Source organism: Cohnella yongneupensis (assembly GCF_042655785.1).
In the GTDB taxonomy this organism is placed as follows: domain Bacteria; phylum Bacillota; class Bacilli; order Paenibacillales; family Paenibacillaceae; genus Cohnella; species Cohnella yongneupensis.
On record NZ_JBHSNC010000056.1, the window covers coordinates 113,633 to 228,975 of the forward strand.

The 115,343-nt window shown below is 54.8% G+C and carries 107 protein-coding genes and 3 pseudogenes (2 of these 110 running past the window's edge); 84 read left to right on the top strand and 26 right to left on the bottom strand.

Going from position 1 to position 115,343, the window contains the following annotated elements:
• From trpB to ACFPQ4_RS20360, 15 genes are all read left to right on the top strand, one after another.
• On the top strand, window positions 1-53 hold the end of the coding sequence (trpB, locus tag ACFPQ4_RS20290; protein ID WP_378113724.1) for a tryptophan synthase subunit beta. The gene continues 1,183 nt to the left of window position 1, outside the view; the window shows 53 of its 1,236 coding nt (coding positions 1,184-1,236); the start codon falls outside the window, past its left edge; it ends in the stop codon at window positions 51-53.
• On the top strand, window positions 50-886 hold the full coding sequence (trpA, locus tag ACFPQ4_RS20295) for a tryptophan synthase subunit alpha (RefSeq protein WP_378113725.1): 837 nt from the start codon (window positions 50-52) through the stop codon (window positions 884-886). Before trpB ends, trpA begins: the two co-directional genes overlap by 4 nt.
• A 136-nt stretch (window positions 887-1,022) precedes the next feature.
• Window positions 1,023-2,114, top strand: a complete 1,092-nt coding sequence (gene hisC / locus ACFPQ4_RS20300; protein ID WP_378113726.1) for a histidinol-phosphate transaminase — start codon at window positions 1,023-1,025, stop codon at window positions 2,112-2,114.
• A 34-nt stretch (window positions 2,115-2,148) separates the two neighbouring features.
• Window positions 2,149-3,267: a prephenate dehydrogenase gene (locus ACFPQ4_RS20305; RefSeq protein WP_378113727.1), complete on the top strand. Its 1,119-nt coding sequence runs from the start codon at window positions 2,149-2,151 to the stop codon at window positions 3,265-3,267.
• A 462-nt stretch (window positions 3,268-3,729) separates the two neighbouring features.
• A complete protein-coding gene (locus ACFPQ4_RS20310) occupies window positions 3,730-4,326 on the top strand; it encodes an RNA polymerase sigma factor (protein ID WP_378113935.1) in 597 nt (198 codons plus the stop codon).
• On the top strand, window positions 4,323-4,925 hold the full coding sequence (locus tag ACFPQ4_RS20315) for an anti-sigma factor family protein (protein WP_378113728.1): 603 nt from the start codon (window positions 4,323-4,325) through the stop codon (window positions 4,923-4,925). Before ACFPQ4_RS20310 ends, ACFPQ4_RS20315 begins: the two co-directional genes overlap by 4 nt.
• Window positions 4,922-5,515, top strand: a complete 594-nt coding sequence (locus ACFPQ4_RS20320) for a histidine phosphatase family protein (RefSeq protein WP_378113729.1) — start codon at window positions 4,922-4,924, stop codon at window positions 5,513-5,515. Before ACFPQ4_RS20315 ends, ACFPQ4_RS20320 begins: the two co-directional genes overlap by 4 nt.
• Before the next feature lie 127 nt (window positions 5,516-5,642).
• Complete coding sequence (locus ACFPQ4_RS20325; RefSeq protein ID WP_378113730.1) at window positions 5,643-6,863, top strand: hypothetical protein; 1,221 nt, start codon at window positions 5,643-5,645, stop codon at window positions 6,861-6,863.
• A gap of 141 nt (window positions 6,864-7,004) precedes the next feature.
• On the top strand, window positions 7,005-7,187 hold the full coding sequence (locus ACFPQ4_RS20330; RefSeq protein ID WP_378113731.1) for an IDEAL domain-containing protein: 183 nt from the start codon (window positions 7,005-7,007) through the stop codon (window positions 7,185-7,187).
• 126 nt (window positions 7,188-7,313) lie between these two features.
• Entirely contained in the window at window positions 7,314-7,748 is a 435-nt protein-coding gene (locus ACFPQ4_RS20335; protein ID WP_378113732.1) for a DUF2487 family protein, read from the top strand.
• A 251-nt stretch (window positions 7,749-7,999) separates the two neighbouring features.
• Complete coding sequence (locus ACFPQ4_RS20340; protein ID WP_378113733.1) at window positions 8,000-8,533, top strand: QcrA and Rieske domain-containing protein; 534 nt, start codon at window positions 8,000-8,002, stop codon at window positions 8,531-8,533.
• A gap of 18 nt (window positions 8,534-8,551) precedes the next feature.
• Window positions 8,552-9,223 (top strand): menaquinol-cytochrome c reductase cytochrome b subunit, encoded by a 672-nt coding sequence (qcrB, locus tag ACFPQ4_RS20345; RefSeq protein ID WP_378113734.1) that lies wholly within the window; start codon window positions 8,552-8,554, stop codon window positions 9,221-9,223.
• A 19-nt stretch (window positions 9,224-9,242) separates the two neighbouring features.
• Window positions 9,243-10,121 carry a c-type cytochrome gene (locus tag ACFPQ4_RS20350; protein ID WP_378113735.1) on the top strand — a complete coding sequence of 293 codons (879 nt, stop codon included), beginning with the start codon at window positions 9,243-9,245 and terminating at the stop codon, window positions 10,119-10,121.
• Window positions 10,122-10,213: 92 nt separating this feature from the next.
• The gene (locus ACFPQ4_RS20355; protein WP_378113736.1) at window positions 10,214-10,867 is read left to right on the top strand and encodes a DUF1405 domain-containing protein; all 654 of its coding nucleotides are present in this window, start codon (window positions 10,214-10,216) and stop codon (window positions 10,865-10,867) included.
• A gap of 43 nt (window positions 10,868-10,910) precedes the next feature.
• A complete protein-coding gene (locus ACFPQ4_RS20360; RefSeq protein ID WP_378113737.1) occupies window positions 10,911-11,891 on the top strand; it encodes a sporulation protein YpjB in 981 nt (326 codons plus the stop codon).
• Window positions 11,892-11,905: 14 nt separating this feature from the next.
• Here the strand turns inward: ACFPQ4_RS20360 and ACFPQ4_RS20365 are convergent, their stop codons facing one another.
• Window positions 11,906-12,775 (bottom strand): YitT family protein, encoded by an 870-nt coding sequence (locus ACFPQ4_RS20365; protein WP_378113738.1) that lies wholly within the window; start codon window positions 12,773-12,775, stop codon window positions 11,906-11,908.
• An 87-nt stretch (window positions 12,776-12,862) separates the two neighbouring features.
• Between ACFPQ4_RS20365 and ACFPQ4_RS20370 the strand changes: the two genes are divergently transcribed.
• The 24 genes from ACFPQ4_RS20370 to ACFPQ4_RS20485 all read left to right on the top strand — a co-directional run bounded on the left by ACFPQ4_RS20370 (window position 12,863) and on the right by ACFPQ4_RS20485 (window position 36,327).
• Entirely contained in the window at window positions 12,863-13,231 is a 369-nt protein-coding gene (locus ACFPQ4_RS20370) for a nucleotide pyrophosphohydrolase (RefSeq protein WP_378113739.1), read from the top strand.
• A 44-nt stretch (window positions 13,232-13,275) separates the two neighbouring features.
• A complete protein-coding gene (locus tag ACFPQ4_RS20375) occupies window positions 13,276-13,824 on the top strand; it encodes a tetratricopeptide repeat protein (RefSeq protein ID WP_378113740.1) in 549 nt (182 codons plus the stop codon).
• 5 nt (window positions 13,825-13,829) lie between these two features.
• Window positions 13,830-14,630 carry a 4-hydroxy-tetrahydrodipicolinate reductase gene (dapB, locus tag ACFPQ4_RS20380; protein ID WP_378113741.1) on the top strand — a complete coding sequence of 267 codons (801 nt, stop codon included), beginning with the start codon at window positions 13,830-13,832 and terminating at the stop codon, window positions 14,628-14,630.
• Window positions 14,631-14,666: 36 nt separating this feature from the next.
• Window positions 14,667-15,089: a methylglyoxal synthase gene (locus tag ACFPQ4_RS20385; RefSeq protein WP_378113742.1), complete on the top strand. Its 423-nt coding sequence runs from the start codon at window positions 14,667-14,669 to the stop codon at window positions 15,087-15,089.
• The gene (gene bshB1 / locus ACFPQ4_RS20390) at window positions 15,086-15,787 is read left to right on the top strand and encodes a bacillithiol biosynthesis deacetylase BshB1 (protein WP_378113743.1); all 702 of its coding nucleotides are present in this window, start codon (window positions 15,086-15,088) and stop codon (window positions 15,785-15,787) included. The genes ACFPQ4_RS20385 and bshB1 overlap by 4 nt, the downstream gene beginning before the upstream one ends.
• Window positions 15,788-15,888: 101 nt before the next feature.
• Window positions 15,889-17,052 carry an N-acetyl-alpha-D-glucosaminyl L-malate synthase BshA gene (gene bshA, locus ACFPQ4_RS20395; protein WP_378113744.1) on the top strand — a complete coding sequence of 388 codons (1,164 nt, stop codon included), beginning with the start codon at window positions 15,889-15,891 and terminating at the stop codon, window positions 17,050-17,052.
• 35 nt (window positions 17,053-17,087) lie between these two features.
• Complete coding sequence (locus ACFPQ4_RS20400) at window positions 17,088-18,374, top strand: CCA tRNA nucleotidyltransferase (RefSeq protein WP_378113745.1); 1,287 nt, start codon at window positions 17,088-17,090, stop codon at window positions 18,372-18,374.
• Window position 18,375: 1 nt separating this feature from the next.
• A complete protein-coding gene (locus ACFPQ4_RS20405) occupies window positions 18,376-19,350 on the top strand; it encodes a biotin--[acetyl-CoA-carboxylase] ligase (RefSeq protein WP_378113746.1) in 975 nt (324 codons plus the stop codon).
• Window positions 19,351-19,638: 288 nt separating this feature from the next.
• Entirely contained in the window at window positions 19,639-20,511 is an 873-nt protein-coding gene (gene panB / locus ACFPQ4_RS20410) for a 3-methyl-2-oxobutanoate hydroxymethyltransferase (RefSeq protein WP_378113747.1), read from the top strand.
• Window positions 20,508-21,425: a pantoate--beta-alanine ligase gene (panC, locus tag ACFPQ4_RS20415; RefSeq protein WP_378113748.1), complete on the top strand. Its 918-nt coding sequence runs from the start codon at window positions 20,508-20,510 to the stop codon at window positions 21,423-21,425. The genes panB and panC overlap by 4 nt, the downstream gene beginning before the upstream one ends.
• The gene (panD, locus tag ACFPQ4_RS20420) at window positions 21,410-21,793 is read left to right on the top strand and encodes an aspartate 1-decarboxylase (RefSeq protein WP_378113749.1); all 384 of its coding nucleotides are present in this window, start codon (window positions 21,410-21,412) and stop codon (window positions 21,791-21,793) included. The genes panC and panD overlap by 16 nt, the downstream gene beginning before the upstream one ends.
• A 68-nt stretch (window positions 21,794-21,861) precedes the next feature.
• Window positions 21,862-22,503 (top strand): tetratricopeptide repeat protein, encoded by a 642-nt coding sequence (locus ACFPQ4_RS20425; protein WP_378113750.1) that lies wholly within the window; start codon window positions 21,862-21,864, stop codon window positions 22,501-22,503.
• A gap of 39 nt (window positions 22,504-22,542) precedes the next feature.
• The gene (gene dinG / locus ACFPQ4_RS20430) at window positions 22,543-25,434 is read left to right on the top strand and encodes an ATP-dependent DNA helicase DinG (RefSeq protein WP_378113751.1); all 2,892 of its coding nucleotides are present in this window, start codon (window positions 22,543-22,545) and stop codon (window positions 25,432-25,434) included.
• Window positions 25,431-26,084 carry a redox-sensing transcriptional repressor Rex gene (locus ACFPQ4_RS20435; protein WP_378113752.1) on the top strand — a complete coding sequence of 218 codons (654 nt, stop codon included), beginning with the start codon at window positions 25,431-25,433 and terminating at the stop codon, window positions 26,082-26,084. Before dinG ends, ACFPQ4_RS20435 begins: the two co-directional genes overlap by 4 nt.
• Entirely contained in the window at window positions 26,081-27,385 is a 1,305-nt protein-coding gene (locus tag ACFPQ4_RS20440) for an amidohydrolase (protein WP_378113753.1), read from the top strand. Before ACFPQ4_RS20435 ends, ACFPQ4_RS20440 begins: the two co-directional genes overlap by 4 nt.
• Window positions 27,382-27,915: a cell wall elongation regulator TseB-like domain-containing protein gene (locus tag ACFPQ4_RS20445; RefSeq protein ID WP_378113754.1), complete on the top strand. Its 534-nt coding sequence runs from the start codon at window positions 27,382-27,384 to the stop codon at window positions 27,913-27,915. Before ACFPQ4_RS20440 ends, ACFPQ4_RS20445 begins: the two co-directional genes overlap by 4 nt.
• Window positions 27,916-28,130: 215 nt before the next feature.
• The gene (locus ACFPQ4_RS20450) at window positions 28,131-28,664 is read left to right on the top strand and encodes a hypothetical protein (protein ID WP_378113755.1); all 534 of its coding nucleotides are present in this window, start codon (window positions 28,131-28,133) and stop codon (window positions 28,662-28,664) included.
• Complete coding sequence (locus ACFPQ4_RS20455) at window positions 28,657-30,162, top strand: AAA family ATPase (protein ID WP_378113756.1); 1,506 nt, start codon at window positions 28,657-28,659, stop codon at window positions 30,160-30,162. Before ACFPQ4_RS20450 ends, ACFPQ4_RS20455 begins: the two co-directional genes overlap by 8 nt.
• Before the next feature lie 136 nt (window positions 30,163-30,298).
• Window positions 30,299-30,850, top strand: a complete 552-nt coding sequence (locus tag ACFPQ4_RS20460; protein WP_378113757.1) for an RNA polymerase sigma factor — start codon at window positions 30,299-30,301, stop codon at window positions 30,848-30,850.
• Window positions 30,850-32,055 carry a hypothetical protein gene (locus ACFPQ4_RS20465; RefSeq protein ID WP_378113758.1) on the top strand — a complete coding sequence of 402 codons (1,206 nt, stop codon included), beginning with the start codon at window positions 30,850-30,852 and terminating at the stop codon, window positions 32,053-32,055. Before ACFPQ4_RS20460 ends, ACFPQ4_RS20465 begins: the two co-directional genes overlap by 1 nt.
• Before the next feature lie 76 nt (window positions 32,056-32,131).
• Window positions 32,132-33,001 carry a 3-hydroxyacyl-CoA dehydrogenase family protein gene (locus tag ACFPQ4_RS20470; RefSeq protein ID WP_378113759.1) on the top strand — a complete coding sequence of 290 codons (870 nt, stop codon included), beginning with the start codon at window positions 32,132-32,134 and terminating at the stop codon, window positions 32,999-33,001.
• On the top strand, window positions 32,998-34,209 hold the full coding sequence (locus ACFPQ4_RS20475; protein ID WP_378113760.1) for an acetate/propionate family kinase: 1,212 nt from the start codon (window positions 32,998-33,000) through the stop codon (window positions 34,207-34,209). Before ACFPQ4_RS20470 ends, ACFPQ4_RS20475 begins: the two co-directional genes overlap by 4 nt.
• 26 nt (window positions 34,210-34,235) lie before the next feature.
• Window positions 34,236-35,543, top strand: coding sequence for an asparagine--tRNA ligase (asnS, locus tag ACFPQ4_RS20480; protein WP_378113761.1), 1,308 nt, complete (start codon window positions 34,236-34,238; stop codon window positions 35,541-35,543).
• Window positions 35,544-35,586: 43 nt separating this feature from the next.
• The gene (locus ACFPQ4_RS20485) at window positions 35,587-36,327 is read left to right on the top strand and encodes a DnaD domain protein (protein ID WP_378113762.1); all 741 of its coding nucleotides are present in this window, start codon (window positions 35,587-35,589) and stop codon (window positions 36,325-36,327) included.
• Window positions 36,328-36,544: 217 nt separating this feature from the next.
• Here ACFPQ4_RS20485 and mtnB read toward each other — a convergent pair whose 3' ends face one another.
• The 7 genes from mtnB to ACFPQ4_RS20520 form a co-directional block, all read right to left on the bottom strand.
• Window positions 36,545-37,195 carry a methylthioribulose 1-phosphate dehydratase gene (mtnB, locus tag ACFPQ4_RS20490; protein WP_378113763.1) on the bottom strand — a complete coding sequence of 217 codons (651 nt, stop codon included), beginning with the start codon at window positions 37,193-37,195 and terminating at the stop codon, window positions 36,545-36,547.
• The gene (locus ACFPQ4_RS20495) at window positions 37,192-37,893 is read right to left on the bottom strand and encodes a 2-hydroxy-3-keto-5-methylthiopentenyl-1-phosphate phosphatase (protein ID WP_378113764.1); all 702 of its coding nucleotides are present in this window, start codon (window positions 37,891-37,893) and stop codon (window positions 37,192-37,194) included. Before ACFPQ4_RS20495 ends, mtnB begins: the two co-directional genes overlap by 4 nt.
• Window positions 37,890-39,113 (bottom strand): 2,3-diketo-5-methylthiopentyl-1-phosphate enolase, encoded by a 1,224-nt coding sequence (locus ACFPQ4_RS20500; RefSeq protein WP_378113765.1) that lies wholly within the window; start codon window positions 39,111-39,113, stop codon window positions 37,890-37,892. The genes ACFPQ4_RS20495 and ACFPQ4_RS20500 overlap by 4 nt, the downstream gene beginning before the upstream one ends.
• Before the next feature lie 18 nt (window positions 39,114-39,131).
• Window positions 39,132-40,010 (bottom strand): pyrroline-5-carboxylate reductase, encoded by an 879-nt coding sequence (gene proC / locus ACFPQ4_RS20505; protein WP_378113766.1) that lies wholly within the window; start codon window positions 40,008-40,010, stop codon window positions 39,132-39,134.
• A gap of 12 nt (window positions 40,011-40,022) precedes the next feature.
• Window positions 40,023-41,270 carry a glutamate-5-semialdehyde dehydrogenase gene (locus ACFPQ4_RS20510; RefSeq protein WP_378113767.1) on the bottom strand — a complete coding sequence of 416 codons (1,248 nt, stop codon included), beginning with the start codon at window positions 41,268-41,270 and terminating at the stop codon, window positions 40,023-40,025.
• A complete protein-coding gene (gene proB, locus ACFPQ4_RS20515) occupies window positions 41,267-42,394 on the bottom strand; it encodes a glutamate 5-kinase (RefSeq protein ID WP_378113768.1) in 1,128 nt (375 codons plus the stop codon). The genes ACFPQ4_RS20510 and proB overlap by 4 nt, the downstream gene beginning before the upstream one ends.
• A gap of 526 nt (window positions 42,395-42,920) precedes the next feature.
• Window positions 42,921-44,096, bottom strand: a complete 1,176-nt coding sequence (locus tag ACFPQ4_RS20520) for a pyridoxal phosphate-dependent aminotransferase (protein ID WP_378113769.1) — start codon at window positions 44,094-44,096, stop codon at window positions 42,921-42,923.
• A gap of 137 nt (window positions 44,097-44,233) precedes the next feature.
• On the opposite strand from ACFPQ4_RS20520, the gene ACFPQ4_RS20525 reads away from it, so the two are divergent.
• Window positions 44,234-45,031 (top strand): carbon-nitrogen family hydrolase, encoded by a 798-nt coding sequence (locus ACFPQ4_RS20525; protein ID WP_378113770.1) that lies wholly within the window; start codon window positions 44,234-44,236, stop codon window positions 45,029-45,031.
• Between the two features lie 140 nt (window positions 45,032-45,171).
• Here ACFPQ4_RS20525 and ACFPQ4_RS20530 read toward each other — a convergent pair whose 3' ends face one another.
• Window positions 45,172-46,074, bottom strand: a complete 903-nt coding sequence (locus ACFPQ4_RS20530; RefSeq protein WP_378113771.1) for a LysR family transcriptional regulator — start codon at window positions 46,072-46,074, stop codon at window positions 45,172-45,174.
• Between the two features lie 135 nt (window positions 46,075-46,209).
• Between ACFPQ4_RS20530 and leuC the strand changes: the two genes are divergently transcribed.
• From leuC to gyrA, 13 genes are all read left to right on the top strand, one after another.
• Window positions 46,210-47,631 carry a 3-isopropylmalate dehydratase large subunit gene (gene leuC / locus ACFPQ4_RS20535; protein ID WP_378113772.1) on the top strand — a complete coding sequence of 474 codons (1,422 nt, stop codon included), beginning with the start codon at window positions 46,210-46,212 and terminating at the stop codon, window positions 47,629-47,631.
• Between the two features lie 15 nt (window positions 47,632-47,646).
• A complete protein-coding gene (gene leuD, locus ACFPQ4_RS20540) occupies window positions 47,647-48,249 on the top strand; it encodes a 3-isopropylmalate dehydratase small subunit (RefSeq protein WP_378113773.1) in 603 nt (200 codons plus the stop codon).
• A 194-nt stretch (window positions 48,250-48,443) separates the two neighbouring features.
• Window positions 48,444-50,066, top strand: a complete 1,623-nt coding sequence (locus ACFPQ4_RS20545; protein ID WP_378113774.1) for an N-acetylmuramoyl-L-alanine amidase — start codon at window positions 48,444-48,446, stop codon at window positions 50,064-50,066.
• Window positions 50,067-50,123: 57 nt separating this feature from the next.
• Window positions 50,124-52,841, top strand: coding sequence for an S-layer homology domain-containing protein (locus ACFPQ4_RS20550; protein WP_378113775.1), 2,718 nt, complete (start codon window positions 50,124-50,126; stop codon window positions 52,839-52,841).
• Window positions 52,842-52,962: 121 nt separating this feature from the next.
• Window positions 52,963-53,631, top strand: a complete 669-nt coding sequence (nth, locus tag ACFPQ4_RS20555) for an endonuclease III (protein WP_378113776.1) — start codon at window positions 52,963-52,965, stop codon at window positions 53,629-53,631.
• Entirely contained in the window at window positions 53,628-57,356 is a 3,729-nt protein-coding gene (locus ACFPQ4_RS20560; protein ID WP_378113777.1) for a dynamin family protein, read from the top strand. The genes nth and ACFPQ4_RS20560 overlap by 4 nt, the downstream gene beginning before the upstream one ends.
• 258 nt (window positions 57,357-57,614) lie before the next feature.
• A complete protein-coding gene (locus tag ACFPQ4_RS20565; protein ID WP_378113778.1) occupies window positions 57,615-59,417 on the top strand; it encodes an ABC transporter ATP-binding protein in 1,803 nt (600 codons plus the stop codon).
• A complete protein-coding gene (locus tag ACFPQ4_RS20570; protein ID WP_378113779.1) occupies window positions 59,414-61,213 on the top strand; it encodes an ABC transporter ATP-binding protein in 1,800 nt (599 codons plus the stop codon). The genes ACFPQ4_RS20565 and ACFPQ4_RS20570 overlap by 4 nt, the downstream gene beginning before the upstream one ends.
• Window positions 61,214-61,368: 155 nt before the next feature.
• Window positions 61,369-62,184, top strand: coding sequence for a GDSL-type esterase/lipase family protein (locus tag ACFPQ4_RS20575; RefSeq protein ID WP_378113780.1), 816 nt, complete (start codon window positions 61,369-61,371; stop codon window positions 62,182-62,184).
• A gap of 25 nt (window positions 62,185-62,209) precedes the next feature.
• Window positions 62,210-63,190, top strand: coding sequence for an ABC transporter ATP-binding protein (locus tag ACFPQ4_RS20580; RefSeq protein WP_378113781.1), 981 nt, complete (start codon window positions 62,210-62,212; stop codon window positions 63,188-63,190).
• A complete protein-coding gene (locus tag ACFPQ4_RS20585; RefSeq protein WP_378113782.1) occupies window positions 63,183-64,172 on the top strand; it encodes an ABC transporter permease in 990 nt (329 codons plus the stop codon). Before ACFPQ4_RS20580 ends, ACFPQ4_RS20585 begins: the two co-directional genes overlap by 8 nt.
• Before the next feature lie 255 nt (window positions 64,173-64,427).
• Window positions 64,428-66,401, top strand: a complete 1,974-nt coding sequence (gene parE, locus ACFPQ4_RS20590) for a DNA topoisomerase IV subunit B (RefSeq protein WP_378113783.1) — start codon at window positions 64,428-64,430, stop codon at window positions 66,399-66,401.
• A 200-nt stretch (window positions 66,402-66,601) separates the two neighbouring features.
• Window positions 66,602-69,115, top strand: a complete 2,514-nt coding sequence (gyrA, locus tag ACFPQ4_RS20595) for a DNA gyrase subunit A (RefSeq protein ID WP_378113784.1) — start codon at window positions 66,602-66,604, stop codon at window positions 69,113-69,115.
• Here the strand turns inward: gyrA and ACFPQ4_RS20600 are convergent.
• On the bottom strand, window positions 69,112-69,288 hold the full coding sequence (locus tag ACFPQ4_RS20600) for a hypothetical protein (RefSeq protein WP_378113785.1): 177 nt from the start codon (window positions 69,286-69,288) through the stop codon (window positions 69,112-69,114). The two genes, gyrA and ACFPQ4_RS20600, sit on opposite strands and share 4 nt — an antisense overlap.
• Window positions 69,289-69,478: 190 nt before the next feature.
• Between ACFPQ4_RS20600 and ACFPQ4_RS20605 the strand changes: the two genes are divergently transcribed.
• A complete protein-coding gene (locus ACFPQ4_RS20605; RefSeq protein WP_378113786.1) occupies window positions 69,479-69,985 on the top strand; it encodes a MarR family winged helix-turn-helix transcriptional regulator in 507 nt (168 codons plus the stop codon).
• Between the two features lie 97 nt (window positions 69,986-70,082).
• Here the strand turns inward: ACFPQ4_RS20605 and ACFPQ4_RS20610 are convergent, their stop codons facing one another.
• The 3 genes from ACFPQ4_RS20610 to ACFPQ4_RS20620 are packed head-to-tail and all read right to left on the bottom strand — an operon-like array spanning window position 70,083 to window position 73,063.
• Window positions 70,083-71,351, bottom strand: coding sequence for a CapA family protein (locus ACFPQ4_RS20610; protein WP_378113787.1), 1,269 nt, complete (start codon window positions 71,349-71,351; stop codon window positions 70,083-70,085).
• Window positions 71,352-71,384: 33 nt separating this feature from the next.
• The gene (locus ACFPQ4_RS20615) at window positions 71,385-72,254 is read right to left on the bottom strand and encodes a class I SAM-dependent methyltransferase (protein ID WP_378113788.1); all 870 of its coding nucleotides are present in this window, start codon (window positions 72,252-72,254) and stop codon (window positions 71,385-71,387) included.
• Between the two features lie 47 nt (window positions 72,255-72,301).
• Window positions 72,302-73,063: a response regulator gene (locus ACFPQ4_RS20620; protein ID WP_378113789.1), complete on the bottom strand. Its 762-nt coding sequence runs from the start codon at window positions 73,061-73,063 to the stop codon at window positions 72,302-72,304.
• Between the two features lie 135 nt (window positions 73,064-73,198).
• Here ACFPQ4_RS20620 and ACFPQ4_RS20625 point away from each other — a divergent pair, with 135 nt between their 5' ends.
• Window positions 73,199-75,310 carry a sensor histidine kinase gene (locus tag ACFPQ4_RS20625; RefSeq protein ID WP_378113790.1) on the top strand — a complete coding sequence of 704 codons (2,112 nt, stop codon included), beginning with the start codon at window positions 73,199-73,201 and terminating at the stop codon, window positions 75,308-75,310.
• A 2-nt stretch (window positions 75,311-75,312) separates the two neighbouring features.
• On the opposite strand, the gene ACFPQ4_RS20630 is transcribed toward ACFPQ4_RS20625, so the two are convergent.
• On the bottom strand, window positions 75,313-75,660 hold the full coding sequence (locus tag ACFPQ4_RS20630) for a helix-turn-helix domain-containing protein (protein WP_378113791.1): 348 nt from the start codon (window positions 75,658-75,660) through the stop codon (window positions 75,313-75,315).
• A gap of 233 nt (window positions 75,661-75,893) precedes the next feature.
• Between ACFPQ4_RS20630 and ACFPQ4_RS20635 the strand changes: the two genes are divergently transcribed.
• Window positions 75,894-76,166 (top strand): hypothetical protein, encoded by a 273-nt coding sequence (locus ACFPQ4_RS20635; RefSeq protein ID WP_378113792.1) that lies wholly within the window; start codon window positions 75,894-75,896, stop codon window positions 76,164-76,166.
• A 30-nt stretch (window positions 76,167-76,196) separates the two neighbouring features.
• Here the strand turns inward: ACFPQ4_RS20635 and ACFPQ4_RS20640 are convergent, their stop codons facing one another.
• Both ACFPQ4_RS20640 and ACFPQ4_RS20645 read right to left on the bottom strand, forming a co-directional pair.
• The gene (locus ACFPQ4_RS20640; RefSeq protein ID WP_378113793.1) at window positions 76,197-76,508 is read right to left on the bottom strand and encodes a Dabb family protein; all 312 of its coding nucleotides are present in this window, start codon (window positions 76,506-76,508) and stop codon (window positions 76,197-76,199) included.
• A gap of 80 nt (window positions 76,509-76,588) precedes the next feature.
• Complete coding sequence (locus ACFPQ4_RS20645) at window positions 76,589-77,479, bottom strand: AraC family transcriptional regulator (protein ID WP_378113794.1); 891 nt, start codon at window positions 77,477-77,479, stop codon at window positions 76,589-76,591.
• 139 nt (window positions 77,480-77,618) lie between these two features.
• Between ACFPQ4_RS20645 and yicI the strand changes: the two genes are divergently transcribed.
• Window positions 77,619-79,961, top strand: coding sequence for an alpha-xylosidase (gene yicI / locus ACFPQ4_RS20650; protein ID WP_378113795.1), 2,343 nt, complete (start codon window positions 77,619-77,621; stop codon window positions 79,959-79,961).
• 15 nt (window positions 79,962-79,976) lie between these two features.
• Here yicI and ACFPQ4_RS20655 read toward each other — a convergent pair whose 3' ends face one another.
• Entirely contained in the window at window positions 79,977-82,802 is a 2,826-nt protein-coding gene (locus ACFPQ4_RS20655; protein WP_378113796.1) for a glycoside hydrolase family 3 protein, read from the bottom strand.
• A 202-nt stretch (window positions 82,803-83,004) separates the two neighbouring features.
• On the opposite strand from ACFPQ4_RS20655, the pseudogene ACFPQ4_RS20660 reads away from it, so the two are divergent.
• The 7 genes and pseudogenes from ACFPQ4_RS20660 to ACFPQ4_RS20690 form a co-directional block, all read left to right on the top strand.
• A pseudogene (locus ACFPQ4_RS20660) lies at window positions 83,005-83,340 on the top strand (helix-turn-helix transcriptional regulator); the annotation flags it as partial.
• A gap of 13 nt (window positions 83,341-83,353) precedes the next feature.
• On the top strand, window positions 83,354-85,693 hold the full coding sequence (locus ACFPQ4_RS20665; protein ID WP_378113797.1) for a glycoside hydrolase family 95 protein: 2,340 nt from the start codon (window positions 83,354-83,356) through the stop codon (window positions 85,691-85,693).
• Between the two features lie 196 nt (window positions 85,694-85,889).
• A complete protein-coding gene (locus ACFPQ4_RS20670) occupies window positions 85,890-87,002 on the top strand; it encodes a glycosyltransferase (RefSeq protein ID WP_378113798.1) in 1,113 nt (370 codons plus the stop codon).
• 251 nt (window positions 87,003-87,253) lie between these two features.
• A complete protein-coding gene (locus tag ACFPQ4_RS20675) occupies window positions 87,254-87,523 on the top strand; it encodes an alpha-helical endospore appendage domain-containing protein (protein WP_378113799.1) in 270 nt (89 codons plus the stop codon).
• A gap of 50 nt (window positions 87,524-87,573) precedes the next feature.
• Window positions 87,574-88,104 carry a DUF1697 domain-containing protein gene (locus tag ACFPQ4_RS20680; RefSeq protein WP_378113801.1) on the top strand — a complete coding sequence of 177 codons (531 nt, stop codon included), beginning with the start codon at window positions 87,574-87,576 and terminating at the stop codon, window positions 88,102-88,104.
• An 87-nt stretch (window positions 88,105-88,191) separates the two neighbouring features.
• Window positions 88,192-88,671, top strand: a pseudogene (locus ACFPQ4_RS20685) (DsrE/DsrF/DrsH-like family protein); the annotation flags it as partial.
• A gap of 20 nt (window positions 88,672-88,691) precedes the next feature.
• Complete coding sequence (locus ACFPQ4_RS20690; protein WP_378113936.1) at window positions 88,692-89,903, top strand: aminopeptidase; 1,212 nt, start codon at window positions 88,692-88,694, stop codon at window positions 89,901-89,903.
• A gap of 54 nt (window positions 89,904-89,957) precedes the next feature.
• On the opposite strand, the gene ACFPQ4_RS20695 is transcribed toward ACFPQ4_RS20690, so the two are convergent.
• Entirely contained in the window at window positions 89,958-90,377 is a 420-nt protein-coding gene (locus tag ACFPQ4_RS20695) for a VOC family protein (RefSeq protein ID WP_378113802.1), read from the bottom strand.
• Window positions 90,378-90,535: 158 nt separating this feature from the next.
• Between ACFPQ4_RS20695 and ACFPQ4_RS20700 the strand changes: the two genes are divergently transcribed.
• The 6 genes from ACFPQ4_RS20700 (at window position 90,536) to ACFPQ4_RS20725 (ending at window position 96,352) form a co-directional block, all read left to right on the top strand.
• Window positions 90,536-91,015, top strand: a complete 480-nt coding sequence (locus ACFPQ4_RS20700; protein ID WP_378113937.1) for a DUF6530 family protein — start codon at window positions 90,536-90,538, stop codon at window positions 91,013-91,015.
• A 37-nt stretch (window positions 91,016-91,052) separates the two neighbouring features.
• Window positions 91,053-91,442 carry a GIY-YIG nuclease family protein gene (locus tag ACFPQ4_RS20705; RefSeq protein ID WP_378113803.1) on the top strand — a complete coding sequence of 130 codons (390 nt, stop codon included), beginning with the start codon at window positions 91,053-91,055 and terminating at the stop codon, window positions 91,440-91,442.
• A 281-nt stretch (window positions 91,443-91,723) separates the two neighbouring features.
• Window positions 91,724-92,821: a sugar ABC transporter substrate-binding protein gene (locus tag ACFPQ4_RS20710; RefSeq protein WP_378113804.1), complete on the top strand. Its 1,098-nt coding sequence runs from the start codon at window positions 91,724-91,726 to the stop codon at window positions 92,819-92,821.
• Between the two features lie 99 nt (window positions 92,822-92,920).
• Window positions 92,921-94,444: an ATP-binding cassette domain-containing protein gene (locus tag ACFPQ4_RS20715; RefSeq protein WP_378113805.1), complete on the top strand. Its 1,524-nt coding sequence runs from the start codon at window positions 92,921-92,923 to the stop codon at window positions 94,442-94,444.
• 13 nt (window positions 94,445-94,457) lie between these two features.
• Window positions 94,458-95,633: a sugar ABC transporter permease gene (locus ACFPQ4_RS20720; RefSeq protein ID WP_378113806.1), complete on the top strand. Its 1,176-nt coding sequence runs from the start codon at window positions 94,458-94,460 to the stop codon at window positions 95,631-95,633.
• A 104-nt stretch (window positions 95,634-95,737) separates the two neighbouring features.
• Window positions 95,738-96,352, top strand: coding sequence for a LysE/ArgO family amino acid transporter (locus tag ACFPQ4_RS20725; protein ID WP_378113807.1), 615 nt, complete (start codon window positions 95,738-95,740; stop codon window positions 96,350-96,352).
• A 159-nt stretch (window positions 96,353-96,511) separates the two neighbouring features.
• On the opposite strand, the gene ACFPQ4_RS20730 is transcribed toward ACFPQ4_RS20725, so the two are convergent.
• Window positions 96,512-97,927 (bottom strand): AAA family ATPase, encoded by a 1,416-nt coding sequence (locus ACFPQ4_RS20730; protein ID WP_378113938.1) that lies wholly within the window; start codon window positions 97,925-97,927, stop codon window positions 96,512-96,514.
• Window positions 97,928-98,214: 287 nt separating this feature from the next.
• Between ACFPQ4_RS20730 and ACFPQ4_RS20735 the strand changes: the two genes are divergently transcribed.
• Together ACFPQ4_RS20735 and ACFPQ4_RS20740 are read left to right on the top strand one after the other, a co-directional pair.
• Entirely contained in the window at window positions 98,215-99,444 is a 1,230-nt protein-coding gene (locus ACFPQ4_RS20735) for a cupredoxin domain-containing protein (protein WP_378113808.1), read from the top strand.
• Between the two features lie 97 nt (window positions 99,445-99,541).
• The gene (locus ACFPQ4_RS20740) at window positions 99,542-100,873 is read left to right on the top strand and encodes a multicopper oxidase domain-containing protein (protein WP_378113809.1); all 1,332 of its coding nucleotides are present in this window, start codon (window positions 99,542-99,544) and stop codon (window positions 100,871-100,873) included.
• A gap of 71 nt (window positions 100,874-100,944) precedes the next feature.
• On the opposite strand, the gene ACFPQ4_RS20745 is transcribed toward ACFPQ4_RS20740, so the two are convergent.
• Window positions 100,945-101,322: a YmaF family protein gene (locus ACFPQ4_RS20745; protein WP_378113810.1), complete on the bottom strand. Its 378-nt coding sequence runs from the start codon at window positions 101,320-101,322 to the stop codon at window positions 100,945-100,947.
• Window positions 101,323-101,481: 159 nt separating this feature from the next.
• Between ACFPQ4_RS20745 and ACFPQ4_RS20750 the strand changes: the two are divergent.
• The 4 genes and pseudogenes from ACFPQ4_RS20750 (at window position 101,482) to ACFPQ4_RS20765 (ending at window position 104,932) form a co-directional block, all read left to right on the top strand.
• Window positions 101,482-102,155 (top strand): annotated as a pseudogene (locus ACFPQ4_RS20750) (GyrI-like domain-containing protein).
• Window positions 102,156-102,237: 82 nt separating this feature from the next.
• A complete protein-coding gene (gene speD / locus ACFPQ4_RS20755) occupies window positions 102,238-103,050 on the top strand; it encodes an adenosylmethionine decarboxylase (protein WP_378113811.1) in 813 nt (270 codons plus the stop codon).
• Window positions 103,051-103,155: 105 nt separating this feature from the next.
• Window positions 103,156-103,734, top strand: coding sequence for an LURP-one-related family protein (locus ACFPQ4_RS20760; RefSeq protein WP_378113812.1), 579 nt, complete (start codon window positions 103,156-103,158; stop codon window positions 103,732-103,734).
• A 1-nt stretch (window position 103,735) separates the two neighbouring features.
• Window positions 103,736-104,932: a winged helix-turn-helix domain-containing protein gene (locus ACFPQ4_RS20765; protein ID WP_378113813.1), complete on the top strand. Its 1,197-nt coding sequence runs from the start codon at window positions 103,736-103,738 to the stop codon at window positions 104,930-104,932.
• 26 nt (window positions 104,933-104,958) lie between these two features.
• On the opposite strand, the gene ACFPQ4_RS20770 is transcribed toward ACFPQ4_RS20765, so the two are convergent.
• Both ACFPQ4_RS20770 and ACFPQ4_RS20775 read right to left on the bottom strand, forming a co-directional pair.
• Window positions 104,959-105,162, bottom strand: coding sequence for a DUF6199 family natural product biosynthesis protein (locus tag ACFPQ4_RS20770; protein ID WP_378113814.1), 204 nt, complete (start codon window positions 105,160-105,162; stop codon window positions 104,959-104,961).
• Window positions 105,163-105,195: 33 nt separating this feature from the next.
• Window positions 105,196-105,654, bottom strand: a complete 459-nt coding sequence (locus ACFPQ4_RS20775) for a hypothetical protein (RefSeq protein WP_378113815.1) — start codon at window positions 105,652-105,654, stop codon at window positions 105,196-105,198.
• Between the two features lie 184 nt (window positions 105,655-105,838).
• Between ACFPQ4_RS20775 and ACFPQ4_RS20780 the strand changes: the two genes are divergently transcribed.
• Window positions 105,839-106,819 (top strand): aldo/keto reductase, encoded by a 981-nt coding sequence (locus ACFPQ4_RS20780; protein ID WP_378113816.1) that lies wholly within the window; start codon window positions 105,839-105,841, stop codon window positions 106,817-106,819.
• A gap of 79 nt (window positions 106,820-106,898) precedes the next feature.
• Here the strand turns inward: ACFPQ4_RS20780 and ACFPQ4_RS20785 are convergent, their stop codons facing one another.
• Both ACFPQ4_RS20785 and ACFPQ4_RS20790 read right to left on the bottom strand, forming a co-directional pair.
• A complete protein-coding gene (locus tag ACFPQ4_RS20785) occupies window positions 106,899-107,174 on the bottom strand; it encodes a DUF2653 family protein (protein ID WP_378113939.1) in 276 nt (91 codons plus the stop codon).
• A gap of 5 nt (window positions 107,175-107,179) precedes the next feature.
• A complete protein-coding gene (locus ACFPQ4_RS20790; protein WP_378113817.1) occupies window positions 107,180-107,626 on the bottom strand; it encodes a hypothetical protein in 447 nt (148 codons plus the stop codon).
• A 173-nt stretch (window positions 107,627-107,799) separates the two neighbouring features.
• Here ACFPQ4_RS20790 and ACFPQ4_RS20795 point away from each other — a divergent pair, with 173 nt between their 5' ends.
• Complete coding sequence (locus ACFPQ4_RS20795; RefSeq protein WP_378113818.1) at window positions 107,800-108,366, top strand: DUF309 domain-containing protein; 567 nt, start codon at window positions 107,800-107,802, stop codon at window positions 108,364-108,366.
• Here ACFPQ4_RS20795 and ACFPQ4_RS20800 read toward each other — a convergent pair.
• Both ACFPQ4_RS20800 and ACFPQ4_RS20805 read right to left on the bottom strand, forming a co-directional pair.
• A complete protein-coding gene (locus tag ACFPQ4_RS20800; RefSeq protein WP_378113819.1) occupies window positions 108,329-108,904 on the bottom strand; it encodes a beta-class carbonic anhydrase in 576 nt (191 codons plus the stop codon). The two genes, ACFPQ4_RS20795 and ACFPQ4_RS20800, sit on opposite strands and share 38 nt — an antisense overlap.
• A gap of 29 nt (window positions 108,905-108,933) precedes the next feature.
• Window positions 108,934-109,269: an iron-sulfur cluster biosynthesis family protein gene (locus ACFPQ4_RS20805; RefSeq protein WP_378113820.1), complete on the bottom strand. Its 336-nt coding sequence runs from the start codon at window positions 109,267-109,269 to the stop codon at window positions 108,934-108,936.
• A gap of 122 nt (window positions 109,270-109,391) precedes the next feature.
• Here ACFPQ4_RS20805 and ACFPQ4_RS20810 point away from each other — a divergent pair, with 122 nt between their 5' ends.
• The 6 genes from ACFPQ4_RS20810 to mutS all read left to right on the top strand — a co-directional run.
• Window positions 109,392-110,921, top strand: coding sequence for a carboxypeptidase M32 (locus tag ACFPQ4_RS20810; protein ID WP_378113821.1), 1,530 nt, complete (start codon window positions 109,392-109,394; stop codon window positions 110,919-110,921).
• Window positions 110,922-110,999: 78 nt separating this feature from the next.
• Window positions 111,000-111,971, top strand: coding sequence for an aromatic acid exporter family protein (locus tag ACFPQ4_RS20815; RefSeq protein WP_378113822.1), 972 nt, complete (start codon window positions 111,000-111,002; stop codon window positions 111,969-111,971).
• A 98-nt stretch (window positions 111,972-112,069) separates the two neighbouring features.
• A complete protein-coding gene (locus ACFPQ4_RS20820) occupies window positions 112,070-112,633 on the top strand; it encodes an outer spore coat protein CotE (RefSeq protein WP_378113823.1) in 564 nt (187 codons plus the stop codon).
• A gap of 62 nt (window positions 112,634-112,695) precedes the next feature.
• Complete coding sequence (locus ACFPQ4_RS20825) at window positions 112,696-112,992, top strand: hypothetical protein (protein WP_378113824.1); 297 nt, start codon at window positions 112,696-112,698, stop codon at window positions 112,990-112,992.
• A gap of 13 nt (window positions 112,993-113,005) precedes the next feature.
• Window positions 113,006-114,493 (top strand): putative amidoligase domain-containing protein, encoded by a 1,488-nt coding sequence (locus ACFPQ4_RS20830; protein WP_378113825.1) that lies wholly within the window; start codon window positions 113,006-113,008, stop codon window positions 114,491-114,493.
• A 738-nt stretch (window positions 114,494-115,231) separates the two neighbouring features.
• Window positions 115,232-115,343: the beginning of a DNA mismatch repair protein MutS gene (gene mutS, locus ACFPQ4_RS20835; RefSeq protein ID WP_378113827.1), read on the top strand. The gene runs 2,600 nt beyond the window's last position; 112 of the gene's 2,712 nt are visible here — the first part of the coding sequence; the start codon lies at window positions 115,232-115,234; the stop codon falls past the right edge of the window.

Genomic DNA, 115,343 nt, shown 5'->3' on the forward strand with positions numbered 1-115,343 from the left:
TAGAATCGATTCTCGCTTATCAAGCGAAAATAGAGAGCGGGGAGCAGCTATGAGCACGACGACCGTACCGAACGCGATCGATACCGTTTTCGCCGCTTTGAAAGCGAAAGGCGAAACCGCCCTTATCCCGTTCATGACGATGGGCGACCCGAACTTGGAAACTTCGGTGGCGCTCGTGCAAGCCGCCGAGGCAGCAGGCGCGCATATGATCGAGCTTGGCGTGCCTTACTCGGATCCGCTGGCCGACGGCCCGGTCATCCAGCGCGCTTCGGAACGCGCGCTTAAAAACCGCATCGGCTTGCGCGATTGCATGGCGGTGGCCAGTACGGCCAGAAGCCGCGGCGTGAAGATGCCTTTCATCTTGTTCACTTACTATAATCCGGCGTTGCAACTCGGATTGGATAACTTCTTCTCTTTGCTCCGGGAGCATGGCTTTAGCGGCGTTATTATTCCGGATTTGCCGCTCGAGGAAGACGCGGAGGCTAGGGCGATCGCGGAAGCTTCGGGCATTCACCTCATTCCGCTCGTAGCTCCGACTTCGGAAGCGCGCGTAGAGCGCATCGCCGCGCAAGCAAAGGGCTTCGTCTATTGCGTGTCGTCGCTCGGCGTCACCGGCGTACGCTCGACGTTCCACGACGGCATCGACAGCTTCCTTGCCACCGTTCGCAAAGCGGCGAGCGTGCCGATCTGCGTCGGCTTCGGCATCTCCTCGCGCGAGCACGCCGAGCGATTCGCCGGCCAATGCGACGGCGTTATCGTCGGCAGCGCGATCGTACGCAAAGTAGAAGAGGCGTTGCCGCTGCTCACTTCGACGAACGAAACCGAGCGCGAGCAAGGCATTCTTAACGTACAAGCGTTCATCGCCGATCTGAAACCGCGCAAGTAATTCGCGGATTTAAGCTGTACAGCGGTGAAGCAATGCGTCATAATAAGATACACATTTACATTCGGAGCGACGTAGGCTTCGCCGGTAACGGCGAACGCGAACACGCTCCGTTTGCCGTAATCGAGGAGGGTATCCCATGCAAGTGAAACCGAATATCGCTAACCTGCCGGCTTATAAGCCGGGCAAACCCGTGGAAGATGTCAAACGGGAGCTTGGCTTGACGGAAATCATTAAGCTGGCTTCCAACGAAAATCCGTTCGGTTGCTCGCCGAAAGCGAAAGAAGCGATCGAACGAGAATTGAGCGGACTAAGCATCTATCCGGACGGCGCGGGCGTCACTTTGACCAACGCCTTGGCGAAGAAGCACGGCGTGAACGCGGACCAAATCATTCTTGGCGACGGCTCCGACGAAATCATTCTCATGCTGGCGCGCGCGTACTTGTCGCCGGGCGACGAGACGATCATGGCGGATTTGACGTTCTCCCAATATAAGCACAATGCGCAAGTCGAGAACGCGGTGATCGTCGAAGTGCCGATGGCGAACGGCAAGCACGACCTGCCGGCGATGGCGGCGCGCGTTACGGCCAAGACGAAGATCATCTGGGTGTGCAACCCGAACAACCCGACGGGCACGATCGTCACGAAGAACGAACTGGTAGCGTTCCTCGACCAAGTGCCGCAGAACGTCATGGTCGTGCTAGACGAAGCCTACTGCGAATACATCGAAGATCCGACTTACCCGGACGGTCTCGAGCTGCTGCCGAAATATCCGAACCTCGTGCTGCTTCGCACGTTCTCGAAAATTTTCGGTCTCGCGGCGCTGCGCGTCGGATACGGCATCGCCAGCGCGGACATTATTAACGACGTGAACCCGATTCGTCCGCCGTTCAACACGTCGCGCGTCGGTCAAGCGGCTGCGGCGGCCGCGCTCGAGGACGAGGCGTTCATCGCTTACTGCCGCGAGCAGAACAAGAAGGGACTTCAATTCCTGAACGCCGCGTTCGCGGAGATGGGACTTACGCCGTTCCCGGCTTACGGCAACTTCATCATGGTCGACGTGAAGCGGTCCGGCTATGACGTGTACGACGCATTGCTCCGCCGTGGCATCATCGTTAGAGCGGGCTTCGGAGCCAACTACATCCGGATTACGGTCGGCAGCCAGGAGCAGAACGAGAAAGTAATAACGGCACTGAAATCCGTGCTGCAAGAAGTAGAGGTAAAGGTGTGACGGAATGAGCGGCGAGTTTAGCGAGTTTACTAACATGAGCAACGGAGCATCCGATCGAGATCCGGTGAAAGTCGTTATTTTCGGCGTCGGCCTCATCGGGGGTTCGCTCGCGTTGTGCTATAAAGGAAAACCGGGCTTCTACGTTGTCGGTCACTCCGTCAATCCGAAGTCGGTGGAGAAATACGTAGCGCTAGGCGTCGTCGATTATGCGACGACTTCGCTCGAAGAAGCGGCTAAGGACGCGGATTTCATCTTCGTATGCGTGCCGGTCGGCATGCTGGACGATTACATGGAGAGGTTGTCCCGCGTCGCGTTGAAGCCGGGATGCATCATCACGGACGTCGGCAGCACGAAAGCGTCGGTCGTCCATCATGCGTCCAAGCTTTCGCTGCAAGGCGGCGTGTTCATCGGCGGCCATCCGATGGCAGGCGGCGAACGCTCGGGCGTAGAGGCGGCGAGCTCGCATCTGTTCGAGAACGCGTATTACGTCCTCACGCCGACGGCGGATACGCCGCCGGATGCGATGGAGCGTTTGGAGCAGCTAATCAAGATGACCAAAGCGCACATCGTTAAAGTAGACGCGGTGGAGCACGATACGATCGTCGGAGCCATTAGCCATCTGCCTCACGTCATAGCAGCGGCACTCGTGAACCAAGTGGCTGCCTATAACGAGGCGAACGTTTTATACGCGGTGCTGGCCGCGGGAGGCTTCCGTGATATTACGCGTATCGCATCTAGCGATCCGATCATGTGGCGCGATATATTGCTCAACAACCGGGAAGTCGTCCTCAAGCTGATCGAGGATTGGCAGCGGGAAATGAGCCGGTTCGCCGGCCAGATCGCCGCTGGCGACGGGGCGGGCGTAGCCGAACAGTTCCGTACGGCGGGAGAATTCCGCAACAGCTTGCCGGAGCGTCGCAAAGGCGTTATTACATCCATTTATGAATGTTACGTGGACGTACCCGATCATCCGGGCATTATCGGTCAAATTGCGACCGAGCTCGGAGATGCGAAAATCAACCTAAGCAACCTGCAAATCATTGAGAGTCGCGACGACGTGCCGGGCGTACTGCGGTTAAGCTTCAGAAAAGAAGAAGACCTGGATAAAGCGGTTGTTTTGCTGAAATTAATGAATTACACCGTCCATAAGTAACGATCGATCGACCGTCCGGCGCATAAGCCGGGCGGTTTTTCATTTTCTGCCCGAACCGCGCGGTACAAGCAATGAAAACGCTTAAAAAAATCCATTGACATAATGTAAACGTATACATATAATAAAAGTACAGTATGGTTTCTCTCCACTCCTATCCAATCCTAGCACAATGTGCAACCACCCTTTGAGGGTGGTCTTTTTTTGTCCTTTTTCCGATAACCTTTTATTAGATGTTCATCACTGCAGACGTGAAATAGGACAAATTTCCCTATCATATTTGAGAAACTTTTAAGCTCATACAGCCTTTTCCTGTGATACAATAGCAGAGATCATTTGTAAAATACTGGCTTCCTATAGGGAAAATGCGCGGCAACGCGCAACTTTTTCGCTCGCCGTCGGTACAATGTTAGTAATACCGGTTGCGCGCGTTCACCCTTAGATGGGGGAGGGTCGCGAAAGATGATGACCGATTCCCAGTTAATTCGGGAAATCAAAGACGGCAACGTTGAGCTGTACGCAACGTTGATGGGCCGTTATCAGAAGAAAATTATATCCTTCGTATTTCACATGCTTAAGAGCGCCAAGCTCGAATTGCTCGCGGAAGACTTAAGCTCGGAAACGTTCTATAAAGCTTACAGAAGCCTTCACTCCTTCCGGGAAGTAGACGCTTCTTTCTCCACATGGTTATATACGATCGCCCGTAACACGGTGCTTAGCGAGCTTCGCAAGCAGAAGGCGACCCACTTGTCGCTCGACGATTCCACCTACGTTCCCGCTGCGCCCGCCGAAGCGGCGCCGGAGCAGCAATTGCTTCGGAGCGAGAAAGTATCGATGGTAAGGGAAGCGATCAACAGCTTGCCGGAGAAGCAACGATCCGCGTTGATTCTTAGGGAATATGACGGCATGGATTACCAGGAGATCGCCAATATTCTCGGTCAGACGGTTAGTTCCGTTAAATCGTTGCTATTCCGGGCGAGGGCCAGCGTAAAGGCGCAGTTGGAAAACTATTTTGCGGAACCGGCGATTATGAAAGAGTACGAGGAGATGAAACTGCGATGAAATGCGATGAAGCTGGAGAATGGTTCGGGATCTACTGGGATTTGCCGGAGGATTCGCCGGAACGATTAGCCGTTGATTTGCATGTAAGGAGTTGTCCGACCTGCGCGGAGGAGTTCCGCATGTGGGAAGAGAGCGCGGCGATCATTCAAGAATTGCCCGAGGACGATCGCTTGTTCGAAGAGCCTGCTACCGCGCAAATCATGAACGAGAACGTCATGAACCGGATTTATTCGGAACAGAGCTGGTTCTTGCCTCCCGTACGTCGGACGTACGCCTTTTCGTACGGATTCAAACGGAAGATCGCCGCTCTGCTGGCCGGATTGCTGGCCGTATTCGTCAGCGGGTTTCTTTATACGACGATCGGCAACGCCGATCGCTCGGGACATGACTTCTCCGGCGTTATGGATACCGCGAACGCTTTTGCGGCTAGCCATAGCTTCGGTGACAACATGCACCTCGAAGTTCCGGTAGCCGGCTTGAGCGACCCGATCATGCTGAACGTATCGCCGGCCATGCCTCAATATTGGATCGCCCTGTCCATGCTCGGAATCGTCATGACGTTGCTCATCTTGAACTGGTTGTCCCGCGTGCGCGCATGAGTCAGCACAATACGATCGGTTGGATCCGCCACGGCGTTACGGAATGGAACCTGCTAGGTAAAATTCAAGGAACGACGGATACGACGCTAAGCGCCGAAGGGATCGCGCAAGCGAGGCTGCTAGCGGAACGATTGGCGGGAGAAAGCAAACGTTGGAACGGCATCGTCGCGAGCGACTTGAAGCGCGCGGCTACGACGGGGCGAATTATCGCGGATCGTCTAGGTCTTCCATTGCTGACGGACGCAAGGCTACGGGAGCGCTCGTTCGGTCAAGCCGAAGGCACGACGCTACCCGAACGGCTTTCCCGATGGGGCGACGATTGGCGCGCCGTCGTGCCGGACCAGGAGCAGAACGCTTCGGTGGTGGAACGCGGGCAAGCCTTCGTCGATGAGCTCGTTGCGGAATATCCGGGGCAATCTTGGTTAATTGTCACGCACGGCAGTTTTCTAGCGACGATGATCAAGCACATGTGCGGCGAGCTGGACGACAGACATATCCAGAACGTGTCGCTTACGGTATTGGAGCAAGAGGCGAACGGCTGGAAGTCGCTGCTTCACAATTGCACGCTTCATTTGCAAGCTACTTCATAGATCGAATCGAACGAACGCGACTCCCCTTCTTAATGGGGAAGTCGTTTTTTTGTATTTTCCTAACGTTTAAAGCACCACCTTGCTACCGATACTGGACATTAAATGCTCCATGAGGCGGGGAATGCCTATGAACTTAGCCGACATGCTCTGTTACGCGGATATTGCCGAACTTACGGCGATCGCCGAGACGTACGAATGCACGTGCAGCAGCCATTCCAAGAACGAATTGATCCAGTCGATCCTATCGACGGTTCAACGCAGGGACGTGCTCGAGTCGAGAGTCGGCGAAATGACGGCGGCGGATTTGCGCTTTCTGAATTCGCTATTGTTCGAAAGCCGCGTAACTTACAGTCTCGAAGAGTTAAAGGCGCGCGCGCTTGGCGGGGAGTCCGTCAATTCTCCCTTCAACGCGGGCAAACCTCAGGCAGCCGCTCCCGTCGCTCCAACGCCTCCGGCGAAAGGGAGCCGTTCCCGCAAAGGGAAAAACGGGCCCCCGTCAGCTCCCGTCGCTCCGGAAGATATCGCTCGGCATGCGATTTCGCGCTTCAAGAAGTTCGGTTGGCTGTTCAACGGGTTCTCCCAACAAACGCGTTACTTGTATCAAGTACCGGAAGACGTACGAACAAGGTTAAGCGACGCCCTAGAGAAGCGTTACCGGACGATGTTGGACGAAAGAGACGAACCTCCCGCCTATAGAGACGAAGGGACGCTTCTAGTAGGGGATATGACGCAGTTGCTTCGTTTCGTTCGAGACAACGACCTGCAAATTACGTCGGAAGGCGTGCTGTACAAGCGTCAAATCGGTCAAATAATCGAAAGGCTCGCCGTGAACGAGACCGTTCCAACGCGTGGCGGCTGGCGATTCGGTTATGGCAGACACTTTCGCGATTATCCGGACAGAATGTCGTTTCTCTACGATTATGCCTACTATCACAAGCTGATCGAAGAGCGGACCGACCGTCTGACGATTACCGAAGCCGGCCGCGACGTGGCGGACGGAACGTCGCGACTGGAACCGCCCGACCTGTACCGTTTTTGGTTGAGATTGTATAAAGGGCCGATTCCGAACGTAACGACGCTAGTTCAATGGATAACAAGGTTGTCCGCCGAATGGGTGTCGATAGAGTCGCTTTACGCGATTTTGCAGCCGCTCGTTCGTTCCTATTATTATGATACGAGCCGAGACGTATTCGAACGGCGAATACTGACGATGCTTATGCACCTGGGCATGATCAAGTGGGGAGAGACGGCGGGCGGAGAGGGCGTAGTCCGGACGACGACGCAAGGAAAGGCGCTTGTGAAAGGGGTTTCCTCGCCGCTCGAAGATAAGATCATTTTGAATCCTTAACCGAATAGGCTACGGTATATTGATGGGGATAAGGGCATTCGTCTTGTTCTTGGGGATGGAATATGAATATGATTTTAGTGGGGCCTGCGCAACCGTTACCAGGAGGCGCCCTAAACGCCGGATTATTCGGAGGTGCAACGAATGGACAACATGAAAGTCGCCTACGAGACGATGCTGGGATTGGCGGCAGAAATGGTCCTGGACGAAGCGCTGCGCAATTACCGGACGGAGAAGATTTATGACGCAATCGATAAAGCGCTCGCCCATGGAGACGTCGAATCATTTCGGCGATTAACCGATGAATTGAAGACGATACGGCCATAGATCGCGCATTAGACCGTACGCCGGTCATTTCAAAGTTAAGGAAACCCGACCGACTGGTTGGGTTTTTTCTTTTATTGCGGGCGATTTTGGAGTAGGATGGACGTAGCGATAGCGCAAGGAGAGGACATGATGAAATTTAGCGAATTAAGCTCGGAAAGCTGGGACGAGCTGCAACCGTATTTGGATACGTGCCTGCTCCCGATCTCCGGTTTGACGGGCATGGAAGCGCCATGGGAAGCGACGGAACGAATGCTTCGGACCGGCGACTGGTTATCGGTGTTGGAGCAAGCGTTTCACGGGCGAACCGTCACGATGCCCGCGTACCATTACGATCAAGCCGGCCAAGACGCGGCCGCGCGATTGAACGAGCTGTGCGAACGGATGAAATCGAGCGGCTTCCGCTACATAATCGTCGTAAGCGGCCGGCCGGGCGGCGTACCGGAAGACGTATCCGCGGCGAGCCTCTGGATTCAGCCCTGCGAGGAAGGCGAGGAACCGGATTCCGCCGCGATTCGTCAAGCGGTGTCGGCCATGTGGCGCGCGGGTGCCGGCCGGAGCTGAGCGGACGACCGGATCTTGCGCGCGTCACGCATAAAGTAGCGGGCGCCTAGCAAACAATATGGCGAAGAATCCCACGGAGAAATGTGACAATTTGAGAACATTTTGAACGCGCATTTCATGCCGGACGAGGAAACTCGGCGGCCGATTCTTGACGCTATATAACGCGTGGGCTATTATAGTTATGTCCTTGTGAACAAACTGTTAAAGTCCGTACCGGACGCGAGATTGGTGGGGCAAAGGGGGTAGAATGAATGGACCACAATGAGCAGCAAGATACCGCGCATGCGCCGTCCAAGCGTAAGGAAATGACAAGAAGGCAGTTTTTGTCGTATACGCTAGGCGGAGCAGGAGCCTTCATGGCGGGCGGTGCCATTTTACCGATGATCCGCTTTGCTGTAGATCCTATATTGCAAAAGAAGGAAAAGGGTAATTTCATCAAGGTTATCGAAGAGACCAAGGTTACGAACGAGCCTCAAGAGGTGAAGTTCAAAATCCATCAAGTCGATGGCTGGTATGAAAGCGACCCTAAGCTTATCGCATGGATCGCGAAGGGCGACGACGGCAAAGTTTTTGCGCTGTCGCCGATTTGTAAGCACTTGGGCTGTACGGTAAGCTGGAGCGGCGAAGAAGCGCCGAACCTGTACCACTGCCCGTGTCATGGCGCTCGCTATGACAAGAACGGCAAGCACCTGAAGGTTGCGCCGAAATCGCTGGATGAATACGAAGTCAAAATGGACAACGGCTGGGTGTACCTCGGACCGCTTGAGCCGAATAGTCGCGGGTAAGGAGGGAGACTCAGTCCCATGTTCAAAAATATGTACAATTGGATCGACGAGCGTCTGGACATCACACCGATGTGGCGGGATATCGCCGATCACGAAGTACCTGAGCACGTTAACCCGGCGCATCACTTTTCCGCGTTCGTGTATTGCTTCGGCGGCTTGACGTTTTTCATCACCGTCATTCAGATTCTCTCGGGAATGTTCTTGACAATGTATTACGTGCCGGATATTATCAACGCCTACTATAGCGTCGATTACTTGCAGCATCAGGTCGCTTTCGGCGCGATCGTGCGCGGCATGCATCACTGGGGCGCCAGCCTCGTCATCGTAATGATGTTCCTACATACCCTTCGCGTGTTCTTCACGGGCTCCTACAAAGCGCCGCGCGAAATGAACTGGGTCGTCGGTATGTTGATTTTCTTCGTAATGTTAGGCCTTGGTTTCACGGGTTACTTGCTGCCGTGGGATAACAAAGCTTACTACGCAACGAAGGTTGGTCTTGAAATCGCCGGTTCCGTTCCTTTCCTCGGAGAATACATCAAGGAACTGATGAACGGCGGCACGATCGTCGGCGCGCAAACGCTGACGCGGTTTTTCGCTATCCACGTGTTCTTCTTGCCAGGAGCGCTTCTCGCTCTGCTAGCCGGACACTTCATTATGATTCGTAAACAGGGCATCTCCGGGCCGCTGTAACAGAAGGGAGTGGCTAGCGATGGCACATAAACATGATCCTAATGAGAAAATCGTATATGTAGGCGATTCGCGCGTCCGCAAACGGAACCGTTCGCAGGTTGCGCCGCCGGACTTCACCGCGTTCCCGGGCAAGTCCGAGGCGTTCATCCCGAACTTCTTGCTGAAGGAATGGATGGTCGGCGTCGTCGTACTCGTCGGATTCCTCGTGCTCGTTATCGCGGAACCGGCTCCGCTCGGTTATCCGGCGGACCCGCTTAACAGCTCGTTCATTCCGATGCCGGACTGGTACTTCTTGTTCCTGTATCAACTATTGAAGTATCCGTATGCTTCCGGAGATTATATCGTGCTCGGTATTCTCGGACTATCGGGTATTCCGTTCATCGCGCTACTAATGGCTCCGTTCCTCGATACGGGCAAAGAGCGCCGCTTCTATAAGCGTCCGATCGCGTCTTCGTTGATGCTCGTGTCGCTCGTAGCGGTCGCTTACTTGACTTGGGTATCTTGGAACCATTATACCGAAGAGCTGGAATTGAACGGCGTAACGCCTGAGCATATCGAACGCGAAATCAAGTCCGAAGAATCGATCGAGAAAGGTCTCGGACGCTGGATCCCAGGCAAGGAGAAAATCCCGGCCATGGTAGAAGCGGAAGATACCGCTTTCACGGAGACGATGACACAAGCGGCTTGTATTAGCTGCCACGGCGCCGAGCTTGAAGGCGGGGCAGGTCCCGCGCTTCGCGGCGTAGGCGATCGTCATACGAAGGAAGAATTGATCGATATCATCACCAACGGCAAAGGCGACGGCGCGATGCCTTCGTTTAAGACAGACCTTTCCGCCGAACAAATCGAGAAAGTCGCGACCTGGCTGTCGAAGCAAAAAGCGGCAGCGGCAGAGTAACGACCGACATAAGCAAGCTCAAACAGAAATGGTGACGCCGGCAAAAGCAGCGTCACCATTTTTCTTAATTTCAGCTTATAGGGGGAGCTCGATTGAATTGGTTATTGCTGCAATCCAGACAATACTTGCTACATCCTAAGACGTTATGGCTTATGATGCTCATCTACATCCCGGGAACGGCATACGGTTATTATTGGTATAAGGATCAATTAGACTACACTTGGGATATGCACCCGCATTGGCAGATCCCTTTCGTTCCGGATAGCCCGACCGCTTCGCTGCTGTTCGCGATCGCCGTGTTATGGCTTTGGATTCAGCCCGAAAGATCGAGCCGGTCTTCGGTGAACGCGATTCGCGGTATCGTTGAGGCGCTTGGCGTCGTGACTTCGGTCAAATACGGTATATGGGCGACGGCGATCATCTTCATGGGACAAGCGCAAGGCGATATTTTGCAATGGGAGCATTGGATGCTAATTATCGGCCATTCCGCCATGGCCGTAACCGCCTTGTTGTACGCGCGCTTCTTCACGTTCGACGGAATGGCGTTGCTCGCCGCCGCGGCTTGGACTTTCCTTAACGATACGGTCGATTATACGTTCGGCGTATATCCCGATTTGCCTTGGCAGCTCGAAGACAACTTGGTGGCGATCGGTTGGTTCACGTTCTTATTGACGGCTTTCAGCGTAATCGTAGCGGCGCTGGCTAAATATGCGGTGAACGAAGCGAAGTTGGACCAGCCGTTCTAAAGCAGGACATCCCCCCATACGTTTAAAGTAGGAGGGGATGTCCGTGAAATGGCGTTCAAACGCGCGATGGTTTGTATTCCTGACGGCAACGGCGGTCGTCTTGCTGCTTGCGATGCCCGTTACGGTCAGCGGACGCGGCACTGACCCGGTTGTCGGCGCGATTAGCGCGACGACGCAACGGGACGCGGATGTTTCCTCTTCCTCTTCCGAGGACGAATACGATCGCTTCTTGCGTTCCGTCACCGCCTTGTATCATGCGGTCAATAATGATGACGCCGCAGGGATGGCGCAGAGCTTGTCCGTCATTACGTATCGATTCAAGCTGCTTCCGATGTCCGATACCGCATCGCTTGCGGGTATGCAAGCGCTAGCGGATCAATTGACGAAGACGAGCCGATCGCTTGCGCTAGCGAAACCGGACAAGCAGGTGCTGAGGTCGGAAGCGGCTACTTTGTGGCTTGCAGCGGATGCGATGGCACGGCCGGATCAACCGCTATGGCATAACTATCAGCCGGTTCTCGCAGGAGATCTCGAAGCGCTGCAAGGCGCCATTAACTCGAATAACGAGAACGTCGGATACGCATCGGAGTCGGCTAGCGCCATACTTGATCAGTTAAATGCCCATTATGAAATGATTCGGACGGCCGTGTCGATGGGAGATTCCTCTCGGAACGTCGTGCGTGCCGATGCGGTGCTTCATTATGCGAGGACGGTAATCCTTTCCGATCCGTCCAACCAACTGCTTACGGTAAACGTCATACAACCATTACGTGAGGCGATGTTCGACTTGTTTCCAAGTGCTAACGATCAAGAGGAATCGGCCATCGTGCCGGCGGCGGTAGGCGCTTCCTGGGCGTGGCCCGCGATGATGGGCTCGTTCATCGTAACGGTGCTCACATGGGTCGGTTATCGAAGGTATCGGAACGATGGGTATGCCGGTGCATCGGGCAATCGGGGCGCCGCGAATCGCAAAGACGCCGCAGAGAGTTTGCTCGAGCGCTGGAATAACCGTGATAAGAAGTAAGTCGCCCACTCGCGTTATTCTTCGCGGAAACCTTCCCCGAGCACGTCGTGCACATCGTTAATGACTATAAAAGCCCGTTTGTCGTGCAGACGAACGAGGCTTTTTAATTTGCGTATTTCAAAGCGGCTGACGACGCAATAGACGACCGTCTTCGGCTCTCCGGAATAACCGCCGATCGCGGGCATAAGCGTAACGCCTCGATCGAGCTCTTTCGTAATTTCGGCGGCCAGCTTCTCCGGGGAGGCGCAAAGAATAGTGAACGCCTTGGCGGCATAGGCGCCTTCTTGAATGAAGTCGATCACTTTGGAAGCGATGAAGACGCTGACGAGCGTGTAGAGCACTTTTTCCTTCGGTATGAACAATAGGGCTGTGCCAAGAATGAACACATCTAAGACGAGAATGATTTGTCCCATGCTCCATCCGCGGAGCCGATGCAAGATGCGGGCGATAATGTCGACGCCGCCCGTTGTGCCGCCGCCTCGGAACACGAGCCCAAGTCCGATGCCGAGCGTCACCCCGGCATACAGAACGACAAGGATGAAATCTTGCTCGGTACGGAACGGCGTAATCCAGTCGCGTTCCACGCCCAGCTCGGCTAGCCAGAGGAACAACGATAACAGCAACGTGCCGGCAAGCGTATAGACCATGGCGCTCTTGCCGAGCTGTCGCCAGCCCAATAAGAATAGAGGTAGATTGAGGATAAGGGAAGTGAGGTATACCGGCATGTCCGCCGCGTAATTGAGCAAGACGGAAACCCCGGTTACCCCGCCTTCCATAAGCAGATTGGGAATGATGAAATATTGCAGACCGAATGCGTACACGGCCGTCCCAATTACAATAAGGCACCAGCTTTTAAAAGCGTTCCAAGTCAAAATACGATTCATCGTAAAACCTCCAAAAATGCATTTGTTTTCGATAACATCTTACGCTAACATAGGAATGACACCTTCGCGAAAGGAAGAATGCGGATAATGGGAGATTCCCGCATTGCAGGCAAAGCGCTGACAGAGCGGACTTTAGCCGACATCCAAAGAGATGTGGATGCTTATATCGGGCAATTCAAGGAAGGGTACTTCTCCCCGCTCGCGATGCTGGCCAGAATGACCGAGGAAGTCGGCGAACTGGCCCGGGAAGTGAATCACGAGTTCGGCGAGAAGCCTAAAAAACGCGATGAAGCTGACAATTCCATCGAGATGGAATTAGGCGATATTTTATTTATCGTCACTTGCTTCGCAAATGCTTTGGGAATCGATTTAACGGAAGCCCATCGTAAAGTCATGGATAAGTTCAATACGCGCGATGCCAATCGTTGGACGAAGAAGGACACCGATAACCGCTGAATTTCATATGCTGTACCATCCCTGAACGAAGGAGGATGGTCTGCATGGACGGGGAAGTATTCGTCCGGCAAGCATACGAAGCCATCTTACAGGGTGACTTCGAGCTTGCTTTGCACTGGTTTCAACAGGCGATCGCGGCGGAGCCGAGCAATGCGGCGTATTATTATAAAGGTTCCGTAACTTGCGCGCGCAGCGGGAAGTTGCCTCTAGCGATGACCTACGCGCAGAAAGCCGTGGAGTTAAAGCCGGACGATCCGACTTACAAGCTGCATTACCGAACGATCAAAGCGAAGCAACGGATCACGGAAGCTAGATTCAGGCTTCAAACCGCGTTGCCGAATCTCGATAAATGCCTCGACGAGCTGAAGGAAGCGACGGAACTCGATCCACTGTCGGACGAAGCTTTCTTATTGCTCGGCATCGTCTATCGGCTGCGTCGCGATTACCGACAATCGCTCGAATCACTTCGCGAGGCGCTTACGCTCGATCCGCTGAACGAGGAAGCCCGCAGATTGCTTCACGAGGTCAGAGTCGAAAGGCGAAAAGCGCTGAAGGAGCAATATTCCAACCCTCATTCGAAAAGGAACAGGTGATATTTTTGTCGCAGATTAAAGTTGCCGTTGCCGGTGCAAGCGGACGTATGGGCCGAGAAGTCGTAAAAATGGTACTGGAAGATCCGGAGCTCCGGCTAGTCGCCGCGGTTGCGCGGACGGCAGGGCCGGTCGACGCGGGAATGCTGGTCGGCAAACCCGATACCGGAGTTATCGTAGCGTCCGACTTGGCCGAGGCGCTGTCGGCGTCGGATGCCGACGTGCTCGTCGACTTCACGGCTCCGAAGTTCGCTATGCCGAATACGGAGACCGCGATCCGCTTCGGCGTTCGTCCGGTCATGGGGACGACCGGATTTACGCCGGAGCAAATAATCGAATTGGACAAGCAGTGCAAAGATCGCGGAATCGGCGGGTTGATCGCGCCGAATTTCTCGATCGGCGCCATATTGATGATGAAGTTTTCCGCGATGGCTGCCAAGTATTTTCCCCATGTGGAAATCATTGAATACCACGGCGATCAAAAATTAGACGCCCCGTCAGGCACGTCGATCAAAACCGCGGAATGGATATCCGAAGCGAGGCAGGAGCTTCGTCAAGGGAACCCGAACGAGGAAGAAGTGATCGAAGGCGCGAGAGGCGGATATTACAACGGGTTCCGCATACATAGCGTTAGGCTTCCGGGCGTGTTCGCGCAACAGGAAGTCGTGTTCGGCGCATTCGGGCAGACGCTCAAAATCCGCCACGATTCGTACGACCGCGCGGGCTATATGCCGGGCGTCAATACGGCGATCAAAAAAGTAATGTCCACTACGGGCATGGTGTACGGCTTCGAACATTTTCTAGATTAAACGGGCGCAATACCCGGCAGAGGAGAATCCGCACCTATGATGGAAATCGCACTTATCGCGCATGACCGCAAAAAAGACGAGATGGTAAATTTCGCGATCGCCTTCGAGCACGTGCTCAAGCATCACCATCTTTACGCCACGGGAACGACCGGCACTCGCATTATGGAAAATACCGGTTTGTCTGTGCACCGGTTCATGTCGGGACCGCTTGGCGGAGACCAACAGATCGGCGCGCTCGTCGCGGAAAATAAAATGGACTTGATCATCTTTCTGAGAGATCCGCTTATGGCGCAGCCTCACGAGCCCGATATTATCGCGTTGCTTCGTCTGTGCGACGTGCAAGGCATTCCGGTGGCAACGAATATCGCGACCGGCGAGCTGCTCATCAAGGCGCTCGAGCGGGGCGATTTCGCATGGCGCGAGCTCGTGCACAAATATAAACCGGGGATTGACGAATGAGCAACGCAAAGCTGGACATTCTCGTCTTCGCCGCGCATGCGGACGACGCCGAGATCGGCATGGGCGGGACGATCGCGAAGCACGCGCAAGCCGGCTTGCAAGTCGGGATCGTCGATCTGACCCGTGCCGAGATGTCGTCTAACGGGGACGTGGAGACGCGCCTCCGCGAAGCGGCAGCAGCTTCGGAGGTGCTCGGTCTCGCGATTCGCGACAATCTGGGCTTGCCCGATCGGCGTCTGGCCGTCGTGCCGGAGATGATCGACCGCATGGTCGAGGCGATCCGAACGTATCGACCGCGGCTTGTCTTCGCACCTTATGGGATAGATCGGCATCCGGACCACGTCGCTTGCAGCCGGATGGCCGAAGAAGCTGTATTCAGCGCGAAGCTGAGGCGGTATATGCCGGAGATTCCGGCATGGAGTGTCGACCAACTTATTTTTTATTTCATTAACGATGCCCATCCGCCTCAAATGCTTGTCGATATTAGCGACTCGCAGGAGGTCAAGATGAACGCTTTGAAAGCGTACCGTTCGCAATTCATGCCGGCCGGCGAGCAAGCCGACTGGGTGGAGACGCCGCTTACTTCCGCTTATTTGGAAGCCGTCGCCGCCAGGGACCGCTTGCTGGGTCAGCCCAAACGTTATACATACGCGGAAGGCTTCATCTCGAAAGGGCCGATTTCGATCGAGCGCTTCTAACGGATAACCTTTCGCGAATACATTGTTTCGAAGACGGCCGATACGATGCGTACCGCTCGGTCGCTTAGGGTCGTTTCGCAGCTACAAAGGAGGAACGCAGCATGAGTCGTCCGCTCAAGATCGGTATTACCTGCTATCCGTCGCTAGGCGGATCCGGCGTCGTGGCTACGGAGCTAGGCAAGCTACTTGCGGAAAAAGGACACGAAATTCATTTTATAACCCATAGCATCCCGTTTCGACTCGGTAAATTTCATCGGAATATTTATTATCATGAGGTAGAAGTATCGGATTACTACGTGTTCCGGTACCCGCCTTACGACTTATCGTTAGCCAGTAAAATGAATCAAGTCGCGAGGCTTCAGAAGCTCGATATTTTGCACGTGCACTACGCGGTCCCTCATGCGATTTGCGCGTACTTGGCGAAGCAGATGGCGGGGGATGAGCTCAAAGTCGTAACGACGCTGCACGGGACGGACATTACCGTTCTTGCCCAAGACGAGACGCTTAAGGACATTATTCGCCTCGGCATTCGCAAGAGCGATGCGGTCACGGCGGTTAGTCAGGATTTGATCCGGGAGACGCGCGAACTGCTCGATATCAACGAGCCGATCGATTTAACTTATAATTTCGTGGACAAGAGGGTGTATTACCCGCGGAGCTGCTCGGATTTGAGAGCGGATTTCGCAGGTCCCGGCGAGAAAATATTGATGCACATCTCCAATTTCCGTCCGGTCAAAAGAACGGGCGACGTGGTCGATATTTTCGCGCGGGTAAGCGCCAAAATTCCTGCAAAACTGCTCCTGGTCGGGGAAGGTCCGGATTTGCCCAAAATCCAAGCCAAAATTCAACGGTTGGGACTTAGCGAGCGCGTGCATTTCCTCGGCAAACAAGACGACGTCGCGCAGGTGATCTCGATCGCCGACCTCATGCTCCTTCCTTCGGAGAAGGAGAGCTTCGGACTAGTGGCGCTCGAGGCGATGGCTTGCGGCGTGCCGACGATCGGCTCGCAAGCGGGGGGCATACCCGAGCTCGTGGTACACGGCATTACCGGCTATTTGTCGCCGATCGGCCATACGGAAGAGATGGCCGACAACGCCATTCGCTTGCTTTCGGACGACACGCTATACGCGAGCTTCAGGGAAGCAGGATTAAAGCGCGCTCATCAGGAATTTTGTGACGAACGCGTAACGAGACAGTATGAAGATATTTATTACCGGGTGCTCGGACTTCCGGCAAGAGAGCCGGTTCCGGTGTGCCAATCTTAAGGGCACTAGCGTAAGTCGGGAGGAGCGTGCGCGAGATGGGGGAATCGGACGAAAGGCTTTGGGCGGAAGGTTTGAAGCTTCTTCGCACGCTCGCGGACGCCGGACATGAAGCTTATATGGTAGGGGGCTCCGTTCGGGATAGACTGATCGGAAGACCCCTGCACGATATCGATATCGCGACGTCGGCGCTCCCCGAAGCCGTACAGGCGCTATTCCCGCGCACGTTGCCTACGGGCTTGCAGCATGGAACCGTGACGGTCATTGTAGACGGAGATCCGTTCGAGGTGACGACTTACCGGACGGAATCCGGCTATTCGGATTCGCGAAGGCCGGACGAGGTGGCGTTCGTAACTGACGTTCGGGAAGATTTGTCCAGACGAGATTTCACGTTCAACGCTATGGCGGTTGGGCTTGACGGAGCGTTGCTCGATCCGTTCGGCGGCCGGGAGGATTTGAGCGCGGGCATCGTGCGCACCGTCGGAAGAGCGGCGGACCGTTTCGGAGAGGATGCATTGCGTATGCTGCGGGCGATTCGATTCGGCGCGGAATTCGGTTTCGAATTGGCTTCCGATACGTGGGAAGGGATCGCTACGCATAAGCAGCGACTCTCGCATGTCGCGATGGAGCGGGTCGGCGCGGAATGGGACAAGATGATTGCCGGTCAGGGACCGGATCAAGCTTGCGCTTGGCTGCAGCATAGCGGCTTGCTCGTTCACTTGAAGGAGCGATTGCCTTCGTTGACTGCGGCGCGAATCGATGGATGGGGATTAGCGAACGCCCGAGCGATAAGACTTGCCGCGATCGATGGCATCGATGTGCGCTGGGCGGCTTACTGGATCGGCGTAGGCGCTTCGGAAGCGGATGCGCTCTCGGCATGCAAGACGCTGCGCATGAGCGGTAAGAGATCGGCGCGCATCGCTGCCGCCGTCGGTTTCGAGCGTAGGCTTGCCGATGGCCGCACGGGAGGGCCAGCCTTGCTAGAAGGCTGCGATCAACGGAACTGGATCGAAGCCGTACTAGACTATGGCGTGCCAGCCGCCGAGGATTGGCTTGCGATCGAAGTCTCGGTCCGCGGCTTCGAGGGGCTCGCCGAACGCGATTGGCTTGCCGCGATGCCGATTACGCGCGTCGGACAGCTAGCCGTACGCGGGGACGAGCTATCCAAGTTGCTGGGGCGATCGCCCGGACCTTGGGTGGCGAGGCTGCTCCGCGCGTTGCTCTCGGAAGTTGCTCACGGTAAGCTGCCGAACGAGAAAGCGGATCTTACCTTAGCCGCGCGCAATTGGATTACAAGGATGCTACCTCCGGAAATGGGGAAATGAAGTGAGTAACGTAACTTTGCTCGGTTTGCTGGAAGCGGAACCCGGCGCATTCGTGTCGGGGGAGGAAATCAGCAAAAAGCTTAACGTAAGCCGCACGGCGATCTGGAAGCAAGTCCGTAAGCTGGAAGCGGAAGGATACGTGATCGAAGCGACACCTCGCCTCGGTTACCGTTTGAAGGACAAGCCTTCACGGCTTACGATACAGGAATTGCTTCCAAAGCTGAACACGAATAGCTTCGGGCGTAATATTCGCGTGCACGCCGTCGTCGGGTCTACGCAAGACGAGCTGAGAGCGCTCGCGGAGCAAGGTGCGCCGGAAGGCACGCTCGTTATCGCCGAGCAGCAGACGAGCGGCCGTGGCAGAATGGGGCGCGCATGGGTGTCTCCGGCAGGCAAAGGCGTGTGGATGAGCTTGCTCCTTCGCCCGATCGTTCCGTTGCCTTTAACGCCGCAGCTAACTTTGCTTGCCGCCGTAGCGCTTAGCCGCGCGATCACGCGTGTCGTGCCGCTCGAAATCGGCATCAAATGGCCGAACGACTTGCTCGTGAACGGCCGAAAAATCAGCGGCATTTTGCTGGAATCCGCCGCGGAGGACGAACGGCTGCGTTACGTAATCGTCGGACTGGGCATTTCCGTCAATTTAGACGCCGAAGATTATCCCGAGGAGCTGCTGCAAAAAGCGGTATCGCTCAAAATGGCCGCGGGACATGCGATTTCGCGCAGCGATCTGATCGCCGCCGTGCTGGAGCAGTTCGAGCAGCTATACGCGCTCTATCAAGAACAAGGATTCGCTCCGATCCGGGCGCTATGGGAAGCGCATTCCGTCACGTTGAACCGTCCGGTGACGCTGTATACGCCCCAAGGCGTCATCGAGGGCGTACCGCGCGGACTAGACGATATGGGCGGCTTGCAAGTCGAGTTGTCGGACGGAAATATCCGTACCGTATACTCCGCCGAAGTGGGCGCCGGGGGCTAACGAAGCCTCGGCTGCCTTGGCCTTAACCTCATAGACTTAGTCGACGAAATGTGCTACAATTGACATGCAAGGCGGTATCCGACGGAACCGCACTCGCGGATGGGCACGCTAACGACTAAGCAATTGAATACCGCAAAGTTTTCGCGGCGGATTCTGCTCTGAGCCGAAAGGACCGAGACAGAAGGACGTGAAGGACGTTCTATGTTGAATGGAAACCTTTTTTGCTCATGGGCAGAAAGAGGTTTTTTTGTTTGTTTCTATATTTTACAAACTTAGGAGGGTACTCCCATGAAGCAAGCTTTGACCCTACCTCGCTTGAAAGCGATGAAAAACAACAACAAACCGATCGCCATGGTGACCGCTTACGATTACCCGTCGGCCATGCTGGCGGAAGAAGCCGGAGTCGATATGATCTTGGTCGGCGATTCGCTCGGCAACGTGGTGCTCGGATACGATACGACGGTTCCCGTTAAGCTGGAAGATATGATTTACCATACGCGCGCGGTCGTTCGCGGAGCGCCGGGGACGATGATCGTCGCAGACATGCCGTTCGCGACGTATCGGCTTGGACCCGCGGACACTTTGCGCAACGCGGCGAGACTGATGCAAGACGGCGGAGCCCACGCGGTGAAGCTCGAAGGCGGCGCGGAATTGGCGGATGAAATCCGGCTGCTTACGCAAGCCGGCATCCCCGTCCTTGGACATATCGGCTTGACGCCGCAATCCGTTCATCAGATCGGCGGCTACAAGGTTCAGGGCAAGAGCAGCGCGGAGGCGGAGAAGATGCTGCAGGACGCGAAGACGCTCGAGCAAGCCGGCGCTTTCGGCATCGTGCTGGAGCTCGTAACGGAGGAGTTGGCCGCCGCGGTGTCCCGCTCGCTGAGCGTTCCGACGATCGGCATTGGGGCAGGTCGTGGCTGCGACGGTCAAGTGCTCGTGTTCCATGATTTGCTCAGGTACGGATCGGGCATTCGCGACAAACGGTTCGTCAAGAGCTACGCGAACATCGGGGATACGATCCGCGACGCCATTGCCGAATACGTGAACGACGTGAAATCGAAAGCTTTTCCGGAGGAGAAACACGGTTTCCCTCTTCAAGATAGCAATAACGCAAGTCAAGCCATGCCCGCCAAAATGTACGGGGGAGAGGGTAAGCCATGACGCGGACTCCGAAAATCATCAGAACGATTTCCGAATTGCGCAAGGAAGTATCTGCCTATAGAAGAACGGCTTCCGAGGAAGCGACGGTAGGCTTCGTGCCTACGATGGGATATTTGCACGAAGGCCATGCCAGCCTTCTTAAGCGTTCGGTATCCGAGAACGGACTGACGGTGCTCAGCATCTTCGTTAATCCGCTTCAATTCGGCCCTAACGAAGATTTGACCAGATATCCGCGAGACGAGCAACGCGATATTTCGCTTGCCGCGAACAACGGCGTCGACATCGTGTTTTTGCCGGCCGTGGAGGAGATGTATCCGCAATATCCGCTGCTGACGAACATCTCGGTATCGTCCGTGACGGATCATCTGTGCGGAGCTAGCCGTCCCGGACATTTCGACGGGGTCGCGGTCGTCGTGACGAAGCTGTTCAACATCGTGCAGCCCGATCGCGCTTACTTCGGGTTAAAGGATGCGCAGCAAATCGCGGTCATTACGCGCATGGTGAACGATCTAAGCATACCGGTGGAAATCGTCCCTTGCCCGATCGTACGGGAACAGGACGGGCTAGCGCTGAGCTCCCGTAACGTCTACCTCGACGCCGAGGAACGGGCGCAGTCGCTCGCGCTCTCGCGTTCGTTAGCGAAGGCCGAAGCCTGGATCTCGGAAGGCGCATCGGCAAACGAGCTTGCACGGCTGTTGTCGGATGAAATTCGCAAATCGCCGTCCGCGGATATCGATTACGTGGAAATCGTTTCTTATCCCGACATGCAACCGATCGAGGGAATCGATCCCTTACGCAACGCGCGGAACGCTATCTTAATCGCGCTCGCCGTAAGATACGGCCGTACTCGTCTAATCGACAATAAACTCGTGAATCCTATAGAAGCAGGTGAACTCGTATGTTCCGCCAAATGATGAAAGCTAAAATCCATCGCGCTACCGTAACGGAAGCGAATTTGAATTATGTCGGCAGCATTACGATCGACCAAGATTTGCTGGAAATGGTCGATATTTTGCCGGACGAGAAAGTACAAATCGTCAATAATAATAACGGCGCGCGTTTCGAGACGTACACGATTCCGGGGCCTCGGGGCTCCGGCGTCATTTGCCTGAACGGCGCAGCGGCGCGACTCGTGCAGCCGGGCGACCAAGTCATAATTATTAGTTACGGGTATATGACGGACGAGGAAGCGCACAAACATCATCCGCGCGTCGCGATAATGGATGAACATAATCATGTTGTTAAATTGTTGGCGGAGGAGCCGCATTCGACCGTTATGTAACGCGTATGAAACACCCCCCGAGAACGCAGAATGAGCAGTACAGTTCGAGTTAGAGGGGGAACACAGCCATGATCCGCCAATGGTTTGCGACCATGAACGAAATGCTCGACGAACTCATCATCAGGTATCCGCACGCATCCGGCGAGGAAAAAGAACATCTTCAGGAACAATGGAACATGCTCAAAACGTTAAGTGATGATATTATTGAATCATGGTTGCAATTCGAGGACCGCATGGCGTTTTATCGCGATCTTCAGAACCAGCCGTCCGCCCAGCAACCGGAACACGATCCGCAACTGTTAATGGGTCCTTTCGTTAAGGGGCAAGGCTACTTCAAGCTACACATGTTCGCGCAGGCCTCGCAGCAACTCGAGGAAGCGATAACCCAATATCCCGATTTTATCGGCGCGCGGTTGTTTCTGGCCATGTCGCGCATGCACATGAAGGAATGGTGCGAAGCGCAACGCCATTTTCAGCTTATCGCCGCCGTTACGGAAGAGAACAAGCTGCGTGCGATCGCGTACAATGCGCTAGGGTGCATTCAGGCGGTCTTCGCGCATCTAGATCAGGCGCAAAGTTATTTTCGCCAAGCGATCGATACGGATCCGTCGTTCGACGATCCGAAACGCAACCTTGAATGCTGCCAGCAAGGCATTGGTCAGCTTCAGCTTCAATTCGGAAGCGCGGAGTTGCAGGCGATCGTTCATTAGCAAGATGAGCCCGAGGCTAGATCGGAAAGGAAGTCAGGCATGAAATTCGCCGTCCTCGATTTTGAGACAACGGGCTTGTCGTCCGACAAAGACCATATTATTCAAGTTGGACTCGCGCTTGTCGATGAGACGGGCGCGATACATTCTACTTACGGGAGCTACGTTAAGCCTCCGGTACCGATACCGGCGGACATAACCCGGCTCACCGGCATCAAGGACGCTGACGTCGCGTCGGCGCCGGAGATCGAGGAAATGCTAAGCGAGCTGGTGCCGCATCTGCAGGGCGCCATCCTGGTCGGTCATAGCGTAGAATTCGATACCCATTTTTTGCAAGCCGCCCTCGATAGGAGCGGCTATTTACCGTTCGCGGGCAGGTTGCTCGATACGCTCGAGCTTAGCCGGTTGCTTTTCCCGACGCAGTCGTCGTATTCGCTTAGCTCTTTGACCCAATCGCTTGGCATCACGCACGATCGACCCCATCAAGCCGACAGCGATGCAACGGCTACGGCTGAGTTGTTCGCATTCTGCTTGAATAAATTGCGCGGCTTGCCCATGTTTACGTTGCAACGGCTGAACGGGATGTTCGATCCCGATCGTTCCGATCTCGGCTGGTTTATCGCGCATACGTTAGCTTGGCGCGAGACCCAACCTTTCGTCCACGAGACGGACCTGCATCATTTCCGCCAATTCGCCATGAAGGTGACGGATTGGGGCGAAGAGGGAACGGATCGCGATCGCGAGAAAGACGCGGCTGCGGCGATGGAAATTTTACGCGAAATGTCTTTCGACGAGTACGTGGACCAAGTTCGAGACAATTTGCGAGAGCTGCTTCCCGCCTATGAGGCGAGAGAAGGGCAATCGATCATGTTCCGAGAAGTCATGGAGGCGCTTCAGGACGATGCGCATCTGCTTGTCGAAGCGGGAACGGGTACGGGTAAATCGCTAGGTTATTTGCTTCCTTCTCTCTATTATGGGCTGAAGGAGTCGAAAAAAATCGTAGTCAGCACCCATACGATCCAGCTTCAGGAGCAACTAAGGGAAAGAGACTTGCCTTTGCTTCAGAAGGTGCTGCCGATGCCGTTCCAAGCGGCCGTCTTCAAAGGACGCAACAACTACTTATGCTTGCGTAAATTCGAAAATAGGCAGCATATGCCGGAGCATGCCCTTAACCGGGAGGACGCGATTATCCGGGGCGGCATGACGGTCTGGTTAGGAGAGACGCTAAGAGGCGAAGCCGAGGAGCTTAACATAGGCGGACGGAACAAGGACGAGTGGGACATCGTCGCGAGCGACGCCGCTTCCTGCTTGAACCGGGCGTGTCCGTGGTTCCGCAAATGCTTTTACCATCGAGCGAGGTTCGATGCCGGCAAAGCGGACCTCGTCATTACGAACCATGCGCTCCTGTTCACGGATTTAAGAGCCGAGCATCGTCTGCTGCCCGCCTACGAGCGATTGATCGTCGACGAGGCGCATCATTTGGAAGACGTAGCGAGCCAACATCTTGGTCAAAAGACGGGTCACTCCGCGCTTGCCATTCCGTTGCAACGGCTATGGAAAGACGCCAGAACGGGACTCGTACCTCAGTTGATCAGCGCCATCTCGGCTACGAGCGTCGTAGAAGCGACCGAATGGGTAGAGAAGCTGGAGCTGATCACGCCGAAGCTTCACGAAATTCGCGAAGCATGGGAGCGTTGGATGGAAGCGCTATACGGTTTGCTCGCCGCATACGCGGCAGCGGACGAGTCCGGCAACCTGACGCTCAGAATTAAGCCGGAGGAGCTTCCAAAAGAATGGGAGAGCTTGTCGGTGGACGGCAATAACGTCATCCAGCTGTTGTCCGATCTCATCCGGCCGCTAGATAAGCTTGCTTCCGAAATTCGCGAATCGACGGACGAGCTTACGATGCAAGGGATGATTACGGACTTGTCGGGCGTATTAAAGGACTTGCAAGGTATTCGTACCGACGCGCAGTCGTTCGTGGCGCTCGGCAAGCCCGAATTCGTCTATTGGCTGGAAGGGCATTCGCAGTATCGCGGCCGATCCGTATGGATTTACGGAGCGCCGGCAGACGTCAGCGGTTTGCTTAAGGAAGGCGTGTTCGACCGCAAATCGAGCGTTGTCATGACTTCCGCGACGCTCACCGTCGACAAGTCGTTCCGTTACGTGACGGAGCAGCTCGGTCTAGATAGCGCGGAGCGCGACGGCAAGCTGAAGACCGCTCTGCTGCCTTCGCCGTTTAAATACCGGGAGCAGGCGCTCGTCCTGATCCCGCGCGATTTTCCGAACATCAAAGGACGCGACGGCGACGCTAAGTTCATTAGCGCTCTCACGGAATCGCTTGCCGAAGCCGCCAAGACGGTCGGGGGACGCATGCTAGTCCTGTTCACCTCGCATCGGATGCTTAGAACGGTATATGACCCGCTCAAGGCGATGCTCGAGCCGTCCAGCATCCAGGTGCTAGGCCAAGGCGTCGACGCGGGAAGCCGCAGCAGGCTGACGCAGCAGTTCACGAACAATCCCGCGTCGGTCTTGCTTGGAACGAGCAGCTTCTGGGAAGGGATCGATTTGCCGGGCGATACGCTGACCTGCCTTGCGATCGTCAGGCTGCCCTTCCAACCGCCGAACCATCCGGTCGCCGAAGCGAAGGCGGAGAAGCTGCAGGCGGAGAACAAGAGCCCGTTCATGAAGCTGTCGCTTCCGCAAGCGGTCATCAAGTTCAAGCAAGGTTTCGGACGGCTGGTGCGTACGACGACCGATCGCGGCATCGTGCTGCTGTACGACACCCGCGTCATCGATACGAATTACGGCAAATACTTTTTGTACTCGTTGCCCGGACCGAAAATGGAGCATTTGCCGACCGCCGGCATTCCGTCGAGAATCCGCGCCTGGCTTACGCCGGATGTTAACGTAGAGGAGGGGGCTCCATCTTGAAGTCGTTCAAAATATCGGAAGCCGTCATTCGCCGCCTGCCGATCTATCTAAGGTTTCTGAACGATCTGAGCCAAAGCGGCATTCAGACCGTGTCTTCGCAGGATCTCGGAGAAAAGCTCGATCTCAATCCGGCTCAAATCCGCAAGGATCTCGCTTATTTCGGCGAGTTCGGACGCAAAGGCGTCGGCTATAACGTCGATTACTTGATCGAGAAAATCCGCCATATCCTGAAGCTGGACAAACCGATGAACGTCGCGCTCGTCGGCACGGGTAACCTCGGACGCGCGCTGTGCAATTATAATATGTATTTGAAAGATAATATGAAGATCGTCGCCGTCTTCGACGCCGACGAGAGTAAGAGCGGAACGTTAATTAACCATTTGACCGTTCAGCCGATGAGGGAACTGACTTCGGTCGTGAAGGAGCTCGACATTTCCGTCGGTATCATTACGGTGCCCGCACCGGAAGCGCAGAACGTCGCCGATCAGTTCATCACGGCCGGCGTACGGGGCATCCTTAACTTTGCTCCGGTCGTATTGAAAGCCCATTCGGGAGTTCGCATTCATCATGTGGATTTTACGGCGGAGCTGCTGAGCTTGGCATACTATATGGATCATATTCAGGAGAAAAGCGAAGGTGTGTTCGAATGAAAAGATGGCTGATCAATAACGGAACCTTTCTTACGATGGACGAGCTTCAACCGCAATTTACGGGGTGGCTGGCCGTCGACGGTACGCGCATCGTGGCTATGGGCGAAGGACCTGCTCCGCAACATGAACTAAACGCGGCTGCCGAGATTATCGACGGAACCGGCTATTTGTATATGCCGGGACTCGTTAATACGCACGGGCACGCCGCGATGTCGCTGCTGCGCGGCGTAGGCGGAGATCTTGCGCTGCAGGATTGGCTGCAAAACCATATGTGGCCGATGGAAGCGAAGTTTACCGGAGACGACGTCTATTGGGGTACCGCTTTGTCCGCCGTCGAAATGATCAAGAGCGGTACGACGACATTCGTCGATATGTATGACCATATGAACCGCGTTGCCGAAGTCGTCGAGACGTCCGGCATGCGCGCAAGCTTGACCCGCGGCGTCATCGGCTTATGTCCGGAAGACGTGCAACGCGCGAAGCTGGCGGATGCGATCGGCTTCGCCAAAGATTGGCACGGCGCGGCGGACGGACGCATCCGCGTCATGATTTCGCCTCATGCACCGTATACTTGCCCGCCCGACTTCATCACGAAGTTCGTCCAAGCCGCGCATGACTTGGATTTGCCGATGCATACGCACATGTCAGAGACGATCGCCGAAGTCGAGCAAAACGTGCGCGATTACGGTTGCCGACCGGTGGAGCACCTGGATCGCCTCGGCATGTTTTCCCGTCCGACGCTCGTCGCTCACGGCGTGCATTTGACGGACGAAGAGATCGCTTTACTGGCCGAACGCAAAGTCGCTGTGTCGCACAACCCCGTCAGCAACTTAAAGCTGGCGAGTGGCGTAGCGCGAGTGCCGGATTTGCTGAAAGCCGGCGTAACGGTGTCGCTCGGCACCGACGGCGCCGCGAGCAACAACAATCTCAATTTGTTCCAAGAAATCACGACCGCCGCGCTCATTCATAAAGGCGTATCCGGAGACCCGACGGTTATTCCGGCTTCCGAAGCTTTGCGCATGGGGACGCTATACGGAGCGAGATCGATCGGTCTAGAAGGCGTAACCGGACAGCTTAAGCCAGGCTTGAAAGCCGATATCATCGCGCTTTCGACGAACAAATCGCATTTCGTTCCCCATACGGATCTTATTTCGCATGTCGTATACGGATCTACCGGCAACGACGTCTCGCACGTATGGGTCGACGGTCGTCAGCTGCTGCGTAACGGGCAGCTGCTTACGCTGGACGAGGAGCGCATTATGGCGGAAGCCCAACGTTGTTACGAGAGGCTGCGCGGATGAATTTAAGCCGAAGCGAAAGCTTTCGTAGAATGCCTCGGATTTCATGGCTGCGTTGGATTATCGTAATCTTCGGTTTTATCGTCTTCCTCCTCGTATCGTTAGCGCTATATATTCGTTCGGCCGATTCCGATTATCGGCACGAGGAAAGAAGAGCGGTCGCCATCGCGAAGCAGCAAGGCGAGCTTACGGACATCGACAGCGCCGATCTTCATACGTGGCAAGAAAAAGTATGGATCGTTACCGGCGACGATGCGCAAGGCGAGACGTGGATGATCTGGGAGCGTCAGTCCGAGCTTCTGAAGCTCAAAGTGAGCGAGAACGTCTCCAAAACCCGAATGATCAATAAGTTCGCCGAATCGCATGCCGGCGAACAGCCGAACCGGATTTTGCCCGGTTGGTTCCAAGGCGCTCCCGCATGGGAAATCCGCTATTGGAGCGAAACCGGCAACCATCACGAGGCGATCGATTTCTACTCCTTCAAAGACGGAACGAAGCTTAAGACGTACGAGCTGCCGACGCAACGATCATAAACATAATGTTGAAGCTTGAAGCCGCCCGTGGGCGGCTTTTTTGCTGTGTTTGCGCAGAATGCCAAGTGACTCCGCGTTTACCAACGATCATCTAACGATTCGTCTATCACTTTCTGATATACTCATGTATGTATTCTTCGTATGGCGATAAGATAAACACCTTGCGTTCCACTCCAACATACCGCTCACATTCGCACTATGAGGAGGACAACATATTGAAACTTAAAATACTACCTTTAACGATAACGGCCGCATTGACCGCGGCGCTGCTATTCGGCGGATGGTTCGCTTACCGCCATTACGGAATCGAGAAGCCGCTCGACCGTCTCGCCGGGGCCGTACCCGGAGTAACATCCGCCGTCGTCACGACGACGAACGGCCAAGTAAACATCGACGTCCGTCTGAAGCAAGACGCCGACGTCAGCGAAGTTTACCGCAAAGTGAAATCGGACGGCGCTTCCGAAATCGGCGGCAAGAAGTTCACGTTAACCGCTGAAGGCCAGACCAACGAACGGCTCGACAAAGCCTGGAGCTACGCGCTCTTCGACGTTGCGCAAGCGATGGAAAATCGTCAATACACCGGCATTCGCGAGGCAATGAACAAGCTTTCCGAACAGTTCCCCGGCATGACGGCGGATACGTCGATGGATGAAGACAACGTATATGTAACGCTTCGAGACGGCACGGCAGCGAAGTTCGTTATCTTGCCTCGTCAACCTGCGACTTTGGAGGTGTGGCCGAATGCGTAATTTAACGAAATACGGCAAAGAGATCGCGATTGGAATCGTTCCGGTCGCGTTTGTGTTTCTGATCTACGTAGGATTCCCTCCGGCGGTGCTCGTTATGAGCGTGCTCATGGTCAGCGCCTTGTTCCTGTTCTCGCGAGCCCGCGGGGGCGGGCTTGCCGTGGGGGCAGCCGGCAAAAAAGCAGCTACGCGCAAGCCTTCGTTCCTAAACTTCGAGGACATCGGCGGTCAAGAGCAGCCGAAGCGCGAGCTTAAGGAAGCGCTCGAATTTCTCGTGGAGCGCGAACGGATCGCTAAGTTAGGCATCCGACCGCTTAAGGGCATTCTGCTCACGGGGCCTCCGGGCACCGGCAAAACGTTGCTGGCCAAAGCGGCGGCGCAGCATACGCAATCCGCGTTCGTAGCGGCGTCGGGTAGCGAATTCGTCGAAATGTACGTCGGGGTCGGCGCGGGCCGCATCCGCGATTTGTTCAAGGAAGCGCGCCAGCTGGCGGTTAAGCAAAAGCGCGAAAGCGCGATTATATTCATCGACGAGATCGACGCGATCGGCGGCAAACGCGACGGCGGCGGCCAGCATCGGGAATACGATCAAACGTTGAACCAACTATTGACCGAGATGGACGGTATTCAAGGCGACGAGAGCGTTCGCGTGCTGCTTATCGCCGCAACGAACCGCAAGGAACTGCTCGATTCCGCGTTGCTTCGTCCCGGCCGCTTCGACCGACACATCCAAGTCGATTTACCGGACAAAACGGGCCGCGAGCATATTTTGAACATTCATGCCCGCAACAAGCCGGTTGATCCGGAAGCTTCGCTCACCAAAATCGCAGAAGAAACGTTCGGTTTCTCCGGCGCGCAGCTCGAGAGCGTCATGAACGAAGGTGCGATCTACGCGATGCGCGACCAGTCTGAATTGATCCGGATGCCGCATCTGTCCCAAGCGATCGACAAAGTGATGATGGGCGAGCGGATGGACCGCGAAACAACGCGCGAAGAACGCGAACGCGTAGCGATCCACGAGCTTGGCCATGCAATCGTCGCCGAAAGCGTACGTCCGGGAAGCGTCGCGCAAGTGTCGCTTACGCCGCGAGGTCAAGCGCTCGGCTATGTCCGCCATCATCCGCAGCAAGACAGTTATCTGTACACGAAGCGCGTGCTCGAAGAGCAGATTATGATCGCGCTCGGCGGCGCAGTGGCAGAAGAGCTTCATTACGGCGGTCGCAGCACCGGTTCCCGCGGCGACTTCGAGCAAGCGACGAATATCGTAAGAACGTTGATCGAATCGGGCATGTCCGATCTGGGCATCATTCATCCCCAAGCGCTTACGCAGGACATGTGGTCCAAAGAAAACGGCGCGATTTTGGAAGCTCTGACCGAGCAGACTAGAAAGCTTCTCGGCGCGCATATGGAGACGTTCCGTCACATGCTGGCGCATCTTATTCAGGAAGAGACGCTGTCCGGCGAGCAGCTTCGCAATCGTATGAAGCAGTTAGTCGCATAATCGAATATCGTTGCCCTCGCTTGTCGGTTTCCGTCGAGCGGGGGCTTTTTTTAGGTAGCCTTTAACTTAATAATTTGAAAGTATGATAGATTGAACTTATGTCTAATATCGTTCGTTTATAGGAATAGAGGTGGCAATGTTGGATCCGCAGCATAATTTCGATTTTCTTAAATATAGACTAGATCCGAGCGACGACAAGGAATTGTTGAACGAACTGATGACGGCGTACGGCAAAGATGTTTGGAACTACGCCTTTAGCATAACCCGCAAGTGGGATCTCGCCGACGATATAACGCAGGAAGTATTTATTAAAGTATTCCGCAATATGCACGCCTTCCGCAGGGACGCCTCGGTCAAGACGTGGCTGCTTACGATTACCCGGAATACGGCGATCGACTTCAAGCGTTCGGCGTTTTTACGCAAAGTCACTTTAACCGATACTTACGAGGAGCACGGAAGCCGGCAATCGGCCGAAAGAGAATCGCTGGAGCAGCTTGCGGTGAACGATCTGTGGAAGCATGTGCTGCAACTGCCGATAAAATACCGGGAAGTCATCATCCTGTTCGCGCACCATCAATTATCGCTCAAGGAAATCGCCCAGATGCTCGGCGTATCCGAGGGGACGGTCAAATCGCGAATGTTCCATGCCCGGCAGAAACTGACGAAAATGAAGGAGGCGAGCCTATAGTGGACGACAAAGAACTTCGAGATCAACTTACACGAGGTCCACTGGCCAGGAACGGCTTCGACGAAGCGTTACGCAGACGAATTCATGAGGAAATAAATAACCCGCGCAGACGCAGGCCTAAGCTGTGGATGATGCCATGGGCGAGGTTTGGGGCGGCCTTTACGATGCTTGTCGCCGTGCTCGCGGGGATTTGGATGTGGTATTCGCAGACCATCGAGCCGAGCGCGATGCATAGCGATCAGGCGAATCTTGCGGGAGCAACCGCGACGAACGAAACGATGGCGTCCATCTATACGAAGGACGATCCGCGTTCAGCCATGCTGATCGGCATTCGCGACGATATTCCCGAAGGGGAGGAGGGCGGTCCTTCGAGCTCGTACCGGACTTTGCTCATTGCGCCCGAGGACGGGGAACTGCAGGTGAACGCGAGCTTGGAAGGCATCTACATGCCCTTTAAGATGAAGTTCTACCGGCTCGACGCGGTCGGCGACTCGCTCGGCAAAGGGGTGCAGACGATCGCGTCCGTGCCCGCTGGAGAGGCGCTTCCGCCAGCGATCGCGACGGACTCGGCCTACCGCACGAACGAGAAACTGCTGTTTGCGGGCAACAAGTACGTGTCGCTGCTGCAGACGAAAACCGAAGCGAACACGGGCGAGACGACGTCCCGCGTGTGGGTGAAGGATATCGAGCAGTTGGCGCCGAAGCTTCGCGAGAGCGCCGCCAAGTCGGCGGATGAACCGCATTACGAGTTGACCCGGCTCGTTCTCGCATCAAGCTTGTACACGGACGAATGGACGATTGCAAGGCAAACGGGACAGTGGGTCATCAAGGTGCCTGGCACGGCTGAAAGCTCGGAGCAATTGCTTACTAGAATCTCAAACTCAACGGGGATCGGACCGAAGCTGCCGACGGAAGTCGCTTCCTATGACAAGCTGTGGCTGAACTGGGACGATATTCGCAAGCGCGAGCCGTCCGCGGAAGACGCGTTCACGTCGCCTACGGAAGACTTGCTGGCCGTCAAGACGAAAGACGCGATCGAAGTGTTCGCTTACCGGATGAAAGACGAGGACATGAAGCCGCTGACAATCGAGCTCGGCGAACGCGAAAGCATCGTCATGGTGCAATGGGCGCAGGACGGATACGTGAACAATTGGAAGCAGATGCTCGGTCAATGGATTGGCACAACTAACCAGAACCGATTATGATAAAATGAAGATACCCGCGAACACTAGAGGGTATCTTCTTTTTATTTCAAGGCGGGCAACTGGAGGCTACGTTCATATGTTTCGTGTAATCGGCGTCGTGGGCGCAGGAACGATGGGGCAGAGCATCGCGGAAATGCTCGCCGTAAAAGGGATGGACGTCCATCTCGTGGAAAAAACGCCGGAGCGTCTTCAGCATGCGTTGGATATGCTGGAAGCGAGCCTGGATCGGCAAATGGAACGTTGGGCCATTACGGCCGCGGAGAAAAAATTAATGTTAAATCGCATACATATGGAAACATCTCTTTATCATTTGGCAAGCTGCGAGCTCGTCATCGAGACGATCAGCGAGGATTTGGACAGTAAAAAAGCGGTCATTCAACAATTGGACGGCATCCTATCCAAAGACGCCATCATCGCAAGCAATACGTCCACATTAAGCTTGACGGAGCTGGCTGGCGCGTCCCAATATCCGGAGCGCGTCATCGGCATGCATTTCGTCTATCCGACGTCCAGAATCGACGTCGTCGAGATCATTCGCGGCTTGCAAACGTCGGACGATACGTTTAATCGGACGAAGGCGTTCGTAGAGGAGGCGCTCACTAAAGAAGGCGTCATGGTATACGAATCGCCGGGCTTCGTGACGACGCGGCTCATATGCCTGCTGATCAACGAATCTTTGCACGTGCTCGAGGAAGGCGTCGCGTCGCCCGAGGATATCGACACCGCTATGCGCCTCGGCTATCAGTTCGAACACGGTCCGCTGGAAATGGCCGACCGATTCGGTCTCGATTCTGTTCTGGCGGCGTTGGAGCGCATGTTCCGGGAATTCGGGGAGCTCAAGTACCGGCCGTCGTTCCTGCTTAAGAAGAAAGTCCGCGCGGGACATCTCGGGGTTAAGTCCGGCATCGGATTTTTCAAGTACAACAAGGACGGTGAGCGGTTATGAACATTCTCGTCATTAACGCCGGAAGCTCGTCCCTGAAATACCAGCTGTACGAAATATCCACGGAGACCGTGCTCGCGAAAGGGCGCGTGGAGCGGATCGGCATGGACTCCTCCATACTGACGCACGAGGTGGACGGGCAGCCGGAGGTCAAAGAAGTCAGCGAAATTCTCGACCATACGACCGCGATAAAAAAAGTGCTCGACATGCTGACACACCGCAAAGTCGGCGTTCTTAGCAACATTACGGACATTAAAGGGGTCGGCCACCGCGTCGTGCACGGCGGCGAGTCGTTCAGCGAATCGGTGCTGATCGATCAGCAAGTGAAGCTGGAGATCCGCAAGCTGTTCGACCTCGCGCCATTGCACAACCCGGCACATATGATGGGCATTGCGGCGGTGGAGGCTAACTTGCCGGACGTGCCGCAGACGGTCGTCTTCGATACCGCGTTTCACCAGACGATGCCGAAAATGACGTACATGTATGCCATTCCGAAGGTGTTGTACCGCAAGCACAAAATTCGCAAATACGGCTTCCACGGTACGTCTCACGATTACGTCAGCAAACGCGCGGCTGAGTTTCTCGGCCGTCCGTTACGAGAGCTTAAGCTCATAAGCTGCCATATCGGCAACGGGGCAAGCTGCACGGCGATTATGGATGGCAAGTCGTTCGACACGAGTATGGGCATGACGCCGCTGGAAGGGCTTATGATGGGGACGCGCAGCGGCGACCTTGACCCGGCGGTCGTGCCTTTTACGATCAACAAAGAAGATTTGACTTTAAACGAAGTCAATTCGATGCTGAACAAGCATAGCGGTTTGCTCGCCGTCTCCGGCATCAGCAGCGACATGCGGGAAGTGGTCGAGGCTATGAACGAAGGCGATGCCAACGCGAAGCTCGCGTTCGATATGTACGCTTATCGCATTCGCAAATATATCGGCGCTTACGCGGCGGCGATGAACGGGCTCGACGCGATTATTTTCACGGCGGGCGTCGGAGAAAATTCGGACGTGTTGCGCAAAGCAATATGCGAGCAATTGACTTTCTTCGGGGTACAGTTGGACGAGGCGCGTAACAGTGTTCGTTCGCCGGAGCCGCGTCGCATTACGACGGACGAATCCAAGGTCGAAGTTCTCGTCGTTCCGACCAACGAAGAACTGCTTATCGCGCGTGATACGTATACCATCGTTAAAGAGTTGCAACGCAACTAAGCCTAATTGAAGGGGGATTTCATTTAATGACGATATCAGGTTCGAATAAGGTGACGATATCGACGATAGGCGGTTTCGTCGGACAAACGGTTACGTTCGGCGGCTGGCTCGCGCGCAAGCGGTCCAGCGGAAAGATTCAATTTTTGCAGCTACGGGACGGTACGGGCTACATACAAGGCGTGCTCGTTAAAGAGGAAGCGGACGAAGCAACTTGGGAAAACGCAGGCAAGCTGACGCAAGAGAGCTCGCTGTACGTAACCGGCGTCGTGCGGGAAGAGCCGCGCAGTCCGTCCGGCTACGAGCTTGCGGTTACCGGCATCGAGATCATTCAAATTACGCAAAATTACCCGATAACGCCGAAGGAGCACGGCGTAGACTTCTTGATGGATCACCGTCATTTGTGGCTGCGCGCGCCTCGTCAACGGGCGATCCTGCGCATTCGGGCGCAAATTATTTCGGCGATCCAAACCTTTTTCGACGAAAGAGGCTTCACGCTCGTCGATCCGCCGATATTGACGCCTTCGTCGGCGGAAGGAACGACGAACCTGTTCCACATTAAGTACTTTGATGAAGACGCTTATTTGACGCAGAGCGGTCAACTGTACATGGAAGCGGCCGCGATGGCGCTTGGCAAAGTGTATTCGTTCGGTCCCACGTTCCGTGCCGAAAAGTCGAAAACGCGCCGTCATTTAATCGAGTTCTGGATGATCGAGCCGGAGATGGCGTTCGTCGATCACGAGGAAAACTTGCGCGTGCAGGAGCAGTTCGTGGCTCATGTCGTCGGAAGCGTGCTTGAGCATTGCCGGCCGGAGCTGGCGACGCTGGAGCGGGACGTTACCGCGCTCGAGCGGGTGCTGCCGCCGTTCCCGCGTATCACGTATGACGAAGCGATCGATTTGCTGAAGGAAATCGGCATGGACTTGCCATGGGGCGAAGACTTCGGCGCGCCGCACGAAACCGCGATCGCCGAGAAGTTCGACCGTCCGGTGTTCATAACGCACTATCCGGCCAGCTTCAAAGCGTTCTATATGAAGCCGGATCCTAATCGGCCGGAAGTCGTTCTATGCGCGGATATGATCGCTCCGGAAGGCTATGGGGAAATAATCGGAGGTTCGCAGCGGATCGACGATCCGGAGCTGATGGCTTCGCGCTTTGAAGAGCATAATCTGTCCGAGGAAGCTTACAAGTGGTATATGGACTTGCGTCGTTACGGCACGGTGCCGCATTCCGGCTTCGGACTCGGGCTAGAGCGTACGGTTGCCTGGATTTGCGGCTTGGACCACGTCCGGGAGACGATTCCGTTCCCTCGTATGCTCTACAGGCTCTATCCTTAAGATGTGACGTTTGCTCATCCACACGAGAGAGGTGAACCGGGCGATGAACGAACGAAACGAATACGCGCGCGGCATGGCGGAAGCTTATATGGACGGAGCAGTCAGCATTCCCTATTCGCTGCTGCGTTCGTACCGCGCGTTGAAATTGAACGATACGGAAGCGATGCTGCTGATGCAGCTTCTCGCGTTTCGTCAGCTCGAGCAGAACGAATTCCCGACGATCGAACAGCTGATGGAGCGTATCGGCTCCTCGTCATCGGTCGTCGGACAAGCGGTGCAAAATCTGATGAAGCTTGGCTTCGTCACGATCGACGAAGTATACGATCCGGCTACCGGCGTTCAGTCCGAGAAGTATAATCTCGCAGGATTGTTCCAGAAAATCGCTCTATATATCGCGTCTGGCGAGCGGCCGGCGGAGTCATCCGGTGCCGCCGGGGCGGTCGGCAGGGGAGGCAGCGGTTCGGGAGCGTCCGAAGTCGCAACGACGGCGAGCGCGGGGAGAACGATTCCCGTCCTTGCCAAAGGGACTCATAGCATCTTCGTCCTCTTCGAGCAAGAGTTCGGCCGTCCGCTCACTCCTATGGAGTACGAGACGATCAACAGCTGGCTCGATCAGGACCAGTACGCGGAAGAGCTAATCCGGTTCGCGCTCAAGGAGTCGGTGTTCGCCGGCAAGCTCCACTTCCGTTACATCGACCGCATCCTGCTGGAGTGGAGCCGCAACCGCGTGACGAACGTGGAAGAGGCGCGGCTGCACGCTCAGAAGTTCCGGACGGGGCGGTAAGTGAAGGAATAAAAAGCTTCGACCTGCTAGGCAATGTGCCTGCTCGTCGAAGCTTTTTTATGTAGGGGCAAATCTGCCTCTATTTTACGAGAAACACACGATTCATCGTCAACAGGGGCAAATCTGCCTCTATTTCGCGATAAACCAACGATCTGCCGCAATTAGGGGCATATATACCTCTATTAACGGGTAACCGATTGCATACTCGAGGCCTGGTTTAGCGCCCGCGATTCAGCAGCTCCCACTTGTAAGCGTACTCGAACAAAAACTCGAATGCTTCAAGGTGGCGTTTCGCTTCGAAAGCGTCCTTGCCCCAAGCGCATAAGCCGTGCTTGCGGATGAGAAGGCCGGGAATGCGCGGATTCAAGTTCGCCGTAATTTCGGGTACGATGCGTGGCACATCCGCGTAGTTAGGCAAAATCGGAATCTCGATAACCGCGTCTTCGTCCCAAATATCGAACGCTTTGATCAGCTCGACACCGTCAATGCGAACCGAACGCCGTTCCCAGAACAGCTCGGAGACGAGGTTGTTGTGGACGGAATGAATATGGAAGATGGCGCCTGCACCGGTTAATCGGTAAATCTCGCGATGCAGAGACGTTTCCGCCGAAGGCTTCAATGCTGTCGCCTCGCTGCGATTGCCGTCTTGGTCCACGAACAGGAAATCCTCCGGCGTGGACTTCGTTTTGTCTTTTCCGCTCGCCGTTACGGCGAAATGAAATTGCTCGGGAGTGAAAGGACCGACACGCATCGACAGGTTGCCGCTCGTGCCCGGAAACCAGCCGCGCGAGGCGAAATCCGCTTTTACCTCGGTAAATTCACGCAGCACCCGCTGCTTGTCCTCTAACATAATGTCCGCGAAACTCATGAGGATATGCCTCCTTGCTCCAAGTGACGGATAATATCGTGGAACGTATCGAACGGAATATGCGGCAGACCGAGCTCGATGCAACGGTCGGTAAGATGGGACCGCGAGAAGACGAGGTCGACCAGCTTGGCGCCTTCGAAGTCGGTAATGCTGTCGCCGATAAGAATTCGGAAATATTCATCCCGCGGGAACCGGCGAATGACTGTCGTCTTGCACATGCCGCACGCGCCGTTCGCGCATTCGTCGTCGCATTCATGCGGCCACGTAATGCGGATGCCATCGCCGCTGAAGTCGCTGCCGTTGCAGTAAATGTGATCGGCCGGAATGCCGAACGGAGCGAGGAGCGGCTCGATGAAAAAGTCGATGCCACCGCTCGTTACGTAGAACGGAACGTCATGGTCTTTGCACCACTGGAGCAGCTCGGGGAATCCGGCGCGAATGCCAGCGGTCGTAAGAATGTAGTCGGTGACTTCCTGCTTCATGGAAGAAGGGAAGAGCGCGAACATTTCGCCTACGCCGACTTGAAGCGACTTGCGTCCTCCGACGATATCGCTAACGATCGTCTCCCAGCCGGGCGGATTGAAGTGTTTCATAACGGCGACGATGTTGTCGCTTAGCGTGATCGTTCCGTCGAAATCGCAAAATAAGACGGGCGGACGCGGAAAGGCTACTTTGCTGTTCGTGTTGTCGTTGCTCAAGACGTGCGTACCCCCCAGCGTTCGATCGCGATGCGCAGTTCTTCATGTTGCTTGCCGTGTTCTTCTAAAGAAACGCCTTGCTTCACGGCGTCTACGGCCTGCCGGAAAGCGCGTCCGCCGGCAGCCGCGCCGAGCGGGTGACCATGCACGCCGCCTCCGGCGTTGACGACGACATCGGGTCCGAAATCTTGCAAAATCAACGGGACAAGGCCTGGGTGGATGCCCGCGGAAGGTACCGGGAACGCCGCTGCCTGAGGCAAAGACGGCGTAAGCAACGCTTCCTTCACGGCTAAGTTCTCGGCTTTCGGCATGACGACGGAGCCGTACGGCGAAGGGAAAAGACTAAGATCCGCGCCGGCGATCCGCATCAGCTTGCCTAGCAATAGCGCGGCGGACATGCCATGATATTGTGACGGATAAATAGCGCCGGCAAGCGATGGATGCGCAGCGATCGGCACGTTGATGTCCGGATCGGAGGCAAGCTCAGCTAAAGCGTCGAATCCATAGGCAAGTACGTTAAACAGCAAGCCGTTCGCGCCCGCGGCGATCGCGCGTTTGGCGTTCGCTTTCAGTTGGAACGTCGAGCCGGTCAAATTAGTGAAATAGAGCAGTTTCTGGCCGGTTGTTTGCTCCGCTTCGCGGGCCGCGTCCATGCAAGCTTCTACGCGCGCTTCGAGCGGCGTAAGCGGGTTCTCGAACAAAATTTCGTCGTCCTTGATTAGATCGACGCCGCCGAGCGCTTGCTGGAGGAACTGTTCGCGCAAACCGGCAAGATCATGGCCGATGACCGATTTGAAAATGCTCATGACTAGCGGACGATTGTGCACGCCGAGTAAATCGCGGACGCCATGCAGACCGAACTTCGGTCCAGGGAACGCGGAAAGGAAATCCGCGGACGGCTGCAGATCGATGAGCTTGATTTTCCCGTCCATCGACAATTTGCCGAATGCGGTGACGAGCAGGGCAGGAATATCTCTGCTGAAGTTTACGTCGGGGTAGGCGATCGTGATGTCGGCGTAGCGTTGACTTGCTTCTCCTTCATGTACGTCGACGGACACGACTTGGCCTAAATGCTGCTGCATTTGCGCTCTAGCCGCTTCCGGCAGCTCGGTCCAGCTTCCGACGGTCAGCCCGACCGCGATGCCGAGCGCTTTTTTATCGAAATCCGCTTTGTCGTCGTATAGACGATACGTTGCTAAGCTATATTTGGCGTAATCCATCGCGTGTATTCCTTCTTTCTATTGACGTGGCTCGGAAGCGGAGGCTTCCGCCCGAATCGCTTCGCCCATCTCTCTGGCGCGTTCCGCGCAGCGGAGAATCGCCTTGTTCATGCCTTCCTGGAAGCCGAACTGCCGCATCAATTCGAGCGCGGCGAACGTCGTTCCGTTCGGCGAAGTGACTTTGCGCCGAAGCTCGCTTGGATCTTCGCCCGTGAGCTTCACCATTTCGCCGGCGCCGCGAACGGTTTGCGCGGTTAGCGCGGTTGCGGCTTCGCGGGAAAGTCCGAGCTGTACGCCCGCGTCGATCATCGCTTCCATCATGAAGTAAATATAAGCTGGTCCGCTGCCCGACACGCCGTTAACCGCTTCGATCAGCGGTTCGTCGACGACGACGCTCATGCCGACCGCATCGAAGATGGCCAGCGAAAGCGCGCGCTGCGTTTCGGATACCGTCTCCGAGAAGCTGATGCCCGTGGCGCCGAGGCCAATGGTGCTCGACGTATTCGGCATCGTGCGAACGACCGGCTGGGGGCGATCGAGCAACTGGTGCATCGTCGCGATGGACAGTCCGGCGATAACCGAGATGATCAATTGCTCCGGACGGAGCAAAGGACGCAGGGAGGCGATCGCGCTTGCGGCGTCTTTCGGTTTCATGCCGAGAAGGATGACGTCCGCGTTTTTAAGCGCATCTAGCTTCTGGTTGTCTTCGATCGCCGGAACGACGCCGTAAGCTTCCGATAGCCCGCGAAGCCGTTCGGCGTTCTGGCGGTTCACGACGGTGATTTTGGATGGCTCGGTTAGCTTCACTTCCACGAGGCCGCGCAAAATCGCTTCCGCCATCGAACCTGCGCCGAAAAACGTTATGGATACTTGGGATAATTTATTATTGTCGGTCATATCGGTATGCTCCTATGTTCGAATTTGCCCGTTGCCGAGCACCCGGTACTTCGTAGAGGTTAAAGCAGGCAAGCCCATCGGTCCGCGCACGTGAAGCTTCTGCGTGCTGATGCCGATTTCCGCGCCGTAGCCGAACTCGAAGCCGTCCGTGAACCGCGTGGACGCGTTATGATAGACGGCCGCTGCGTCCACGTCCTGCATGAAGCGCTCGGCATGGTCCGCGTTCTCGGTAACGATGCATTCCGAGTGCATCGTGCCGAAGCGGCGGATATGGTCGATCGCCTCATCAAGCGAGTCGACGACGCGGACGTTAAGAATGTAGTCGTTGTATTCCGTGGCGAAGTCTTCGTCGGTTGCGACTTTGGCTTCGCCGATGAGCTCGAGCGTCGTGCCGCAGCCTCTGAGCTCGACGCTCGCCGCGCGCATAGCGTCCGCAAGCGACGCAAGATGCCGGACTGCGAACGCACGATGAACGAGCAGCGTCTCCATCGAGTTACATACGGAAGGACGCTGAGCTTTCGCGTTCACCGCGATCGCGGTAGCCATTCCGGCGTCGGCGGTTTCGTCCACGAAAGTATGGCAGATGCCTGCGCCGGTCTCGATGACCGGGACGGTCGCGTTTTGGACGACGTTCTGGATCAAGGATGCTCCGCCTCGCGGAATGATGACGTCCAGCAAGCCGTTCAGCTTCAACATCTCGTCCACGGAGCTGCGGCTAGCATCTTCGATCAGCTGAAGCGCGTCAGCTGGCATCGCGGAGTGTGTTAAAGCTTGGCGTAACACGTTAACAATATAGCGATTGGAGCTGAGGGCGGCCGATCCGCCGCGCAGCACGACGGCGTTGCCCGTCTTCAAGCACAGCGCGGCCGCGTCGACGGTAACGTTCGGTCTAGCTTCGTAGATTATGCCAACGACGCCGATCGGCACGCGGCGCTTTTCGATGAACAGGCCGTTCGGTCGATGGCCGGACTCGAGCACCTCGCCTACCGGATCGGGAAGAGCGACGATTTGGCGGATACCTTCCGCTATGCCGGCTATGCGGTCAGGGGTCAGCTTGATCCGGTCAAGCAGGGCAGGAGACGTGCCGTTGTCTCTGCCGCGCGCGAGATCCTCGGCGTTAGCCGCGATAATACCGTCATGATCGGCCATTAACGCGTCGGCCATGATCATTAATGCTTCGTTCTTTTGCGCTGTAGTCAGCTTGCCCAAAATGACGGTCGTTGCTTTGGCCGCCTTCGTTTTTGCTATCACTTCGCTCATGCGTGATCCGCCTCCTTAACGATCGTAGACGCGACCCATTCGTCGCGGTGAATGATTTCGACTCGCGCAACTTCGATTCTGCGCATGACTTCCTCGCTGGACAGACCGGCTACCGCGGTCACTTGCCAAGCGGCGTAATGGGTGACGCCGCGCCCGAGCAACCGGCCGTCGGAATTGACGACTTCGACGACGTCGCCGGGATGGAAGTCTCCCGATGCGGCGATAACGCCTGCCGGCAGCAAGCTGCGCCCGTTGTTCATAAGCGCGGTTTCGGCACCATTATCGACGATGATTCGACCTTGCGGAACGGAAAGGAAACCGACCCATTGTTTCTTGGATGACAGCGAATGATGCGACGATGCGAAATAAGTGCCTCTGCCCGTTCCGGCTACCGCGTCGGAGAGATCTCCCGGCTCGGATACCCGGCCTACGAAGAGAGGCACTCCGCCTTGCATCGCAATGCGAGCAGCTTCGATCTTGGAGCGCATGCCGCCCGTTCCAACCGCCGTGCCGGCGCCTCCGGCTACGCGATAAAGCTCATCCGTGAGCACTTCGATTCGCTCGAACTTTATCGCGTCCGGCTCCTTGCGAGGGTCCGCGGAGTAGACGCCGTCCATGTCCGTCAGGATGTATAGGCCGTCGGCTCTGACCAAGTTGGCCACGAGCGCGGATAACGAGTCGTTGTCGCCGAATTTGATTTCGTCGACCGCGACGGTATCGTTCTCGTTAATGATCGGCAGCGCCCGTTGCTTGAGCAGTTCTTCGATCGTCCGTTGCGCGTTTTGGGCGCGTCCGCGGTTGCTGAAGTCGGGGCGCGTGAGCAAAATCTGCGCGACGGCGATGCCGCGCGTCAAGAACGCTTCCTGGTACGCTTGCATGAGCAACGCTTGACCTACCGCGGCTGCCGCTTGCTTCTCGTGGATGATTTTCGGCTTGACCGGATAACCGAGCTTGCGAAAGCCCGCCGCTTGGGCGCCAGATGTAACGAGCAGCACTTGATGGCCGGCTTGATGCAACGCGGCGAGTTCGCCCGCGAAAAATTGCACTTGCTCGCGGTTCAGGCCACCTTCCTCGGAAGTGAGGGAGCTGCTGCCGATTTTGACGACGATACGCTGACCTGACATTCACAACAACTCCTTGATGAAGAAGTGATAGTTTCGATTGCGATGGTTCGAATCCTCGTGCCGCTATCGGGCCGGTGTCGGCGCGAATCCGCGCAATAGCGGAACGAGGTGCCTCTAACCGGGCTCGGTGACACTGTGGATCCGCGAAGTGACCCCAAACAAGTGTTGAAATGTACGCAAAAAAGCTTCCATCCTAATCAAAGGACGGAAGCCTAGCATCCGCGGTACCACCTTCGTTGACGGGGGCGACGTTAAGTCGCGATCCGTCCGCTCAAAGCCCTGGTAACGGCAGGGGCCGTACGGCTCATCGCCGTCCGCTCGGGGATTGGGAGAAGCGGGGACAGGGTAAATTCTCTCAGCCTAGAAATTTACTCTCTGGACATGTCCGGTTCCGGTTCGGTTCCCGTCATTGCGTTGCTATCGTGCAAGCGCGCCGAAATGCCATCGACGCGTAATATATTTACAATACCATGCGGCATAAGGGATGTAAAGGAACGAAAGGCCTTGTCTGCCAAGCGTTTTCGCCTTAGAACAGTTTCAGCTTGCCGATTCTCTCCGCAACTTCCTTGAGCCGTTCTTCCGACGTCAGCAAGCCGAGTCTCACGTAGCCTTCGCCGCTTGCGCCGAAGCCGGTGCCGGGGGCGACTACGATGTCCGCTTGCTCGAGCAGCAGATCGGAAAACGCCACGGAAGTATATCCTTTCGGAACCGGTAGCCAGCAGAAGAACGAACCCGGGGGCTTAGGCGCATCCCAGCCGATTTCCGATAAGGCTCCGTAAAGCGTGTTGCGACGGTTTTCGTACGTAGCGACAAGCTGCGCCACGGACTGTTGGGAGCCGGTCAATGCTTCTGCAGCCGCTTCTTGAATGCCGCCGAACAAGCTGCAATACATGTGGTCTTGAATCAAGTTGATCATCTCTACGATTTTGGCGTTGCCGAGGGCGAAGCCAACGCGCCAGCCGGCCATGTTGTACGTCTTGGACAGCGTATAGAACTCGATGCCGACTTCCTTCGCTCCCGGAGTCTGCAAGAAGCTGACTGGGCGTTTGCCGTCGAAGCCGATCGCGCCGTAAGCGAAGTCGCTGGCGACTACGATGCCGTTCTTTTCCGCGAAAGCAACGGTATCTTCATAGAAGGAAAGGTCGGCCGTCGCGGCGGTCGGATTGTTCGGGTAGTTCAGGAACAAAAGCTTCGCGCGTTGCAGCTTGTCCGGAGCGATGCTCGAATAGTCCGGGAGGAACGCGTTGTCCGCCTTGAGCGGCATGAACGACATCTCCGCGCCCGCAAGCGCGACGCCCGACCAGTAATCGGGGTATCCGGGGTCCGGAACGAGACAGACGTCGCCAGGGTTGAGCAAACATTGACTTAACTCGACGAGTCCGGTTTTGCCGCCGAACAAGATCGCGACTTCGGTATCCGGGTCGAGGTCGACGCCGTAATCTTCCTTGTAGCGCTTGGCGACGGCTTGCTTCAAGAAAGGGTACCCGCGGAACGGGGGATATTTATGATAGAGCGGATTGTCCGCGGCTTGCTTGAGCCGCTCGACGATCGCCGCTGGCGTTGGTTGATCGGGATTGCCTTGGCCTAGATTGATTACGTCGCGTCCGCTGGCCGCGCGCGCGTTCGCCTTGGCGACGAGCGATGCGAAAAATTGTTCGGGCAATGTCTGAAGACGATTAGCGGAAGTAATAGTAAAAGACATGGAAACTCGTTCAACTCCGTCATTCGTAGGATAGGTTGAATGTAGCACAATTGCGTCGCCGTCGGCAAACGGCTGTTGCCCTGGACAGGACGATGCAGTAACATATGAGCAATAGTGAAATAGGAGTGGATTTATCGATGGCAACCCCGCTGCGTATCGCAATCGTACAAATGAACATAGAAGCAGGCAATCCGGAGGCAAACTTCGCGAAGATGGCCGCCAAGCTGGAGGAAGCCGCGACGGCCAATCCGAAGCCGGATTTGATCGTGCTTCCGGAAATGTGGAACACCGGATACGCGCTAGACCGCATTCAGTCGCTTGCCGATCCGGACGGAACGAGAACGAAGGCATTCATGTCCGCATTTTGCCGCAAGCACGGCGTGAGCGTGCATGCGGGTTCCATCGCGCGCTTAAACGGAACGACCGTAACGAACACGACTTACATTTTCGACACGCAAGGCGAAGAAATCGGACAATATTCGAAAATCCATCTGTTCCAGCTCATGAACGAGCATTTGCATCTCGATGCCGGAGAGTCGCTTGGACGCTTCGAGCTCGGCGGCGTTCCCGCGGGGACGATGATCTGCTACGATATCCGGTTCCCGGAGCTGGCGCGCAAGCTGGCGCTTGACGGCGCCCGAATATTGTTCGTTCCCGCGGAATGGCCGCACCCGCGCCTTCATCATTGGCGGACGCTGCTGCAAGCTCGCGCGATCGAGAACCAAATGTACGTCGTCTCCTGCAACACGGTAGGAGAGAGCGGAGCTTCTACGTTCTTCGGCCATTCGATGGTCATCGACCCATGGGGCGAAGTAATCGCCGAGGCGGAGGAAGTAGAGATGACCCTAACAGCGGAAATTAACCTTGCGCTCGTCGACGAAGTAAGAGGACGCATCCCGGTATTCGCCGATCGGCGTCCGTCGCTATATCAATAAACCAACATTGAGCCGGCACCCGTTGCCGGCTCAATGTATAATCGTCTCTTGGCGCAGTCTGAACTCGATCGAAGGCACGATGTCGACTTGTTGCATCGTAGGGCGATCGCGCATGCGAAGATGTTGCGGGGAGGCGTCGATTAAGCTTGAATGCCTACGAGCGTCTGCCTGAACGTCGAGATGAACGCTTCCGCGGCGTTGGACAAATATCTTCCTTTACGATAGGCGATGACGAGGGTACGCGTCGGTCGATCGGCGAGCGTCAAGTAAACGGGAGCGCGGCCGTGCCAATCGGCGTGTCGCATCATCGTAGGCACGAAAGCGATGCCCATTCCCGCCGCGACGAGCGATTGGACGGTGTTGATGTTGCCGCTTTCGAAAACGATTTTCGGCTCAAAGCCGGCTTGTCGGCACAGATCGTGCGCGATGGCGCGAAAGCCTTGACCTTTCTTGAGGAGAACGAACGGTTCGTCGGCTAGCTCCGAGATCGGTAGCGGATCGGCTGGATTGCGACGGGCAATCGGACTGTCGGGCGGGACGGCTAGACATATCTCTTCGTCAATTAGAGGTTGATACGCGAGCGACTGTTCTTCGAGCGGCAGTGTAAGCAAGCTGACGTCGGTGCCGCCGCTTGCGGTCAGATGTTCCAAATTACGCGTAGACTCCTCGATGAGCACGATCTCGATGTCGGGATACGCTTCGCGGAACACGGGCAGCACGTACGGTAGCACGTGAGCGCCGGTCATCGGCAAGCTCCCGACGACTAGTCGTCCTTTGCGCATGTCGGCGATATCCTCCATTTCCCTGCGGAGTTGATCGGCCATATCGATGATTTGCTGCGCTTTGTCGACGAAGACGGAGCCGGCATACGTAAGCTCGACGGAGTTCGTGCTGCGCTTGAACAGAAGCACGCCAAGCTCCTTTTCCAGCTTGGAAAGCTGCTGGCTAAGAGAAGGTTGGGCGATATGAAGCTTATCCGCGGCGCGGGAAAAGTTGCGTTCGGCGGCGATTTGGATCGCGTATTGCAATTGGCGGAATTCCATATGGGCGGACATCTCCTTTTTTACCATTATAGTCTGGAACTATTAACCTTATAGATATTATATCTTGGAACAATGAATGTTCCAATGGTATGATGGATTCAAGCTAATAGAGTCATTATTGGGGTGAATCGAGACATGAGTAAACAAACGATGTTCGAGAAAATTTGGAACAATCACGTCATTGTCGCCGAGCAAGGCAAACCTAGCATTTTGTATATCGACTTGCATCTGGTGCATGAAGTGACTTCCCCGCAAGCGTTCGAAGGCTTGCGTCTGACCGGCCGCAAAGTGCGCCGTCCTGAACTGACATTCGCAACGATGGACCACAACGTACCGACCAAAGACCGTTTCAACATTAAAGATCCGATCTCCAAGCAACAAGTCGACACGCTGACGGACAACTGCCGCGAGTTCGGCGTTAAGCTATACGATCTCGATACGATCGATCAAGGCGTCGTTCACGTAATGGGCCCTGAACTCGGCCTTACGCACCCGGGCAAGACGATCGTGTGCGGCGACAGCCATACTTCGACGCACGGCGCGTTCGGCGCTCTCGCGTTCGGTATCGGAACGAGCGAAGTCGAGCACGTGCTCGCGACGCAATGCTTGCAGCAATCGAAAGCGAAGACGATGCTCATCCGCTTCAACGGCGCTCGCAAGCCTGGCATTACGGCAAAGGACTTGATCCTCGGCCTGATCGCGAAATACGGCACCGACTTCGGTACCGGCTATGTTATGGAATACAGCGGCGAAGCAATTCGCACGCTTACGATGGAAGAACGGATGACCGTCTGCAACATGTCGATCGAAGCCGGCGCTCGCGCGGGTCTGATCGCACCTGACCAAACGACGTTCGACTACTTGCGCGGACGCGAGTACGTACCGCAAGGCGCTGCGTTCGACGCGGCGGTCGAGCAATGGAAAGCGCTCTGCTCCGACGAAGGCGCCGAGTACGACACCGTTCTCGACTTCGACGTTAACACGCTCGTTCCGCAAGTAACGTGGGGCACGAGCCCAGGCATGGGTACGGGCATTACGTCTTCCGTTCCCGTACCTGAGCAACTACCTACCGAGAACGAACGCAAAGCCGCGATGAGCGCGCTCGAGTACATGGGCCTCAAACCGGGAACGCCGATGACGGAAATCGAAATCGACTACGTCTTCATCGGCTCCTGCACGAACGGACGCATCGAAGACTTGCGCGCGGCGGCATCGATCGCTCGCGGCTACAAAGTCAGCCCTAACGTTACGGCGATCGTCGTTCCGGGATCCGGACGCGTTAAGCTGCAAGCGGAGAAGGAAGGCTTGGACAAAATTTTCACCGCCGCCGGATTCGAATGGCGCGACGCGGGATGCAGCATGTGCCTCGCGATGAACCCGGACGTGCTTCAACCGGGACAACGCTGCGCATCGACATCGAACCGCAACTTCGAAGGTCGTCAAGGCCGCGGCGGACGCACGCACCTTGTATCGCCTGAGATGGCTGCAGCGGCGGCCGTGCAAGGCCGTTTCGTCGACGTGCGCAATTGGGAACTTAAGTCCGAAGTGACGGCGTAAAGGAGAGCGATAGATATGCAACCATTTATCAAATTGAACGGTCTGGTCGCACCGGTCGACCGCGTTAACGTAGATACCGACGCTATTATTCCAAAACAGTTTTTGAAGCGGATCGAGAGAAGCGGCTTCGGCCAATTCCTGTTCTTCGAGTGGAGATGGGATGAGCAAGGCAACGTCATTCCCGAGTTCAACCTGAACAAGCCGCGTTACCAAGGCGCTTCCGTCTTGTTGTCCCGCGCCAACTTCGGTTGCGGCTCGTCCCGCGAGCATGCGCCGTGGGCGATTCTGGACTACGGATTCCGCTGCGTGATCGCGCCGTCGTTCGCCGATATTTTCTACAACAACTGCTTCAAGAACGGCATCCTACCGATCAAGCTCAGCGAAGAGCAAGTCGAAGACTTGTTCCAACGCACGAACGCTCAAGAAGGCTATACGCTGAACGTCGATCTTGAAAATAACATCATCACCGACGACAATGGCTTGAGCATTTCGTTCGACCTCGACGAGCATCGCCGCCAGTTTTTGCTGCAAGGCTTGGACGACATCGGCTTGACGTTGAAGCACGAAGAAGCGATCACCGCGTACGAAGCAAAACGCGCGGCTGCCGTAAACGCGTAAGCTTCCGATTAAACGCAAGATCTAATAGGCCTTTCGACCCTAATTCGCCAGAATTCGGGACGAAGGGTCTTTTTTTCCTCTATTACGCAACTTTTCATAGGGAAACTCGTCTAATGATGCGTGGACAAACTGATAGACTTACATACAAGATTTAATTGCTAACGTCCGCAAATCTACTCCCATCGAGGTGAAGCATGAGTAAGTGGTTGCCCTTGTTGTTCGTCGTCACCGTCATGCTATTCCTTAGTGCCGGTATGGCTTATGCCGAGAAGGCAACGGTTATTCCCAAGCTGATACTGGACGGCAAAGTACTGCAACCGCAGGTGCCCCCGACCATCATGAACAACTTCGTGATGGTACCCGTACGGATCGTTACGGAGAGCTTAGGGTACAAAGTCGATTACGTTAACGCTAACAAACAAGTTACGGTATCGGGCGGCAACAAGAAAATCGTCATGTCGGTAGACAAGAAGACGGCTATCGTCGACGGTAAATCGAAAATGATGGACATGCCCCCGACCATGCAATCCAATAGCGTCCTCATTCCATTACGATTTTTGAGCGAATCGGTCGGCATTCAAGTGTTCTGGGACAATCCGACCAAGTCCGTGTTTCTTTATTCTCCGGAAGCTCCGAATACCGGTAGCGGATCCGAAGGTGTGGAAGCGGTTCCTCCTGCCACCGGCAATGGTTCGGATACCGGAACGACGCCGGGAACGCCAACGGGCGGCGATGGAAGCACGACCCCGGGAACAACGCCGGGAACGACTCCGGGAACAACGCCGGGAACGACTCCAGGCGATACCGGTTCTACTACGCCAGGAACGACACCGGGTACGACGCCAGGTACGTTACCAGGCACGACACCAGGAGATAGCGGATCGACGACTCCGGGCGGCGAAGTGCCGCAAGAAGTCGCCGGCAAGCTTTACGAAATCCGCTACGTCGCCGATCAAGTCCGCATGAAGTATAGCGGAACGATCGCGCCGAAAGTAACGACGCTGACGAATCCGGACCGAATCGTGATCGATTTCCCGAGCGCGGATTTCGATACCGCGTTTTATCCGCCGCTCACGACGGATCCGTCGCTTGGCAAGCTGGGCGAATTCCCGGTGACCGGCCAAGATTCGCTTCAGAAGGTTCGTTATTCGCTCTACTCTAGCAATCCGCGTACGGTAAGAGTCGTGCTAGATTTGAACAAGCCGACCCAGTACGACGTCATCCAGGATCCGACCGTCGGCGACTTCATTATCGCTTTGAAGAAATCGGCGCCGGACAAGTCGTTGTACACCATCGTGCTCGACGCGGGACACGGCGGCAAAGATCCGGGAGCGCAAGGCTTAAGCGGACGCTGGGAAAAAGATTTCAACTTGGCGATCGTGCTTAAAGTGCAGAAGATTTTGGCAACCGACGAGCGAATCAAGCTCGTGCTTACGAGATCGGACGATTCGTATCCGACGCTCGAGGATCGGGTCAAGGTCGCGAACGATTTGAAAGCGGATTTGTTCCTGTCCGTTCATGCGAACAGTTATACGGCTTCTACCAACGGTACGGAAACGTACTATACAAGATCCGATAGCTTGGCATTCGCGAACGCGATGCATGCGGCCTTAATTCCGGCCACGAAGCTCAAAGATAATGGCGTGCGCAGCAAAAACCTTCACGTCACGCGCGAGACGACGATGCCGGCCACGCTGCTCGAGATCGGTTACTTATCTAATAAGACCGATGAGCCGCAAATGTGGACGGAAGAGTTCCAGAACCGCGTCGCGCAAGCGATCGCAGCCGGATTGAAGCAATATTTGAAATTAAGTTAAATTGACCGGCCCTCTTCGGGGGGCCGGCATGCTTGTATAAGGGAGAGGATTTTGGGGATGAATCCAAACGTTAAGAAGTGGGTTTCCAGCGTCGTTATCGCCTCCGTCGTATGGTCGGGAGCCACTTGGACGACGCAGACGGCAAGCGCCGCCGCTACGCCGTTCAGCGACGTCGTCGCCGGTCATTGGGCGGAGAAGCATATCGCCAAGCTGGCGTTGCAAGGCATTCTTAAAGGCAGCAACGGCAAATTCAATCCGAACAACTCCGTTAGCCGCCAGGAAGCCGTCATCATCGCCTTAAGGTTCATGGGTCTCGAAGACGAAGTCGATTCGTCGGCCGCCACGGTCATACCGGCGGCGTTGAACGTCAAGACAGACTATACGAAATACATAAATTTGGCGCTTCAGAAAAAGCTGCTTCTAATCGGCGAAGAGACGGCGCTTGCCAAGAGCGAGCCGGGCAAAAGCTGGGGCGCGAGTCCGGCGACGCGCGAGTGGATGGCGAAGCTGCTCGTCCGGGCGATCGGGAAAGACGCCGACGCTGTCGCGGCGGCCGATCAGGTTACGTCGTTCGCGGACGACTCAAAAATCGACGCGAAGCTGAAAGCGTACGTGAAGGTTGCGGTCGACAACGGTCTCGTTAACGGCGTAACCACGACGGTTAAAGGCGCGACGGTGACCGAGTTCAAGCCGGTCGATCTAGTGACGCGCGCAACGGCATCGACGCTGTTCAGTCGCGCGGAATCGAAAATTTCCGTTCCGTACAACGGGCAAGTGGAAGGCGTCCTCCTCAACATTACGGCGGACAAGCTGACGCTGCTGCATCCGGACGGTTCGACCCGCGATTATCCGATTACGGACAATACGGCCTACTACCGCAAAGACGTAGATACGCCGATTACGCTGGGCGCGCTTCGTCTGTACGGCAAAGCCTTGCTCATAACCGGCTCCGACGGCAAAGTCGGCTACGCGGAAATGACCGACGAAACGCCGCAAGTGAAAACGGTCGAAGGCAAGCTTACGCTGTATACGCCTCCGAAATATCAATTCGCACTATTAATCGGAGACGAATATAAGTACTATACCTACGATCCGTCTCGCGTGCCTACGATTACGGACGCTGCGGGACAGCCGATCAGCTTGGCGAATTTGCCGCTGAACGTGGACGTAAAGCTGACCGTGAGAGCGGACGACAAAGTCGTCGCGCTAACGGTGAAGCAGACGATCATTAACAAAACCGGCAGCGGAACGGTGTCTGCTTGGAACCCGCAGGCGTTGTCCTTAGAAGTGAAAGACGCAACGGGCAAAGCGGAGACGTTCCCGGTTGCTAGCAATGCGCCGATCAAGCTGAACGGAACGGTTAATCTGTCCGTGGATCAACTGCTCGTAAGCGATACGATTTCTTACGAAGTTAAGAACGGCAACGTGACTAGCATTATCGTAGTGCGCGCCGACAAGCCGATTACGTCGGTATCCGGTACGCTAGCGACCATCAACAAGACGGACAATTCGATCCAGTATACGGCTGAAAGCAAGCTGGAAGCCGAATATCTATCGGAGAACGTCGCGGTGAAAATCCAAGGCTTCGTTGATCCGACGCTGGACGATTTGGTCAAAGGCGACGCGGTTATGCTCACGCTGGACAACAACCGCAAAGTAACGTTGATCACGGTCACGAATCGCTCCGTAACGACGCTCGTCGGCGCGACGATCGGAAGCTATGTCGCTTCCGAGAAGACACTCATTGTCTATGACACGGCCGGCGTGAAATACAACTTGGACATTAACGCGGGAACGAGATTCGATCTTAACGGAACGAAAGTGACGCTGGAAGCGGCGATTCCTTATATTTCCGTGAAGGGGAAAAGACTAACGGTCGGCTTTAGCGGTACGAACGCGATCTATGTATCCGTCGTGTCGAAGTATACGGGCACCGTAACCGAGAACAACGCGGTTACCAAAACTTTGAAGCTAGCGCTGGAAACCGGCGGCAGCATCTCGTTTCCGTATACGTCGCCGCTAGTCGAAATTTACGGCATGAACAGCGAGACGACCGCGGACGTGAAAGCAGGCGATCGCGTTACGATTCTAATGAATGCGATGCAAGATCAAGTCGGCAGCGTACTCGTTTACAAAAACGCGCAATTCGAAGTCGTTTCCACGGATAGCACTTTGAAGAAAATTACGTTGAAAATTCCGGGAAGCACGACGAACGAGACGTATACGCTAAATTCCGACTTTACTATTCAAGACGATAGCGGCACGGCGATCACGCTAGGTTCGCTTGCGGCGGGTTCGCTCGTCAACGTGAAAATGCAAGGCAATACGCCGGTCGCTATTCGCGCGGTTGCCGTCGTCTCCGGTAAAGTCGTATCGGTCAACTCTTCTCTAGGCAGCATTACGTACACGTCTTCGACCGGCGAAGCCGTAACGAAGACGGTAGGTGCATCCCCGCTAGTGAAGCGCGATAACGTGACGCTCGCATCGATGGCGGTCATTCAGCCGGGCGATCTGATCGAAATCAGCAAGGACGAGAACGACCGTGCTGTCATCGAGCTTGCGACCGTCGTGAATCGTACGTTCTGGAAGGTCGACGCGATTACTAAAGTGTTTTATGTGAAGAACGTCACTATGGGCGACAAAAACTACTTTACGATTTCTCCTACGGCGTACGTTCATCAAGGCGCGACGACGATCAGCATCACCGCTTTGAAAGACGGCGACGCGATCACGTTGTACGTGCTCAGGGGCAAAGTAGTCGAGATTGCCAAATAAAACGATAGCTAGAAGAGAAGGGCTGCCGCGAGGCGGCCCTTCTTCGCGCGCGGCAAACTATTGCCGGGTCGGTCATCTTTCGGTACACTGAGTTATGACTTTGTTAGGATGAGGAGAAACCATGAACGCGAAGACGATACGGCAGACGTTGGATACGATAGCCGAGATGTTCCCGGATGCGAGATGCGAGCTTAACCATAGCAATCCGTTCGAGCTCACGATCGCGGTACTGTTATCCGCGCAATGCACGGACGAGACGGTGAATAAGGTTACGGTCGATTTATTTCGCAAATACCGTAAGCCCGAAGACTACTTGAGCGTACCGCTAGAAGAACTAGAGAACGATATCCGCCGAATCGGATTGTTCCGTAATAAGGCGGCACACATACAGAAGCTATGCAAGCTCGTCATCGATAAGCACGGCGGAGAAATTCCGCGCGAGCATAGCTTGCTGACCGAATTGCCGGGCGTCGGACGGAAGACGGCCAATGTCGTCATGTCCAATGCGTTCGACGTTCCCGCGATAGCGGTCGATACGCACGTCGAGCGCGTCTCTAAGCGTCTGGGTATCGCATTGCCGGACGATTCGGTGCTAGAAGTAGAGAAGAAGTTGATGCGTAAAGTGCCGCAGGACGAGTGGACGATTACGCATCACCGGCTTATTTTCTTCGGACGTTACCACTGCAAGGCGCAAAATCCGAAATGCGAAGTTTGTCCGCTAGTCATGCATTGCAAGGAAGGGAAAGCCCGCATGAAGCCGGCGACCAAGAAGAGGAGCGTAACCAAGTGAACAGCAACATAGAAGCAAGAGCTCCTATCCCCATAACGAACGAGCATGGAGCCAGCCTGGCTAGTTATCGGGAAGCGCTCGTGCGCATGGCCGGACAAACGAAAACGAAAGGAGACGCCATCCAAGCCGACAAATACCGCGAGTTAAGCGAGAAGCTCGGCAGCGGACGAATGACCTTTGCGTTCTGCGGCCACTTCTCGGCGGGGAAATCGACGCTCGTGAACGCGCTGTGCGGGGCGGAGCTGCTCCCATCGTCGCCGATTCCGACAAGCGCGAACGTAGTTACGATCGTTAACGGCGAACCTTACGCCGAGACGATCTTCCAGGATGCGGCCGGGCAAGTGCACGAAGCGCGGCGCATCGGCGTCGAAGAGCTTCATAGTTACGCGGTAGACGGCGAAGGCGTATCGACGATTCGCGTCTCTTACCCGATTCCGCTGCTAGGCGGGCAAATGGCGCTCGTCGATACGCCGGGCGTCGATTCGACGGACGGCTCGCATCGCGCGGCGACCGAATCGGCGTTGCATCTGGCCGACGTCGTGTTCTACGTGACGGATTATAACCACGTGCAATCCGAAGTGAACTTCCGCTTCCTGCGCAGCTTGGCCAGATGGGGCAAGCCGACCTACGTCATCGTTAACCAGATCGACAAGCATCGCGAAGATCAGCTGACGTTCGCGGAATTCGAGTCCAGCTTGCGGCAGGCGCTCAAGCAATGGGATATCGAGCCTGCGGGTTTGCTATTCCTTTCCTTAAGAGAGAAGAACCACCCGCTGTCGCAGTGGGAAGAGCTGCTAAAGCTTCTATGCGACTTGCAGCCGCTCGCGACTCCGCTCATGCTACGCAGCGCGGAGCGTTCCGCTATCTATCTCGCGGAGCAATTCAAAGAGACGCTGCGCGCGAACAGCCGGGAAGACAGAGAGCGGCTGCAGCAGCACGTAGGAGAAGCGTCCGATTCGGAGCGAGAGCAGGCTAAGGCGCAGTTCAACGCGCAGCTCGAGGATGCCAAGCATGCCGGGGATCGCAGCAGGGAAGCGATGCGCAAGGAGCTCGACCGGCTGCTAGGCAACGCGAACTTGACGCCTGCGGAAACCCGGGAAAAAGCGCAGCATGTGCTTGAGGCGATGCAACCCGGATTTAAAGCGGGGTGGTTAGCTGGCGCAGCAAAGACCGATGCGGAGCGAAATCGTAGATTGACGCTGCTTGCGGACGACTTCAACGGACAAATCGCCGCCCATCTTGCCGGACACGTGCGCGACATGCTTAGGCAAGTAGCCAAAGATGCCGGAATCGAAGGCGTGCAGCTGGAACAGTCGCTCGACGCCGTTCTACTTCCCGTAACCGCCGATTGGATCAAATCGCTCGTCAAGCCGGGCGCAGGCGCGGACGGCCAAGCGACGCTCCATTATGCGGCGGAAATAAGCACGGAATTGAAATCCGTGTACCGGAAAGCGGCTATGCTCGTATTCGACGATTTGGAGGCGGGCAGAAAAGTCGAACGCGAAGCATTGATCGCTTCGATCCGGCAACGGTTGTCGGAGCTCGACCGACAAGATGCCGCGGCCGCGGACATCGAGAAGCTGGAGGAAGCCGCGCGCGAGGAAGAACGTCGCTTGCTGTCCGAGTTGCCTGCTCGGCATGCGGACGGAGCGATCGATTTGCCTGTCCCGCCTGCGGTAAAGCCGGAATGTATCGAGAAGCTTGCCGAATCTGCTCAAGTAAAAGGAACGATGCAAAATGGGCTCGCGCATGCCGAGGGGAACAAGGCAGCAAGCGAGTCGAATAGCGATCCGGCTGAAGTGGCTTCAGAATCGACTTCTCAACGCGCCGGCGACCCGCAAGGCGCGGCCGAGCTGCTGGAGCGTGCCGCGGCTCAGTTGCGCCGGCAGCCGGCGCTCAGCGGCATGGCGGACAGTCTCGCGGCCAAAGCCGAGCGGTTCCGCGACAAGCGGTTCACGATCGCGCTGTTCGGCGCGTTCAGCGCAGGCAAATCTTCGTTCGCCAACGTTCTCGTCGGCAAACCGGTGCTTCCCGTGTCGCCGAACCCGACCACGTCGGCGATCAATCGCATTCTAGCTCCGGCAGATGGCGACGTCGCAGGCACGGCGCGCATTACGATGAAGTCCAAGGAAGCGTTCGCCGAGGACGTTAAGCTGTCGCTGAAGCGAATCGGCATCGATAAATCGGAGCTGAACGACGCCGGCGATAACATCGAGCGCATGCTCGCCTTAAAGGTGCGCATTTCCGCCGACGAGCTGCATCCTCGCGGCCGTCCGCATTTGGCGTTCTTGAACGCCGCGGAGAGCGGGTGGTCCGAGTACGGCAAGCTGCTGGGCACCGATTTCGTCGTCGACGAGCCAACGTACCGCAAATACGCGGCGGCGGAGCAGGCGGCGTGCTACGTATCGGAAATCGATCTGTACATCGATTCCCCGCTTACGAGAAGCGGCGCCGTGCTCGTCGATACGCCGGGGGCGGATTCGATCAACGCCCGCCATACGGGCGTAGCGTTCCAGTACATTAAGAACGCCGACGCCGTCTTGTTCGTCACTTATTACAACCATGCTTTCACCGAAGCCGACCGCGAGTTTTTGAATCAACTGGGCAGCGTGAAGGACGTATTCGAACTCGATAAAATGTTTTTCGTTATCAATGCCTCGGACTTGGCATCATCGAGTGAGGAGCTCGATTCGGTGTGCAATCACGTCGGTACGCAATTATCGAAGCACGGCATCCGCAACCCGAGATTGTTCCCGGTATCGAGCTTGGCCGGCATCGAAGCGAAACAGCGCGGGGACCGCGAAGCGCTAACAAGCGCCGGTATAACCGCGTTCGAGCAAGCTTTCCAAGCGTTCTCCGAGCAGGAGCTCGGCGGTCTGGCGCTTGCCGCCGCCCGCAAGGAGCTCGAGCGGACGGGCAAGCTGCTGGACAGTTGGCTCGCCAACGCGAACGCCGACGCCGCCACACGCGACGCCAAGGCGCTAAGACTGCAGCAAGAGGCGCAGTCTTGGCTCGCGCAAGGCGAGGCGATGCTGCCGCCTGCGGCCGTGCAGCCGCTATTGCAGGAAGCGGGAGAGCAACTGTACCATTTGCGCCAGCGCGTGCGGTTCCGGTTTAACGCTCATTTCCAATCGGCGTTCCATCCTTCCGTGCTGCAAGACGACGGGCGCGATTTGAAAAAGCTGATGCTCGCGTGCTACGGCGACCTTCAGCGGGCGATCGGCGACGACTTGCTCCAAGAGCTGCGTTCCGCCGGACTCCGGCTCGAAGGCACGCTGAACAACATTATCGAAGGCGTCATCCAGAAGAAGTCGGAGGAAGGCGGCATGGCCGCCGAAGGGTTCACGCCAGAGCCGATGTCGCGCGCGGTCTTGGAGCTGCCGTTGTTCGAACCGTTTTCGAACGGACCGCACGCGGACGGCAAAAAGCTATGGAACGCCTTCCGCTCGCCGAAGCAATTTTTCGAGAATGACGGAAAATCCGCGCTTAGAGACGAATTGCTCGAGCAGCTGTTCCAAGAAATCGATCGGCAGTTCGCAGAATTGAAAACGCAATGGGAAGCTACGGCGTCCGATACGCTGTATGAAGCGCTTCGTACGGCATCCCGCGGGTTAGCCGCCCAGTTGGCGGCGTTCGCGTCCAGCTTAAGCCAGACGCTTCGCGAACCGGGGGAAGAACTTGTGCTCTCCGACGTGTTAACGCAGTGGCGCGCATTGCGGCAATAGGGTGAATATTGGGCCTTCTTTTATCGCCATCGGCGATGAAAGGGGGCCTTTGCTCATAAATACGGCAAAATGCTCTCGTTTACTATAGAACCTCTTGATATTGGGTAAGATTTCCGATCATTATGGCGTTATCGGGAGAATATGGCGAAATGATGGCGGCTACGACGAACTTAGAAGTGTATAACGGCTTTTAACGAGATTGCCGATCGGTTTTTAATGCGTTAAACTGCCGAGGTAACCCACGAGAGGAGGATTTTCTTGGACGTTTTTCGCGCTTTGAAAAGGTTCTTTTGGCAAGACAAACGATTCCTGCTCGGGTCAGTCATCGGGCTCGCGATCGCAACGGCATTAGGCTTGGTATATCCTCTTCTACTCAAAACTTTGATCGACGACATGATTATTCCCGGCAAATACGGCGGCGTAACCGGATTGGCATTCGGCGCGGTCGGCATTATCGTCGTAAAAGCCTGCTTTCAATATGTACACGGTTTCAGCGGCTCGCGCGTAGGCAACAGGCTCGCCTACCGATTGCGCAACAGTAGCTACGAGAAGCTTCAGCAATTATCGTTCACGTATTACGATTCCGCGAGAACGGGAGACCTGATGTCCCGGCTAACCGCCGATATCGAAGGGATCCGCAACTTTATCGGGTTCGGGTTGGCTCAGCTATTGAATACGTTTTTCCTCCTGCTGTTCGGATTCGCGATGATGTTCTTCGTCGATTGGAAGCTTACGCTCATGGTCATGGTGACGGTGCCGGTCATCGGCTTCATCGCCATCCGCTTCGAGCAAAACATTCACCCCGTATTCCGTTCGATCCGCGCTGCGGTCAGCCGGCTGACGGTCAGCGTGCAAGAGAATATTACCGGCGTCAGAACGGTTAAGTCGTTCGCGCGGGAGCCGTTCGAGCTGAAGAAGTTCGCGAAAGGCAACGAAGACTATCGGGACAATCATCTTGGACTCGCGCGCGTCTGGGCTAAATATTTTCCGCTCATCGAGTTTATCGCTAACTTAAGCGTGGCGATCTTGTTGCTGGCCGGCGGCTGGCGGGTTATCCAAGGCAGCTTGACGCTCGGAGAGCTGGTCGCGTTGAACGGTATGCTGGGCATGGTAGTCGCGCCTCTCTGGGGACTCGGCTTCCAAATCAACAACTACACGCAATCGAAGGCGTCGGGCGAGCGGCTGCTGGAGCTGTTAAACCAACACGTATCGATCAAAAACGCGGATCATGCGCTCGTGCTGGAAGAGGAAGCGATCAAAGGACATATCCGTTACGACGACGTCAGCTTCCGGTACGCGAACCGGAACAATCAGCCGTCCGCGTTGATCGGCTTCCAGCTCGACGTACCGCCGGGCTCGGTGGTCGGCATGCTCGGAGGGACCGGCTCGGGCAAGACGAGCGCCGTCTCGCTGCTGCTGCGGGCCTACGACGTAGGCGAAGGGGCGATAACGATCGACGGCGTCGACGTGCGCCATATCGAGCTTGAAAGCTTGCGCCGCCATATTGCGATCGTCTTCCAAGAATCGTTCCTTTTCTCGACGACGATCAAAGAAAATATAAGCTACGGCATTCCCGACGCTTCGATGGAAGAGATCGAGGAGGCGGCGAGATTGGCGCAAGCGGACGGGTTTATCCGCGAATTGCCGCTCGGCTACGAGACGATCGTCGGAGAACGGGGCATGGGCTTATCGGGCGGACAAAAACAACGGATCGCGATCGCCCGCGCGCTGCTGCGCAAGCCGAAGGTGCTTATCCTAGACGACGCGACGAGCGCGCTCGACATGGAAACCGAGCATCTCATCCAGCAATCGATTCGCCAAGTGATGACCGGACGCACCGTGTTCGTCATCGCTCACCGGATTTCGTCTTTGCGGCATGCCGATGAAGTCATCGTGCTCGATCGCGGAAGAATCGTACAGCGCGGCGTCCACGATAAACTGATCAGACAACCGGGCTTGTACCGGGAGACGTACCGGATTCAATACGCGGATCGTCCGGAAGAGCTGGGCGCGGAGCAGGATGCGCAAGCTAGCGGCATGGAAAGGCGGGTGACGGGATGAGTCGCCAATTCGTCTATCAAGACGACGACACGATCGAAACGCCTTTTAACTGGAAGCAGATCGGCAGACTGTTCGCTTTCGTGCGTCCCTATCGGAAAGAAGTCATTAGCGTAACGTTCGTCATGACGGTGTTCGGCATGCTTTCGCGCCTGGCGATCCCGTTTCTGACGTATAAGGCGATCGATCAAGCGATCCAGCCGGAGAACGGAGAAGGCAGCACGAGCTTGCTCGTCATTCTCGTTGTCGCGATGCTCGCCATGTACGGAATGCGATGGTGGGCACAGCGGTATACGATTCAAAAGACGAACGAAATCGGGCAAAAAGTTATTTTCGACCTGCGGGCGGCGCTGTTCAAGCATATTCAATCGCTATCGTTCCGTTTCTTCGATAAACGTCCGGCCGGCTCCGTCCTCGTGCGGGTGACCAACGACGTTAACTCGCTGCAGGACGTATTCACGAACGGCGTCATAAATACGGTTATCGATATTATTCAATTAATCGGGATTACGATTATTTTGCTCTTCTTAGAACCTAAGCTCGGTCTTGCCGTAATGATTACGGTGCCGATCATGTTCCTCGTCTCCTCGAAGCTGCGGCGCACGATCCGCCATGCTTGGCAAGTCGTCCGGATCAAGCAATCCCGCATTAACGCGCATCTGAACGAGAGCATTCAAGGGATTCGGGTCACGCAGGCGTTCGCGCAAGAGCGCGAAAACATCGGATACTTCGACGGGATGAACTCCAGCAACATTCGCTCTTGGAACCGCGCCTCGGCGTTCAACCAATTGTTCGGACCGGTTATCGAGGTGACGTCGGCGATCGGAACGCTCGTGCTGTTGTTGTACGGTACGTATTTGATTAAATCCGATGCGATGACGGTCGGCGTGCTCGTCGCTTTCATTACTTACGTCGGCAGCTTCTGGGAGCCGATCACGCGCCTGGGCATGATGTACTCCCAATTGCTTATCTCGATGTCCTCGGCGGAACGCATCTTCGAGTTCATGGACGAGAAGCCGGCCGTTCCGGAGAAGGAAGACGCGACTCGGCTAACCGAGCTTGAAGGCCGGGTGAGATTGGATAACGTCACGTTCGGATACGAAACCGACCGTCCGGCGCTCAAAGGCATTAACTTGGACGTGAAGCCCGGCATGTCGGTCGCACTGGTCGGGCATACCGGCTCAGGAAAAAGCACGATCGTTAACCTGTTATGTCGGTTTTACGATACGGTGGAAGGCCGCGTGCTGCTGGACGGCATCGACGTACGCGACGTAACGATCGAGAGCTTGCGCTCGCAAATCGGCATCGTGCTGCAAGATACGTTCATCTTCTCCGGCACGATTCGGGACAATATCCGGTACGGACGCCCAGGCGCCACGGACGCGGAAGTCGAGGCGGCGGCCCGTTCGGTCAGAGCGCACGATTTCATCGCGAATTTGCCCGACGGATACGATACGGAAGTGCAGGAGAGAGGCAACGCCTTATCCGTCGGACAAAGGCAACTGCTATCGTTCGCGCGGGCGCTCCTCGCGAACCCGCGTATTCTCGTGCTGGACGAAGCGACGGCAAGCATCGACACCGAGACCGAGCTTCGCATCCAAGAAGCGCTAGGGACGCTGCTTGAAGAACGTACTTCCTTTATCGTCGCCCACCGGCTCTCCACGATCCGGCATGCGGATATGATCGTCGTGCTCGATCACGGCGTCATCGTCGATCAAGGCAACCACGACGAGCTGATGAAGCGCCCGGGCCACTACCGGAGTTTGGTCGAGGCGCAGTACAGATATTTATCTGCGTAAGCGCGTTTGCTACGAACGCCTGGAAGCGAGTCATCGCTTTCGGGCGTTTTTGCTTGATTTGAAAAACCGCGCGAGAACCGTTATCGTGTAGATGAGAAGGATAATATCGGAAAATCAGGCGAGCCGAGCGTTTGGACGCGTAAGGGGAGAAGCGGATGAAATCGGGTAACTGGTTATGGCGAGCGTTAGGGCTGACGACGCTGGCGTGCCTATGCGCGCTGCTTGTCGGGTTCGGTTGGGCGCTCAGAGATACGTGGTTTCCGCAAGACGGGCTCGCGATTCCGGAGTCGCCGGAAGCATCTACGGCAACGGGCGGCGCTTGGGCGGACAAGCCCGAGCTATTCGTTACGTCGCTCGGAGACTCGCTGACGTACGGCGTCGGCGATACGACCGGCCAAGGCTACGTCAAACGGGTCACGGATCGGTTGGCGGATACGCTGAACAAACCCGTTACGCTCGTGAACAATTTGGCGGTCAACGGGTCGCAGACGAAGCAATTGCTAGCAAGCTTCGAGCAAAGCGGCGTCAAATACGCGATCGGCAAAGCCGATATCGTGTTGCTCACGATCGGCGGCAACGATCTGTTCCAAATCGCGCAGGAGGGCGGATCGATCGCCGAGGGCGGCGACGTCTCGCCCGAGCTTTTGGAGGCGCGTTTGCCGGAGGCGACTCCGAGACTCGAAGCCTTGTTCAAGAAGCTTAGGTCGCTTAACGCTAACGCCCGCATCGTGTACGTCGGCTTATACAATCCGTTCTACGACTTGCCGGAGATGCGCAGCGGCAGCGGAATCGTCGCGAAGTGGAACGCCGCCGCGTACGCGCTTGCTGAAGCCGACGGTAACGCGACGGTCGTCCCGACGTACGATTTATTCGAGACGAACATTAAGCGCTACTTGTCGGGAGACCATTTTCACCCGAATGCGGAAGGTTATGACCGTATAGCGGAACGAATCGTGCAAGCGTTGAATTAGACTCGTTAGGGGAGGAGAGGGCACAATGACCGCGACCGCAACAACGCCGACGGCCAGGGACATCGTATTGTCCGTTCAGGGCTTAAAGAAGAACATCGGCCGCAAACCGATTATCCGCAATGTATCGTTCGACGTATTCGCGGGAGAAATTTTCGGATTTCTAGGACCGAACGGCTCGGGCAAAACGACGACGATCCGCATGCTCGTCGATCTCGTTAAGCCGACGGAAGGCCGCATCTTGATCTGCGGAGACGATATCGGCGATCATCCCGAACGCGCGCTTTCCCATATCGGCTGCATCGTCGAAAATCCGGAAATGTACACGTTCATGACCGGATGGGAAAACCTGGAGCAATTCGCTCGCATGCAGTCCGGCATCTCGCGAGAGAGAATCGCCGAAGTCGTGGCCATCGTCGGACTCGATCAACGCATCCACGATAAAGTAAAGACGTACTCGCTCGGCATGCGCCAGAGGCTCGGCATCGCCCAAGCGCTCTTGTGCAAACCGAAGCTGCTTATTCTCGACGAACCTACGAACGGTCTTGATCCGAAAGGAATCAAAGAGCTCAGGGAGTTTATCCGCATGCTCTCCGCAACGGGAATGAGCTTATTCATCTCGAGCCATTTGCTTAGCGAAATTCAGCTGATGTGCGACAGAGTCGCGATAATCGCTCATGGCGAAGTCATTGCGGTCGGCGAAGTGGACGAGCTGGTGTCTCAAGCGGGCGCGTATACGGTGTGGCAAGTCGACAAGCCGGCGGAAGCGCGCGAGTTGTTCGCCAAGCAGCCGGACATTCGCGTCGTTGCGGACGACGAGCATCGGATCGACGAATCGCTTCAAAGCACGTGGCGGGAAGCGATCGTGACCGTTATGGACGAGGAACTCGTCCCTGAATGGGTGGGCAAGCTGGTAGCCGCGGGAATCGGCGTTCGCGCGGTACAGCGCGTCGCGCCTTCGCTAGAGGAGTTATTCCTGAAGCTGACGGAGGGTGAGACGATTGGGTAACATGCTTGCGCTCGTGCAGAACGAGACGCTCAAAGTGTGGAAAAAGAAACGGTTTGCCGTCATCGTCCTTATTCTGCTAATCCTCATCCCGGTTTTCGTGTACGCGCAAATGAAAATTTCCCAAAATAGCGCCAGCAAATACAAGGAGGATTGGCGCGCCGAGCTGCAAAGCCGCATATCCGACAATACGCGGGCGTTAAGCAGCGACCGGATTCCGGAGGAATGGAAGAAGTGGCGGCGAGCGCTAGTGCAACAGCTGCAATATTATCTCGACCACGACGTCAATCCGCAGACGCCTAACGGCGTAACGTTCACGAAGACGTTCATGGATAACGCAGTTAACCTGTTCATCCCGCTGATGGTGCTGGCGATCGCTTCCGACCTCGTGTCCTCGGAACGCTCCTCCGGCACGATCAAGATGCTGCTTACGAGACCGGTGCGACGATGGCGGATTCTATTGTCCAAGCTGTTGACGCTGTCGTTGTACGTATCTCTCATCATCGTTACGACGATCACGCTCAGTTACTTGATCTCGGGATTGCTATTCGGCTATTCCGGATGGGAGGAGCCCGTATTCGTCGGCTTCAAGGTTAACGGCGCGGACGTGGACACTTCCAACGTTCACGCGGTTACGCAGGGCGTCTACGTGCTCATGCAAGCCGGGCTTATCTGGTTTTCGGCGATGATCGTATCGATAATCGCGTTGATGGTATCCGTCCTCGTGCGCAGCACGGCCGCGAGCTTCGTCACGATGATGGCGACGATAATAGCGGGGACGATTTTATCCGCGATGGCCTCGTCGTGGACGAACGCCAAATATTTATTTAACGTAAATCTGGAGATCAGCGCGTACTTGCGCGGAACGCCGCCGCCGATCGAAGGGATGACGCTCGGGTTTTCGCTTGCGGTGCTCGGGATATGGGGGATGGCCGCGCTTTTCGTATCTTTCTTCGTTTTTACGAGGCAAGACGTGTTGAATTGAGGCGTGGCCGCACGATTCGCGCGATCCGCACGATCGAAATCCTCTTCCGTCCGCGGGAGGGGATTTCCTGATTTAACCTTCGTTACGCGTCCATTCGACATTTTCGTCTATCGCATCCTATCTTCTGTGGTAGAATAAACCGTGACTCGGAAGTTGGCTGTACGGACTTATTGAACATTAGTATCTTTATGAATTAGAATGATACGGTAACGCGTCCGCGAGACGGACGCTTCAGACTAGCAAGGGGGATCATCCTTGACGGATCAATTGGACCTGTTCACGGCTACTGCCAGTACGGCAGACAGCGGATACGGCGCAGACGACATTCAAGTGCTCGAAGGCTTGACCGCAGTCCGCAAAAGACCGGGGATGTACATCGGTAGCACGACGTCGTCCGGTTTGCATCACTTGCTCTGGGAAATCGTCGACAACGCGGTGGACGAGCATCTCGGCAAATACTGTTCCAAGATCGACGTAACCGTACATAAAGATAATTCCGTTACCGTTCAGGATAACGGGCGGGGCATCCCGACCGGCATGCACAAAGCCGGCATTCCGACGCCGCAGGTCGTCTTCACGATGCTGCACGCGGGCGGTAAATTCGGCGGCGGGGGATACAAGAAATCAGGCGGCTTGCACGGGGTCGGCGCATCCGTGACGAACGCGCTGTCGGAGTGGCTGGAAGTCGAAATTTACCGCGAAGGCAAAATCCACAAGATGCGTTTTGAGACGTGGGTCGACGCTAACGGTAAAGAACACGTCGGCGAGACGGTCGGCGGCTTGCAGGTCATCGGCAATACGAACCGGACCGGCACGAAGGTGACGTTCAAGCCGGACGTGAAAGTATTCCACGGCCATATTAGCATGAGCTATGACACGCTCTCGGAGCGGTTGCAGGAGATCGCCTTCCTGAACTCGGGTCTCAAGGTGATTTTGAAGGACGAGCGTTCCGGCAAAGAAGACACGTTCCATTACGACGGCGGCGCGCGTCAATTCGTCCAGTTTTTGAACGAGGAGAAGACGGTGCTTCACGACGTCATCCACTTTATGTCGGAGAAGGACGATATCGAGGTAGAGATCGCGCTCCAATATAACGACGGCTATACGGAGACGTTAGCCTCGTTCGTCAACTCGATTCCGACCCGTGGCGGCGGTACGCATGAAACCGGCTTCAAGACGGCGTATACGCGCGTTTTGAACGAGTACGCGAGGAAGATCGGACAGCTCAAGGAGAAAGACAAAAACCTAGAGGGAAACGATCTTCGCGAAGGGCTCATGGCCGTCATCAATATTAAGATGTCGGAAGTCGAATTCGTCGGCCAGACGAAGGACCAGCTCGGCAGCGCCTCCGCGCGCAGCGTCGTCGACGCGATCGTCGCAGAGAAGATGGCCGTATTCCTGGAGGAGAACCCGCAAGTCGGCGGTCAACTCATCCGCAAATCTGTACAAGCGTCCAAAGCCCGCGAAGCGGCCCGCAAAGCGCGCGAGGAAATCCGCAGCGGCAAGAAGAAGAGCGAGAGCGCGAGTCTCGGCGGCAAGCTGTCGCCGGCGCAATCGAAGGATCATACCCGCAACGAGCTGTTCATCGTCGAAGGCGATTCTGCCGGCGGATCGGCTAAGCAAGGCCGCGATTCGAAGTTCCAAGCGATTTTGCCGCTGAAGGGCAAGCCGATGAATCCGGAGAAGGCGAAGCTGCTCGACATTTTGAAGAACGACGAGTACAAAGCGATCATCGCCGCCATCGGCGCGGGCATCGGTTCGGAGTTCGACGTCGAGGAATGCAACTACGCCAAAATCGTCATCATGACCGACGCGGATACGGACGGCGCGCACATTCAGGTGCTGCTGCTTACTTTCTTCTACCGGTACATGAAGCCGCTGATCGACGCGGGCAAAGTGTTCATCGCCCAACCGCCGCTTTATAAAATTACCCGCAAATCGGGCAAGCTGGAAACGATAAGGTATGCGTGGACGGACGAACAGCTGAGCAACTATTTGAAGGAGTTCGGCAAAAACGCGGAGCTGCAGCGTTATAAAGGACTCGGCGAGATGAATCCCGACCAGCTGTGGGATACGACGATGAATCCGGAGACGCGCACGTTCCTGCAAGTGCAAATCGAGGACGCCGCCAAGGCGGAGCGCCGCGTAACGACGCTAATGGGCGACAAGGTCGACCCTCGCAAGCGTTGGATCATCGAAAATGTAGATTTTACAGAATTTGAAGAATAGTGGATTCGGCGTCGTATGGCGCTTCGGAGTTTAAATATCCATTCCGCCGCTGTTTTCGTCAAGTTGCTTCGAATGATTAGGCAGGTGTAGCAACTTGACTCAAAAGGCGGCCGCTCCGCTCTCCATGGACATTTAACTCCTACACGCCTTCGAGCCGAATCAAGCGATTTCAAATTCCGTAAAGTTGAGGGGGAAGGTCAGTGAGTCTGCTAGAAAACTTTTTGCCCGCGTTCCTCGAGGAGGTCGTCGGCGACCGCTTCGGACGCTATTCTAAATATATTATTCAAGACCGCGCCATTCCCGACGTACGCGATGGATTGAAGCCCGTTCAACGGCGCATCCTGTACGCGATGTACGACTCCGGCAACACGCCGGACAAAGGCTACCGCAAATCGGCGAAGACGGTCGGCGACGTTATGGGCAATTACCATCCGCATGGCGACTCCTCGATCTATGAGGGCATGGTACGGATGGCTCAGCCGTGGAAAATGGCGCACATGCTCGTCGACGGCCACGGCAACTGGGGCTCGATGGACGATGATCCGGCTGCGGCTATGCGGTATACGGAGGCGCGGCTGTCCTGGATCGCCATGGAGCTGCTGCGCGATATCGAGAAACGCACCGTACTGTTCAAAGATAACTTCGACAACACGACCAAGGAACCGGTCGTGCTTCCCGCGCGTTATCCGAACTTGCTCGTTAACGGCGTAAGCGGCATTTCGTCCGGATTCGCGACGGAAATTCCGACGCACAACTTGCGCGAAGTGATCGACGCTTGCATCGCCATCATGAATAAGCCCGACATTACGGTCGCCGAGCTGATGACGATCGTCCGCGGACCCGATTTTCCGACGGGCGGGCTCATTATGGGCGAGGACGGCATCCGGGAAGCTTACGAAACCGGCAAAGGCCGAATCTATTTGCGCTCGAAGACGGCGATCGAAGATTTGCGGGGCGGCAAGCAACAAATCGTAGTAACGGAAATTCCGTACCAGGTCGTAAAGTCGAAGCTCGTTAACGCGATCGATAACCTTCGGATGGAGAAGAAGGTCGAAGGGATCGCCGAAGTACGCGACGAGAGCGGCCGCAACGGTCTGCGCATCGTCGTCGAGCTGAAGAAGGACGCCGACGCGGAAGGCATTCTGGCGTTTTTGCTGAAGAAAACCGACCTGCAGACGACTTATAACTTCAACATGGTCGCGATCGTCAACAAGGCGCCGCAGCAGCTCGGTATCAAAGCTATGCTGGACGCGTACATCGAGCACCAGAAGGAAGTCGTGACGCACCGTACCCAATACGACTTGGAAAAGGCGGAAGACCGCGCGCACGTGTTGGAAGGTCTGGTCAAAGCGCTTAACATTCTCGACCAAGTAATCGAGACGATCAAGGCTTCGAAAAACCGCCAAGACGCGCAAAACAACTTGGTCGCGCAATACGGCTTCTCCGAGCGCCAAGCGGACGCGATCCTGACGCTCCAACTGTACCGGCTTACGAATCTCGAGATTACGCAGCTAGAGAAAGAGCACGGCGACATGCTGAAGAAGATCGCGCAGCTTCGCGCGATCTTGGAAAGCCCGCGCAAGCTGCTCGGCGTCATTAAAGACGAGCTGACGGAAATCCGCGACAAGTTCGGCATCGATCGCCGCTCGCTCATCAAGGGCGAAGTCGAAGAAATAAAAGTGAACCTCGAAGTGACTGTGCCTGCGGAAGACGTCATTGTAACGTTAAGCCGCGAAGGGTACGCGAAGCGGACGAGCTTGCTATCGTTCACGCGTTCGGGCGGGGAGATGGACAGCGCCGGTGTCAAGGAAGGCGACGTCATCCGCTACAGCCTTGGCGTAAGCACGCTGGATCCGCTCTTGATCTTCACGCAAAAGGGACAATATTACTTGTTGCCGGTGCATCAAATTCCGGAGTTCAAGTGGAAGGATACCGGTACGGCCATCGTCAATCTGCTGCCCGGACTCGCGAAAGACGACCGCATCGTCGGCGTCATTACGGCGAAAACGGCGGAATTGACGCAGACGGCATCGACGGCGGCGGAAGGCGATTCCACGGGCGATCAGGGAGGACCTGTACTCGTCTTCGTAACGAGACGAGGCCAAGTGAAACGCACGTCGCTCATCGAGTATGCGACGACGCGCAATATGGCGATCGCGGCCTGCAAAGTCGCCGACGGAGACGAGATCATACGGGTATTCCGCTCGGACGAGCCGGCCGATCTGCTTCTCGTTACGGAGCAAGGCATGAGCATTCGCTTCAGCGAATCGGACGTAAGCCTGCAAGGCAAAGTCGCGGGCGGCGTAAGAGGCATCCTCTTGAAAGAGAACGATGCGCTCGCCGATGCGTTCCAAGTGACCGGCGACGAAGGCGAAGTTCTCGTCATCTCCGACCACGGTTATGCCAAACGCTCGCTGCTGCTCGATTATCCGATCCAAGGACGCGGAGGCAAAGGCATCCAGACGTTCGAGTTCAAGGAAGGCAAGCGCGTGAAGCCGAACGGCACGAAGCTGATCGCGGGCTTCCTTGTCAAAGAAGCCGCCATGCTGCTTACGCTGTCCGCTAGCGGGACGTTGTCGGAGTTTTCCTCGGAAGGAACGCCGATCGACGATCGCAGGGGGCAAGGCAAGCAGATGACGGCGATAGAACGAGGCGATGCGCTCGTCGATACGTTCAGGAAACCGTTATCGGCGCTGAAGACGGCGAACGATTAATCGTAAGGGCCGTTTCCCGGCTCGCTCCGATCGATCCATCGCAATAGCAAATCCAACACGACCCATAGCGGCACCGGCTCCCCGAGCCGGTCGAGCCACTGTGGGTCTTCTATTAACCCTGCGTTTTGCGCCATGCTTCCAATCATTTTGATCCTCTCATCCATAGAAGACATCTTACAAGCCTCCCTGCTTATCCTACGCGTTTCTCCACATTCTCCTATTAGCATATGTCACGAATTGTCGTAGCGTTCGCGAACATGGAGGACGTTGTCGGAAATATTTAATCGCGTTAATCTATCTTTCGACATGGCCCCTGCGTATAATAAAAAGAGAGGCAATGTTCGGGATGAAAGGGGCGTACCCATGGAAAATGCGGCGGATTTTGTGAAAAGCTGGTCAAAGCTCACGAAGGATTGGAATACGCAGATGGAAGAGGAGTTAGCGCCTCAGCTGACCGTTGGCCAACTGGAAGTATTGGAGTTGCTGCAAGCCTACGAGCCGATGAAGCCGTCGGACTTATTGCCCCACCTGGAGACGACGCCTGCGGCGATCACGACGCTTTTGGATCGCATGGAGCGTAACGGATTGGTCGAACGGAATAGAGACGAGGGAGATCGGCGCATCGTGTGGGTTACTATGACGGCGGTAGGCCGCACGGAGGTCGAGCGGGGCGTGAGAGTACGCAACGCGATCGTTGGTCGATCGCTAGATCGCGTATCTAGCCATAACCGGCAGCTGCTCGTGTACTTGTTCGGCAAAGTCGCCGGCACGCGCGATACGGCATCGGCCGCGAAGCAGCAACCGGCCGGAGATGCGGCGGAAGCCGCGAACGAGACGAAGGAAGACGGCATAGAATCGTCGGCGATATAACGCCATATTGAAAGGGGTTGTCCCGGTAGGTTGAACGTTAACCTGCAGGGACAACCCCTTATTTGATTTGCTCTGAGCACGGTACGGGAACACAGCTTTACTTGGTCGTGCCGACAGGCTGCGTAAGATGCTCATTGATGCCGTCTAAAAGCCGCTTCATCTTATCGTAGTCTTGCGGGGAGAGCGTAGCATTGTTGCGTTCGGCAAGCGCCTGAGCCATTGGGATAACGGTATAATGGCGTTGTTTGGCTATCGTCTGAATATGAACCCAAGTTGGCGTTGTCGTTACCTGCGTTATTTCGGTCGCTGACGTTCCGTCGGGCTGTTCCGTCTTCTTGACGCCGACTCCGAAGATCAGTCCGACGTCTTTCCAGTCGCCGGATTGGTTCGATATGAAATTACCCATCGAGTAGATGACGACGCCGTTACGTTCTACGCCGTCTGCGCTTTCCGATGCGGGCACATGCACGCGTTCGTAAGGCTGCACGACGTGCGGATGCGAGCCAAGCACAATGTCCGATCCAGCCGCGATTAACTCGTGCGCCAGCCCGATTTGCGCGTCGCTGGGCATGCGATGATATTCGAGCCCGAAGTGGAGCGACACGGTGACGACATCGGCGCCCGCGCGCCTGAGCTCGGCGATCGATTCGCGCATGGCGGCTGAATCGATGAGGTTGACGGCGAACGGCTTGTCTTCCGGAATCGGAATCCCGTTCGTTCCGTACGTGTAAGCCATAAATCCCATTCGGATCCCATTCCGTTCCTCGATCGTAATTCGCTTTGCATCGTTCGGATCGGATGCGGTACCTACCGGAACGAGACCGGCTTTCCTTACGTTTGCAAGCGTTCGAGTGACGCCGGGGAATCCCCGATCCATCGTGTGGTTGTTGGCCGTAGAGACGATCTGAAATCCGGCTCCGGCAATCGCGTCGGCGAGCTCCGCGGGCGCGTTAAAGCGCGGGTAGCCCGAATATTTCAGTTCTGCCCCGGCCAGCGGCGTTTCGATGTTGCCGAACACCCAGTCGCCTGCCTGAAGAATCGGCTTCACTTGATCGAACCACGGATCGAACGTATACCGGTTGCTCTCGTGATCGTAATAAGCGGGCAGCTGAGGGGAATGTGCCATAATATCCCCTACGGCTAGCAATGTCGCCTCCCGGATTGTCGGCTCCTTCGCTTGCTCCGTTGGCGATTCCGACGGAACCGGCTTAGCATTCGGTGTCGCAGATGCCGAAGGCGATACATCGGAAGGAGATGCCCGTTCGCTAGCGGGTGGTGCGGGGCTTGGGGTTGCTTCCGAGCAAGCGCTCATCAGCAGCGCCGAGAGCATCATGCCGGTCCAAGCAAACTTGCGGGTGTACTTCACGACTCACGCTCCAACGGACGACTTGGAAATCTATTAATGTTCGCTTTCCCATCGACCGTAAATCCCGCAAGGCAGCGTCAACCCGCTGCGCGTAATCGGCAATCCGATTTCGCCGCAGTCAAGCTTGCCTCCGAATTTGCGGCCGATGGACATATGCAGCAAGTTGCTAAGCACGGTAGGCGAGAGCCCCGTCGTATACGAGTTGACCAAGATGAACAACGGGCGATCGGACAGAATCGATAGGCAAGATTCGAGGAAAGGGAACAAATTCTCTTCCAGCTTCCACATTTCGCCGTTAGGTCCGCGACCGTACGACGGCGGATCCATAATGATCGCTTCGTATTGGCGGCCGCGTCTTTCTTCGCGCTGCACGAATTTGAACACATCGTCCGTAATGTATCGAATAGGGGCATCGGCTAGACCGGACAGTTCGGCGTTTTCCTTCGCCCATTGCACCATGCCTTTGGCGGCATCCACGTGAACGACGTCGGCACCCGCGGCTGCCGCCGCGACGGTTGCGCCTCCGGTGTACGCGAATAAGTTAAGCACCCGGATAGGGCGTCCCGCCGAGCGGATCTTGTCCATCATCCAGCTCCAGTTCACCGCTTGCTCGGGGAATAGACCCGTGTGTTTGAAGCTGGTCGGCTTAATATGGAATCTTAACGGACCGTACGCAATGCTCCAACGCTCGGGCAGCGTCTTGCGGAACGTCCATTGTCCGCCGCCGCTCGTGCTGCGGTGGTAATGTCCGTCCGCCTTCCGCCAGGCGTCGTTCTCGTTCGTCAGCGGCCAAATAATTTGCGGGTCCGGGCGGCGGAGGATGACGTCGCCCCAACGCTCGAGCTTTTCTCCGTTACCGGTATCGAGAAGTTCATAGTCTTGCCAATCGCGTGCCATCTGCATAGTGTGTTAACTTCCTTTTCATTCATCGTCTGTCGGATGATTTATGGTCATGCGTTCCGTTCATTAGGCGCATGTTCGCTTGCCTCGTCGTCCGCCAGGCTGTCGGGCGTAAACCGGTAGCCGAAGCCGCGAACGGTGCGGATCCAGCGAGGTCTGGACGGGTCGGCTTCGAGCTTCTTCCGTAAGTTGCTAATATGTACCATCAGCGTACGCGTGTCACCCATGCTCTCGGTTTGCCATACGCGGCGGTAGAGCTCCTCGAGCGGAAAAACGCGGTTAGGATCTCTGGCCAGTACGGACAACAGTTCGAATTCTTTGACGGATAAGTTCAACCGTTCTCCGTTCAGCCGAACTTCCAACGTGCGATAATCGATTTCCATGCCGCTATAGTGGATCGTCATTGCCGGATCGTCCGCGCTCTTCTCCCGGGTGCGTCGCCTGCGCAAGTGGGCTTGCACTCTCGCGACGAGCTGACTCGGACTGAACGGCTTCGTAATATAGTCGTCCCCGCCTTCCGACAAGCCCCGAATGATGTCGATATCCTCGCTCTTGCAGCTCAGGAATACGATCGGAACGTCGGAACAGGCTCCGGCTCTAAGGTGCTGGCATACTTCGATGCCATCCATGCGCCCGAGAGATACATCGAGGATGATGAGATCCGGAAGCAACAGTTCGGCTATTCGCAACGCATCTTCGCCGTTATGCGCGACGTGGACGCCGAAGCCTTCTCTTTGTAAATATAAGGAAATTAAATCGGTAATCTCTTGTTCGTCATCCACGACAAGAATTGTGGCCGTAGATTCCCGCATCGCGATTCCCCCGTATCGATTTGTCGCACTATCAGCTTATTATAACGAAAGCGTTGACGAGTAAGCAATCCACCGTTACAATGACGTTCGAATGGAAACGGCGACAAGTTCTGGCTTTCGAGGGAGAGTGTAGAAGTGAAAGCTCGGTATAGCGTCTCGCGGCTTGCGAAGATTGGCTTGCAGGTGGTGCTTTGGGTCGCGTTCGTTATCGTATTCGCGGGATGCTCGGCATCCAACGAACAACGGAACGCACCGGAAGCCGAACAAGGCGTAATCGATTTCGCGAATTGGAATTGGAAGCAGGACGGGGTCGTGCCGTTAAACGGGGAATGGCGATTCAGCTGGGTGGGGAAATCGGCGAACGTGGCAACAGGCAAGTATGACTCGGCGACTACGTTTCCGGTGCCGGGCACGTGGGGGAACACGCCGACGGGAGACGGACAAACGATCGACGATCAAGGACATGCCACGTATCGGCTTAAGTTGAACAATCTACCCCGGCGTCAGCTTATGGCAATTCGTTTGCCTAACATCTCGACGGCGTATCAATTATATATAGACGGTAAATTATCGGTGTCCCGCGGGGTAGCCGGACTAAACGCGGAGACGACGACGCCGTATCAAATACCGGCGACCGTCTATTTCGAGGCGAATAAAGAAGAGACCGACCTGACGTTGTTCGTCTCTAACTACGACTTCCGCAAAGGCGGTATCCGGACGGAGCTTGTCATCGGTCTCGAACAGCAAATTAAGCGGCTGGACATAAGGCACGAAGCACAAGAAATGATCGTGTTCGGTTGCTTGATAATGATTGGATTTTATCATTTCGGCTTGTTCATTTTGCGGAGGAAAGAACTGGCTAATCTGTTTTTCGCGCTTTTATGCTTGTTCGTGGCGCTAAGGATGGGCATGCTCGGAGAAGGCTTCATCGTGCAATGGATTCCGGGATATACGTGGAGCTTAGCGATGCGAACCGAATATATTTCGTTCGTGCTAAGCGGCTGGGCGGGGTTCGGGTATTTCTATCGGATGTATCCGGAGGAATTTAGACACTTCAGCTTTAAACTATCGAGCGCGTGCGCCGGTATTCTTGTTCTAATAACGGCGGTCGCACCGCCGGTAGTCTTCACGTCATTGCTGATCGGCTATCAGCTTTATATTCTCGTCTTTAGCTTGGGCACGTTGTATACGTTAGTGTTAGCCGGCATTAGGAGGCGCGAAGGCGCTAAGCTTGCAATGATCGGCGTAGCCGGATTCGTGCTGACGATCGTCAACGATATGTTGTTTTACAACGGCTGGTGGAAATCGTTCGATTTGGTGCCGTTCGGTCTATTGTTTCTGATTATAATGAATTCGTTCATCATCTCGCTGCGGTTCTCGCAAACGTACGAACGGGTCGAGCAAATGTCCGCCGAGCTTAAAGATTGGAACAATTCGTTGGAGCTCAAAATTGCGGAGCGAACAGAGGAGCTGCAACGCTCGTACGCAACGGTGGAGAACGCGAAATCGGAGCTGGAGCGGATGGAATACGCGCGAACGCAACTGGTCAGCAATATCTCCCATGATTTGCGCACGCCGATAACGTTGCTTCAAGGTTACCTTGAAGCGCTCCGCGACCGGGTCATCACGGACGAGCAGCAGCGGGACGCGACGATCCGGCTCATGTTAACGAAGGTCGAGGGCCTGAACTCGCTCATTCAGGACTTGTTCGAAATTTCCGTGCTCGAGGCGAGAAAAGTAGAGCTGATGGTGGAGAGGCTAACGCTCGCGGATTGGCGGGAGAGTCTGCTTGCGCAGTACGGATTGGAAATGAGACAGCGGGGGATTGATTACGATTGCAGGCTGGACAACGCGTCGATAGCGACGCTAACGGTGTCGATCGATATTCATCGCATGAATCGCGTATTCGCGAATTTGATTTATAACGCCTTGCGTTATACACCGGAAGGCGGGACAATCGAAATTATGATAATGGCGGACGTGCAGAACAATAACGTTAAGTTAGCCATTACGGACAGCGGAATCGGCGTTCATCCAGCCGACTTGCCGTTTATATTCGATCGGTTCTATAAAATCGATAAATCCCGACATTCTCAGTCGGGTGGCAGCGGTCTAGGTCTTGCGATCGTCAAAGAAATCGTCGAACTTCACGGAGGGACGATCCGTGCATCCAACGGGCATGAAGGAGGCTGTAGGTTCGAGATCTCGTTGCCGTTAGCGAGCGGCGAAGCAAGGCATGCGGGCTAACGTTAACTGCTCTCTTCAGACCGTTGTTCCTGGTGCATCATGTCCTTCAATAGATGAAGCGATTGCTCCCGTTGTTCCTGGCTCATGTGCTGAAGCAGGGCAAGCACTTCCCGGGTATGCGGGGCGACGGCCAAGTCCGTTTTGGATTTGCCGGTCGTACCGCCTATAATATAATCCAAAGACACATCGAAGTAAGCCGCCAGCTTGATTAATGTATCGTAGACCGGCTGCCTGTTATTGATTTCATAGTGGCTATACGCCGAACGTGTAATTCCGATGTAGCGCGCGACTTCTTCCTGAGAAATCTTTTTGTGAAGCCGCAAAGCTCTCAACCGTTCTCCCATAGTCATTATAGATAACCCCTTGAACCTAAGTAACTAACTTTTCTATTCCCAATTTATGATACAAAACGTATCGTGTCAAGAGGGGTGGAAGCGTTTCCTGGCTACAATTAAAAATAATTTTATGATTTCGGGCAAATTACGGTGAAAACCGGTTCGTTTCTAACGATATCTTGGGTTGCTCGGAATAACAAGCTCTATCTGTAGTTACAATATGTATCTATATCAAGGAGACGTGACGCATGAACGTACAAGTGTTGAGCGCAAAAATGAGCTTTAGCGAGGATAAAGGATATATCGGGCAAGTATTATTTTCCGTGGAAAACCATAAGCAACCGTACGAACTAACGCTTCAAAGCGACAAAGGCAATTTCGATTGGAATTACGCGCTTAATTTCAGCGACGAGCCGGGTAGCGAAGAGGAAATTTTGTTGGTAGACGAGCGGTTGGAAACGGACGACGATCTGTTCGACATGCTGGTCGACGCGGCCAAGGAAGCGATGTCGCAACAATAAAAGAGACCCTGTATGGGGGTCTCTTCGGTATTATATCGCTTCGTAATCGATCTCTAGAAACTTCTCGACTTCCTGCTCCCAGCGCTCGCTGACGAACGCGGCATGGGCGGGATGGTTATTGTAGGTTTCATAATCGGTCCTATCGTTGAAAACCATCGAAAAGCCGAAGTCGTAATCGTTCTTGGGACTGACTTGGCGGAATACTTGAAAGTCGTTCACGACCGGAATGCTAGTCAGGATGGTTCTTCCGTCTTCAAGAAATCGCCTTTCTTGCTCTGAGCCTTGGGAGTGCTTCAAGCTGAATAGGACGGAGTGAATAATGCGCGCCGCGCTACTGTTCATCGTACATTCTCCTTCGCGGGAATCTATAGTCATACCTGCTATTGTAAAAAGTAGGAGATCGATTGTCCAGTCGACCTCGTTCAGTAGTCGGCGCTAGTAGCTTGCTGCTTGCGGTATTGACCTGGCGTGCAGCCGAAGCGTTGACGGAAGACGACGTTGAAGTAACTTAAGTTGTTGAAGCCGACGTCCAACGCGATCTGCATCACTTTATCGTCGGATTGCCGCAATCGGACCGCCGCTTGCTGGACGCGGTAGCCGTTCATGTATTCGACGGGGCTTTGGGTCGTGATGCGCTTGAAAATACGGCAAAAGTACGAATCGCTCATGCACGCGACGCTAGACAATTGCTGCAACGTGATCGGCTCGGCGTAACGTTGCTCGATGTAGGCGATGACGGCTTTTAATCTTTCGATGCGATAGCCGTCATTGTCCCGTTTTAAGCCGGTCATAGGCTCGCTAATTTCCAGCAGCTTCGATACGCAATAGAATAGCAGGCCTTTGATTTGCATCTCCGAAGCCAACCGCTTACTGCGGTTGGCTTCTTTCATTTGTCCGAGCGCTCCCAGGATGTCGCCCATCGGCCCCTCTTGCAGGTGGATGTGCACGGGTATCCGAACATTCTGGCCGATTAGAGGGACGATATATTGGTCGTATAAGTAGTCGATCGAGCCGTTGCCGAACAAGCTGGCATGGAAGACAACAGCCACGAACGAGCAAGGTTCATCCGAGGCGACGGAGCCGGAATGGAGCAGCCCGGAGTTGACGAAGATCGCTTCGCCGGCGTTCAGCTCGTAGTCGCTGGCATCGACGCGGAAGGTCGCGCGGCCTTCCGTAACGAGCAAAAACTCGAGCTCGTCGTGCCAATGGAGGTCCAACAGCGGATGGTCGGGGGAACACGTGATTTCGTATAAGCTGACAGGATAGTTCGAAGTTCCGTGCCTTCGCTCTTCTTTTAGCACCAATTTGTTCATATCGGTAGTCTGCTCCTACTATCAGCATAAGGGGATAGGACAAAATCGTATTACTAAAGGACAATATATGCACAGTAATCGCCGAATGAAGACAATATCATTATATCATACGGTGCTAGCCTATTAAGGAGGAATACTAATGAAGTTTACGGACGGTTATTGGCAAACCCGCGAGGGAGTAGAAATTCAGTATCCGATCGACGTACGCGAAGTACGGGAGAAAGATTCCGCGCTTACGGTATATAACGCGGTCAAGCCTATTCAAATCAAGGGCGACACGCTTAACGGCACGATGCTGACGGCAGAGGTAAGCTCCCCGGTGCCGGACGTCATTCGCGTGCGCTGGGTCCATCATGCGGGTCGCAAAAATGTCGGACCTCATTTCCAGATCAACGTGGATGAGAACGTACAAGCGGTAATCGAACAATCGGCCGAATATGCGACGCTGCAAAGCGGCAACCTGACCGCTAAAATTCGCAAAGCTCCGTCATGGGGGCTAACCTTCTCGTACGAGGGTCGCAAGCTGACGGGTACCGCCCATAAAGCCGCGGCGTACATTAAAGACACGGACGGCACGCCGTACTTCCGCGAAATGCTCGACCTTGGCGTTGGAGAACAAATCTACGGCCTCGGCGAGCGGTTCACACCATTTATCAAAAACGGCCAGGTCGTCGATTGTTGGAACGAAGACGGCGGAACGAGCAGCGAGCAAGCTTATAAGAACGTACCGTTCTACTTATCGAGCGCCGGATACGGCGTGTTCGTCAACCATCCCGAGCGCGTATCGTTCGAAGTCGCATCCGAGGTCGTCTCCAAAGTCGGCTTCAGCGTGCCGGGCGAATCGCTCGAATATTTCATCGTCGGCGGTAAGACGTTGAAGGACGTACTTAACAACTATACGAAGCTGACCGGCAAACCCGCGCTTCCGCCGGCTTGGTCGTTCGGTCTTTGGCTGACGACTTCTTTCACGACCGATTACGACGAAGCGACCGTGGGCAGCTTCATCGAAGGGATGGCGGAACGTCGCATTCCGCTTCACGTGTTCCACTTCGATTGCTTCTGGATGAAGGAATACGAATGGTGCAACTTCGAATGGGACACGGATATGTTCCCCGATCCGGAAGGGATGATCCGCCGGTTGAAGGAACGCGGATTGCGAATTTGCGTATGGATCAATTCCTACATCGCGCAGAAATCCCCGCTGTTCCAAGAAGGCATGGACAACGGTTATCTCGTGCTGACGAAAGACGGCAGCGTGTGGCAATGGGACAAATGGCAAGCCGGCATGGGTCTCGTCGATTTTACGAACCCGGCCGCTGTCGAGTGGTTCCAAAGCAAGCTGAAAAGACTGATGGATATGGGCGTCGATTGCTTCAAGACCGACTTCGGCGAACGGATACCGACCGACGTCGTCTACCACGACGGCTCCGATCCGATGCGGATGCACAACTATTACACGCAATTGTACAACAAAGCGGTGTTCGACGTGCTCGAGCAACATCGCGGGAAAAACGAAGCGATGCTGTTCGCGCGTTCGGCTACGGCAGGCGGACAGATGTTCCCGGTTCACTGGGGCGGCGACTGCTCCGCGAACTACGATTCGATGGCCGAATCGCTGCGCGGCGGATTATCGCTCGGCTTGTCCGGGTTCGGCTTCTGGAGCCACGATATTAGCGGCTTCGAGCGCACCGCGCCGGCCGACATTTACAAACGTTGGGTAGCGTTCGGCATGCTGAGCTCGCATAGCCGTCTCCACGGCAATGAAACGTATCGCGTGCCATGGCTGTTCGACGAAGAATCCGTAGACGTGCTGAGGTCCTTCACGGAACTGAAGAGCAGTTTGATGCCGTATTTGTTCAGCTATGCGGTCGAAGCAAGCGAGAAAGGCTTGCCGATGATGCGCGCTATGCTGCTCGAATTCCCGGAAGATCCGACGACGCATTACTTGGACAGACAATATATGCTCGGCGAGCGTCTTCTCGTCGCGCCAATCTTCAACGAAGACGGCATCGCCAAATACTATGTGCCTGCGGGCAAATGGACGAGCTTGCTGGACGGCAAGACGGTAATCGGCGGCAAATGGGTAGAAGAGAAGCACGGTTACAGCTCGATTCCTCTCTTGGTTCGTCCGAATTCGCTAATCGCGATCGGCAACAACGATCAGCGTCCGGATTACGATTACGCGGACGGCGTAACGTTGCATCTGTTCGAGCTTGAAGACGGCCATACGGCTTCGGCGACGATCCATGACTTGAACGGCATTCCGCAAGCGACCGCTACCGCTTCGCGTAAAGGCGATACGATCACGTTAACGATGACGGGCACGGATAAGCCATGGCAAGTCGTCCTTCGCGGTATTGAGAGCGTTGTCTCCGCGGAAGTGGCCGAAGCGCAAAACAGCCCGGATGGCGTGAGGCTAATGCCGCACGGCGTATCCGGGCCGGGAAGTCAATCGCAAACGATCGTAAAAGTCGTACTATAAAGGAAGGAAGACCGATTAATGACCGAAGCGGAACCAGCCAAGCTTGGCCTCGCCTTGCACGACCAGGAAGACGCTTCGGTAGCCTTCGGCACCTTCGATCGCGGACGTAGCCGTCTGCCATCCGGCTTGCGCCGCTTGGAGCGTGCAACTTCCGACAAGCGGTCCGTCGGCTGCATTCAGTCGAATGTCGACGGTCGCGCCAGCAATACTGGAGGCGCGAAGCTCGAACAATCGAATGTCGTTCGTCAGATCGACGTCATCGAACCGAATCCATGAGTCGTCATTGGCGGCAGCGGCAACGCTGTCGCCGCCCTCCGTATTATCGGAGATGAATACGTTAGCGTAATCGTCGTAGTTCGTCGCCCGCGTCACGCGGCGCAAATCGCGCGGCGGTATCGTTTCCCCGCGAACGGACAGCGAGCGCTCTAAACGAATATCGCCGGAAGACGAGCCGACCATGAACGCGTATTCTCCCGATTCAAGGCACATCTTGTCCCGGGTCACGTCCCAGAAGGCGAGATCGGAGGCGGGAAGCTCGAAGCGTACGTCAACCGATTCACCGGCGGCCAGCGCCAATCGCTTGAAGCCTTGAAGCTGCTTAAGCGGACGCTTGACTCTGGAAGCGAGCGCGCGCGTATACAGTTGGACGACTTCTTCGCCGGCTACCGTTCCAACGTTCGTGACGCGAAGATTGACGGCGATTCGATCCGTCATCGACCCGGGGTTGCCTTCGAAGCTTAAATTATCGTAACGGAAGGCTGCATAGCTAAGGCCGTGTCCGAACGGATAAAGCGGAGCGCCGGCAAAATATTGGTAAGTTCGTTCGCTCTTAATAATGTCGTAATCCATGAAGGCGCCGAGTTGGTTAACCGACTCATACCAAGTCATATTCAATCGTCCCGCCGGATTGTAATCGCCGAATAGCACGTCCGCAAGCGCGTTGCCGAGCTCTTGGCCGGCGTGCGAGGAATAAAGGATCGAAGGAACGTGTTGTTGGACCCACGGAATCGCGTAAGGATAGCTGCCGACGATGACGACGATCGTGTTCGGGTTTACGTTGAACACTTCCCGGATCAACCGCTCTTGATAGTCGGCAAGCGTAAGATCGGGGCGATCGATCGTCTCCTTGCCGTTAATGAGCGGGTGGTTGCCTACGAAGACGAGAGCGGTATCCGCTTCGCGAGCCGCGTTAATCGCTTCTTGCAAGCCGTCCGTCACTTTCTCGATCGTGAAGCGTTCCGCGTCGTTGTCCGAACCGTCGCGTACCGTTACCGCGCCGGACCCGGCGTCGACCGTTACGGGACGATAGTTCCAAGTCGTGAATAGCGCCGTGTCGTCGCTTTGCGGACGCACATGGAACACTTCCTTCGTGAACCATTCCCAAATATGTTCGGACGAAGCGGTGACGCGGGCGTCGTCGGTCGTCAAATAAAGCGAATTCGCTTCGGCGATGAGCGTGTGGCTATCCCAGCCCCAGTCGGTTTTCTCGAAAATGCTCGCTTCTGCGGCAGATGGGCCTGAAGCCGCTAACGGTTGCTTCTCGTCGGCCGTTAAGCGCACGTATCGACCGTTGGACTTGGATTTGAGCTTGATCCGGTCGCTGCCGCTAGCGAAAGTGACCGATTGCGCGTTGTTGCCAAGCTTGGAGCGCACGCCTTCGAGCGGCGTAACGGCGTAAGGAAGCAAGCCGCTGTACCAGTCGCGATAGACTTTGCCGCCGAGCGGACCGATGACCGCAACTTTGCCGGTCTTGTCCGCTTTGAGCGGAAGAGCGCCGTCGTTTTTGAGCAGGACGATGCTTTTGCGTACCGCCTCCAGAGAGAGAGCCGCATGTTCGGGACGCATGATGGCGGATTCATCGATCGCCGCGTATGGATTTCGGCTGTCGGGATCGAATTCACCGAGCCGGAACCGGACGCGGAACGTGTTGCGAAGCGCGTTGTCCAGATCGTTCTCCGAGAGAAGACCGTCGGAAAGAGCGTCGCGTAGCGCTTGCTTGGAGATCGGGTGATCGTCGGTAATGCTGTCGACGCCCGCTTTGATCGTTAGCGCGACCGCTTCCTTGTAGGACTCGACATACTTATGATCGTTAACGGTGCCGAGAACGTCGCCCGCGTCGCTGACGACGAAGCCGTTCATGCCCCATTCGCGCTTCACGATGTCGTTAACGTCGGGATTAACGTTGGCCGGCGCTCCGTTGACGGAGTTGTACGCGGTCATCATCGACAGCGCGCCGCCTTCTTTGAACGGAATTTCGAACGCTTTCAAATAATATTCCCGTTTGTTGCGGGGATCGAGACTGACGGAGCATTCACCGCGGTCTACCTCGTTGTTGTTGCCGATAAAGTGCTTCAAAGAAGCGACCGCTTTCACGTAGAAAGGATCGTCGCCTTGAATGCCTTGAACGAGCGCGGACGTTAATTTGCCCGCCAGATGGGGGTCTTCGCCGTAAGCTTCTTCGGTTCTTCCCCAACGCGGATCGCGCTCCATGTCGACGGTCGGCGCCCAAAGGGTCAAGCCGTTCATCGCCGGGTTTTTCGCGTAAAAGCCGCGGGCTTCGTCCCCGATCACGCTGCCGATTCGTTTCATCAGCTCGGCGTCCCACGTGCAGGCAAGCCCGATCGGTTGCGGGAACGTCGTGGCTTCGCCTAGCCAAGCCATGCCGTGAGCCGCTTCGGTGCCGTGTTTATAAGCTTTGACGCCGAGACGAGGAATCTCGTCTTGATACTGGCACATAAGGTTGATTTTTTCGTCCAGCGTAAAACGGTTAACCAAGTCGTTCACCCGTTGTTCCAACGGCAAATCTGGGTTTTGAAACGGGAAATCCCAATTGTCGGACATTAGAGAACAGCTCCTTGAGTAAATAAGAGTTTGATCGATTTTACCATACGCGATAAGGACGAGAATACCCGAGGAATTAGTGAAGTAATCCACGCCGAGCACGCGAACTTCTTTCACTATTTGATCGAGGAGGATGTCAATGTATAAAGCGCAGATTGTCGATGACGACGGGCTAGCTGCGGCGGACAAGCAAATGGCAAAGATGATCGATCTGATTAACCGCAACTATCGGGAGAACCTGAAGCTGGAGAAATTGGCGGAGCTATTCAACTACAATAGCGGCTACCTTGGCAAGCTGTTCAAGAGCGCGACCGGCGAACATTTCAACACGTATCTCGACAAAGTCCGCATCGAGAACGCCAAGTCGTTATTGGAGCAAGGGATGAAGGTTTATCAAGTCGCGGAAAAGGTCGGCTATTCGAACGTCGATTATTTTCATAGCAAATTCCTCAAATACGCAGGGGGATCTCCTTCCGCTTATAAGAAGAAACGAATCTTGGTGCAGCTGGAAGAGTTCGATAAAATTCGGGATGCTTAAGGGAGCTGTGCGAGTGAACTGGCGATTAATGTACGACAGGCCTGCGAGCGTCTGGGAGGAAGCGTTGCCGATCGGCAACGGCAGGCTCGGGGCGATGGTATTCGGCGGAACGTCCGCCGAACGCATCGAATTGAACGAGGATACGCTGTGGGCAGGTTTCGCCCGCGATCCCGTCAACTATGAAGCGCAAAGACATCTGGCAAAGGTTAGGGAGCTCGTGTTCGCGGGGCGATACGTCGAAGCGCAGCGGCTGATCGATGGCAAAATGCTAGGGAGAGATGTCGAGCCGTATTTGCCGCTAGGTTGCTTGAACTTGACGCATGCGGGCGATAGGGCGAAAGTTGCCGATTATCGCAGGGAGCTCGATCTTGCCGACGGCATCGCATCGGTGCAGTATCGTCTGGGCGCGACGACCGTACGCGGCGAAATGCTGGCAAGCGTACCGGATCAGGCGATCACCGTCCATTATAAGACTGTTGGCGGCAACATAGACATGGATATTGGGCTCGATTCCAAGCTTCGCCATAACGTCATCGCAAAAGACGGAGAGATCGTGTTGCGCGGACGCGCGCCAAGCCATATCGCGGACAATTATCGGGAGGATCATCCATCTCCCATCCTGTACGAAGAAGGCTTGGGCCTCCCGTTCGAGGCGCGAATCGCCGTTCGTACGGATGGCGAACGCATGGCGGCGAGTGATCGGATAGCCGTAAAGGATGCATCATGGGTTACGTTGTACATCGTTGCCGAAACCGGGTTCGCGGGATATGATGCAGCGCCTGACGAGGCAGGGATGTCCGCTCGTTGCGTTGATCGACTAATGCATGCGTCGGCAAGTTCATTCGAATCTATCAAGGCGCGCCACGTACAAGAGCACCGGAAGCTGTTCGAGCGCGTGTCGTTGACGTTAGGCTCGGAGAACGACGATGAACGTTCGCTGATGCCTACGGATGTTCGATTGCTCCGCTATCAGGCGGGGGAAGCCGACCTTCAATTGGAGGCGCTCTATTATCAGTACGGCCGGTATTTGCTCATGGGCTCTTCGCGGCCAGGAACCCAGCCGGCGAACTTGCAAGGGATATGGAATCCGCACGTTCAGCCGCCATGGCATAGCGACTATACGGTTAACATTAATACGCAGATGAATTATTGGCACGCGGAGAGCAGCAACTTGAGCGAATGCCATGAGCCGCTGTTCGACATGCTCGCCGATCTCAGCGTAACCGGTCAACGCACCGCGCTCGTTCACTATGGCAGCAGAGGCTGGACGACGCATCATAACGTCGATTTGTGGCGCATGTCGACTCCGACCGGCGGAAGCGCGATGTGGGCGTTTTGGCCGCTCGGCGGGGCATGGTTGGTTCGTCATCTGTGGGATCGTTATTTGTTCGGCGGAGATGAGCGATTCCTCCGGGAACAAGCTTTCCCGGTCATGAAAGGCGCGGCGTTGTTCTGCCTGGATTGGCTGGTGGAAGGACCGGACGACGTGCTCGTGACGAACCCGTCCACGTCGCCGGAGAACGAATTTCTAACCGCGAACGGCGAGCGCTGCAGCGTATCGCTGGCTTCGACGATGGATATCGCGATCATTCGAGAGTTGTTCGATAGCTGCCTTGCGGCTATAACGATCATAGGCGGAGACGAAGATTTCCGCGATGAGATCGCTGCCGCGCTTGCGAAGCTGCCGCCTTACAAGATCGGGCGCCATGGACAATTGCAGGAATGGTTCGAGGATTTCGAGGAAGCCGAGCCTGGTCATCGTCACGTCTCGCATTTATACGGGCTCTATCCGGGCAACCAAATTCACGAGGGGACGCCGGAGTTGTTCGAAGCCGCGTCCAAGACGCTGAATCGCCGACTTGCCCATGGGGGCGGCCATACCGGCTGGAGCTGCGCGTGGCTCATCAATCTGTTCGCAAGACTGAAAGACGGCGAGCAAGCCTACGGCGCCGTTCGCACGTTGCTTGCCAAGTCGACGTATCCGAATTTGTTAGATGCGCATCCGCCGTTCCAAATCGACGGTAACTTCGGAGGAGCTGCAGGCGTTGTCGAGATGCTGCTCCAGTCGCAGCATGGCGTAATCGAGTTGCTTCCGGCGCTGCCGGTTGTTTGGAGAGACGGATCGATCAGCGGCCTGCGGGCAAGAGGCGGCATCGGTGTCGATATCGTCTGGCGCGAAGGGACTTTGCAACATGCGTTGATCCGCGCGGACCGTGACGGCAGGATAAGCGTTCGATATGCAGGGGAAAAGCTTAGCGTTACGGACGATAACGAAGCCATTCCGCCATTGGCCGAAGGCGAAGGAGAATTTGTAGCGGTTGCCGGCGGAATCTATTGGGTTACTTTGGTCTAATCTCCGTTCAATAGGCTCATAAGTTTAGGAAGACCGCCTTCAGGGCGCCTCAGGGCGGTCTTTTTTTTTTTTTGCGTTGTTCGCGTTTTAGCGGACACGCGAACAAGCCGATGCCATGCCGCCGTCATATGCTTCTATCGAACGATATAGCATATTTGCAACCATCGATAAGGTTGGCACGATAGGAGATGTGAGGATGGGTAAATCGCCGACAATTTCGCTATGCATGATCGTCAGGAACGAAGAAGAGAGCCTAGGAAGGTGTCTTGAATCCGTCAAAGGTATCGCCGACGAGATCATCATCGTCGACACGGGCTCGAACGATCGCACTAAGGAAATTGCCCTCCAGTACGGAGCGAAGGTATACGATTTCGTCTGGATAGACCATTTTGCCGCGGCCCGCAATTATGCGTTCAGTCTGGCTACGCAGCAGTACCAGCTATGGCTCGACGCAGACGACGTGTTCGAGTCGGCGGACCGCGCAAAGTTGCTAGAGCTGAAAAAAAGGTTGGATCCATCGGTCGACAGCGTTACGATGCTCTATCATCTTGCGTTCGATGCGTCAGGCAACCCCTCGTCGAGCTTGCGCCGCAATCGTCTCGTCCGCAGGGAACGCCAATTTCAATGGATAGGACCGGTTCATGAATATTTGGCGGTGAGCGGCAATTTCATGCATAGCGATATCGCTGTAACGCATCGTAAGGAGCGAGCGTTCACCGACCGTAATTTGCGCATTTACCGCAAACGGCAAGCAGAGGACGAATCGTTCAGCCAGAGAGACCTCTATTACTTCGCTAATGAACTTAAAGACCATAAGCATTACGAGGAAGCGATCCAATATTACGAAAAGTTTCTAGACTCAGAAGGGATCTGGGTGGAAGACGCGGTTTCTGCCTGCGTGAAGCTGGCGGATTGCTTTGGCAGCTTGGGACGTAAAGACGACAGGTTACGCGCGTTATGCCGATCTTTCGCTTACGATGCTCCCCGCTCCGAACCTTGCGCGTTGATTGGAGATAGTTGGCTCGATCGCAAACAGTACGAGCAGGCGATTTTTTGGTATGAGCTGGCGACGAAGCGGGAGCCGTCCGAACAGACGATGGGGATGCGCAATCGATACGCTTCCACATGGTATCCGCATCTGCAGATGTGCGTATGTTATGACCGGTTGGGGCGCTTGGACGAGGCGTACCGTCATAACGAGATCGCGATCTCTTATTGGCCGGATCATCCGAGCATGCTGTTTAACCGGCGTTATTTTGCCACTAGGCTAAAGGGGTCGAATGGCGATGCGGAGAGCGTATTAGGTTAATTTCATAGAGATAGATATGTAAATTTAGATATATATTGACAATTATAGGGGAGTTGTCCGGTTCGGGTAACTTCACTCTTTCATATTCGTAATAGGGTAATCTATTTTTTCAATAGGAGAGAGAGAGGAGGTGTTGCATTGTCATTGCCTAATATACCGATTCTTACGCAATTGCTTTCTCTATCGCGCGATCAAGCTATCAACTTAATATTGAGTCCATTGCCGTTGAAGAAATCGGACTCGGGCACCTATTGAACGCCGAAGGCGATAAAATTCAATATGCGATCGGAGTGCCGGATGGACCAGGCGATCAACCTAAGCATCATCATAAACATCATTGTAAAAAGCATCGTCATCGGTGCAAAAGACACGGCAAAATCGGCAAAGTGCTGAAGGTGAACAAAAGCGTCCGTAAAACGATCGAAAGCGTGGCTAGTAAAGAGCGGATCTTGCTCGAAAAGCTAAAAACGATAATGGACTATTTGGATCCGATCGGTCCGACAGGAGCTACACGCGCATGATCGAATTTAAGCTATAATAGGAGTATGTCAATCGATGGAAGGAAATGGTCGTGGTGCTATACATGGCTTTTTTGCGCGGCATTAACGTTGGCGGTAATCATTTGATCAAGATGGCGGATTTGAAACGCGTACTCGAACAACTCGGCATGCAACGCGTGCGGACATACATACAGAGCGGGAATGTCCTGTTCGAATCTGCCGACGACGCGGATGTATTGGAAGCTAGATTCGAAGAGTCGCTTGCCGGCGCGTTCGGATTTCCCGTGCCGACGATGATCAGGAGCAGGGACGAAATGAAGGCTATTAGGAATCGGTGTCCGTATTCGTTCGAGGGGCTCGCGGAGGGGCAGAGCATTCACTTGTCGCTTTTGAAGGAACCGCCTACAGAACAAGACATTCGGAACATTCCGGACATTGACTGCGGATTGGATGAGTATAAGATCGACGGGAGGGCGATTTATTGGTTCTTCTCGCAAAGCATGCTGGACTCCAAGCTGCCTAAGAAGTTGCAAAAGATCGGTCCGGCGACGATGCGAAACTGGAAAACGGTGTTGAAGATGGTTGAACTGTCCGAGTCATGAAAGAGAAGACGGCATAAGGCGCCAACGCCTTATGCCGTTTTGCGGCTATAGTAATAATAGTACATGCTGAGCGGCCACCAGGTGATCGCGAAGTTGGTCGTGTTCAGCGGAGACTTGGACAAGACGATCGCCGCTTTTATCATCGCTACCGGAGCGGCGGCGATGAGGAAGAAGGTTACGATGTTCTTCACGTTCTGGGGCTTGAACGTGCTGCGCAGAGCCGATGCTCCGCCGGTCAAGAAGTCGGCGATGGAATCGATGCTCGGCATGATGATGCCTAAAGGCTCGACGAGCTTGCCGTTATCCAAGATGAATATGGCGGGCATCGGTCCTAAGATGATCCGGCACGTCATGGACAGCAAAAACGTGCAGTCGCTCGAATCTTTGATAGAAGGCGCCATTAGCGCCGGAGTTAACCTGATTGCCTGCACGATGAGCATGGATATTATGGGAATTAAGCGGGAAGAGCTAATCGACGGCATCGATTACGCGGGCGTTGCTAGCTATTTGGGCGACGCGGAGGATGCAGGCCTTAATTTATTTAATGACAGGGGGATCCTTCTTTGATCAAGCCTTTTGAGGAACGTATGAAACAATACGCCAAGCTGGCGGTAGAGGTCGGGGTGAACGTTCAGCCGGATCAGACGTTATGCGTGATCGCGCCGATCGCCGCAGCGGAGTTCGTTCGCGTCGTAACGCGATGCGCTTATGAAGCAGGCGCGCGCCACGTTCACGTAGACTGGAGCGACGAATCCGTCACGAGAACGCGATTCGAACTCGCGCCGGAAGAAGCTTTAGCGGAATATCCGTCCTGGCATGCGAAGGGCAGGGAAGAGATGGCGGCGGGAGGCGCGGCGTTCCTATGGGTCGAAGCGGGAGATCCCGATCTGTTGGCCGGCATCGATCCGGCACGCGTCAACGCGTATTCGAAGGCGCAATCGACAGCTCTGCAACCGTTCCGCCAATATACGCTGAATAGCAAAGTCGCATGGTCCATCGTTGCGGTACCCTCGCCTGCTTGGGCAGCCAAAGTGTTCCCGGAAGTCGATCCGTCCGCGCGCGAAGACGCGTTGTGGGACGCTATTTTCGCGGCTACGCGGGTGGACGAGGTGGAGCCTGTCGCCATGTGGCGCGAACATGCAAGCTCGCTGCAAGCGTACGGGGATCGGCTGAACGAACGCAAGTTTACGGCGCTCCGCTACCGTGGACCGGGTACCGATCTGACGGTCGGATTGCCGGACGGACACCTATGGTGCTGCGCGGGAGCGCGCAACGAACGCGGGACGGCCTTCATCCCGAATATGCCGACCGAGGAAGTGTTCACGGTTCCTCATCGCGACCGCGTTAACGGGAAGGTTACGAGCAGTAAACCGTTAAGCTACGGAGGCAACCTGATCGAAGATTTCTCGCTTACGTTCAAAGACGGACGCGTAGTCGAGTACAGCGCCGCGAAAGCTTACGATACGTTGCGGCAACTGATCGAGACGGACGACGGCTCGCATTATTTGGGCGAGGTTGCGCTTGTACCGCATCGCTCCCCGATCTCGGACTCGAACGTTATTTTTTACAACACTCTGTTCGACGAGAACGCTGCTTGTCATTTGGCGATCGGATTCGCGCTTCCTTTTTGCCTGGAAGGCGGTAAGACGATGAGCAAGGAACAACTTCGGGAGCGCGGCTTGAACGACAGTCTGACGCACGTCGACTTCATGATCGGCAACGCCGAGCTGGATATCGACGGCATCGACGCGGAAGGTACCGAGACACCGGTGTTCCGACAAGGAAATTGGGCAATCTGAGAACAAAAAATGGAGCTGCCCGATATCGGGCGGCTCCATTTTCGTTGTGTCGGTTTACGACTCTGCAATGTGATTGAACATCCACTGAACACCGAATTTATCCGTCAGCATGCCGTAATATTTGCTCCAGAACGTCTCCTGCAATTCCATCGTTACGTTGCCGCCGACTTTCAGCTTATTGAATAACGTATCCATCTTCTCTTTGCTGTCGCCGTTCACGACTAAGCTTACGTTGTTGCCGACGGTAAAAGGCGAGCCTGGGAAAACGTCGGTGAACATGACGGCGCCGCCATCGATATCGAGCCGGGCGTGCATGATCAAGTTTTTCGCCTCTTCGGGCAAAGGGTAGTCCGGATGCGGAGGAGCTTCTCCGAATGTCATCATGTTAGAGACTTCTACGCCGAATACCCCTGCGTAAAACTCAACGGCTTCGCGCGCGTTCCCGGAAAAATTCAAATAGACGTCAAACGCCATAATCTCAACTCCCTAGTCGAATTGGGTAACCCTGGTATATTGTATCATGAGGTTGTCCCCATTTGAAAGCGAGCTTGACGTGCATGCGACAGGTGGACTATTATGAGGTATGCAACTTAGTAATTTAGTAAATTAGTAAATGGAGAGATGCGGAAATGATGAAAATTCCAACGACTTTAAAACATAAACCGGTCATCGTTACGGAAAATTACGGGAACGTGGACGGACGCTTCGCGAATCAGACCGACACGCAAGGTCTCTCGCTAGGGTTAGCGCAGTGGAACGATCGGGGGAAAGTCGATATTTCGGCTAAAGTATGGCGCCATACCGGAGACAAGTGGTCCCGTCAGTCGGAGGAGCTTCCCATTCACCGCGTGCTTGACCTCGCGATATTGGTGGCTCGTTCGATATCGCATTTTCGCGAGTCGTACCGCTTTCCGAACTTGTACGATCCCGCAAACCCGATCATCGATCGAATAGGCTTGCAGGGAGACGCAATGACCGTCGAAGTGTGCACGGACAACGAGAAGATCAACGAAGATATCCGTTTGTTCAACCAAGCGCTTAGCGACGACAGCGAGCTGGTCGGCGAACGCCTTAGAACGTTGTCGAGCATATTGAAAGACATGGGGTACTGAAGATCAGGAGATTCGCGGACTAGGAAGGTGAATCACGATGACGCTGGACAAACAGACTAAGAAAGAGCTTGCTTCGGCCTACGCGCAATTGTTTCGCCCGATGGGCGTATATCAAATTCGGAACGTTCAAAACGGCAAAATACTCGTGAACTGCGCGATGGATCTAGAAGGCGCGAGAAACCGGTTGACGTTCATGCAACAGATGAACACGAATATGGTTTCGGAGCTTAGAGAAGATTGGAATACCTACGGTGGAGCCGCATTCGTATTCGAGGAGCTCGATCGAATTAGCCCGCGAGAGGAACATATGAGCGACCGTTCCGAATTGAAGGCCTATAAGGATGAGGTGGAGGCTTTGCTTGAGCTGTGGCTCGAGAAGCTCCAACCGTACGGAAACCAAGGATACAATAAAAAGAGAAGAAAGTAATTCGCGCATACGCAATAAAGCCTGGCACTCGTGCCGGGTTTTTGTTGCATTTTCATTAAAAAGGTATTGCGCAAGCATTACGATTCATAAAAATCACGCATACGATCTAAAGAATGCCACCCTTTTTCCTGAGCGTTTCTTAAGTATACTTAGTCTATCTCGCGGCTAGCTTAAACCTATTGAGAGTTAGTCGACCAAGAGACGAACAGGCAATTGCGTCTAGCTCATGAAGCTGAACGGCAATTGTCACAAAGCTACAAACACTCGAGAGGGGTAGAAGAATGAAGAGATTTGTTAAGTCGTTCTCGCTAGTCATGATCATCGCAATGTTTGCTATGTTGGTTGCAGCTTGCAGCAAGAGCAAGGACATTGAAGTAGGTATCGTATTGCCGACGAAAGACGAGGAAAGATGGATCCAAGACGAACAAAGATTTAAGGATGCTATCAAAGATACGAAGTATAAGACGGAAATTTTGTTCAGCCAAGGTTCATCCGCAAAAGAGAAAGAAAACGTTGAAGCCTTAATCGCTAAAGGCATTAAAGTATTGATTATTTGTCCTTACGATGGCGATGCAGCTGGTGCTGCAGTAGAAGCAGCGAGAGATGAAGGCATCAAAGTCATTTCCTACGACCGTCTGATCACGAACACGGACGCCGTTGACTACTACGTGACGTTCGATTCCGTCGATGTAGGCAGGAAACAGGCGCAATATCTCGTAGACCACGCTAAAGGCAACGGCCAACCGCTGTACCTGTACGCTGGCGCGGCTTCCGATAACAACGCGTTCTTGTTCTTCCAAGGCGCATGGGAAGTTCTTCAACCTAAAATCGCTGACGGTACGTTCAAAATCGCTAACTCCAGCGAAGCTGTAGCTCTTCAAGACAAAGCTGAACTGTCCCGCGACGAAATGAGCAAAATCGTCGGACAAATTACGACGAACTGGGAACCTAACGAAGCGAAGAACAAAGCGCAATCCCACTTGACGGCAGCTGCTGCTGACGCTAAAGGCGATGTTGCTATCTTGGCTCCGAACGACGGCACGTCCCGTGCGATTGCAGACGTATTCGGCGCCGATTCAGCAATTACCAGCCATGTCATTTCCGGTCAAGATGCGGATAAATCTTCGATCCAATACATCATCGACGGCAAACAATCGATGACCGTATTCAAAGACGTTCGCACCCTCGTTAAAGACGCAATGGGCATGGCTGTTTCCATCCTCGATGGCAACACGCCTGAAACGACGGGAGTCTATCCTAACGGTAAAATCGACGTTAAAGCGAAACAAACGAACATCAACGTTGTCGATAAAGCGAACGTTCAATCGGTGCTCATCGATTCTGGCTACTACGCAAAAGGAGACTTCACCGGCTTGTAATCGCAACCGAAATTCATTAAATTACGGACGGAATAGTGATAGATCTGTCTATCACTATTCCGCTATTATAAGAGCTTTTTCGTTAAGGAGCGCAACGCTATGAACAATCCATACCTTTTAGAAATGAACGACATATCGAAAGAATTCACCGGTGTGAAGGCGCTCTCCAACGTCAACTTCAAAGTCGGCAGAAGCGAAATCCATTGTCTGATCGGCGAAAACGGCGCGGGCAAATCGACCTTGATGAAGGTGTTAAGCGGCGTCTATCCGCATGGCACCTATTCCGGGGATATCGTGTTCGATGGCAGCGTGCAAAGCTTCGCGCACATTAGCGATAGCGTGAAGACGGGTATCGCGATCATTTATCAGGAGCTCGCGTTGTTTCCCGACCTAACCGTCTACGAGAACATATTCGCGGGCAACGAGATCAAAAAAGGCGGCATCATCGACTGGAACGAAACGATCGTGCGGGCGAAGGAAATGCTTCGCAAAGTGAAGCTGGACATTAACCCCGAGGTTCAGATCAAGGACTTGGGCGTCGGCAAGCAACAGTTGGTCGAAATCGCCAAAGCGCTCAGCAAAGACGTAAAGCTGCTCATTTTGGATGAACCGACGGCCGCGCTTAACGAGAACGATAGCGAGAACTTGTTGCAATTGCTACGCGAGCTGAAGGACCAAGGCATTACGAGCATCATGATTTCCCACAAGCTGAAGGAAGTCATCGCCATCGCGGACAAAGCTACCGTATTGCGGGACGGCCAGACGATCTGTACGCTCGATGCGTCGAAAGGCGAAATTTCGGAGAGCGTTATTATCAAGAACATGGTCGGTCGGGAAATCGACGATATTTATCCGAAGAGAACGAACAGGAACTTCGGCAGCAACATTCTCGAAATCAACAATTGGACGGCATACGATTCGTCGCTCGGTCGGAAAGTAGCTAACAACATCAATTTGCACGTTAGAAAAGGCGAAATCGTTGGTATCGCTGGTTTGATGGGTTCCGGTCGCACGGAGCTCGCGCAAAGTATTTTCGGTAATCCGAAGGGTTACAAATTGCAAGGCGAAATGCTGCTAGACGGCAACAAAGTGTCCTTTAAGCATACGAAAGACGCGATAAAAGCGGGTATTGCTTACGTAACGGAAGACCGAAAAGGAAACGGATTATTTTTGATCCAAGACATTAAACAAAATATTTCGGCCGCGAACTTGAATGCCATCGCTTCCCGCGGCATTATCGAAATGAACGAAGAAGTTAAAATTTCCAATGAATACAAACGGTCTTTGAATATAAAAGCCCCTTCGGTCGAACAACTCGTAGGAAATTTGAGCGGCGGTAATCAACAAAAAGTATCGCTAGGCAAATGGTTGTTCGTTAATCCGACCCTACTCATTCTAGACGAACCGACTCGCGGAATCGACGTAGGCGCGAAATTCGAAATTTATACGATCATGAACAAGTTGATCAGCGAAGGCATGAGCATCATCATGATCTCGTCCGAATTGCCCGAAGTGTTAGGCATGAGCGACCGTATCTATATTATGGCCGAAGGCAAGATCAAGGGCGAATTAAATATCGAGGAAGCGAACCAAGAAAAAATCATGCAGCTAGCAACGCAATAGGGGGAAGTCTCTGGTGAACATAGCTAAAGAAGCCAAATCGTTAATTAAAGTCAACATACGGGAATATGGGATGTACATCGCCTTATTCGTCATCATGGTCACGTTCTCGATCTTGACGAACGGATTGTTCATGTCTTCCCGGAACATTAGTAACTTGCTTGACCAAATGGGCTATATCGCCGTGCTTGCCGTAGGCATGACGCTCGTCATTATTATTCGGCATATCGACTTGTCGGTCGGCTTCGCGGCGGGCTTCATGGGTGCAATCGCTGCCATATTAATGACGCAAGCCGGCGTGCCGTTCTGGCTGACGATTCCGATCATTCTCGTGCTCGGTATCGTTATCGGGATGCTAAACGGTTTTCTGGTTGCATCGGTGGGAATTCCTTCCTTCGTCGCTTCTCTCGCGGGGATGCTGATTTTCCGCGGCGCATTGCTTCAAGTAACGGAGAAGACGGGTACGATCAATACGAATGACGCTCACTTCAACGCGATCGGCAACGGTTTCATTCCGGCTATATCGACGATCGGCGGCTTGCATTTGCTGTCACTCATCATCGGCGGCTTGTTCATTCTGTTATTCATCTATAGCGAAGTTTCTAAGCGCCGCAACAAGCTGAAGTATAACTTCGAAGTGATCTCTATGGGTATGTTCGTCATCAAGCTCGTATTCGTATCGGCGATTATCTCCTATATTACTTGGATTCTAGCAGGTTACAACGGCTTCTCCTGGACGATGATAATCGTACTCGTCGTTGTTGCGGTCTATCACTTCCTAATGGGCTCGACGGTGCTCGGCAGACATATTTATGCGGTCGGAAGCAATCCGGAAGCAGCGCATCTTAGCGGCATCAACGTTAAAAAGATCACCTATATCGTCTTCGGCTCTATGGGCATGATGGCGGCGCTTTCCGGCATCCTGTTCACTTCCCGTTTGCAATCCGCGTCCACCACGGCCGGAACGCTGTTCGAGCTGGACGCGATCGCGGCAGCTTATGTCGGCGGCGTATCCGCGGCTGGCGGCGTCGGTAAAGTTACCGGTTCCATCATCGGGGCTATCGTAATGATGTCCCTGACAAGCGGCATGAACCTGATGGGCGTAGGCATTTCCTATCAGTATATGATTCGCGGAGGCGTACTTGCCGCTGCGGTAATCTTCGACGTAATGACGCGCAAAAAGAGAGGGTAATCGTTCCTCGAGCCATAATCTACAAGGAAGCCGTCCCGTTAGTCATGTTATAATGACTGACTGGATGGCTTTTTTGCCGCAAGAAACGGAGAGAACAACGAGATATGAACTTCGATGTCATCATTAATGCGTTCATTCTGGCGATCGGTCTTATTTTGCCGCTAGGCGTACAGAACCTGTTCGTATTCAATCAAGGAGCGGCGCATTCTCGCTATTATAAGGCGCTTCCCGTCGTCATTACCGCTTCGATCTGCGACACGTTATTAATCTTATTCGCGGTGGGAGGCGTATCGACGGTTGCGCTAGGTCATCATGCCGTCAAGGTTTCGATGATCGGCGCGGGAATCTTGTTCCTGCTCTATATGGGGTGGGTAACATGGAATAGCAAGCCAAAACCGCTACAACGCCAAGAAGAACGAGTGCCTCCAAGGAAGCAAATCGCGTTCGCGCTATCGGTATCGTTGTTGAATCCCCATGCGATTTTGGATACGGTCGGCGTAATCGGAACGAGTTCGTTAAAATACGGCGGAGCGGACAAAGTAGTATTCGCGCTTACTTGTATCGTCGTATCGTGGCTTTGGTTTGCTTCTTTGGCTTACGCCGGGAAAGCGGTAGGGAGCATCGATCGATCGGGCAACGTGCTTGGGATGTTGAACCGCGTCTCCGCGCTCTTCATGTGGGGCACCGCTCTGTACCTCGTCAGCTCGCTTTTCGATTAATCCGGCATAACTATATAGGCATCTATGGAGGCAGCCATGAATATCAGGACAATGGAACAATCAGACGTCGCGGACGTCGTCAACTTAACGGCGCTTGCATTCCAGAACGAACGGGGCGTTATATCGTTATATCCCGATCGGGCTGTTGTCCTTGTTCGTTTACGCAAGGCTATGGAGTCTAGCCAACGTATCCGTTAACGACCGCTTGGCTTTGTTTAATTTGCGATAATATGTCGCCATGGAGTAACCGAGCCTTTCCGCGTTTTTCTCGTGGGTTCGTTTGCCGAGCAAATAAGCTTGCTCCAACAGTTTGCCGAGCTTAACGTGCTCATCCGATTGTTCGCTCATCGCTTGAATGCCTCTTCGTATGGTCGAACGAACATAGAGGATCGACTCTCTGATCGACGAATGCGAGCCTAACAATCGTGGAAACGCGCCGGCGAACCGGGAAACCGTATCGGGATGGTCGGCCATCTTGGCATAGTTCAGCAAAATTTGATTGACGGCATGGTAGGCAGCTTCATCGGCTTGGGCAGCGTCGGGTATCTGCTCGTGAATTACGGCAGGCGTTTCGTTCTTGACCAGCTCCATTACTCGCGATTTGATCATCTCGTACGTTTTCGGTTTTCGTCGTCTCATGTCGGTTTGTACCCAAACCTTCATGGCCAACATCAAAGACCAACCGATTTCATCATGGTCGATGAAAGGCATACGGACAAATCCGAGGAATTCGGAAGTCGACAATCGTTCGTTTAATAGCTGCGTAAGCGTATCCTCGTTAAAACGGTGGAGCATCGCGCTTATTTCAATTAATTTGAAAACCAGCGGTTCCTCAACGCGAGAGAGCAACCGTTCAACCAAGCGGCCGCATAGGATGTCGCGTTTCGTTCCATATAACAAGCTATTATCGGCTTGATCGGATGTAAGCTCCTCGGCAAGCGAAAGCGCGAGCGGAAATCCGCCGGCCCAATGCGCCAGCTCTTCTTGCTGGGCGCGGTTATGAATGCTTTGATGACGCAAAATCTCCAATTGCTCTCCGTATTCCAACGGCCCGATACGAAGATGATGAATCATGCGGTGCCAGCCGGTAAGCGCAAGATGGCTTTCCATAGGGTATTGTCCGGCCGTGATGACTTTGATCGTGCACTCCAACGTTAACAACCATTCATAAAGCGAACGACAAATCGCGTCCCCTTGCTCGATAGCATCCAACAGCAGAACGACTTTCGAATGATCTTTCCTTCCCGTGCGGTTGAGTCGATCCGCAAGCCTTACGCCGTCGGGTATTAAGCTAATATCGAAATGCGGTATCCCAACGAATTTGGCCAAGCCGTCGCTCCAGTCGCGATACAAACTTTCGATTGTCCGGTGAGTGGAGCAGTCTGCATAGAGCACGATCGCATCATGTGCGTGCAGAGCCTCGAACTGCTTTAATAGCGCCGTTTTTCCAATCCCGCTCGGACCGTGAAGCCGTAACAACCGCCATTCGTCCATGTCCTCGGTTAATAACCGATCCATCTGCCGAAGTTCATGCTTTCGTCCTACGAACCGTGTACTCTCACGGACTCTCAACATATCGCCAACGAGCAATGCGATCCCCTCGCGCTTCCATAATCATACATATTATTTCATTCCTAAGTATATCGGTTTACCGCGTTTGAGCGAATGCATCCGACAAAGGTTCTAATGAATCGATGCAACTACCTAAAATTCGTTACTCGCGGACATCCATCGATCGTGCCGCCAAGAATGAAAGTAAAAATGAGATTGAAGATGGAAGTGCATACCTATTAAGATCCATATGTTGGATTTAATGTCCGACACATGATGGAAATCAGTTCGTTAAATGGTGGAGGGAAACTATGTTCAAGAAGAAGCTCGGATTGTGGATTCTCGTTCTTGCATTGTTTGTCACGATCGGCGGTCAAACGGCGTTCGCTACATCGGACACAAGCACGACCGCGCAAAGCTGGGATGTCGACGTAAGCATCGTTAATAGCACCGAAGTCATTATCTTTTCCATGCAGCCAAGAACGCTGATCATTCACGAAGGCGATACGGTTAACTTCACCAATCGCGGAGTCGCGGCACCGCATACCGTTACGTTCTGGGGGCAGACGACGCCTGCGGCGCCGGATGATAGCTTCGCGGCACCTAGCGTACCTAACGGTTCGAGTTGGGACGGCAAATCAATGATCAACTCCGGGTTGATGTTCCCTGGGCAAAGTTATTCCATTACGTTTACAGGCAGCGGCGTATATCCATACCTTTGCCTCCTTCATCCAGCTATGGTGGGCGATATAATCGTCGTTCCTAAAGGACAGCCGATCCCTTCCAAAGCAGACCAACAAGCGCAGCAAGCCGCCAAGCTTAAAGAGTTAGATCAACAAGTCGCGTCGATCAAAAAGGAAAGAAGCGTAACGAGTTACGCGAAGAACAAAGACGGCTCGTTCACTTATAGCGGTTATGCGGGTTCGGGAACGCCCGAGTTGATGATTAACGCGTACTCTCCGAACACGTACTATATTAATGAAGGCGACTCGATCACGTGGAATACCGATGCGCCGGACTTCCAATTCGTCTTCTTCAACCTACCGAAAGGCTTCGTTCCGATCAAAGATAATGGGGATTTTGATCCGTTGTTGGAGACTCCGACAGGCGGACCGGACTTCGACGGCAAGGAGACGATAAGCTCCGGTCCGATCATGCCGGCAATGCCTGCCATGGCGGGAATGCCTGCTATGCCGGCTATGCCTTTCACCCTGAAGTTCTCCAAAGCAGGCACTTATACGTTCACGGATCCGGTATGGGGCAAATCCGGCAAAGTCATCGTCGCACCTAAAGGCGCCGCTAAGCTTGTCGTCAATAATGTCCCTATCGTAACGGACGTTCAAGTCAAGCAAGGCCAGACGCTTGTCCCATCGACGGTCGTGGCAAAGCTTACGAAACAAAAGCTCGTCGTAGGCAAAGACATCGTGAAATATACGATCAACAAAAAAACGTATGTTTCCATTCAGGAAGTCGTAGCCAAAGTCGGCGGCACGTACAACTACGACGCGGCGATCAAGTTAGTCACCGTAACGGCAAAGTAATATAGGCAAGAGGTGAGAGACTATCCGTCTCTCACCTTCTTATTGTTTAAGCGGGGTGCTAAATATGCTTGTGATCTATGCGAGAGGTAAAACTTTATTGTTTGCCATATTGCTCATTCTGGCCGCGGGATTCACGATCAGCTCGATCGTGGATAGCCGTCATGCATCGGCGGTTACTCCTCCTGTGACGAAGAAGTTTCAATTATACGCAACGGACGGATACGCGACGCTGGCCGACGGCACGAAAGCTTATATATGGGGCTACAGCTTGAAAAATCAAAAAGGTACCGCAACGTATCCGGCACCGACGCTTACGGTTAACGAGGGCGACCAGGTCGAAGTTACGCTGACGAACTTAGGTCCAAGCAAAGCAGGCATTCAGCCGCTTTCGCATACGATCCATTTTCACGGCCTCGATACGGATCAGGCGAACGACGGCGTACCGGATACGAGCCCGCCCGTCAAACCCGGAGAAAGCTTTACGTATAAATTCATCGCTTCGCATGCCGGCTCGTATTATTACCATTGTCATGTCGATACGGTAGAGCATCTGCAAATGGGCATGCACGGCGCGTTCATCGTCAAAGCCAAGAACGGAGAGAAGAAGGCGTGGACCGGCGGTCCGGCTTACGACAAAGAGTACGTGATGCTGCTCAATGAATTCGATCCCGTGTGGCATCAGGCGGTTGCGGAAGGCAAACCGTACGATCGCACCGACTTCCATCCGCGATTCTGGACGATCAACGGCAAGTCGTTCCCGGACACGATGAACGATCCGTCTACGATGGTGACGGCTACCGTCGGGCAGAAAATACTGATACGGTTTATTAACAGCGGATACGAAGAGCACAGCTTCCATATGCACGGCTATCATTTCAAGGTTATCGCGTCCGACGGACGTCCGCTTCCCGCCCCGATCGAGAAAGACACGCTGACGATCGGTCCGGCGGAACGGTACGATATTCTGGTCACGTTCGATCAACCCGGCGAATTCCCGCTGCATAGCCACAATATCGTAGACAACACGAACGACGGCGTCTATCCCGGCGGTCTTCATACGATGATTTGCGTCGCGCCGAAATCCTCCGCTTCGGCGACTCATTCCGCGGCAATGGCTTCGACCGATTGCAGCCACGCCAATGCGGCGGCTGGCGGCGACGGTTCGACAGCGGCTAGTAAAGACGGCATCCCCGTCAATATCAACTCGCTCTCCGTCTCCGTGAAAGAGCTTCATGTCAAAGTCGGAGATACGGTCATCTGGACGAACGCGGACAGGCAAGTCCATACGGTGACGAGCGATGACGGGTTGTTTAACAGCGGTAACCTGTTCCCGAAAAAAACGTTCAGCTATACGTTCACGAAAGCGGGCACTTATGCTTACGGTTGTACGATCCACCCTTCGATTAGAGGGAAAGTTATCGTAGAGTGATAGGATTGGTCACTCGCAACAAAGGACACCGACGTGGGAGATTCCTCCTCGAAGGTGTCCTTTTTCGCGAATTACACGAGCGGTTTGTCGATTAGCGTCGCGAATTTGAATCGGTGAACGTGACCGTCGTTAAACGTCGTAGAGCCCATGACGAAGTGGATGTGTTTGCCGTTACCGACAGCAATGGCAGGTCCGGTAAAAATCCGAACGCGATGGAGATGGTTAAAAAAGTCCGTATTCGTCGTGATGGCATGAATGTGACTGCTGCCTCTTGGGATGACCTGGCCAGTTACGCCGGCGAACCGGTGATTATGACGGTCGTCGCCTTCTTCCGCAAGCCTCGTGCTGCCGAGAAATTCGTGCACGTGCGTCTGTCTGACCGAGCGTAACTTTCCGGCGACGCCCTTGCGCCCGTGAAGGTTAAGCTTTTTCCAATTTGCTCTTTCCATATTCGTTATTCACCTCCCGAACTGTTACTTCCAAAGTATATGGCGATGGAGGGGAGGCGGTTTGGACGCAATTAGGGGATCATGCTAAAGTCGAACACGAAATGTCGGATGGGAGAGAGCAACTTCTGCTAATCTAGAGTCGTGAAAGGTGGCCAAACGATGAATTTGCTCGAGAATATGAACGGAGCCTTGCATTACATCGAAAGTAACCTTGCCGAGGAGATCGACCTTAGAGAAGCGGCTAAGCGAGCTCATTGTTCGGAATATCATTTTACGCGGATAATCTCAAATCTTATCCTCGAATGACCTTTCAACTTACCGTTACTGGAGGGGACGAAATGAACTACAGAATCGAATACAAAGAAGCTTTCAGAATCGTGGGCATTATGAAACGCGTGCCGATCGTCTTCCATGGGGTCAATCCGGATATCGCCGCCATGTGGCAAAGCTTGAACGAAGAGCGGATCCGCACGCTTAAGCAGCTGTCTAACGTAACCCCGCTCGGATTGCTTAGCGCGTCCGCGAATTTTTCCGAAGGGAGAATGGAGGAGAAAGGAGAGTTGGATCATTACATCGGCGTAGCGACGACGCTTGAATGTCCGGAGCCATTTGCCCGTCTGGAAGTCGCGCCATCGACGTGGGCTGTATTCGAAGCGGTCGGGCCTTTTCCGGAAACGTTGCAAAACGTATGGGGGCGCATCTACTCCGAGTGGTTCCCGTCATCGAGATACGAGCAAGCGCCCGGACCGGAAATATTGTGGAACGAGCACAAAGACATGACTTCTCCTACGTATAGAAGCGAAATTTGGATTCCGGTCAAGCCTTCCGAATAATGGAATAGAAGCCGCCGAGGCATCGCATCCTATGCGTGGACTTCAATATCGCCCGCTTGCGATAACCTTAGGGGGAGCAGACATGTTACTTACTTCCGAGCAACGGATTACTTTGCACGGCTTTAACAATTTGACCAAATCGCTCAGCTTTAACATGTACGATATTTGTTTTACGAAGACGAAAGAGGAGCGCGAGGCTTACCTTGCGTATATCGACGAGCAATATAACGCCGACCGTTTGACCGCCATCTTAAAGTCCGTTGCCGACATTATCGGCGCCCATGTACTGAACGTGTCCAAGCAGGACTATGAGCCGCAGGGAGCCAGCGTGACCATGCTCGTGTCCGAAGGTCCGATCGAGCAAGCGCCCAACGAGTCGTTCGAAGAGTCGCCCGGTCCTTTGCCAGGCGCGGTCGTCATGCATCTGAACACGAGCCATATCACCGTACATACGTATCCCGAATATCACCCGGACGAAGGGATCAGCACGTTCCGAGCGGATATCGACGTTTCCACCTGCGGAGAAATTTCTCCGCTTAAAGCATTGAACTACCTCATCCACTCCTTCGATACCGACATCATGACGATGGATTACCGGGTTAGAGGCTTCACGCGCGACATTCACGGCCATAAGCTGTTCATCGATCACGAGATCAGCTCCATCCAGAACTATATCCCTCCGGAAGTTCAAGATCTATACCAAATGATCGACGTAAACGTATATCAGGAAAATATATTCCATACGAAGTGCAAGCTTCGGGAATTCGACCTGAACAACTACTTGTTCGGATATACGAAAGACACGCTGAGCAAGGAGGAGCAGCTGGAGATCGAGAAGAGCGTCAAGTGGGAGATGGACGAGATCTTCTACGGTAAGAACATGGTGTTTACTTGACCGTCGTTCCCGCGCAGGGAGCAGGGAGGAGATTCCGTTCGAATCGTCGAATTGGATAAGTCACAACCTAAAAACTTGTCGAATTCGAACGCGGGGGGCCCATTCATGAATCCGAAATTCAGTCATGACCGATATCTCGTAAGGAAGCAAATTTTATCTCTAGTAGGAGCCAAAATCGATATCTTCGATAGCGATGGCCGCGAAATCCTGTTCTCGCAAATGAAGGCGTTTAAGCTCAAGGAAGATATTCGGCTTTACGGCGATTCTACGATGCAGGAAGAGCTAATTTCCATCCAGGCTCGCAGCGTCATCGACTTTTCCGCGACGTATGACGTGGTGGATTCCGTAACCGGAGAAAAGCTCGGTTCCATGCGTCGCAAAGGCATGAAGTCTATTCTCAAGGACGAGTGGGTCATTTTGGATGCTAGCGAAGCCGAAGTGGGACTGATCAAGGAAGATAGCCCTTTGATGGCGCTCCTCAGAAGATTCCTGACCAATCTGATTCCGCAAAAGTTCCATGTGGAAATGGGCGGCGAGCGTGTAGCGTTGTTTAAGCAGGACTTGAATCCGTTCGTCGGCAAGCTAAATTTGGACTTTTCGCTCGACTCGGCAAATAAGCTCGATCGTCGGTTAGGCCTTGCCGCTGCGGTTCTTCTGGTCGTTATCGAAGGGCAGCAAGGGTAGGATGAGCGACTATAGGCTTACTAAGGCACAGGCTCGCGCATTTTTGCTGGCTAAGCATGGGTTGATCGGAGAGTACAAGTTCAAGGGCAAACAGGGTGTGGTCGAATTCGTCGAACAAGCCGGCTGCATTCAATTCGATCCGATCGATGCGTGCGGCAAAAACGCCGAACTGGTGCTGCAATCGAGAGTGTCGGACTTTACGAAGGAAATGCTGAACGAGCTCCTATATAAAGACCGCAAGCTCGTCGACTATTTCGACAAGCAACTGTCGATCATCCCGGCCGACGATTGGAAATATTTCGAGAGAACCCGCGGGCTGTATCGCAATCATGGCCGAAGCCGTGATAAGGTCGATTCGGTCGCCGACGAAGTCAAGCAATTCATCCGAGAGCAAGGGCCGGCGTGCTCCAAGGACGTTCCGCTTAAGGAAACGGTGGACTGGTCGTGGAGTCCGACGACGTTATCGCGAGCCGTGCTGGAGACGCTGTATTTCTGCGGGGATTTGATCGTCCATCATAAGAAGGGAACGATCAAGTATTACGCTTTGGCGGAGGATCACATTGATTCGGCTGTTTTGAGTGACGAGGATCCGAACAAGACGGATGCAGACTATACGAAATGGATGGTGCTTCGGCGCATTCGTTCGGTCGGGATGCTGTGGAACAAGCCTTCCGACGCTTGGCTTGGTATAGATCGCTTGAAGGCGCAAGACCGCAAAGACGCTTTCGCGTCACTGATTGCTGACCGTTCGATCGTTGCTTGTTCCGTTGAAGGAATCGCGGATCCTCTCTATATCGGAATGGCGGACGAACCGCTGCTCCGGGCGGTGCTTTCGTCCGATCCCGACCCGATCCGTCGGGTAGAATTCATCGCGCCGCTCGACAATCTGATCTGGGATCGCAAGCTGATCAAAGCGTTGTTCGATTTCGATTATAAGTGGGAAATCTACACCCCCGTAGCGGAGCGAAAGTACGGCTACTACGTTCTTCCGGTGCTGTACGGCGACGCGTTCATCGGACGAATCGAGGTGGTCGCGGACAAGAAGACGAAGCAGCTTAACCTTATCGGCTATTGGCTTGAGAAAGGCGCTGAGCCGGACAAAGCGTTCCGCAAGCTTCTGCGTCAAAGACTGGAGCGATTCGCGGCGTTTAACGGATGTGAGAATGTACGAGATGAACGGAATTTTATATCGAAATAACAAAGGAGCCCAACAGGGCTCCTTCTTTAATAGGCATAGAAAGCGATGATGACGGCACCGATCATGACAAGGATTCCGCCTGCCTTGCACATGAAATAATAAAAATCGCTCGGCTCGGGATCACCCTTCACCCAGAATCGATATAGCGAGAGAGAGAAAAAGAAATCCTGGAGCTTTCGATAACGGTACCCGCTCCATCCGTAGACCATTAAGCCTAACGCAAGGAACAAAAGTGCCGGCGCGCCTCGTTTGTGGTGATATTCCTAATAGGCGGCAGTTACGAGCGTAACCGGCGTAAACCGTTCTTCCCCTTCGGACATGATCCTTTCATCATTCACGAAGAGCATACTTTCGGGTACCCAAAGGCCTTGCTCGTCGTAACTCAATAAAATACGGCCATGATCCCGCACCTCGAAATGTCGGCCGTCCGGATACATAACATCGAAAGACGGTTGATCCATTTGCTCCCCTGCTTTTTTGGTAAGCGCGTATTCCTTGCCTTCGATCGTCAACGTGCGAAGTTGTCCCTGCGATCGCACTTGGACGGGATCTGCCGAAGGGCTGACGTAAGTAATATGGTTTCCAACCTCGCTTTGGAACGTATACGTGTTCAGTTCGATATTGAAAACACGTGCAGCAAAGTAAGCATGAGACAAAATTCCGACGGTTAAGGACACCGTCAGGAGCAAGGCAAAGAAAACGAAAGTAGGGTTTTTAAGCATGTTGAACCGTTTGCCCGTATCGATATTCGATCATCCTCTCCGACATAATCATTGATACGCAATCCGAAGAAGTCGGTTGCGCAACTAGAGGGGAAGGCCAGCCTGAGATGGCCGCTTTGTTTTCGGCAAGCTAATCCGATAAAATAGGTATTGGTTAATCATGGAGAAGAGGGGCGTGTACAAGGTGAAATTCAGTCAACTCGGCCGATCCGGCCTGAAGGTCAGCAAGCTTTGCCTAGGAACGATGAACTTCGGCGTCGACACGGACGAGAAGGAGTCGTTCCGGATCATGGACGCGGCGCTAGATGCGGGCATCAACTTCTTCGATACCGCCAACATTTACGGCTGGGGCAAAAACGCGGGGAAAACCGAGGAAATTATCGGCCGTTGGTTCGCCCAAGGCGGCGGACGCCGCGAGAAAGTCGTACTGGCTACTAAATTTTACGGCGATATGAGCGATGAGAATGACGGTCCGAACAGCGAAGGCGGATTGTCCGCGTATAAGCTCCGTCGTCATCTTGAGAAATCTCTCAAGCGTCTGCAGACCGATCATATCGAGCTTTATCAAATGCACCATGTCGACCGCAACGTCTCTTGGGAGGAGCTATGGGAAGCGTTCAGCGTCGTGCTGCATCAAGGCAAGATCGGCTACGTAGGCTCCAGTAACTTCGCGGGACGCGATCTCGTTAAAGCGCAATACGAAGCGAAGGCAAGCCGCATGCTCGGCCTTGTCAGCGAACAACATAAGTACAGCTTGTTATGCCGTCTGCCTGAGCTGGAAGTGCTTCCGGCCGCCGAGGAGCTTGGTATCGGCGTCATCGCGTGGAGCCCGCTAGACGGCGGCTTGCTCAGCGGCCACGCGCTGAAGCCGATCGAAGGCTCGAAGCGGGCGAACAATCCGGAGAGGGTGGAGCGCCATCGCGAGCAATTGGTCGCCTTCGAAGCGCTATGCCGCGACATCGGGGAGAGCGAGGCGAACGTCGCGCTCGCATGGACGCTCGTACAACCTTCCATGACGGCGCCGATTATCGGTCCTCGTACGTTGGAACAGGTTGAAGGCGCGCTGCGCGTCGTCGATATCGCGCTGGACGAAGCGACGCTGAAGCGTCTGGACGAAATTTTCCCGGGTCCCGGCGGATCGGCTCCTAAGGCGTATGCTTGGTAAGCCTTAAATAACGGCTCGATATTAAAAAGAGACTGTTCCACAGCCGATCTCTCGGCTAACGGAACAGTCTCTATTGTCGTTAGGCGATGTCCGCCCAAATTTCGTCTTCGACGTCGAGCGTGATTTGCGACGGGAATACGCGTTGATCGTACTCCGTTAGCATATACCGCGCGATCGCTTCTTTAATATTCGCTTCGATAATAAACCGGCTACGGCCTTGCACCGATACTTCCGCGCTGAAGCCTTGTTCCTCGTCGAAGAGCAATTCCACTTCAACGCTCTCGACCGGAACTTCATGCCGTTCCGAAAGGTGCAGGCAAACGGCGTTTACGATTTCATCCATCGATAACCGCATCGTCATTACCAGCGCGGGCCGTTCGGACCGTTACGATCCGGATTTTGCGGATTACGGCGATTTTTGAAGCGCTCGTAGATGGCACGGAAGACGGCGAACAGGATGAATAACGCAATGACGTTGACGATCAATCCCATCATATTACCTAAGGCGCCCATGCCGCCGAACGCGCCCCCGAACATCAAGCCGGCCAAGCCGCCGATCATCATGCCTTGCATAAAGCTGCCGCCGGAGAAGAAGCCGCGATTAGCTGTCGTTCCGGTAGTGGACTTTGAGCTCGAAGATTTCGTCGAAGAGCTGCTTACGCCGCTATCCGATTTGGAAGGCGTCTTCGTGAAAGATTTCTTCCCCGAACTGAACGAACGGGGTTTAGCGTCCGCGCTTTGCATCGGAACCGTTACTGCGATCGTGAATGCGAACAAGCTGAAGATCAATAGCGCTTTTTTCAACATGTGTTTGTAGTCCTCCAGTAGGATTGAAGATGTTCATGGGTAGTAATACGCATGCGTTACGATCGCGTTCCGTAAATTTCGCAAGAAATTTGTGGAGTGATTGCGCGGGCGAATTGCGATATGCTTGTACATATCGGACACATGACTAGATCGCGAAAGTGAGAGGTACCTCTATGATGCCTATTCCATCATCATATCCTGACGAATACATTCAATACTTAGCGGAGTACTACGGCTCCAGGGACTACTTCGAATGCCATGAAATCATGGAGGAATATTGGAAGGAGCACCCCGAGTCGCCGCTTCTCAGCTGTTGGCTCGTGCTCATCCGCATACCGGTATCGCTCTATCATGCCCGTAGAGGCAATCGGTCCGGCGCGCTCAAGCTTATGGGCAAAGCCTCGCAAGAGGCGGATACCGAACTGTTCGATCGGCTCGGCATCGATGGCGGCAAGCTTAAGGAACAGCTCGAGGGCACTTATCGCCGTTGGAGTGAAAGTCCGGTAATCGCATATGAAGATTTCGATTTTCCGTTCACGGATGCGAATTTGCTCGAGGCCGCCCGGCAAAGAAGCCTAACCCTAGGATATAGATGGGGGATCAGCGGGATGGAAGCGGGGGATCAAGTGATCAACCGGCACAAACTCCGCGACCGTAGCGAAGTCATCGAGGCGCGCGAAGCGTCAGCCAAGCGCAAAGCGCTTAGCCGATCGACTCCAAATACTGATACCCGTCAATGACTTTATCAAGCTCGCCGGTCTGAGGATCGATAATGAGTCCGTGAATCGGAGTGTTCGGAGGCAGCAGCGGATGATTGCGAACGATGTCCACGCTGTTCACGACGCTCTCCCGTACGCTGTCGAAGCCGGTCAGCCAGCGATTGAGGCTTACGCCGGAATGGCGCAACGTATGAATTGTTTGCTCAGGCACTCCGCGCTCCAACATGTGTCCCACGACGGTTTCCGGATCGATCCCCGTCATGCCGCAATTCAAGTGGCCGATAATAAACACTTCGTGAGCGTTCAACTCGTATAGCGCGACAAGAACGCTGCGCATAATGTTGCCGAAAGGCGCGGTAATGATGGCGCCGGCGTTTTTGATGATTTTGGCGTCGCCGTCCTTCAAATCCATCGCCTTAGGCAGCAGCTCCGTCAACCTGGCATCCATGCAGGTGACGATAACGATTCGCTTGTCCGGAAAATTCCGTTCGATTTCCTTGTAGGCTTTGTTGGCGACGAACTGCTCGTTGAACTCCATAATTTCGTCGATTTTGCGCATGACTAGCTTGCCTCCATTCTTATACTTTGTTACACGGTAGTCGTCGTGCGATCTTGCAGCTTCAGCCGGTTCGTATAAATTTGCCCGTCGCTCGCCAGCTTAAAGCTGCGATGCTCCGGCAAGTACGTCACGCGAAGAATTTCGTCGAAAAACAGCTCGTGCTGCGGTTTAATCCATACTTCGACGCCGTTGCTGCCGGCTTGAATATCGTCGGGATCCGGGCTGGACACGTGCCAGAACGTCGGCACGCCGTTAACCGAGCATCCGCACCCTTCGGTATCGAACACGAGCTTCCATCGTTTCGCGTCCTGCCCGAACCGCGTTTCCATCTCCCGGATCGCACCCTCGCTCCAATCGATGTACATTCGTATCGCTCTCCCTTCGTTGTAAGTTGATTATAAATATTGCGGAGAGTATGATCAAGGAGACATTATCCAATACGTAACCTTACATAACTTTACCGGATCGAAAGGATGTGCTTTTGTCGATGAGTCATAACGAACAACCCGCTTCCGATGCCCTGCAACGTTTTCGCGCTTTGACCGGCAAGATCAAGCATTTCGACGAGCTGCTCGGCGTCATCTATTGGGATATGCGCACGGGAGCTCCGCGCAAAGGGATCGCGCAACGCTCCGAAGCGGTCGGCACGCTGTCCGCCGAATCGTTCAAGCTGGCGACATCCGCCGAGATGGGCGAATTGCTCGCCGAGCTAACGAAGCCGGAGCAGCTCTCGCAGTTGAATGAGATCGACCGGCGATTGGTGACGGAGACGCATAAGGATTATGAGCGCAACCGTCGCATACCGCCCGATATGTACCAACAATATGTAGTCCTCACCTCGCAGGCAGAGTCCGCATGGGAAGAAGCGAAAGAAAATAACGATTTCGACGGATTCGTCCCGTACTTAGAGAAGATCATCGATTACAACCGCAAGTTTATCGAGCTTTGGGGCGTGAAAGCAACGCCTTACGACACGCTGCTGGATATGTACGAACCGGGGCTCACGACGGTCGAGCTAGATCGGTTGTTCGGAGAGCTGCGCGCGCGTCTCGTTCCGCTGGCGGAAGCGATCGCGAAGTCCGAGCACAAGCCGGACACTTCGTTCCTCGAAGGAACGTTCGACAAAGAAGCGCAGAAGCGGTTCAGCAAGCTTATCCTGAAACAAATGGGGTACGACTTCGATGCCGGCCGGCTAGACGAGAGCGTGCATCCATTTGCTACCGGACTGTCTACCGGCGACGTGAGAATTACGACGCGGTATTTGCCTAACGACGTGACCAGCGCGTTGTTCGGCACAATCCACGAGGGCGGACATGCGCTATACGAACAGAACATTATGCCCGAGCTGGCGGGAACGCCGTTATCGACTGGTACGTCGATGGGCATCCACGAATCGCAATCCCGCCTGTGGGAAAACATGGTCGGACGCAGCCTTGGCTTCTGGCAACGGTATTTGCCGGACTTGAAGAAGGAGTTCCCCGGTTTGTTGGACGATGTGTCGGCCGAACAGTTTTACCGCGGCATTAACGTGGTGCAGCCTTCGCTCATTCGTATCGAAGCCGACGAGCTGACTTACAACCTTCACATTATGATCCGGTATGAGATCGAGAAGATGCTGTTCAACGAAGGATTATCACCGCGCGATCTGCCGGAAGTGTGGAACCGCAAGTATACAGAAGCGCTCGGCGTAACGCCGGGAACGAACGCGGAAGGCGTGCTGCAGGACGTGCATTGGTCGGGCGGCGCGTTCGGCTACTTCCCGTCGTACTCGCTCGGCAACATGTACGGCGCCCAGATGATCGCGACGGCACGCGAGCAATTGCCGGAGCTCGATAGCCAGATTGCCGCTGGCAACTTGCTGCCGCTGAAGGAATGGTTGACGGAGCGCGTTTATCGTTACGGCAAGCTGCTCGATCCGTCGGACATTATCGAACGGATTAGCGGCAAACCGCTGGAATCGACGTATTTGTGCGACTATTTGGAGCAGAAATACAAGGAGATTTACAAGCTAGCGTAACGGTTCGGAAAGGACGGGCGAGAGGACACTCTTGCTTCGTCCTTTTTGCCATTACGGTTGTCCGTCGGAGGGGTGCTCATGGGATTTCGCGTCATTAAGACCGCGGCGGCTACGCTGACCGCTATTTATACGGCATTGCTGCTCGGCATCGATAATCCGCTCGGCGCGGGTTTGCTCGCCATTCTCGGAGTAGAGACGACAAGGTGGCGCGGTTTGCGCACCGTCTTCGCCCGCTTCATGGCATCGGTATTCGGTTTGCTGCTCGCGTCCATCTTGTTCGAGGCGATCGGCTTTCACTATTGGGTATTATCCCTATATATTCTTATTTCGTATCCGCTATTGTCGCGGGTCGGATTGAAAGACGGCATCATTACCGGTTCGGTCATCGTGTTCCATTTGTTCGCGCGCGGAGAAGTGGCCATGCATTCGATCGGCACAGAGCTGGCGTTGCTATTTATAGGCCTAGGATGGGCAACGGTGTTCAACTTGATTTACATGCCGAAGGAAAAAAAGACGCTCGAGAAGCTCAGGGAAGTAGCGGAGGAAGGGTTCTCGACGATATTCCGGGAGCTGGCGACGCATTTGCGGGATCCGGACTCGATATGGGACGGCGAAGAATTGCTGCGCTCTACGAAAGCGATCGAAGAAGGGATCGAGGTTGCGGGACGAGCGCGCGAAAATCGGCTCATTCCGCAGAACGAACCGTGGTTGCTCTATTTTCATATGCGCCGGGGACAGCTCGATTCCGTTCAACTGATGATGGAGTCCGTCGCCTTCGTCTCGCGCCGCGTACCGCAAGCCGAGCTGATCGCCGCCTTGTTCGACCGGCTGACCGAAGACGTGAAGTCGGAATTTTACGAGGGGGAAACGGAGCGAAGGTTGAGTGACTTAGAGGGAAGCTTCCGCGGAATGCCGCTCCCCGCAAGCCGCGACGAGTTCGAGACGAGGTCCGCGCTCTTCCATTTGACGCGAGAATTGCGTCGCTATTTGTCTATTGCAAGCCGCGAAAAAAAACGGAAGTCTCCTTCCGCCACTTCGATCATACAATGAGACGTAAATGCGCTGTGCAGGCTTACATTTTTGTCACTCTAGACGAATGTCCTGCATAGACTTTAAGTGACTTGATCGTATGGAGGAGGTCTACCGAAATGGCTATTGCGGATAAACGGCTGCAGTGCAGGGAAATCATCACGAAGGCGGTTTGCGGAAAAGGCCGGAAGTTCCAGGCGGTTTCCCATACCGTGACGCCGCCGCACCACCCGACCAGCATATTGGGAGCGTGGATCATCAATCACCAGTATGAATCGGTGAAATCGGGGGACGGAATCGAGGTAATCGGGTCATACGATATTAACATCTGGTACTCCTACAGCAAGAATTCGCAGACGGATGTTGCCAAGGAAACGATCTCGTATGTCGAGCTCATTCCTCTATCGTACGTTGACCCGAAACATCGCGCCTCCACGGAAGAGGTCTCTGCGGAGGCAACGCAGGAACCGAATTGCGTGGAAGCGACGATTACTGCCAGCGGTTCGTCCGTCTCGATCCGCGTCGAACGGGAATTCGCCGTGGAGATGATTGCGGAGACGAAGGTTTGCGTCGCGGTATGCCCGGGCGGCTGCGACCACGATGACAAAGATGGAGATTTCTCGCTTGGCGAAGATGGAGACTTTGAGGATCTCGATTCCGATCTGTTAGACGACGAGTTGTAATCGGTGCGGTCTTAAGGCCGGTACTTATGTCTATGCTGAAGCGGAACAGAAGTCGAGGGCGAATGCCCGATCTAGTTGGTGGGAAAAGCCTGTTTTTGGCGAAAGCCGATGCAGGTTCCATGGCTTCGAACACGGAACAGGGTCATTCGGCTTCGGCGACTTATCGCCAGCGGGACGGCCCTTCCCGTGTTTTATGGGGTATGGCGGGAGTGGCGGGCAACGAGCGAAAGGTAGGTTGCGGTGCGTGCGGAGTGGCGGGATACGAGCAATCGGTAGGTTCGAGCGTGGAGCGCAGAAAACGAGCGATCGGTTGGCAACAGGTGCGAGGCGGCAAGGCGCGATGTATAGGTGAACAATAAGGAGGGACTCGAGGTGGATAGCGGTGCTGGCAGGGTTTGGTTGGACCGCGGAGGCGAGCCGAAAGCCAGGTGGATGACGGATGCCGGTATCCCAGAGTTTCCGGAGCGTGCGGTTTTGCAAGCGAACGACTGCGTGCTTTGCATTGGGGAAGGTGCGGTTGGCAGGAGGGGCGGACGGAGCGATAGAGCCTTATTAGCGATATCCCCTTCGTTCAGGATCGGCTCGAGAGCGAGTGCGGCGATATCCCCTTGGCTCATGAACCGTTCGGCTGACCTGTTTGCGCTGCTTAAGAACGAGGAAATCGAACGCAGATTGCTTCGGGAAGGGCTTGCAGCGGACTTTGGCTCCGGCTTATCCGCGGGACAGGCTTCTTCGTCGCGTCGTTATACGGTTACGGTGTTCGACCTTGCCGTCGTCGATATGCAGCGTGTATATAGCCGAAGTAAGCTGATTAATGGTGTTAATTACATATCGGAAAACATGCAAAACCAACTGATCGACGATCGTCTACGCAATATCATCGCTAAAGCCGCCGTCCGAGCGTTATATATCGTTGGACTCGACTTCGGCCAAGTAGACTTGGAGCTAGACGACTGGGGCCGAGCTACGATTGTTGCTGTTCACACGCGAATGTCGCCTTCGAAGGGGGAAGGGGAGAAGACGCTGGCGGAAGCCGTTGCCGGTTTCGCTGCGACGTGGATGGCAGAGATGCTGGGGAGGGTCAACGTTACGCTAGGCGCGGACCCCGAGTTCATTATGCTAGCGCCGGACGGCAAAGTCGTTCCGGCATCGCGCTACTTCCCGCGCGACGGGGACGCAGGCTGCGACTCCGTCGTCATCCGCGGCGTCCGCCGTTGGCCGCTGGCGGAGCTGCGCCCCGCGCCAGCGACGGAGCCCGCCGCCGTCGCGGCAGATGTGCGCCGCCTGCTGACGGCGGCGGCGCGAAGAACGGCCGGCGCCAAGCTAGCGTGGCGCGCCGGGGCAGGGCCCGTCCGTGGCTTGCCGCTGGGCGGCCACGTCCACATAAGCGGCGCTGCGCTTACCGGCGAGCGGCTGCGCGCGCTCGATAATGCCGTCGCCCTGCCGCTGCGCTTGCTGGAGCCGCCGTCCGCGGCGGCGCGTCGCCCGCGCTTCGGGGCGCTCGGCGACTTTCGCCGCCAAAGCCACGGCGGCTTCGAGTACCGCACGCCGCCGAGCTGGCTCGTCTCGCCGCGTCTCGCTTGCGGCGCGCTCGCGCTGGCGAAGGTCGCGGCGGAGCACGCCCGCGAGCTAGCGGCGCATCGCCCGCTGGACGAGGATTACGTCCGCGACGCGTTCTACGCCGGCGATCGCGACGTGCTGCTCGCCGGGATGGCAAAGGTTCGCGCTGTACTCGCGTCAACGAGCGGGTATCTCAAGTATGAGTCACTCATCGCGCCGCTGTTCGATGCGATCGACCGCAACCGTACATGGAATGAAACGACGGATTTGCGGGAACGATGGGGAATCACGGTAACCTAATTTGCCTTGTTGCCGAGATAACCGGAAAAACCGCCGATCTCGACCACGCGCACGTCCAATTGCACCGAGATAACCGGAAAAACCTGCTATCTCAGCCACGCGCGCGTCCAATTGCACCGAGATAACCGGAAAAACCGCCGATCTCGACCACGCGCACGTCCAATTGCACCGAGATAACCGGAAAAACCTGCTATCTCGACCACGCGCACGTCTAATTGCACCGAGATAACCGGAAAAACCTGCTATCTCGGCTACGCGCACGTCCAATTGCACCGAGATAACCGGAAAAACCTGCTATCTCAGCCACGCGCGCGTCCAATTGCAACGAAATAACCGGAAAAACCGCCGATCTCGAACACGCGCACGTCTAATTGCACCGAGATAACCGGAAAAACCTGCTATCTCAGCCACGCGCGCGTCCAATTGCAACGAAATAACCGGAAAAACCGCCGATCTCGAACACGCGCACTCGCATTTCGACCAAACTCAGCAAGTGCATTCGCATTTCCGTCAATCTCAGCAAGCGCACGCGTGCTTCCGTCATTCTCAGCCCAACGCACGCACATTACCACCGCACTCTCACCGAATCGCGCAAACATTTCGTCTGAATCCAGCAATAGCTGCCTTTCCGGACCCCAACGTGCAGATCCCGCAGACATCGCTACGATTTTTTTGATATAATAAAGCGAATATCCGTTCGAGAGATCGAACATTGACGATACATACTCGGAGGTTGCGATGGCCGGTTACACTCCCATGATGGAACAATATTTGTCCGTAAAAGCGGGTGCGACGGACGCGATTTTATTTTACCGCCTAGGCGATTTTTACGAAATGTTTTTCGACGACG

Excerpts from the sequence above, each read along its gene's own strand:
- ACFPQ4_RS20475 (WP_378113760.1), top strand. The coding sequence starts at position 32,998 with ATGAACATTCTCGTCATTAACGCCGGAAGCTCGTCCCTGAAATACCAG.
- ACFPQ4_RS20725 (WP_378113807.1), top strand. The coding sequence starts at position 95,738 with ATGAACTTCGATGTCATCATTAATGCGTTCATTCTGGCGATCGGTCTT.
- ACFPQ4_RS20735 (WP_378113808.1), top strand. The coding sequence starts at position 98,215 with ATGTTCAAGAAGAAGCTCGGATTGTGGATTCTCGTTCTTGCATTGTTT.
- ACFPQ4_RS20500 (WP_378113765.1), bottom strand. The coding sequence starts at position 39,113 with ATGGATTACGCCAAATATAGCTTAGCAACGTATCGTCTATACGACGAC.
- ACFPQ4_RS20385 (WP_378113742.1), top strand. The coding sequence starts at position 14,667 with ATGATGGAAATCGCACTTATCGCGCATGACCGCAAAAAAGACGAGATG.
- ACFPQ4_RS20700 (WP_378113937.1), top strand. The coding sequence starts at position 90,536 with ATGAAAATTCCAACGACTTTAAAACATAAACCGGTCATCGTTACGGAA.
- ACFPQ4_RS20425 (WP_378113750.1), top strand. The coding sequence starts at position 21,862 with ATGATCCGCCAATGGTTTGCGACCATGAACGAAATGCTCGACGAACTC.
- ACFPQ4_RS20615 (WP_378113788.1), bottom strand. The coding sequence starts at position 72,254 with ATGCAGATGGCACGCGATTGGCAAGACTATGAACTTCTCGATACCGGT.
- ACFPQ4_RS20470 (WP_378113759.1), top strand. The coding sequence starts at position 32,132 with ATGTTTCGTGTAATCGGCGTCGTGGGCGCAGGAACGATGGGGCAGAGC.
- ACFPQ4_RS20710 (WP_378113804.1), top strand. The coding sequence starts at position 91,724 with ATGAAGAGATTTGTTAAGTCGTTCTCGCTAGTCATGATCATCGCAATG.
- ACFPQ4_RS20580 (WP_378113781.1), top strand. The coding sequence starts at position 62,210 with ATGACCGCGACCGCAACAACGCCGACGGCCAGGGACATCGTATTGTCC.
- ACFPQ4_RS20805 (WP_378113820.1), bottom strand. The coding sequence starts at position 109,269 with ATGTACATCGATTGGAGCGAGGGTGCGATCCGGGAGATGGAAACGCGG.
- ACFPQ4_RS20570 (WP_378113779.1), top strand. The coding sequence starts at position 59,414 with ATGAGTCGCCAATTCGTCTATCAAGACGACGACACGATCGAAACGCCT.
- ACFPQ4_RS20645 (WP_378113794.1), bottom strand. The coding sequence starts at position 77,479 with ATGAACAAATTGGTGCTAAAAGAAGAGCGAAGGCACGGAACTTCGAAC.
- ACFPQ4_RS20825 (WP_378113824.1), top strand. The coding sequence starts at position 112,696 with ATGCCCGATCTAGTTGGTGGGAAAAGCCTGTTTTTGGCGAAAGCCGAT.
- panB (WP_378113747.1), top strand. The coding sequence starts at position 19,639 with ATGAAGCAAGCTTTGACCCTACCTCGCTTGAAAGCGATGAAAAACAAC.
- ACFPQ4_RS20620 (WP_378113789.1), bottom strand. The coding sequence starts at position 73,063 with ATGCGGGAATCTACGGCCACAATTCTTGTCGTGGATGACGAACAAGAG.
- ACFPQ4_RS20715 (WP_378113805.1), top strand. The coding sequence starts at position 92,921 with ATGAACAATCCATACCTTTTAGAAATGAACGACATATCGAAAGAATTC.
- ACFPQ4_RS20655 (WP_378113796.1), bottom strand. The coding sequence starts at position 82,802 with ATGTCCGACAATTGGGATTTCCCGTTTCAAAACCCAGATTTGCCGTTG.
- ACFPQ4_RS20370 (WP_378113739.1), top strand. The coding sequence starts at position 12,863 with ATGGGAGATTCCCGCATTGCAGGCAAAGCGCTGACAGAGCGGACTTTA.
- ACFPQ4_RS20445 (WP_378113754.1), top strand. The coding sequence starts at position 27,382 with ATGAATTTAAGCCGAAGCGAAAGCTTTCGTAGAATGCCTCGGATTTCA.
- ACFPQ4_RS20630 (WP_378113791.1), bottom strand. The coding sequence starts at position 75,660 with ATGACTATGGGAGAACGGTTGAGAGCTTTGCGGCTTCACAAAAAGATT.
- leuC (WP_378113772.1), top strand. The coding sequence starts at position 46,210 with ATGAGTAAACAAACGATGTTCGAGAAAATTTGGAACAATCACGTCATT.
- ACFPQ4_RS20785 (WP_378113939.1), bottom strand. The coding sequence starts at position 107,174 with ATGCGGTTATCGATGGATGAAATCGTAAACGCCGTTTGCCTGCACCTT.
- ACFPQ4_RS20810 (WP_378113821.1), top strand. The coding sequence starts at position 109,392 with ATGAGTCATAACGAACAACCCGCTTCCGATGCCCTGCAACGTTTTCGC.
- ACFPQ4_RS20460 (WP_378113757.1), top strand. The coding sequence starts at position 30,299 with ATGTTGGATCCGCAGCATAATTTCGATTTTCTTAAATATAGACTAGAT.
- trpA (WP_378113725.1), top strand. The coding sequence starts at position 50 with ATGAGCACGACGACCGTACCGAACGCGATCGATACCGTTTTCGCCGCT.
- ACFPQ4_RS20365 (WP_378113738.1), bottom strand. The coding sequence starts at position 12,775 with ATGAATCGTATTTTGACTTGGAACGCTTTTAAAAGCTGGTGCCTTATT.
- ACFPQ4_RS20635 (WP_378113792.1), top strand. The coding sequence starts at position 75,894 with ATGAACGTACAAGTGTTGAGCGCAAAAATGAGCTTTAGCGAGGATAAA.
- ACFPQ4_RS20800 (WP_378113819.1), bottom strand. The coding sequence starts at position 108,904 with ATGCGCAAAATCGACGAAATTATGGAGTTCAACGAGCAGTTCGTCGCC.
- speD (WP_378113811.1), top strand. The coding sequence starts at position 102,238 with ATGTTACTTACTTCCGAGCAACGGATTACTTTGCACGGCTTTAACAAT.
- ACFPQ4_RS20765 (WP_378113813.1), top strand. The coding sequence starts at position 103,736 with ATGAGCGACTATAGGCTTACTAAGGCACAGGCTCGCGCATTTTTGCTG.
- ACFPQ4_RS20325 (WP_378113730.1), top strand. The coding sequence starts at position 5,643 with ATGAACTTAGCCGACATGCTCTGTTACGCGGATATTGCCGAACTTACG.
- ACFPQ4_RS20330 (WP_378113731.1), top strand. The coding sequence starts at position 7,005 with ATGGACAACATGAAAGTCGCCTACGAGACGATGCTGGGATTGGCGGCA.
- leuD (WP_378113773.1), top strand. The coding sequence starts at position 47,647 with ATGCAACCATTTATCAAATTGAACGGTCTGGTCGCACCGGTCGACCGC.
- ACFPQ4_RS20820 (WP_378113823.1), top strand. The coding sequence starts at position 112,070 with ATGGCTATTGCGGATAAACGGCTGCAGTGCAGGGAAATCATCACGAAG.
- panC (WP_378113748.1), top strand. The coding sequence starts at position 20,508 with ATGACGCGGACTCCGAAAATCATCAGAACGATTTCCGAATTGCGCAAG.
- ACFPQ4_RS20605 (WP_378113786.1), top strand. The coding sequence starts at position 69,479 with ATGGAAAATGCGGCGGATTTTGTGAAAAGCTGGTCAAAGCTCACGAAG.
- ACFPQ4_RS20525 (WP_378113770.1), top strand. The coding sequence starts at position 44,234 with ATGGCAACCCCGCTGCGTATCGCAATCGTACAAATGAACATAGAAGCA.
- yicI (WP_378113795.1), top strand. The coding sequence starts at position 77,619 with ATGAAGTTTACGGACGGTTATTGGCAAACCCGCGAGGGAGTAGAAATT.
- ACFPQ4_RS20760 (WP_378113812.1), top strand. The coding sequence starts at position 103,156 with ATGAATCCGAAATTCAGTCATGACCGATATCTCGTAAGGAAGCAAATT.
- ACFPQ4_RS20315 (WP_378113728.1), top strand. The coding sequence starts at position 4,323 with ATGAAATGCGATGAAGCTGGAGAATGGTTCGGGATCTACTGGGATTTG.
- asnS (WP_378113761.1), top strand. The coding sequence starts at position 34,236 with ATGACGATATCAGGTTCGAATAAGGTGACGATATCGACGATAGGCGGT.
- ACFPQ4_RS20640 (WP_378113793.1), bottom strand. The coding sequence starts at position 76,508 with ATGAACAGTAGCGCGGCGCGCATTATTCACTCCGTCCTATTCAGCTTG.
- ACFPQ4_RS20310 (WP_378113935.1), top strand. The coding sequence starts at position 3,730 with ATGACCGATTCCCAGTTAATTCGGGAAATCAAAGACGGCAACGTTGAG.
- ACFPQ4_RS20440 (WP_378113753.1), top strand. The coding sequence starts at position 26,081 with ATGAAAAGATGGCTGATCAATAACGGAACCTTTCTTACGATGGACGAG.
- ACFPQ4_RS20520 (WP_378113769.1), bottom strand. The coding sequence starts at position 44,096 with ATGTCTTTTACTATTACTTCCGCTAATCGTCTTCAGACATTGCCCGAA.
- ACFPQ4_RS20775 (WP_378113815.1), bottom strand. The coding sequence starts at position 105,654 with ATGCTTAAAAACCCTACTTTCGTTTTCTTTGCCTTGCTCCTGACGGTG.
- ACFPQ4_RS20530 (WP_378113771.1), bottom strand. The coding sequence starts at position 46,074 with ATGGAATTCCGCCAATTGCAATACGCGATCCAAATCGCCGCCGAACGC.
- proB (WP_378113768.1), bottom strand. The coding sequence starts at position 42,394 with ATGTCAGGTCAGCGTATCGTCGTCAAAATCGGCAGCAGCTCCCTCACT.
- ACFPQ4_RS20795 (WP_378113818.1), top strand. The coding sequence starts at position 107,800 with ATGATGCCTATTCCATCATCATATCCTGACGAATACATTCAATACTTA.
- ACFPQ4_RS20790 (WP_378113817.1), bottom strand. The coding sequence starts at position 107,626 with ATGTTGAAAAAAGCGCTATTGATCTTCAGCTTGTTCGCATTCACGATC.
- ACFPQ4_RS20485 (WP_378113762.1), top strand. The coding sequence starts at position 35,587 with ATGAACGAACGAAACGAATACGCGCGCGGCATGGCGGAAGCTTATATG.
- qcrB (WP_378113734.1), top strand. The coding sequence starts at position 8,552 with ATGTTCAAAAATATGTACAATTGGATCGACGAGCGTCTGGACATCACA.
- mtnB (WP_378113763.1), bottom strand. The coding sequence starts at position 37,195 with ATGAGTTTCGCGGACATTATGTTAGAGGACAAGCAGCGGGTGCTGCGT.
- bshB1 (WP_378113743.1), top strand. The coding sequence starts at position 15,086 with ATGAGCAACGCAAAGCTGGACATTCTCGTCTTCGCCGCGCATGCGGAC.
- ACFPQ4_RS20340 (WP_378113733.1), top strand. The coding sequence starts at position 8,000 with ATGGACCACAATGAGCAGCAAGATACCGCGCATGCGCCGTCCAAGCGT.
- ACFPQ4_RS20600 (WP_378113785.1), bottom strand. The coding sequence starts at position 69,288 with ATGTCTTCTATGGATGAGAGGATCAAAATGATTGGAAGCATGGCGCAA.
- ACFPQ4_RS20695 (WP_378113802.1), bottom strand. The coding sequence starts at position 90,377 with ATGGCGTTTGACGTCTATTTGAATTTTTCCGGGAACGCGCGCGAAGCC.
- nth (WP_378113776.1), top strand. The coding sequence starts at position 52,963 with ATGAACGCGAAGACGATACGGCAGACGTTGGATACGATAGCCGAGATG.
- ACFPQ4_RS20375 (WP_378113740.1), top strand. The coding sequence starts at position 13,276 with ATGGACGGGGAAGTATTCGTCCGGCAAGCATACGAAGCCATCTTACAG.
- ACFPQ4_RS20400 (WP_378113745.1), top strand. The coding sequence starts at position 17,088 with ATGGGGGAATCGGACGAAAGGCTTTGGGCGGAAGGTTTGAAGCTTCTT.
- ACFPQ4_RS20545 (WP_378113774.1), top strand. The coding sequence starts at position 48,444 with ATGAGTAAGTGGTTGCCCTTGTTGTTCGTCGTCACCGTCATGCTATTC.
- dinG (WP_378113751.1), top strand. The coding sequence starts at position 22,543 with ATGAAATTCGCCGTCCTCGATTTTGAGACAACGGGCTTGTCGTCCGAC.
- proC (WP_378113766.1), bottom strand. The coding sequence starts at position 40,010 with ATGACCGACAATAATAAATTATCCCAAGTATCCATAACGTTTTTCGGC.
- ACFPQ4_RS20690 (WP_378113936.1), top strand. The coding sequence starts at position 88,692 with ATGAAACAATACGCCAAGCTGGCGGTAGAGGTCGGGGTGAACGTTCAG.
- ACFPQ4_RS20705 (WP_378113803.1), top strand. The coding sequence starts at position 91,053 with ATGACGCTGGACAAACAGACTAAGAAAGAGCTTGCTTCGGCCTACGCG.
- ACFPQ4_RS20350 (WP_378113735.1), top strand. The coding sequence starts at position 9,243 with ATGGCACATAAACATGATCCTAATGAGAAAATCGTATATGTAGGCGAT.
- bshA (WP_378113744.1), top strand. The coding sequence starts at position 15,889 with ATGAGTCGTCCGCTCAAGATCGGTATTACCTGCTATCCGTCGCTAGGC.
- hisC (WP_378113726.1), top strand. The coding sequence starts at position 1,023 with ATGCAAGTGAAACCGAATATCGCTAACCTGCCGGCTTATAAGCCGGGC.
- ACFPQ4_RS20455 (WP_378113756.1), top strand. The coding sequence starts at position 28,657 with ATGCGTAATTTAACGAAATACGGCAAAGAGATCGCGATTGGAATCGTT.
- ACFPQ4_RS20670 (WP_378113798.1), top strand. The coding sequence starts at position 85,890 with ATGGGTAAATCGCCGACAATTTCGCTATGCATGATCGTCAGGAACGAA.
- ACFPQ4_RS20305 (WP_378113727.1), top strand. The coding sequence starts at position 2,149 with ATGAGCAACGGAGCATCCGATCGAGATCCGGTGAAAGTCGTTATTTTC.
- panD (WP_378113749.1), top strand. The coding sequence starts at position 21,410 with ATGTTCCGCCAAATGATGAAAGCTAAAATCCATCGCGCTACCGTAACG.
- ACFPQ4_RS20510 (WP_378113767.1), bottom strand. The coding sequence starts at position 41,270 with ATGAGCGAAGTGATAGCAAAAACGAAGGCGGCCAAAGCAACGACCGTC.
- ACFPQ4_RS20575 (WP_378113780.1), top strand. The coding sequence starts at position 61,369 with ATGAAATCGGGTAACTGGTTATGGCGAGCGTTAGGGCTGACGACGCTG.
- ACFPQ4_RS20745 (WP_378113810.1), bottom strand. The coding sequence starts at position 101,322 with ATGGAAAGAGCAAATTGGAAAAAGCTTAACCTTCACGGGCGCAAGGGC.
- ACFPQ4_RS20815 (WP_378113822.1), top strand. The coding sequence starts at position 111,000 with ATGGGATTTCGCGTCATTAAGACCGCGGCGGCTACGCTGACCGCTATT.
- ACFPQ4_RS20550 (WP_378113775.1), top strand. The coding sequence starts at position 50,124 with ATGAATCCAAACGTTAAGAAGTGGGTTTCCAGCGTCGTTATCGCCTCC.
- ACFPQ4_RS20730 (WP_378113938.1), bottom strand. The coding sequence starts at position 97,927 with ATGTTGAGAGTCCGTGAGAGTACACGGTTCGTAGGACGAAAGCATGAA.
- ACFPQ4_RS20335 (WP_378113732.1), top strand. The coding sequence starts at position 7,314 with ATGATGAAATTTAGCGAATTAAGCTCGGAAAGCTGGGACGAGCTGCAA.
- ACFPQ4_RS20320 (WP_378113729.1), top strand. The coding sequence starts at position 4,922 with ATGAGTCAGCACAATACGATCGGTTGGATCCGCCACGGCGTTACGGAA.